The organism is Stenotrophomonas sp. 78350_Sma, assembly GCF_056482105.1.
On the sequence record NZ_CM151182.1, the window covers coordinates 4,024,429 to 4,138,780 of the forward strand.

102 protein-coding genes (2 of these 102 running past the window's edge) are annotated in these 114,352 nt (G+C 63.6%); 40 read left to right on the forward strand and 62 right to left on the reverse strand.

What is annotated here, in order from left to right; all coding sequences use genetic code 11:
- A protein-coding gene (locus tag ACZK4H_RS18535; RefSeq protein ID WP_099551148.1) for a lipocalin family protein crosses the window boundary here: on the forward strand, positions 1-181 show its final stretch. 422 nt of this gene lie to the left of the window's left edge; only the last 181 of its 603 coding nucleotides appear in the window; its start codon lies off the left edge, out of view; it ends in the stop codon at positions 179-181.
- Between the two features lie 70 nt (positions 182-251).
- Here ACZK4H_RS18535 and ACZK4H_RS18540 read toward each other — a convergent pair whose 3' ends face one another.
- The 3 genes from ACZK4H_RS18540 to ACZK4H_RS18550 form a co-directional block, all read right to left on the reverse strand.
- Positions 252-941, reverse strand: coding sequence for a methionine ABC transporter permease (locus ACZK4H_RS18540; RefSeq protein ID WP_005411104.1), 690 nt, complete (start codon positions 939-941; stop codon positions 252-254).
- Positions 938-1,945, reverse strand: coding sequence for a methionine ABC transporter ATP-binding protein (locus ACZK4H_RS18545; protein ID WP_099551147.1), 1,008 nt, complete (start codon positions 1,943-1,945; stop codon positions 938-940). Before ACZK4H_RS18545 ends, ACZK4H_RS18540 begins: the two co-directional genes overlap by 4 nt.
- 179 nt (positions 1,946-2,124) lie before the next feature.
- Entirely contained in the window at positions 2,125-3,021 is an 897-nt protein-coding gene (locus ACZK4H_RS18550; protein WP_099551146.1) for a DMT family transporter, read from the reverse strand.
- Between the two features lie 91 nt (positions 3,022-3,112).
- Here ACZK4H_RS18550 and ACZK4H_RS18555 point away from each other — a divergent pair, with 91 nt between their 5' ends.
- Positions 3,113-3,595: a YajQ family cyclic di-GMP-binding protein gene (locus tag ACZK4H_RS18555; protein WP_005411107.1), complete on the forward strand. Its 483-nt coding sequence runs from the start codon at positions 3,113-3,115 to the stop codon at positions 3,593-3,595.
- Positions 3,596-3,706: 111 nt separating this feature from the next.
- On the opposite strand, the gene ACZK4H_RS18560 is transcribed toward ACZK4H_RS18555, so the two are convergent.
- The 3 genes from ACZK4H_RS18560 to ACZK4H_RS18570 form a co-directional block, all read right to left on the reverse strand.
- A complete protein-coding gene (locus ACZK4H_RS18560) occupies positions 3,707-4,810 on the reverse strand; it encodes a helix-turn-helix domain-containing protein (RefSeq protein ID WP_239503807.1) in 1,104 nt (367 codons plus the stop codon).
- A 337-nt stretch (positions 4,811-5,147) separates the two neighbouring features.
- Positions 5,148-6,275, reverse strand: a complete 1,128-nt coding sequence (locus ACZK4H_RS18565) for an NAD(P)-dependent alcohol dehydrogenase (protein WP_099551144.1) — start codon at positions 6,273-6,275, stop codon at positions 5,148-5,150.
- A gap of 17 nt (positions 6,276-6,292) precedes the next feature.
- Positions 6,293-7,759, reverse strand: coding sequence for a benzaldehyde dehydrogenase (locus ACZK4H_RS18570; protein WP_099551143.1), 1,467 nt, complete (start codon positions 7,757-7,759; stop codon positions 6,293-6,295).
- A gap of 193 nt (positions 7,760-7,952) precedes the next feature.
- On the opposite strand from ACZK4H_RS18570, the gene ACZK4H_RS18575 reads away from it, so the two are divergent.
- Both ACZK4H_RS18575 and ACZK4H_RS18580 read left to right on the forward strand, forming a co-directional pair.
- Positions 7,953-8,519: a DUF1415 domain-containing protein gene (locus tag ACZK4H_RS18575; RefSeq protein ID WP_049429265.1), complete on the forward strand. Its 567-nt coding sequence runs from the start codon at positions 7,953-7,955 to the stop codon at positions 8,517-8,519.
- Positions 8,516-9,319 (forward strand): SDR family oxidoreductase, encoded by an 804-nt coding sequence (locus tag ACZK4H_RS18580; protein ID WP_099551142.1) that lies wholly within the window; start codon positions 8,516-8,518, stop codon positions 9,317-9,319. The genes ACZK4H_RS18575 and ACZK4H_RS18580 overlap by 4 nt, the downstream gene beginning before the upstream one ends.
- Before the next feature lie 107 nt (positions 9,320-9,426).
- Here the strand turns inward: ACZK4H_RS18580 and ACZK4H_RS18585 are convergent, their stop codons facing one another.
- A complete protein-coding gene (locus ACZK4H_RS18585; protein WP_099551141.1) occupies positions 9,427-11,457 on the reverse strand; it encodes a M3 family metallopeptidase in 2,031 nt (676 codons plus the stop codon).
- A gap of 170 nt (positions 11,458-11,627) precedes the next feature.
- On the opposite strand from ACZK4H_RS18585, the gene ACZK4H_RS18590 reads away from it, so the two are divergent.
- Positions 11,628-12,032, forward strand: coding sequence for a hypothetical protein (locus tag ACZK4H_RS18590; protein ID WP_099551140.1), 405 nt, complete (start codon positions 11,628-11,630; stop codon positions 12,030-12,032).
- Positions 12,033-12,108: 76 nt separating this feature from the next.
- Here the strand turns inward: ACZK4H_RS18590 and ACZK4H_RS18595 are convergent, their stop codons facing one another.
- Positions 12,109-13,221 (reverse strand): PLP-dependent cysteine synthase family protein, encoded by a 1,113-nt coding sequence (locus ACZK4H_RS18595; protein WP_099551139.1) that lies wholly within the window; start codon positions 13,219-13,221, stop codon positions 12,109-12,111.
- A 125-nt stretch (positions 13,222-13,346) separates the two neighbouring features.
- On the opposite strand from ACZK4H_RS18595, the gene gloA reads away from it, so the two are divergent.
- On the forward strand, positions 13,347-13,865 hold the full coding sequence (gloA, locus tag ACZK4H_RS18600; protein ID WP_099551138.1) for a lactoylglutathione lyase: 519 nt from the start codon (positions 13,347-13,349) through the stop codon (positions 13,863-13,865).
- A 92-nt stretch (positions 13,866-13,957) separates the two neighbouring features.
- A complete protein-coding gene (locus ACZK4H_RS18605; RefSeq protein ID WP_099551137.1) occupies positions 13,958-14,386 on the forward strand; it encodes a VOC family protein in 429 nt (142 codons plus the stop codon).
- A gap of 67 nt (positions 14,387-14,453) precedes the next feature.
- On the opposite strand, the gene ACZK4H_RS18610 is transcribed toward ACZK4H_RS18605, so the two are convergent.
- Both ACZK4H_RS18610 and glmS read right to left on the reverse strand, forming a co-directional pair.
- Entirely contained in the window at positions 14,454-14,885 is a 432-nt protein-coding gene (locus tag ACZK4H_RS18610; protein ID WP_099551136.1) for a CBS domain-containing protein, read from the reverse strand.
- Between the two features lie 447 nt (positions 14,886-15,332).
- A complete protein-coding gene (gene glmS, locus ACZK4H_RS18615) occupies positions 15,333-17,171 on the reverse strand; it encodes a glutamine--fructose-6-phosphate transaminase (isomerizing) (protein ID WP_099551135.1) in 1,839 nt (612 codons plus the stop codon).
- Between the two features lie 203 nt (positions 17,172-17,374).
- Here glmS and ACZK4H_RS18620 point away from each other — a divergent pair, with 203 nt between their 5' ends.
- From ACZK4H_RS18620 to ACZK4H_RS18650, 7 genes are all read left to right on the forward strand, one after another.
- On the forward strand, positions 17,375-18,652 hold the full coding sequence (locus ACZK4H_RS18620; RefSeq protein WP_099551134.1) for an efflux RND transporter periplasmic adaptor subunit: 1,278 nt from the start codon (positions 17,375-17,377) through the stop codon (positions 18,650-18,652).
- A 35-nt stretch (positions 18,653-18,687) separates the two neighbouring features.
- The gene (locus tag ACZK4H_RS18625; RefSeq protein WP_049429240.1) at positions 18,688-19,413 is read left to right on the forward strand and encodes an ABC transporter ATP-binding protein; all 726 of its coding nucleotides are present in this window, start codon (positions 18,688-18,690) and stop codon (positions 19,411-19,413) included.
- A 10-nt stretch (positions 19,414-19,423) separates the two neighbouring features.
- Positions 19,424-20,722 (forward strand): ABC transporter permease, encoded by a 1,299-nt coding sequence (locus ACZK4H_RS18630; protein ID WP_005414537.1) that lies wholly within the window; start codon positions 19,424-19,426, stop codon positions 20,720-20,722.
- A gap of 20 nt (positions 20,723-20,742) precedes the next feature.
- Positions 20,743-21,960 (forward strand): ABC transporter permease, encoded by a 1,218-nt coding sequence (locus ACZK4H_RS18635; RefSeq protein WP_099551133.1) that lies wholly within the window; start codon positions 20,743-20,745, stop codon positions 21,958-21,960.
- 16 nt (positions 21,961-21,976) lie between these two features.
- Positions 21,977-22,351, forward strand: a complete 375-nt coding sequence (locus tag ACZK4H_RS18640; RefSeq protein ID WP_197577852.1) for a PDZ domain-containing protein — start codon at positions 21,977-21,979, stop codon at positions 22,349-22,351.
- A gap of 123 nt (positions 22,352-22,474) precedes the next feature.
- A complete protein-coding gene (locus ACZK4H_RS18645; protein WP_099554718.1) occupies positions 22,475-23,821 on the forward strand; it encodes a sigma-54-dependent transcriptional regulator in 1,347 nt (448 codons plus the stop codon).
- A complete protein-coding gene (locus tag ACZK4H_RS18650; RefSeq protein ID WP_099554693.1) occupies positions 23,818-25,170 on the forward strand; it encodes a sensor histidine kinase in 1,353 nt (450 codons plus the stop codon). Before ACZK4H_RS18645 ends, ACZK4H_RS18650 begins: the two co-directional genes overlap by 4 nt.
- 420 nt (positions 25,171-25,590) lie before the next feature.
- Here ACZK4H_RS18650 and ACZK4H_RS18655 read toward each other — a convergent pair whose 3' ends face one another.
- Together ACZK4H_RS18655 and glmU are read right to left on the reverse strand one after the other, a co-directional pair.
- Positions 25,591-26,139 carry a GNAT family N-acetyltransferase gene (locus ACZK4H_RS18655; protein WP_099554695.1) on the reverse strand — a complete coding sequence of 183 codons (549 nt, stop codon included), beginning with the start codon at positions 26,137-26,139 and terminating at the stop codon, positions 25,591-25,593.
- Positions 26,108-27,475: a bifunctional UDP-N-acetylglucosamine diphosphorylase/glucosamine-1-phosphate N-acetyltransferase GlmU gene (glmU, locus tag ACZK4H_RS18660; RefSeq protein WP_099554697.1), complete on the reverse strand. Its 1,368-nt coding sequence runs from the start codon at positions 27,473-27,475 to the stop codon at positions 26,108-26,110. Before glmU ends, ACZK4H_RS18655 begins: the two co-directional genes overlap by 32 nt.
- An 83-nt stretch (positions 27,476-27,558) precedes the next feature.
- Here glmU and ACZK4H_RS18665 point away from each other — a divergent pair, with 83 nt between their 5' ends.
- Complete coding sequence (locus ACZK4H_RS18665) at positions 27,559-27,942, forward strand: GtrA family protein (RefSeq protein ID WP_099554699.1); 384 nt, start codon at positions 27,559-27,561, stop codon at positions 27,940-27,942.
- A gap of 241 nt (positions 27,943-28,183) precedes the next feature.
- On the opposite strand, the gene ACZK4H_RS18670 is transcribed toward ACZK4H_RS18665, so the two are convergent.
- The 9 genes from ACZK4H_RS18670 to ACZK4H_RS18710 all read right to left on the reverse strand — a co-directional run bounded on the left by ACZK4H_RS18670 (position 28,184) and on the right by ACZK4H_RS18710 (position 35,401).
- Positions 28,184-28,606, reverse strand: coding sequence for a F0F1 ATP synthase subunit epsilon (locus ACZK4H_RS18670; RefSeq protein ID WP_005411127.1), 423 nt, complete (start codon positions 28,604-28,606; stop codon positions 28,184-28,186).
- 113 nt (positions 28,607-28,719) lie between these two features.
- Positions 28,720-30,126, reverse strand: a complete 1,407-nt coding sequence (gene atpD / locus ACZK4H_RS18675; protein ID WP_010481327.1) for a F0F1 ATP synthase subunit beta — start codon at positions 30,124-30,126, stop codon at positions 28,720-28,722.
- Positions 30,127-30,164: 38 nt separating this feature from the next.
- The gene (gene atpG / locus ACZK4H_RS18680) at positions 30,165-31,028 is read right to left on the reverse strand and encodes a F0F1 ATP synthase subunit gamma (protein ID WP_006471334.1); all 864 of its coding nucleotides are present in this window, start codon (positions 31,026-31,028) and stop codon (positions 30,165-30,167) included.
- A 97-nt stretch (positions 31,029-31,125) separates the two neighbouring features.
- On the reverse strand, positions 31,126-32,673 hold the full coding sequence (gene atpA / locus ACZK4H_RS18685; RefSeq protein ID WP_099554700.1) for a F0F1 ATP synthase subunit alpha: 1,548 nt from the start codon (positions 32,671-32,673) through the stop codon (positions 31,126-31,128).
- Between the two features lie 44 nt (positions 32,674-32,717).
- Entirely contained in the window at positions 32,718-33,245 is a 528-nt protein-coding gene (locus ACZK4H_RS18690; protein WP_032129048.1) for a F0F1 ATP synthase subunit delta, read from the reverse strand.
- Between the two features lie 2 nt (positions 33,246-33,247).
- Positions 33,248-33,718 (reverse strand): F0F1 ATP synthase subunit B, encoded by a 471-nt coding sequence (locus tag ACZK4H_RS18695; protein ID WP_005419512.1) that lies wholly within the window; start codon positions 33,716-33,718, stop codon positions 33,248-33,250.
- 106 nt (positions 33,719-33,824) lie between these two features.
- A complete protein-coding gene (gene atpE / locus ACZK4H_RS18700) occupies positions 33,825-34,130 on the reverse strand; it encodes a F0F1 ATP synthase subunit C (protein WP_005411133.1) in 306 nt (101 codons plus the stop codon).
- A 73-nt stretch (positions 34,131-34,203) separates the two neighbouring features.
- Entirely contained in the window at positions 34,204-35,004 is an 801-nt protein-coding gene (gene atpB / locus ACZK4H_RS18705; RefSeq protein WP_010481316.1) for a F0F1 ATP synthase subunit A, read from the reverse strand.
- A 31-nt stretch (positions 35,005-35,035) separates the two neighbouring features.
- On the reverse strand, positions 35,036-35,401 hold the full coding sequence (locus ACZK4H_RS18710; protein ID WP_006394654.1) for a hypothetical protein: 366 nt from the start codon (positions 35,399-35,401) through the stop codon (positions 35,036-35,038).
- Between the two features lie 460 nt (positions 35,402-35,861).
- On the opposite strand from ACZK4H_RS18710, the gene ACZK4H_RS18715 reads away from it, so the two are divergent.
- The gene (locus tag ACZK4H_RS18715; protein WP_099554720.1) at positions 35,862-36,680 is read left to right on the forward strand and encodes a hypothetical protein; all 819 of its coding nucleotides are present in this window, start codon (positions 35,862-35,864) and stop codon (positions 36,678-36,680) included.
- Positions 36,681-36,982: 302 nt separating this feature from the next.
- On the opposite strand, the gene lpdA is transcribed toward ACZK4H_RS18715, so the two are convergent.
- The 3 genes from lpdA to ACZK4H_RS18730 form a co-directional block, all read right to left on the reverse strand.
- Entirely contained in the window at positions 36,983-38,791 is a 1,809-nt protein-coding gene (gene lpdA / locus ACZK4H_RS18720; protein ID WP_099554702.1) for a dihydrolipoyl dehydrogenase, read from the reverse strand.
- Positions 38,792-38,899: 108 nt separating this feature from the next.
- The gene (aceF, locus tag ACZK4H_RS18725) at positions 38,900-40,606 is read right to left on the reverse strand and encodes a dihydrolipoyllysine-residue acetyltransferase (RefSeq protein WP_099554704.1); all 1,707 of its coding nucleotides are present in this window, start codon (positions 40,604-40,606) and stop codon (positions 38,900-38,902) included.
- Between the two features lie 167 nt (positions 40,607-40,773).
- Entirely contained in the window at positions 40,774-41,289 is a 516-nt protein-coding gene (locus ACZK4H_RS18730) for a DNA-deoxyinosine glycosylase (protein ID WP_099554706.1), read from the reverse strand.
- Between the two features lie 186 nt (positions 41,290-41,475).
- Here ACZK4H_RS18730 and ACZK4H_RS18735 point away from each other — a divergent pair, with 186 nt between their 5' ends.
- The 3 genes from ACZK4H_RS18735 (at position 41,476) to glpK (ending at position 45,398) form a co-directional block, all read left to right on the forward strand.
- Positions 41,476-42,111 (forward strand): OmpW/AlkL family protein, encoded by a 636-nt coding sequence (locus ACZK4H_RS18735; RefSeq protein WP_005411140.1) that lies wholly within the window; start codon positions 41,476-41,478, stop codon positions 42,109-42,111.
- 212 nt (positions 42,112-42,323) lie between these two features.
- Positions 42,324-43,805, forward strand: a complete 1,482-nt coding sequence (gene glpD / locus ACZK4H_RS18740) for a glycerol-3-phosphate dehydrogenase (RefSeq protein WP_099554709.1) — start codon at positions 42,324-42,326, stop codon at positions 43,803-43,805.
- 93 nt (positions 43,806-43,898) lie between these two features.
- Positions 43,899-45,398, forward strand: coding sequence for a glycerol kinase GlpK (glpK, locus tag ACZK4H_RS18745; RefSeq protein WP_099554711.1), 1,500 nt, complete (start codon positions 43,899-43,901; stop codon positions 45,396-45,398).
- 106 nt (positions 45,399-45,504) lie between these two features.
- Here glpK and ACZK4H_RS18750 read toward each other — a convergent pair whose 3' ends face one another.
- Together ACZK4H_RS18750 and ACZK4H_RS18755 are read right to left on the reverse strand one after the other, a co-directional pair.
- The gene (locus ACZK4H_RS18750) at positions 45,505-46,299 is read right to left on the reverse strand and encodes a MetQ/NlpA family ABC transporter substrate-binding protein (protein WP_099554713.1); all 795 of its coding nucleotides are present in this window, start codon (positions 46,297-46,299) and stop codon (positions 45,505-45,507) included.
- Between the two features lie 25 nt (positions 46,300-46,324).
- Positions 46,325-47,296 (reverse strand): helix-turn-helix transcriptional regulator, encoded by a 972-nt coding sequence (locus ACZK4H_RS18755; RefSeq protein ID WP_005411144.1) that lies wholly within the window; start codon positions 47,294-47,296, stop codon positions 46,325-46,327.
- Between the two features lie 81 nt (positions 47,297-47,377).
- Between ACZK4H_RS18755 and ACZK4H_RS18760 the strand changes: the two genes are divergently transcribed.
- Both ACZK4H_RS18760 and ACZK4H_RS18765 read left to right on the forward strand, forming a co-directional pair.
- Positions 47,378-47,980 carry a LolA family protein gene (locus tag ACZK4H_RS18760; RefSeq protein ID WP_049399177.1) on the forward strand — a complete coding sequence of 201 codons (603 nt, stop codon included), beginning with the start codon at positions 47,378-47,380 and terminating at the stop codon, positions 47,978-47,980.
- A gap of 107 nt (positions 47,981-48,087) precedes the next feature.
- Positions 48,088-48,864, forward strand: a complete 777-nt coding sequence (locus tag ACZK4H_RS18765) for a DUF481 domain-containing protein (RefSeq protein ID WP_010481298.1) — start codon at positions 48,088-48,090, stop codon at positions 48,862-48,864.
- Positions 48,865-48,935: 71 nt separating this feature from the next.
- Here the strand turns inward: ACZK4H_RS18765 and hemC are convergent, their stop codons facing one another.
- From hemC to mdoH, 5 genes are all read right to left on the reverse strand, one after another.
- A complete protein-coding gene (hemC, locus tag ACZK4H_RS18770; RefSeq protein ID WP_099554715.1) occupies positions 48,936-49,847 on the reverse strand; it encodes a hydroxymethylbilane synthase in 912 nt (303 codons plus the stop codon).
- Positions 49,848-50,476: 629 nt separating this feature from the next.
- Complete coding sequence (locus ACZK4H_RS18775; protein WP_185959223.1) at positions 50,477-51,214, reverse strand: LytR/AlgR family response regulator transcription factor; 738 nt, start codon at positions 51,212-51,214, stop codon at positions 50,477-50,479.
- A 4-nt stretch (positions 51,215-51,218) separates the two neighbouring features.
- Entirely contained in the window at positions 51,219-52,262 is a 1,044-nt protein-coding gene (locus ACZK4H_RS18780) for a sensor histidine kinase (RefSeq protein WP_197577822.1), read from the reverse strand.
- A gap of 3 nt (positions 52,263-52,265) precedes the next feature.
- A complete protein-coding gene (locus ACZK4H_RS18785) occupies positions 52,266-52,925 on the reverse strand; it encodes an alpha/beta hydrolase (RefSeq protein WP_099554672.1) in 660 nt (219 codons plus the stop codon).
- 50 nt (positions 52,926-52,975) lie between these two features.
- The gene (mdoH, locus tag ACZK4H_RS18790) at positions 52,976-54,901 is read right to left on the reverse strand and encodes a glucans biosynthesis glucosyltransferase MdoH (protein ID WP_099554670.1); all 1,926 of its coding nucleotides are present in this window, start codon (positions 54,899-54,901) and stop codon (positions 52,976-52,978) included.
- 496 nt (positions 54,902-55,397) lie between these two features.
- Here mdoH and ACZK4H_RS18795 point away from each other — a divergent pair, with 496 nt between their 5' ends.
- Positions 55,398-57,443 carry a TonB-dependent receptor domain-containing protein gene (locus ACZK4H_RS18795; protein ID WP_099554666.1) on the forward strand — a complete coding sequence of 682 codons (2,046 nt, stop codon included), beginning with the start codon at positions 55,398-55,400 and terminating at the stop codon, positions 57,441-57,443.
- Positions 57,444-57,503: 60 nt separating this feature from the next.
- Here ACZK4H_RS18795 and ACZK4H_RS18800 read toward each other — a convergent pair whose 3' ends face one another.
- Positions 57,504-57,677 carry a hypothetical protein gene (locus tag ACZK4H_RS18800; protein WP_005411154.1) on the reverse strand — a complete coding sequence of 58 codons (174 nt, stop codon included), beginning with the start codon at positions 57,675-57,677 and terminating at the stop codon, positions 57,504-57,506.
- A 216-nt stretch (positions 57,678-57,893) separates the two neighbouring features.
- On the opposite strand from ACZK4H_RS18800, the gene ACZK4H_RS18805 reads away from it, so the two are divergent.
- Positions 57,894-58,280 carry a DUF2628 domain-containing protein gene (locus ACZK4H_RS18805; RefSeq protein ID WP_099554664.1) on the forward strand — a complete coding sequence of 129 codons (387 nt, stop codon included), beginning with the start codon at positions 57,894-57,896 and terminating at the stop codon, positions 58,278-58,280.
- A 96-nt stretch (positions 58,281-58,376) separates the two neighbouring features.
- Here ACZK4H_RS18805 and ACZK4H_RS18810 read toward each other — a convergent pair whose 3' ends face one another.
- The 3 genes from ACZK4H_RS18810 to ACZK4H_RS18820 form a co-directional block, all read right to left on the reverse strand.
- Entirely contained in the window at positions 58,377-60,908 is a 2,532-nt protein-coding gene (locus tag ACZK4H_RS18810) for a methyl-accepting chemotaxis protein (protein WP_099554685.1), read from the reverse strand.
- A 209-nt stretch (positions 60,909-61,117) separates the two neighbouring features.
- Positions 61,118-62,011 carry an NAD-dependent epimerase/dehydratase family protein gene (locus tag ACZK4H_RS18815; RefSeq protein ID WP_005414561.1) on the reverse strand — a complete coding sequence of 298 codons (894 nt, stop codon included), beginning with the start codon at positions 62,009-62,011 and terminating at the stop codon, positions 61,118-61,120.
- A 98-nt stretch (positions 62,012-62,109) separates the two neighbouring features.
- Entirely contained in the window at positions 62,110-63,021 is a 912-nt protein-coding gene (locus ACZK4H_RS18820) for a S41 family peptidase (protein WP_099554662.1), read from the reverse strand.
- Positions 63,022-63,070: 49 nt separating this feature from the next.
- On the opposite strand from ACZK4H_RS18820, the gene ACZK4H_RS18825 reads away from it, so the two are divergent.
- A complete protein-coding gene (locus tag ACZK4H_RS18825; protein ID WP_099554660.1) occupies positions 63,071-63,535 on the forward strand; it encodes a MarR family winged helix-turn-helix transcriptional regulator in 465 nt (154 codons plus the stop codon).
- A 197-nt stretch (positions 63,536-63,732) separates the two neighbouring features.
- The gene (locus ACZK4H_RS18830) at positions 63,733-64,026 is read left to right on the forward strand and encodes a KGG domain-containing protein (protein WP_049429457.1); all 294 of its coding nucleotides are present in this window, start codon (positions 63,733-63,735) and stop codon (positions 64,024-64,026) included.
- Between the two features lie 10 nt (positions 64,027-64,036).
- Here ACZK4H_RS18830 and ACZK4H_RS18835 read toward each other — a convergent pair whose 3' ends face one another.
- The gene (locus ACZK4H_RS18835) at positions 64,037-65,509 is read right to left on the reverse strand and encodes an MFS transporter (RefSeq protein ID WP_099554658.1); all 1,473 of its coding nucleotides are present in this window, start codon (positions 65,507-65,509) and stop codon (positions 64,037-64,039) included.
- 127 nt (positions 65,510-65,636) lie between these two features.
- Here ACZK4H_RS18835 and ACZK4H_RS18840 point away from each other — a divergent pair, with 127 nt between their 5' ends.
- Positions 65,637-66,266 carry a TetR/AcrR family transcriptional regulator gene (locus tag ACZK4H_RS18840; protein WP_099554656.1) on the forward strand — a complete coding sequence of 210 codons (630 nt, stop codon included), beginning with the start codon at positions 65,637-65,639 and terminating at the stop codon, positions 66,264-66,266.
- 15 nt (positions 66,267-66,281) lie between these two features.
- Here ACZK4H_RS18840 and ACZK4H_RS18845 read toward each other — a convergent pair whose 3' ends face one another.
- On the reverse strand, positions 66,282-66,632 hold the full coding sequence (locus ACZK4H_RS18845; RefSeq protein ID WP_099554654.1) for a VOC family protein: 351 nt from the start codon (positions 66,630-66,632) through the stop codon (positions 66,282-66,284).
- 159 nt (positions 66,633-66,791) lie between these two features.
- Positions 66,792-66,992, reverse strand: a complete 201-nt coding sequence (locus tag ACZK4H_RS18850; protein WP_099554683.1) for a hypothetical protein — start codon at positions 66,990-66,992, stop codon at positions 66,792-66,794.
- Positions 66,993-67,180: 188 nt separating this feature from the next.
- On the opposite strand from ACZK4H_RS18850, the gene ACZK4H_RS18855 reads away from it, so the two are divergent.
- Positions 67,181-70,534, forward strand: a complete 3,354-nt coding sequence (locus ACZK4H_RS18855; protein ID WP_099554652.1) for an autotransporter domain-containing protein — start codon at positions 67,181-67,183, stop codon at positions 70,532-70,534.
- 115 nt (positions 70,535-70,649) lie between these two features.
- Here ACZK4H_RS18855 and ACZK4H_RS18860 read toward each other — a convergent pair whose 3' ends face one another.
- The 4 genes from ACZK4H_RS18860 to ACZK4H_RS18875 form a co-directional block, all read right to left on the reverse strand.
- Entirely contained in the window at positions 70,650-71,012 is a 363-nt protein-coding gene (locus tag ACZK4H_RS18860) for a hypothetical protein (protein ID WP_076739635.1), read from the reverse strand.
- A gap of 17 nt (positions 71,013-71,029) precedes the next feature.
- Positions 71,030-71,410: a hypothetical protein gene (locus tag ACZK4H_RS18865; protein WP_099554650.1), complete on the reverse strand. Its 381-nt coding sequence runs from the start codon at positions 71,408-71,410 to the stop codon at positions 71,030-71,032.
- A 66-nt stretch (positions 71,411-71,476) separates the two neighbouring features.
- On the reverse strand, positions 71,477-73,978 hold the full coding sequence (locus ACZK4H_RS18870) for an RHS repeat domain-containing protein (RefSeq protein WP_239503826.1): 2,502 nt from the start codon (positions 73,976-73,978) through the stop codon (positions 71,477-71,479).
- A 344-nt stretch (positions 73,979-74,322) separates the two neighbouring features.
- Positions 74,323-74,775 (reverse strand): PA2169 family four-helix-bundle protein, encoded by a 453-nt coding sequence (locus ACZK4H_RS18875; RefSeq protein ID WP_005411167.1) that lies wholly within the window; start codon positions 74,773-74,775, stop codon positions 74,323-74,325.
- A gap of 612 nt (positions 74,776-75,387) precedes the next feature.
- Here ACZK4H_RS18875 and ACZK4H_RS18880 point away from each other — a divergent pair.
- Positions 75,388-76,029, forward strand: coding sequence for a glutathione S-transferase family protein (locus tag ACZK4H_RS18880; protein ID WP_099554648.1), 642 nt, complete (start codon positions 75,388-75,390; stop codon positions 76,027-76,029).
- A 23-nt stretch (positions 76,030-76,052) separates the two neighbouring features.
- Here the strand turns inward: ACZK4H_RS18880 and ACZK4H_RS18885 are convergent, their stop codons facing one another.
- Entirely contained in the window at positions 76,053-76,460 is a 408-nt protein-coding gene (locus tag ACZK4H_RS18885) for a hypothetical protein (RefSeq protein ID WP_099554646.1), read from the reverse strand.
- A 49-nt stretch (positions 76,461-76,509) separates the two neighbouring features.
- On the reverse strand, positions 76,510-76,929 hold the full coding sequence (locus tag ACZK4H_RS18890) for an H-NS histone family protein (protein ID WP_099554644.1): 420 nt from the start codon (positions 76,927-76,929) through the stop codon (positions 76,510-76,512).
- A gap of 118 nt (positions 76,930-77,047) precedes the next feature.
- On the opposite strand from ACZK4H_RS18890, the gene ACZK4H_RS18895 reads away from it, so the two are divergent.
- Positions 77,048-77,440, forward strand: coding sequence for a DoxX family protein (locus ACZK4H_RS18895; protein ID WP_099554641.1), 393 nt, complete (start codon positions 77,048-77,050; stop codon positions 77,438-77,440).
- 3 nt (positions 77,441-77,443) lie between these two features.
- On the opposite strand, the gene ACZK4H_RS18900 is transcribed toward ACZK4H_RS18895, so the two are convergent.
- The gene (locus tag ACZK4H_RS18900; RefSeq protein WP_197577823.1) at positions 77,444-78,442 is read right to left on the reverse strand and encodes a GlxA family transcriptional regulator; all 999 of its coding nucleotides are present in this window, start codon (positions 78,440-78,442) and stop codon (positions 77,444-77,446) included.
- A gap of 201 nt (positions 78,443-78,643) precedes the next feature.
- On the opposite strand from ACZK4H_RS18900, the gene ACZK4H_RS18905 reads away from it, so the two are divergent.
- Positions 78,644-79,474 (forward strand): alpha/beta fold hydrolase, encoded by an 831-nt coding sequence (locus tag ACZK4H_RS18905; RefSeq protein WP_099554638.1) that lies wholly within the window; start codon positions 78,644-78,646, stop codon positions 79,472-79,474.
- A gap of 23 nt (positions 79,475-79,497) precedes the next feature.
- On the opposite strand, the gene ACZK4H_RS18910 is transcribed toward ACZK4H_RS18905, so the two are convergent.
- Positions 79,498-80,145: a hypothetical protein gene (locus ACZK4H_RS18910; RefSeq protein WP_099554636.1), complete on the reverse strand. Its 648-nt coding sequence runs from the start codon at positions 80,143-80,145 to the stop codon at positions 79,498-79,500.
- Positions 80,146-80,405: 260 nt separating this feature from the next.
- Here ACZK4H_RS18910 and ACZK4H_RS18915 point away from each other — a divergent pair, with 260 nt between their 5' ends.
- The 5 genes from ACZK4H_RS18915 (at position 80,406) to ACZK4H_RS18935 (ending at position 90,637) form a co-directional block, all read left to right on the forward strand.
- A complete protein-coding gene (locus tag ACZK4H_RS18915; RefSeq protein WP_099603868.1) occupies positions 80,406-82,319 on the forward strand; it encodes an FG-GAP-like repeat-containing protein in 1,914 nt (637 codons plus the stop codon).
- Positions 82,320-82,812: 493 nt separating this feature from the next.
- Positions 82,813-87,507 carry a wall associated protein gene (locus ACZK4H_RS18920; RefSeq protein ID WP_099603869.1) on the forward strand — a complete coding sequence of 1,565 codons (4,695 nt, stop codon included), beginning with the start codon at positions 82,813-82,815 and terminating at the stop codon, positions 87,505-87,507.
- A gap of 22 nt (positions 87,508-87,529) precedes the next feature.
- Positions 87,530-88,492: an RHS repeat domain-containing protein gene (locus ACZK4H_RS18925; RefSeq protein WP_239503825.1), complete on the forward strand. Its 963-nt coding sequence runs from the start codon at positions 87,530-87,532 to the stop codon at positions 88,490-88,492.
- Positions 88,493-89,031: 539 nt separating this feature from the next.
- The gene (locus ACZK4H_RS18930; protein WP_478473003.1) at positions 89,032-89,418 is read left to right on the forward strand and encodes a hypothetical protein; all 387 of its coding nucleotides are present in this window, start codon (positions 89,032-89,034) and stop codon (positions 89,416-89,418) included.
- A gap of 256 nt (positions 89,419-89,674) precedes the next feature.
- Positions 89,675-90,637: a phospholipase D family protein gene (locus ACZK4H_RS18935; protein WP_478473004.1), complete on the forward strand. Its 963-nt coding sequence runs from the start codon at positions 89,675-89,677 to the stop codon at positions 90,635-90,637.
- A 169-nt stretch (positions 90,638-90,806) separates the two neighbouring features.
- On the opposite strand, the gene iteS is transcribed toward ACZK4H_RS18935, so the two are convergent.
- Both iteS and iteA read right to left on the reverse strand, forming a co-directional pair.
- Positions 90,807-93,128 (reverse strand): S8 family anti-phage peptidase IteS, encoded by a 2,322-nt coding sequence (gene iteS / locus ACZK4H_RS18940; protein WP_197970339.1) that lies wholly within the window; start codon positions 93,126-93,128, stop codon positions 90,807-90,809.
- Positions 93,079-94,257: an anti-phage ATPase IteA gene (gene iteA / locus ACZK4H_RS18945; RefSeq protein WP_251101610.1), complete on the reverse strand. Its 1,179-nt coding sequence runs from the start codon at positions 94,255-94,257 to the stop codon at positions 93,079-93,081. The genes iteS and iteA overlap by 50 nt, the downstream gene beginning before the upstream one ends.
- Before the next feature lie 527 nt (positions 94,258-94,784).
- Between iteA and ACZK4H_RS18950 the strand changes: the two genes are divergently transcribed.
- Positions 94,785-95,582 (forward strand): type I restriction enzyme HsdR N-terminal domain-containing protein, encoded by a 798-nt coding sequence (locus ACZK4H_RS18950; protein ID WP_251101611.1) that lies wholly within the window; start codon positions 94,785-94,787, stop codon positions 95,580-95,582.
- A gap of 94 nt (positions 95,583-95,676) precedes the next feature.
- Here ACZK4H_RS18950 and ACZK4H_RS18955 read toward each other — a convergent pair whose 3' ends face one another.
- From ACZK4H_RS18955 to ACZK4H_RS18970, 4 genes are all read right to left on the reverse strand, one after another.
- Positions 95,677-96,558: an AbiTii domain-containing protein gene (locus ACZK4H_RS18955; RefSeq protein ID WP_183153614.1), complete on the reverse strand. Its 882-nt coding sequence runs from the start codon at positions 96,556-96,558 to the stop codon at positions 95,677-95,679.
- A gap of 103 nt (positions 96,559-96,661) precedes the next feature.
- Positions 96,662-98,302 carry a protein kinase family protein gene (locus ACZK4H_RS18960; RefSeq protein WP_251101612.1) on the reverse strand — a complete coding sequence of 547 codons (1,641 nt, stop codon included), beginning with the start codon at positions 98,300-98,302 and terminating at the stop codon, positions 96,662-96,664.
- Positions 98,303-98,311: 9 nt separating this feature from the next.
- Positions 98,312-99,034: a hypothetical protein gene (locus ACZK4H_RS18965; RefSeq protein WP_478473008.1), complete on the reverse strand. Its 723-nt coding sequence runs from the start codon at positions 99,032-99,034 to the stop codon at positions 98,312-98,314.
- A 2-nt stretch (positions 99,035-99,036) separates the two neighbouring features.
- Positions 99,037-99,870 carry a vWA domain-containing protein gene (locus tag ACZK4H_RS18970; protein ID WP_251101613.1) on the reverse strand — a complete coding sequence of 278 codons (834 nt, stop codon included), beginning with the start codon at positions 99,868-99,870 and terminating at the stop codon, positions 99,037-99,039.
- Positions 99,871-100,274: 404 nt separating this feature from the next.
- Between ACZK4H_RS18970 and ACZK4H_RS18975 the strand changes: the two genes are divergently transcribed.
- Positions 100,275-101,222 carry a hypothetical protein gene (locus ACZK4H_RS18975; protein WP_183153617.1) on the forward strand — a complete coding sequence of 316 codons (948 nt, stop codon included), beginning with the start codon at positions 100,275-100,277 and terminating at the stop codon, positions 101,220-101,222.
- Between the two features lie 462 nt (positions 101,223-101,684).
- On the opposite strand, the gene ACZK4H_RS18980 is transcribed toward ACZK4H_RS18975, so the two are convergent.
- The 3 genes from ACZK4H_RS18980 to ACZK4H_RS18990 all read right to left on the reverse strand — a co-directional run bounded on the left by ACZK4H_RS18980 (position 101,685) and on the right by ACZK4H_RS18990 (position 104,148).
- The gene (locus tag ACZK4H_RS18980; RefSeq protein ID WP_183153618.1) at positions 101,685-102,284 is read right to left on the reverse strand and encodes an HNH endonuclease family protein; all 600 of its coding nucleotides are present in this window, start codon (positions 102,282-102,284) and stop codon (positions 101,685-101,687) included.
- Positions 102,281-103,573 (reverse strand): AAA family ATPase, encoded by a 1,293-nt coding sequence (locus ACZK4H_RS18985; protein ID WP_183153619.1) that lies wholly within the window; start codon positions 103,571-103,573, stop codon positions 102,281-102,283. Before ACZK4H_RS18985 ends, ACZK4H_RS18980 begins: the two co-directional genes overlap by 4 nt.
- 326 nt (positions 103,574-103,899) lie before the next feature.
- Positions 103,900-104,148, reverse strand: coding sequence for a helix-turn-helix domain-containing protein (locus ACZK4H_RS18990; protein WP_478473009.1), 249 nt, complete (start codon positions 104,146-104,148; stop codon positions 103,900-103,902).
- A 155-nt stretch (positions 104,149-104,303) separates the two neighbouring features.
- On the opposite strand from ACZK4H_RS18990, the gene ACZK4H_RS18995 reads away from it, so the two are divergent.
- Positions 104,304-104,705: a hypothetical protein gene (locus ACZK4H_RS18995; protein WP_183153621.1), complete on the forward strand. Its 402-nt coding sequence runs from the start codon at positions 104,304-104,306 to the stop codon at positions 104,703-104,705.
- A gap of 131 nt (positions 104,706-104,836) precedes the next feature.
- On the opposite strand, the gene ACZK4H_RS19000 is transcribed toward ACZK4H_RS18995, so the two are convergent.
- Both ACZK4H_RS19000 and ACZK4H_RS19005 read right to left on the reverse strand, forming a co-directional pair.
- Positions 104,837-105,325 (reverse strand): hypothetical protein, encoded by a 489-nt coding sequence (locus ACZK4H_RS19000; protein WP_183153622.1) that lies wholly within the window; start codon positions 105,323-105,325, stop codon positions 104,837-104,839.
- Between the two features lie 516 nt (positions 105,326-105,841).
- Positions 105,842-108,601 carry a UvrD-helicase domain-containing protein gene (locus tag ACZK4H_RS19005; protein ID WP_478473010.1) on the reverse strand — a complete coding sequence of 920 codons (2,760 nt, stop codon included), beginning with the start codon at positions 108,599-108,601 and terminating at the stop codon, positions 105,842-105,844.
- A gap of 265 nt (positions 108,602-108,866) precedes the next feature.
- On the opposite strand from ACZK4H_RS19005, the gene ACZK4H_RS19010 reads away from it, so the two are divergent.
- Entirely contained in the window at positions 108,867-109,274 is a 408-nt protein-coding gene (locus ACZK4H_RS19010) for a hypothetical protein (RefSeq protein WP_251101618.1), read from the forward strand.
- Here the strand turns inward: ACZK4H_RS19010 and ACZK4H_RS19015 are convergent.
- The 5 genes from ACZK4H_RS19015 to ACZK4H_RS19035 all read right to left on the reverse strand — a co-directional run bounded on the left by ACZK4H_RS19015 (position 109,271) and on the right by ACZK4H_RS19035 (position 113,844).
- A complete protein-coding gene (locus ACZK4H_RS19015; protein WP_478473011.1) occupies positions 109,271-110,383 on the reverse strand; it encodes a YagK/YfjJ domain-containing protein in 1,113 nt (370 codons plus the stop codon). The genes ACZK4H_RS19010 and ACZK4H_RS19015 overlap by 4 nt on opposite strands.
- Before the next feature lie 240 nt (positions 110,384-110,623).
- Positions 110,624-110,851: a helix-turn-helix transcriptional regulator gene (locus ACZK4H_RS19020; protein WP_183153627.1), complete on the reverse strand. Its 228-nt coding sequence runs from the start codon at positions 110,849-110,851 to the stop codon at positions 110,624-110,626.
- 331 nt (positions 110,852-111,182) lie between these two features.
- Positions 111,183-111,728, reverse strand: coding sequence for an H-NS family nucleoid-associated regulatory protein (locus ACZK4H_RS19025; protein WP_478473012.1), 546 nt, complete (start codon positions 111,726-111,728; stop codon positions 111,183-111,185).
- A gap of 185 nt (positions 111,729-111,913) precedes the next feature.
- A complete protein-coding gene (locus ACZK4H_RS19030; protein WP_183153629.1) occupies positions 111,914-112,096 on the reverse strand; it encodes a hypothetical protein in 183 nt (60 codons plus the stop codon).
- Positions 112,097-113,496: 1,400 nt separating this feature from the next.
- Entirely contained in the window at positions 113,497-113,844 is a 348-nt protein-coding gene (locus ACZK4H_RS19035; RefSeq protein WP_183153630.1) for a hypothetical protein, read from the reverse strand.
- 396 nt (positions 113,845-114,240) lie between these two features.
- Between ACZK4H_RS19035 and ACZK4H_RS19040 the strand changes: the two genes are divergently transcribed.
- Positions 114,241-114,352, forward strand: the 5' end (the start) of a protein-coding gene (locus ACZK4H_RS19040) for a helix-turn-helix domain-containing protein (protein ID WP_425519957.1). The gene runs 278 nt beyond the window's last position; 112 of the gene's 390 nt are visible here — the first part of the coding sequence; it begins with the start codon at positions 114,241-114,243; its stop codon lies off the right edge, out of view.

Below are 114,352 nucleotides of genomic sequence, written 5' to 3' on the forward strand. Positions count from 1 at the left end.
CCCCGGCCGTGAGATGGCCTGGATCTTCTCGCGCACGCCGGACATGGACAAGGCGCTGTACAAAGAGCTGGCCGAACGCCTGCGCGACGAGTACGGCGTGAACACCGACAAGCTCAAGCGCGTGCCGCAGCACCCGGAGCAGGTCGGCAAGCTGGGTTACGAAGTACCGAACGTGCGTTGACCGCACGTGGGATTGCCGGCCAGCGGCCGGCACTACCCGAATGAGATGCCGGGCACCGCCCGGCATTCTGTTATCTGCGGCTGTAATGCGCGACCAGGCGGTCGCCGAGCATCTGCAGCAGTTGTACCAGGATCAGCAGCAGGACCACCGTGACCAAGGCCACGTCGGTGTGCGAGCGCTGGTAGCCATCGCGGAACGCCAGGTCGCCGAGGCCACCGGAACCGATCGCGCCGCCCATGGCGGTGAAACCGATCAGCGCGACGGTGGTGACCGTCGCACCGGCAATCAGGCCGGGGCGCGCTTCGGGCAGCAGCACGCGGGTGACCAGCTGCCAGGTGGTGGCGCCCATCGCCTGGGTCGCCTCGATCACGCCCCGGTCGACTTCACGCAGTGCGGTCTCGACCAGGCGCGCGTAGAACGGCGCGGCACCGATCACCAGCGGCACGATCGCACCACGCACGCCCAGCGACGTCCCCATCAGGAACAGGGTGACCGGAATCAGCACGATCATCAGAATGATGAAAGGCACTGAACGCAGCAGGTTCACCACCAACGCCAGCACGCCATAGGCGAATGGACGGCGCTTCATCTGCGGTGCACCAAACAGGTACAGCAGCACGCCCAAGGGCAGGCCGATGGCCAGGGTCAGCGGCAGCGAACCCAGCAGCATCAGCAGCGTGTCGATGGTGGCCTGGCCGATGTCCGCCCACTTGCCCGCATCCAGGTGGCGGAAGAAGCCGCCGGCAGTAGCGATGATCATCGACGCAGTTCCTCAACATGCACGCCGGCGGCCACGAACGCGGCCTGCGCGGCGGACTGGTCGCCGCCCACCAGGGCAACCACCAGCTGGCCATACGGGGTGTCCTTGATCCGGTCGATACGGCCGGACAGGATGTTGTAGTCGACCCCGGTCTCGCGCGCGACGCTGCCGAGCAGCGGTTCGTAGGTGTCGCCACCCAGGAAGGTCAGCCGCACGATGCGGCCCCCGACGGCATCGAAATCGCGGTGCAGCGTGCCCTCGTCCACATGCTCCGATTCACTGACGAAACGGCGTGTGGTCGGGTGCTGCGGGTGCAGGAACACCCGGGTGACCGGCCCGGTCTCGACCATCTGGCCGGCGTCGAGTACCGCGACGCGGTCGCAGACGCGGCGGATCACATCCATCTCGTGGGTGATCAGCACGATGGTCAGGCCCAGCTCGCGATTGATCTTCGACAGCAGCGAAAGCACCGATGCGGTGGTCTGCGGGTCGAGTGCACTGGTCGCCTCGTCGCACAGCAGGATCTGCGGGCGCGTTGCCAGCGCGCGGGCGATGCCGACGCGCTGCTTCTGGCCACCGGACAGCTGTGCCGGGTACTTCTGCGCGTGCGTTTCGAGGCCAACGGTCTGCAGCAGCTCGGCCACACGCGCATCGATCTCCGCTTTCGGCGTGCCGGCCAGCTCCAGCGGGAAGGCGACGTTGCCCGCCACCGTGCGCGAAGACAGCAGGTTGAAGTGCTGGAAGATCATGCCGATGCGCCTGCGCAGCGCGCGCAGGCCGTCCGCGTCCAGTGCAGTGACATCCTCACCGCCGATCAGAAGACGGCCACCGCTGGGCTCTTCCAGGCGGTTGATCATGCGGATCAGGGTCGACTTGCCGGCGCCGGAATGGCCGATGATGCCGAAGACCTCACCGGCTTCGATGGTCAGGTCCAGCGGTTGCAGCGCGCTGACTTCGCGACCGGCAACGGCATAGGATTTGTGCAGGCGCTGGAACTCGATCACGGGCGTGGCTCACCGGCTGGGTGACGGAAGGGGGCGTGCAGCCTACCAGCGCCGGCGCTCGCGCGCCCGCGCCATGGGCCAGAATGTTATTCCTTTTGGTTCTAAGACGCCCGCACCGACGCATTGGCCGGGGTCGGATCCCCGCAGGGGCTCTGGCCCCATTCCCTGACCCAACCGGCTCAGGGATGATCCAGCGGCTTCGGCGGCTGTACCCGGTTCAGGCGCTCGCGATGCAGCAGATACAGGCCTGAGGCCACGATGATCGCCGCACCCACCCAGGTGTAGCCGTCCGGCAGCTGGCCCCAGAAGGCCAGGTCCCAACCGATCACCCAGACCAGGCCGCTGTACTCCAACGGCGCGATCATCGACGCCTCGCCCAGCTGGAAGGCCTTGGTCAGGGCGATCTGGCCCAGTGCCCCGGCCAGGCCCATGCCGGCGATCAGCGGCGCATGCGCCAGCTGCAGCGGTACCCAGCCGGGAAGGGCCAGCAGGCCCGCGCCGATCGCCATGATCACCAGGAACCAGACCACCATCGACTGCGAAGTATCCGTGTGGGTCAGCAGGCTGACGGTGATCGCGGCCACGGCATAGGCGGTGGCGGCGGCCAGCACCATCAGCCCAGGCACCGAGATGAAGCCATCCACGCCGGGCCGCAGCACCACCAGCACGCCGATCAGGCCGATGCCGATGGCGACCCAGCGCCGCGGCCCGACCCGTTCACCGAGCAGCGGCACCGAGAGTGCAGCGATCAACAGCGGAGCAACGAAATAGATGGTGTAGGCGGTGGACAGCGGCAGGTCGCGCAGGGCGAACACGAAGCAGCCGATCATCGCCATGCCCAGCGCGCCGCGCAGCAGGTGCAGGCCCCAACGCCGCGGCACCAGCGAGCGCGGGCCGGCACTGACCAGCACCCAGACCAGCACGAACGGCAACGAGGCCGCGCCGCGCAGGAAGGTCACTTCCAGGGTGGGATAGCTGGCTGACAACTGCTTCATGCCAGCGTCCATCAGCGAGAAACAGGCGACCGCAGCGACCATCCAGGCCACCGCACGCGAAGGGGAGCGTTGCACGTTCATGGCCCATTATCGCCGACCGCGCGCCCCGCTGGGCGCCGGGCATGGGCGCCGCGATAGAATGGTGACCACTGAATTCCGCGGAGCCACGCCCATGCCTTCCTTCGACGTCGTGTCCGAAGTCGACACCCACGAGCTGACCAACGCCATCGACCAGGCCAACCGTGAACTGGCCACCCGCTTCGACTTCAAGGGCGTGGACGCAAAGTTCGAGCGCGACGGCGATGTCATCAACCAGTTCGCGCCGACCGAATTCCAGCTCAAGCAGATGAACGACATCCTCCGCGCACGCCTGGCCGCACGCGGCATTGATGTGCTCAGCCTGGAGTTCGGCGACATCGAGACCAACCTGGCCCAGGCCCGGCAGAAGATCACCGTCAAGCAGGGTATCGAGCAGAAGATCGCCAAGAAGATCGCGGCCGCCCTGAAGGACGCCAAGCTCAAGGTGGAAAGCCAGATCAACGGCGACAAGCTGCGCGTGCAGGGCAAGAAGCGCGACGACCTGCAGGACGCCATCGCCGTGCTGAAGGCCGGCAAGTTCGAGCTGCCGCTGCAGTTCAACAATTTCCGCGATTGATGACCCGCCGCCGGGCATGGCCCGGCGCTACCGGGATGGCGCGCGACTGATGACCCGGCGCGCCCCCGGCCTGCAACGGTAGCGCCGGGCCATGCCCGGCGGACTGCCCGCTTAATCGCGCAGCAGCTTGTACAGCGTGGTGCGCGAGATACCCAACTGGCGGGCGGCCAGGCTGAGATTACCCTCCGCCGCCCGCGCCGCGCGCCGCGCCGCTTCCCGCTGCTGGTCACGCAGCGGCGCATCAGGCACGGGTGCAGGCGACACCGCGCGCACCCGCAGCGCGCGCGGCGCACGCAGATGCTGCAGGTAGACCGCACTGCCCTCGCCCAGCCGCACCCGATGCGCCGGCCCAGGCTGCAGCAGGCGGCGGCGCTGTGCCGCACTGGCATCGGCAAACACCGTCTCCACCGACAGCAGCGGCAAGGGCCCGCGCCGCGGCAGGCCCAGCAGGCGCCGCGCCACCCGGTTGGCCGCGCGCAGCTGGCCGTCTTCCTGCACCGCCAGCAAACCCTGCAACGGCGTGGCCAGCCAGCGCGGATCGTGCTGCACGGCCAGCACGTGCACATCGGTGAGCGTCTGCAGCAGGCGGTTTTCACTGGCCAGCGCCGCCTGCCGGAAATAGCCCTGCAGCAGCGCCGGATCCCGCTCGCCCAGGCCGGTGATATCGATCGCTCCGCAGACCTGGCCGTCCAGGTCATGCAGCGGCTCGCTCAGGCAGAACACCGGCGCGAAGCGCTGCAGGTAATGCTCGTTGCCACGCACAAGGGCAGGCACATCATCGGCCAGGCTGACCGCCGGCGCCGTGGTGCCGATCTCCGCCTCACCCAACTGCCGCCCGACCTGGATCGGCCGCAGCAGCGGCGCATCCTCCAGGCCGTGCGCCTGCTGCGCGATCACCATGCCCTGGCGGTTGGCGCAGAACATCGTCCAGCCCCGCGCGCCAAACGCCGCCCACAGCTGTTCCAGCTCGGGCTGCACGCAGCGCGCGAGCCGGCGGTCTTCGGGGTCGCGCAGGCGCAGGCCATTGCCCTGCAGCGGCGGATAGTAGGGCTCCTGCCCTGGTTGCACCCCGGCCGCGCGCGAACGCTGCCAGGAATGCTGCAGCGGCAATGGCAACAGCGCCAATGACTGCGTATCGCCTTCCGCGAACGCAGCGCGCGCGGCGACCAGCTGTTGTTGCCCGACTGTCGTGGCCATCATGGAAGCAGAGTACACCCACGCACGCCATGGCCGCGTTACGTCCCGGCAACGGAATGTTCCCGTTTCCATCGGACATTCAGACAAGAAACCCAACAAGGGGTCAGAGCCGTTTTCCCGTGGAAAACGGATCCGACCCCGTGCGGTATCGACAGCTTGCAGAAAACTGTCGAAGGCGGGGTGGGTCCGGTTGAGGGGGTGTGAGCGGCATGGATGCCGCGACCAAGCCCCCATGGACGGGTTCACGGCGTCCCCCTCAACCGGACCCACCCCGCCAACCCACGGATAGCCCGCTTTTGCTGTTGCTTCGGCTTCGGCAGGTGCAGGGCGCAGCCCTGCAAAACCCACCCTGCCGTTACGCCGCAATCCGCAGGATCGGCTTCAACGTAATCCCACGCGTGCTGTCCTCGGCCGCCTGGTTGATCTGCTCCAGCGGGTAGAACTTCACCAGCTTGTCGAACGGGAACCGTCCCTGCTGGAACAGCGTGACCAGCTGTGGAATGAACACCTGCGGCACGCTGTCACCTTCGACGATGCCGCGGATGCTGCGCCCGCCCAGCAGCAGGTTGTTCACATCGAAACTGGCGGTGGTGCCCAGCTTCGGTGCGCCCACCACGCCCATCATGCCCAGCCCGCCCAGCGCCTCGATGCCGGCCGACAGTACCTCCGGGCGACCGGTCGATTCCAGTGCGAAATCAGCACCACCGCCAGCGATCGCGCGCACGGCCTCGACCACATCGGTCTCGCGGCTGTTGACCACGTGGGTGGCGCCCAGTTCCAGCGCCAGCTCCAGACGTGAGGACACCACGTCAATGGCGATGATGGTGGTGGCGCCGGCCACCTTGGCCGCCATCACCGCGCTCAGGCCCACCGCACCGGCGCCGTAGCTGGCGAAGCTGCTGCCCGAACGCACCTGCAGCGAATTGAGGACCGCACCGGCACCGGTCTGGATGCCGCAGCCCAGCGGGCCCAGCAGTTCCAGCGGCGCATCATCGGGCACCTTGATCGCGTTGATCTCGCGCGCGATGGCGAAGGTGGCAAACGAAGACTGCGCGAAGAAATGGTCGTGCAGCGGCTGGCCGTGCGCATCGGTGATCGCGGTATGGCCGTGGCCATCATCGCCACCGAAGTTCAGCGCGAAGAAGTCCTTGCAGTAGGCACCATGACCGCCGCGGCACGGATTGCAGTGACCACAGGCGCCGTAGGTCAGCACCACATGGTCGCCCACCTTGAGGTCGCGCACGTTGGGGCCAACCGCTTCCACGATGCCGGCACCTTCGTGGCCGAGCACTGCAGGCAACGGCACCGGGTAGTACTGATCGCGCACGATCAGATCGGTGTGGCACAGGCCGGTCGCCACCACCTTCACCAGCACCTCGTCATCCTGCGGGCCGCGCAACCGCGCCTGCTCGATGACGAAGGGCTGCTCCTTGCCGCGCACCACGGCAGCGGTGATCTCACGGGTTGCGGTGTTGTCGTTCATCGTGATGGCTCCTTCGATCAGATCGGGTAAGCGGGCGCTTCGCCCTTGACGGTCAACCACTGCCACTGGGTGAACTCTTCGCCGTTGGCGGGGCCACCGATACTGGTGCCGTTGCCGGATGCACCGACGCCGCCGAAGGGATTGATCACTTCGTCGTTCACGGTCTGGTCGTTGATGTGCAGCAATCCGGTGCGCAGGCGCTCGCCCAGTTTCAGCGCGCGGCCGACGTTGCTGGAGACGATGGCCATCGACAGTCCATACTCGCTGTCGTTGGCCAGCTGCACTGCCTGGTCGTCATCGTCGAACGGCACGACCACCGCCACCGGCGCGAAGATCTCTTCGTTGAAGGCTGGATTGTCGGCAGAGACGTTGCCAAGCACGGTCGGCGCGAAGAACAGATCACGGTGCGTACCGCCTGCCTCCAGCGAGGCACCGGCCTGCACCGCCTGCTCGACCACGCGTGCGGCGTGGTCGCGCTGGCCAGCATTGATCAGCGGGCCGATGGCCACCTCTTCGCGTGCCGGATCTCCCACCTTCAGCGAATTGGCCTTGGCCACCAGCTTCTGCAGGAATGCATCATGGATCTTCCGATGCACCAGCACGCGGCCGGTCGCCATGCAGATCTGTCCCTGATGCAGATAGACGCCCCACGCGGTGTTGGCCACCGCCAGGTCGAGGTCGGCATCATCAAGGATGATCAGCGAATTCTTGCCACCCAGCTCCAGCGACACCTTTTTCAGGTGCTTGCCCGCCGCTTCGCCGACCTTGCGCCCGGCGGCGGTGGAACCGGTGAACTGGATCATCGCCACGTGCGGATCACTGGTCAGTGCGGCCCCGGCCGCGCCATCGCCGGGCAGCATGTGCAGCACCCCCGCCTGCAGGCCGGCCTGCTCGAACAGGCGTGCGATCACCGCGCCGCCACACACCGCCGTACGCGGGTCCGGCTTGAGGACCACGGCGTTGCCCAGCGCAATCGCCGGGGCCACCGCGCGCATCGCCAGGTAGAGCGGGAAATTGAACGGCGAGATGACCCCGACCACGCCCAGCGGGCGTCGGCGCGCCAGGTTCAGCTTGCCCGGTTCGGATGGCAGGATCTCACCCGTGCTGCGCGACGGCAGCGCCGCAGCTTCATGCAGTGCCTTGATGGTCACCTTGGCTTCGAAGCCGGCCTTCAGGCGGGTCGAACCGCTTTCGCGTACCAGCCACTCGATCAGGGTGTCGATGTTCTCTTCGGCCAGGCGCGCCGCCTTGCGCATAACCTCAGCGCGCTGCTCGTAAGGCGCTGACGCCCACGCCTGTTGCGCCTGTGCAGCGGCCGCCGCCGAGCGCGCCACCTGCACGGGGTCCGCCAGGCCGATTTCGCCGAGGGTGTTGCCGGTGGCCGGCTCGATCACCGGCTGCCGTTGCGCGGCCGCATGCCAGTGACCATCGAAGAAGGCGCCGGCCCAAAGGGCGTCCGGCAGCCACGGGGAAGATGCAGTCATGGGTGTCCTCCTGTGTCGTGCGTCCATTCCACGCCCGCCGTCCGCGGCAGGCAATCGGCCATCCAGCGGTCGCCCGCAAGGGCTTGAATCGGCGGGATTTTCCAGCATGGCGACTGTCCAGTTCCTGCACAGTGAACAGCGCGGCGGCGGCACACTGCCTACAATGTCCGCCCCGCCAGCCGACGTGCCCGCCATGACCGACACCCACCTGCCCACCGATGACCCGATCGCTGCCACCCGCCTGTGGCTGGAGCGCATCGTCATCGGCCTGAACCTGTGCCCGTTCGCCAAGGCGGTGTACGTGAAGGACCAGGTCCGTTTCGTGCTCAGCGATGCGACCACGCCGGAAGCGCTGGTTGAACAGCTGGCCGAGGAGCTGGTGCTGCTGCGCGATACGCCGGCCGAGCAGATCGATACCACGCTGATCGTGCATCCGCAGGTGCTGACCGACTTCCTCGACTACAACGACTTCCTCGACAACGCCGATGCAGCGATCGAGGCACTGGACCTGCAGGGCATCCTGCAGGTGGCCAGCTTCCATCCGGATTACCAGTTCGAGGGCGTGGCTGCCGACGACGCCAGCAACTACACCAACCGTGCGCCCTTCCCCACCCTGCACCTGCTGCGCGAGGACAGCGTGGCGCGCGCGGTGGACGTCTATCCGGACCCGGACGTGATCGTCGAGCGCAACATCCAGACCCTGGACCGCATCGGCGTGGACGGCTGGCATCGCCGCCTGCGTGGCGACGACCTGTCATGAGCCGCGTTCCGCCGATTGCCGCATGGCCGGCCGCGCCGCTGTCGGGCAAGGTGGTGCTGATCACTGGGGGGGCCAACGGCATCGGCCGCGGCATCGCCCAGGCCGTGCTCGGTGCCGGTGGCCACGTGCTGATCGGCGACCTGGACATGGAGGCCGGGCAGGCCTGCCTGGACGAATGGCAGCGCGGCGATGACGCTGCGTTCCAGCGCCTGGACATCACCGACGAAGCCAGCGTGCGCGCGTTCATCGCCGAGGCGCTGCGTCGCTTCGGCCACATCGACGGACTGGTCAACAATGCCGGCATCGCCGGGCCGCACGGCACGCGGCTGCAGGACATGGACTGGGACGAATGGCAACGCCGCCTGTCGTCGCTGCATGGCGCCTTCCTGTGCAGCAAGCACGCGCTGCCGGCGCTGTCGGCCAGCGCTGCCGGGGCGATCATCAACATCGCCTCGACCCGCGCCTGGCAATCCGAAGCACATAGCGAAGCCTATGCCGCGGCCAAGGGCGGGCTGGTGGCCTTCACCCATGCGCTGGCGATCAGCAGCGGCCCGGCGGTGCGGGTGAACAGCATCAGTCCCGGCTGGATCGGCACCATGGCCTGGCAGGCCCCTTCGCGCCGCCACGAGCCCAACTACTCGGCCACCGACCACGCCCAGCACCCGGTCGGCCGGGTCGGCCAGCCCGAGGACATCGGCGCGCTGGCGGTGTACCTGCTGTCGTCGCTGTCCGGCTTCAGCACCGGACAGGACTTCATCGTCGACGGTGGCATGACCCGGAAGATGATCTACGCCGAATAGAAAAAGGGGACGGAGGGGATTAAGTCGATTGTGCACAAACGACTTAATCCCCTCCGTCCCCTTTTTCTGCGAAGGTGCCAACCAAGGTTGGCACCCACCACAGCGGTTTACGCCATGCCCGAATGGCGCAGCAGCGCGTCGATCTGCGGTGCGCGGCCGCGGAAGGCCTTGAAGTTCTCCGCCGCCGGACGGCTGCCACCCCGCGACAGGATCTCATCGCGGAAGCGTGCACCGGTTTCCGCCAGCGCCTGCGGCGCCTCCTCGAACGCGGCGTAGGCATCGGCGCTGAGTACCTCGGCCCACTTGTAGCTGTAGTAACCAGCGGCGTAACCGCCCGCAAAGATGTGGCTGAACTGATGCGGGAAGCGGTTCCAGACCGGCGGATGATTCACCGCCACTTCCGCGCGCACACGGTCGAGCAGCGCCAGCACGCTGTCCTGCGCTGGTTCGAACTGGCTGTGCAGCAGCATGTCGAACAGGCCGAACTCCAACTGACGCACGGTGGCCATGCCGCTGTGGAAGTTGCGCGCTGCCAGCATGCGCTCGTACAGCGCGCGCGGCAGCGGTTCGCCGCTGTCCACGTGCGCGGTCATGCCCTGAAGGTGATCCCATTCCCAGCAGAAGTTCTCCATGAACTGACTGGGCAGTTCCACTGCATCCCATTCCACGCCATTGATGCCGGCTACGCCCAGTTCACCAATGCGGGTCAGCAGCTGGTGCAGGCCATGGCCCATTTCATGGAACAGGGTGGTCACTTCATTGTGGCTGAAGGTGGCCGGCTTGCCATTGGCACCGCGGCCGAAGTTGCACACCAGGTAGACCAGCGGCGTCTGCACGCTGCCATCGGCGCGCACGCGGCGGTTGCGGCAGTCATCCATCCACGCACCACCGCGCTTGCCCTCACGCGCATACAGATCCAGATAGAACTGGCCGACCAGCGCGCCCTGCGCATCGACCAGGCGGAAGAAGCGCACGTCGTCATGCCACACCGGCGCACTGTCCTCCTGCACACGCAGGCCGTACAGCTGCTCGATCACCGAGAACAGGCCGCCCAGTACCTTCGGTTCGGTGAAGTACTGCTTCACTTCCTGCTCGGAATAGCTGTAGCGCGCCTGCTTCAGGCGATCGGCGGCGAAGGCCAGGTCCCAGGCCTGCAACGGCTCGATGCCCAGCTGCTCGCGCGCGAACTGCTCCAGCTCGGCGCGGTCCTTGGCCGCGAACGGTTTGGCGCGCGCGGCCAGGTCACGCAGGAAGCCGAGTACTTCGGCCGGGTCCTGCGCCATCTTGGTCGCCACCGAATACTCGCCATACGAACCGAAGCCGAGCAGGTTGGCCAGCTCTGCGCGCAGGGCGAGGATGCGGTCGATATTGCCGCCGTTGTCCAGCGCATCGTCGCCGAATTCGGATGCGCGCTGCGCACTGGCGCGGTACAGGATCTCGCGAAGGTCACGGTCCTCGCCCCAGGTCTGCACCGGCAGGTAACACGGCATCTGCAGGGTCAGTTTCCAGCCTGTTTTCCCATCCTTTTCTGCCGCAGCGTGCGCGGCGGCCTTCACGTCATCGGGCAGGCCGGCCAGGCGCGCTTCGTCCTCGACGATCAGCGACCACGCATCGGTAGCGTCCAGCACGTTCTGCGAGAACTTCGCCGACAGCGCCGACAGTTCCTCCTTGATCGCGGCGAAGCGCTGCTGGGCCTCGGGCTCCAGTTCGGCGCCCCCCAGGCGGAAATCGCGCAGGGTGTTGTCCAGCACCTTGCGCTGGGCCTCATCGAAGGTCGCCGCCTCGAGGCTGCCGGCCAGGGCCTGGTACTGGCGATACAGCGCCAGGTTCTGGCCCAGTGCACTGGCAAAGCGGGTCACCCGCGGCAGGTTGCTGTTGTAGGCCTCGCGCAGTTCCGGCGTGTTGACCACGCCCTGCAGGTGGCCGACCAGGCCCCAGGCGCGCCACAGGCGCTCGGTGGCATCGTCCAGCGGGGCCACGAAGGTCTGCCAGGTGACCGGCTGCACCTGCTCGGCGGCGCTGACAGCGGCTTCCGCCTCGGCCAGCAGCACATCCAGCGCCGGCGCCACGTGCTCCGGGCGGATCGCCTCGAAACGCGGCAGGCCGGAAAAATCGAGCAGGGGGTTGGCAACGGTCACGGCAGGTCTCCAGGATACGGGCCCGGCAGGCGGGCAGCCCGTTAGATATGGCGCTGCCAGGCGAGGCTGACAAGGGGGCGCGGCCCGATATTCACGTCGGCCTTACGGTCACGGCTCGAAGCTCTGGCTGCGGGGGAGTCCGCAGCGGTACGTATCGAACGAGGCCCCACATGGAAGGTCTGGCTGCAATTGCATCCGCCTCACCGGCACGGTCGCTGGCGCTGTCCGCCAGTACGGCCGAACTGACCTGGATCGCCGCGCTGTGTGATGCCGGCGACGACGCCCCGCGCCACCTGCAGCAGTTGCAGACGGTGCTGCAGCAGGGTGGCACGTTCAGCGATGCCCAGGAGTGGTACCCGTTCGAAGTGATCGAACGCGGCGCCAGCCAGTTGCGGCTGGGCCATGAGCGCGAGTTCGTGATCTGCGTACTGCTGTGGCTGCAGGCGTTGGCCCAGGGCCGCGCCAGTACCCTCGATCCCGGCCTGCACCTGGATGACCGCGCGATGGACATCGAGGCGCTGCCCGATGCGCTGCGTGATGCGGTGCTGGATGCGTTCACCGCGGCGGGATACTGAGGTGACCGGTGACCGGTAGAGTCGACAGTTAGTTGTGTAAACCCAGCCGATGCACATCCGGCCGCGCGTTGCCGCGCTACAACGCTTCCAGGCTGCACCACGGCAACGCCGGCAGCCCCTGCCCGGCCACCGCCGCCGCCAGTTGCGCATCGGCGCCGTCGACATCGATGCCCTGGCGCGCGTACCACGACGGGTCGTAATAGCTCTGCGCGTAGCGCTCGCCGCTGTCGCACAGGATGCTGACGATGCTGCCCTGGTGGCCCGCCTCGCGCATCCACTGCGCGGCCTGCAGCACACCGATGAAGTTGGTGCCGGTGGAGCCACCAACGCGGCGCCCCAGCTGGCGGCTGACATGGCGCATCGCGGCCAGGCTCAGCGCATCGGGCACCTTCACCATCGCATCGACGCTGGTCGGGATGAAGCTCGGCTCGACCCGCGGCCGACCGATGCCTTCCACGCGTGAGCCACCGCTGCAGGTCAGGCCGCGCCAATCCTGCTCACCGGCCACGGCCGCTTTGTAGCCATCGAAGAACACCGACACTTCCGGGTCCGCGCACAGGATACGGGTGTCATGCCGGCGGTAGCTGACATAGCGGCCCAGCGTGGCGGCGGTACCGCCGGTGCCAGGGCTGCACACGATCCATTCCGGAACCGGGCTGGGCTCCTCGGCCATCTGCTTGAAGATGGATTCGGCGATGTTGTTGTTGGCACGCCAGTCGGTGGCGCGCTCCGCATAGGTGAACTGGTCCATGAAGTGGCCGCCTGTTTCACGGGCCAGCTTTTCCGAATCACAGTTGAGGTCGCAGGCACGCTCGACCAGATGGCAACGGCCACCGTGGAATTCGATCGCCGCGATCTTCTCCGGCGAGGTCGTGGCCGGGATCACCGCAATGAACGGCAGGCCGAGCAGCCGCGCGAAATAGGCTTCGGAGACAGCGGTCGAGCCGCTGGATGCTTCGATCACCGGGCGCCCTTCGCGCAACCAGCCATTGGTCAACGCATACAGGAACAGCGAGCGCGCCAGCCGGTGCTTCAGGCTGCCGGTAGGATGGCTCGATTCATCCTTCAGGTACAGGTCGATGCCCTCGAACCCTGGCAGCGTCAACGGGATCAGGTGGGTATCGGCGGAACGGTTGAAATCGGCTTCGATCTTGCGGATGGCGGCGGCCACCCATTCACGCTGCGACATGGCGGGCAATCGTTGTCAGGACGGAACGGTGCGATCCGGCCATTGTACGTCGCAGTGCCGTCAGGTGCTGGCCGCTAGAATGGCACCATCCGGCCGGCAACGGCCCTGTCTGAAGGACCTCCCCCATGACCATTCCCGCCCTGCGCGATGTTCCCGGCGTCGCCGCCCAGGCCCCGGCCGACACCACCGGCTTCGTGTTCAACCACACCATGCTGCGGGTGAAGGACATCACCGCCTCGCTGGACTTCTACACCCGCGTGCTCGGCTACCAACTGATCGACAAGCGCGACTTCCCGGAGGCCCAGTTCAGCCTGTACTTCCTGGCCTACGTGCCGGCCGGCGCGCTGGTACCGGAAGACGACAGCCAGCGCCGCCTGTGGATGGCCGGCCTGCCGGGCGTGCTGGAACTGACCCACAACCACGGCACCGAGAACCAGCACGGCGCGGTCTACCACGATGGCAACAGCGACCCGCGCGGCTTCGGCCACATCTGCGTGTCGGTGCCGGACATCGAGGCCGCCTGCCAGCGCTTCGAGGATCTCGGCGTGACCTTCCAGAAGCGCCTGACCGACGGCCGCATGAAGAACCTGGCCTTCATCAAGGACCCGGACGGCTACTGGGTCGAGATCATCGCCAACGCCTGACCCGAAAAGGGGACGGAGGGGATTAAGTCGTTTCTGGCACTATTGGCTGGAAGCGACTTAATCCCCTCCGTCCCCTTTTTTGCGAGGTTCGTATGGAAACGATGGAACTGCACCGCGGCCGCTTGATCGACCATCTGCAGCTGGTGGTGCGTGACCTGGCCGCCAGCCGCCGCTTCTACCAGGCGGTGTTCGACACCATCGGCGTGCCGCTGGGCGGCGAAGGGCCGGACTTCTTCTGGGCCGACGAACTGTTCATTTCCAGCGCCAGCAGCCAGGCTGCCGCCGGCCAGCTGACCGGCCGCCATCACCTGGCCTTCCAGGCCCGCGACAGCGCCACCGTCGATGCCTTCCACACTGCAGCCATCGCCGCCGGCGGCACCGACAACGGCGCGCCCGGCGAACGCCCCTACCACCCGGGCTACTACGGCGCGTTCGTGCTCGATCCCGATGGCAACAACATTGAAGTGGTCTACCACGGCCCGGCCAACTACAGCGCCGACTCGGTGAAGGTCACTTTCTGATTTCACCGATACCGTGAACGAAGAAGCCGGGCAATGCCCGGCCTCTCTGCTTCCGATGGTGCGGCCCTCAGTGGGCGGCCATGTAGATGTCCTGCAGCACGGCCTTTTCCAGCTCCAGCTCACCCAGCAGGTTCTTCACGATGTCGCCCAGGCTGAGGATGCCGACCAGGCGGGTGCCGTCGGTGACCATCAGATGACGGCGCCGCGAGTACGTCATCAACGACATGGCCTGCTTCAGGGTGGCCTCCGGGGCGATGCCTTCCAGGCCGGTGGACGGCAGGCTGGAAATCACCCGGCGGCCGGCCTGCGGGCCGTCGTCGGCCAGGGTACGCACGATGTCCTTTTCGGAAATGATGCCGACCGGGGCATCGTCCTTCATCACCACCAGCGCAGCGATCTTGTTCGCGCTCATCTTGTGGGCGGCGGCACCGATGGTGTCTTCGGCGTCGATGGTGATGACAGCTTCTTTCTTGGATTGCAGGAGTTCGCGGACGTTCATTCTTGTTTCCTGGTGCAGGTCACTGAAGTCAAAAAAGTGTGCTCTTCCGATACGCCCCCTCCCCGGGAACAGACCTTTCAGCGCACGTCTGGCGCACACGCCGGCCTTGGGAGATGGATCGGCAGGCATCGTGCTGCAACGCGAACGAGGTGGGTTCAACCGCTCACCCTGGACCTCGGTCAACTTGATTCTACGACTGCGACCATCAGTCACTACCGGCATCGATGGGACAGTTCGTCGTGGGAACCAACCGACGATCCAGAGAATGGCACCGCGGCTGAAACCGCCGCTGAATACACGCGATGCCGCGTGTTAAAGATTGATTGATCGCTGCCGACGGCGGACAGAACACCCTGTGGCTGTCCCACTTGCCGCTGCCAGCGGCACAAACGAAAGGGGGCCACAGGGGCCCCCTTCGCTTGCAGCATTCAACCCGGCCGGTGGGCCTTACTCCACCGTTACGCTCTTGGCCAGGTTGCGCGGCTTGTCCACGTCGGTGCCACGTGCCAGCGCGGTGTGGTACGCCAGCAACTGCACCGGAATGGTGTGCACGATCGGGCTGAGTACGCCGGCATGGCGCGGCGTACGAATCACGTGCACGCCTTCGGACTCGTTGAAGTTGCTGTCCTGGTCGGCGAACACGAACAGTTCACCGCCACGCGCACGTACTTCCTGCATGTTCGACTTCACCTTTTCCAGCAGGCTGTCGTTCGGCGCGATCACCACCACCGGCATGTCCTCGTCCACCAGCGCCAGCGGGCCATGCTTCAGCTCGCCCGCCGGGTAGGCCTCGGCGTGGATGTAGGAGATTTCCTTGAGCTTGAGCGCGCCTTCCAGCGCGATCGGGTAGTGCAGGCCGCGGCCCAGGAACAGCGCGCTGCTCTTGCGCGCGAACCGCTCGGCCCAGGCAGCGATCTGCGGTTCCATGTTCAGCGCATGCTGCACGCTGCCCGGCAGGAAGCGCAGCTGCTCCAGGTAGTCCGCTTCCTGTGCCGCGTCGATGCGGCCATGCAGCTTGCCCAGCACCACGGTCAGCTGGAACAGCGCCGCCAGCTGGGTGGTGAACGCCTTGGTCGAAGCGACGCCGATCTCGGCACCGGCACGGGTGTAGCAGACCAGTTCGCTGGCGCGCGGGATCGCGCTTTCCGGCACGTTGCAGATCGACAGCGTGTGCTTGTGGCCCAGCGACTTGGCGTACTTCAGCGCTTCCATCGTATCCAGCGTTTCGCCGGACTGGGAAATGGTCACGATCAGGTGCTTCGGATTCGCGTAGGCAGCGCGGTAACGGTACTCGCTGGCGATCTCCACGCTGCACGGCAGGCCGGCGATGGCCTCGACCCAGTAGCGTGCAGTCAGGCCGGCGTAGTAGCTGGTACCGCAGGCGATGATCTGCACGCCCTCGATGCCCGACAACACGGCTTCGGCGTTCTTGCCGAACAGCTCGGCCGGGAAACCACCGGCATCGATCGCCGCCTCGATGGTGTCGCCCAGGGCGCGCGGCTGCTCGTGGATTTCCTTCTGCATGAAGTGGCGGTACGGGCCCAGCTCCAGCGATGCCAGCGATACATCCGACAGATGCACGTCGCGCTCGACCGGCTGGTCATGCTCGTCGAAGATGCGCACGCCATCGCGGCGGATTTCGGCGGTGTCGCCCTCTTCCAGGAAGATCACCTTGCGGGTGGCCGAGATCACCGCCGAGACATCCGAAGCGACGAAGTTCTCGCCTTCGCCCAGGCCGATCAGCAGCGGGCAGCCCATGCGCGCGCAGACGAAGCGCTCCGGCTCGGCACGGCTGACCACGGCCAGCGCGTAGGCGCCGGTCAGTTCCTTCACCGTGTGCTGCAGCGCCACCAGCAGGTCGTCGCCATCCTTCAGGTGGTGGTGGATCAGGTGTGCGATGACTTCGGTATCGGTCTGCGATTCGAAGGTGTAGCCCAGCGCGCGCAGCTTCTCGCGCTGCTCTTCGTGGTTCTCGATGATGCCGTTGTGCACCAGCGCCACGCCCTGGCTGATGTGCGGATGCGCATTGGCCTCGGTGACACCCCCGTGGGTGGCCCAGCGGGTATGGCCGATGCCCAGCACCGCGTTGAAGCCCTCGGCCTCGGCCGCCGTGGCCATTTCCGACACTCGGCCGGTACGACGCACGCGACGCACCTCCGACCGCTCGGCATGGTCGATCACCGCGATACCCGAGGAATCGTAACCACGGTACTCAAGGCGCTTCAGACCCTCGATCAGCACCGGCACTACGTCGCGATCAGCGATCGCACCCACGATTCCACACATGTCACGCGTTTCCTTGAAGACGATCGTCGCATTCTAGCCTGCGTGTCCGGCTTCCCCCTCCTGTCCGCTTAATGAAAGTGTCCGGAAAGGTGTCCGCGGACACCCGGACACTTCAGACGCCCGCCCAACTCATTGATGGAAAAGGAAATAAAGTTGGCACGCTACATGCTTGGTACTGGCTACCACCGTCAGGCACGCACCCGATGATCCGCGACACTTCCGCCCAGGACCAGATCGTTTCCTCCGCCCCGGCCAGCGCCCCGCGCGCCAACTGGCTCCGTTACCGTTGGCCGGCGCTGGGCACGATCGCCCTGCTCGCCGGCATCGGCTGGGCCGTGCACGCCTGGTCCAACGCCAGCCGCTCCTTCGACAGCAGCCGCGTGCGCATCGCCGAAGTGAAGCGTGGCGATCTGGTCCGTGACATCGCCGCCGATGGCCGTGTGATCGCCGCCAACAGCCCGATCCTGTATGCCATCTCCGCGGGCACCGTGGACCTGAAGGTGGTCGCCGGCGATGTGGTGAAGAAGGGGCAGGAGCTGGCGATCATCGACAGCCCCGAACTGCGCAGCAAGCTGGCCCAGGAACAGGCCACCCTGGCCGGCCTGGAAGCCGAGGCCAGCCGTGCCGCGCTGGACGCCACCCTGGCCCGCGCCAAGTCGCGCAAGGAAACCGACCAGGCCACCATCGAACGGCAGGCCGCCGATCGCGACCTGCAGCGCTACCAGCGCGGCTACGACGGCGGTGCGGTGCCGCAGATCGACCTGGCCAAGGCCAAGGACTCGCTGAAGAAGGCCGACATCACCCTGGCCAACGCCACCACCGATGCGCGCCTGCAGAGCCAGGGCGCCGACCTGGATGCCCGCAACAAGCGCCTGCTGGCCGATCGCCAGAAGGCGGTGGTGGCCGAAGTGCAGCGCCAGGTCGATGCGCTGACGCTGCGTGCCCCGTTCGATGGCCAGGTCGGCCAGGTACAGGCGGTGCAGTCCACCAACCTGGCCGCCAACGCCCCGGTGCTGGGCGTGGTCGACCTGTCCAAGTTCGAAGTCGAGATCAAGGTGCCGGAGAGCTTCGCCCGCGACCTGGCGATCGGCATGCCGGCACAGCTGACCGGTGGCAACGGCCAGCCGTTCCCGGGTGAGATCAGCGCGGTGTCGCCGGAAGTGGTCAACGGCGAGGTCAATGCCCGCGTGCGCTTTGCCAGCGCGCAGCCGGAAGGCCTGCGCCAGAGCCAGCGGATGTCGGTGCGCGTGCTGCTCGATACCCGCAGGAACGTGCTGAAGGTCGAGCGCGGCCCGTTCGTCGAACAGGGCAACGGCATGGCCTACGTGATGGATGGCCGCACCGCCGTGCGCCGTCCAGTGGAACTGGGCGTCAGCAGCCTGGGCGAAGTGGAAATCAAATCGGGTGTGCAACCGGGCGACCGCATCGTGGTCTCCGGCAGCGACCTGTTCAAGGACGCCGAACGCGTCTCCGTCAACTGATACCTGATACCTGAATCCTGGAGAGAGGACACCCCATGTACATGCTCGAAATGCGTTCGGTCGCCAAGGTCTTCCGCACCGAACAGGTGGAAACCCACGCACTGCGCTCGCTGGAACTGCAGGTCAAGGAAGGCGAGTTCGTCGCCGTCACCGGCCCGTCCGGTTCCGGCAAGACCACCTTCCTCAACATCGCTGGCCTGCTGGAAACCTTCACCAGCGGCACCTACATGCTGGACGGCCAGGACGTGAGCACGCTGGGCGATGATGCGCGCAGCCGCCTGCGCAACCAGAAGATCGGCTTCATCTTCCAGGGCTTCAACCTGATCCCGGACCTCAACCTGTTCGACAACGTCGACGTGCCGCTGCGCTATCGCAAGATGAGCGCCAACGAGCGCCGCGAGCGCATCGAGAAGGCGCTGACCCAGGTCGGCCTGGGCTCGCGCATGAAGCACTACCCGAATGAACTCTCTGGCGGCCAGCAGCAGCGCGCGGCGATTGCACGCGCCCTGGCCGGCAGCCCGCGCCTGCTGCTGGCCGACGAACCGACCGGCAACCTGGATACGCAGATGGCCCGTGGCGTGATGGAACTGCTGGAAGAGATCAATGCCGCCGGCACCACCATCGTGATGGTCACCCACGACCCGGAACTGGCCGCGCGCGCGCAGCGCAACGTGCACATCGTCGACGGCCAGGTGACCGACCTGGTGCGTGAGCCGGTGCTGGCCACGCCGGTGCGCCACATCGTCGCCGTCAACGAGTGAGGGCCCAACCATGTTCGCCTACTACGCCCGATTGGCGGCGCGCAGCTTCCGCCGCAACAAGGTCCTGACCGCACTGATGGTGGTTGCCATCGCGCTCGGCATCGGCGCCTCCATGACCACGTTGACCGTGTTCCACGTGTTGTCCGGCGACCCGATTCCCGGCAAGAGCGACCGCCTGTTCTATGTGCAGCTCGATGCCGCGACCGGTGCCTATGTCGCCGGCGAAGAGCCGGAAACCCAGCTGACCCGCTTCGACGGTGAAGCGCTGCTGCGCGAAGCCAAGGGCGAGCGCCAGGCGCTGATGAGCGGCGGCGGTGGCACCATCGAACCGGACAACAGCACCCTCAAGCCCTTCAGCATCGACACCCGCTGGACCTCGGCCGACTTCTTCCCGATGTTCGAGGTGCCCATGCAGTACGGCCGCCCCTGGACGCGCGAGGACGATGAAGGCCGCGCTCGCGTGGTGGTCATCTCCAAGGCGCTCAACGACAAGCTGTACCAGGGTGCCAACAGCGTGGGCCGCGACCTGCGCATGGAAGGCCAGAGTTACCGCATCGTTGGCGTGATGAAGGAATGGAGCCCGGAGCCGCACTTCTACGACCTGACCACCGGCAGCTACGGCAAGAACGAAGACCTGCTGCTGCCGATCTCCACCTCGTTCGACCTGAAGCTCGGCAACAACGGCAACATGAACTGCTTCGGCGAAAACCCCGACGGCAACAGCTACTCGCTCAATGCACCGTGCGCGTGGCTGCAGTACTGGGTGGAAATGGACCCGGCCAAGGCCGGCGACTACCGCCGCTACCTGGAGAACTATTCGACCCAGCAGCGCGAGGCCGGCCGCTTCAAGCATCCGCCGAACGTGCGCCTGCGCACCGTGATGGAATGGCTGGACTTCAATGGTGCAGTCCCCAGCGACGTGCGCCTGCAGCTGTGGCTGGCGCTGGGCTTCCTCGGTGTCTGCCTGGTCAACACGGTAGGCCTGCTGCTGGCCAAGTTCCTGCGCCGCAGCGGTGAGATCGGCGTGCGCCGTGCGCTCGGTGCCAGCCGCGGCCAGATCTTCCTGCAGTGCCTGGTGGAAGCCGGTGCGGTCGGCGTGGTCGGTGGCGTGCTCGGCATCGGCCTGGCCCTGCTCGGCCTGTTCGCGGTGCGCCAGCAACCGGTGGAGTACGCCAAGCTGGCCCATCTGGACGGCAACATGCTGCTGCTCGCACTGGGCCTGACCCTGTTCGCCAGCCTCGCCGCCGGTTTCCTGCCCGCCTGGCGCGCCATGCAGGTCACCCCGGCCATCCAGCTCAAGTCGCAGTAAGCACCCGAACGAGGACTCCCATGGACATCCGCCCCATCCTCAGCACGCTGCGCCGGCACAAGACCGCTGCCGCCCTGATCGTGCTGGAAGTCGCACTGACCTGCGCCATCGTCTGCAACGCGCTGTTCCTGGTCAGCCAGCGCGTGGAAAAGATCAGCATGCCCAGCGGCATCGCCGAGAGCGAACTGGCGATGCTGCGCGTCAGCGGCATCGGCAAGCAGACTGACGCCATGGCCCGCACCCGCGAGGACCTGGCATCGCTGCGTGCGATCCCCGGCGTCAGCAACGTCACCATCATCAACCAGATCCCCTTCCGCAACGGCTCCTCCAGCAGCAGCATCTCGCGCGTGATCGACCAGGAACGGCCGACCACCAACGCCTCGATGTACACCCTGTCCGAGAACGGGCTGGCCACGATGGGCATCAACCTGATCGCCGGCCGCGATTTCCTGCCTGACGAGTACCAGAACTTCGAAGACGTCAGCAAGGGCGGCGCCAAGGAAAAGGCCATCCCGGTCATCCTCACCCAGGCCACCGCCGCCAAGATGGAGCCCAACGGCAGCGCCCTGGGCAAGACCTACTACATGGGCAAGCAGTCGCTGCACGTGGTCGGCATCGTCGACACGCTCAGCACGCCCAATGGCTGGAATGACAACTGGACCAACTCGATGCTGCTGCCGATCCGCCGCACCTTCGACGACGGTGGCACCTACATCCTGCGTACCTCGCCCGAACGCCGCCAGGAAGTGCTCGATGCTGGTGCTGCCGCGCTGGAGCGCAACGACCCGAACCGCCTGATGCGCGACAAGCTGACCTATGAAGACCAGCGCAAGGACTTCTTCAAGAACGACCGCGCGATGGTCGGCCTGCTGATCACCGTCAGCATCTCGCTGCTGGTGGTCACCGCGCTGGGCATCATCGGCCTGGCCAGCTTCTGGGTGCAGCAGCGCAGCAAGCAGATCGGCATCCGCCGTGCGCTGGGCGCGACCCGCGGGCAGATCCTGCGCTACTTCCAGACCGAGAACTTCCTGCTGGCCACGCTGGGCATCGTGCTGGGCATGCTGGCCGCCTACGCGATCAACCTGGCCCTGATGAACCTGTACGAGCTGCCGCGCATGCCGTTGTACTACCTGCCGCTGGGTGCGCTGCTGCTGTGGGTGCTGGGCCAGATCGCCGTGTTCGGGCCGGCGCGGCGTGCCGCGGCGGTTCCACCGGCGGTCGCCACGCGGGGCGCGTGAGATGCGTGCCTGCGCGATGTGCCTGATGCTGCTCCTGCCACTGCCGGCGCTGGCCGGTGGTGGCAGCGCGCAGACGCTGGAATGGCGCCAGGATGGAGCGCGGTTGTCGCTGCACTCGACCGAGGGACAGGTGCATGTGGACGCCGCCAGCCCCGAAGCGCGCTTCGGCGTGCGCAGCGGCGACCGCATCCTGCGCGTGGACGACACGGCGGTACGCCAGGTCGAGCACCTCGCCGTGGCCTTGCGCCATTCCAATGCAGCCACCGCCTATCTGTTGCTGCGCCGCGACAGACGCGAACTGACGGTGGCGGTCAACGCCGCCGCATGGCGACAGGCATTGGAGGTCCCGCCACCACCCGTGCCGCCCCCGCCAGCCCCGCCCGGGCGCTGAACATCATCCGCTCCTGCACGGCCGCAGGTTTGGCTATGCTTGATGGGTGGCGCCGGGCTCTCCCGGTACATGCACACGAACGGCTCCATCGGCGCCGCCCATCCCTTTCTGCAGAACCGCTTGATGCCTGCGATCCTGATCATCGACGACAACGCCAGCGTGGGTACTGCGCTGGACGTGCTGTTCTCCCTGCACGACATCGATACCCTGCAGGCGCAGACGCCCGCCGACGGGCTGGCGCTGCTCGAATCACAGCCGGTCGACCTGGTCATCCAGGACATGAATTTCAGCGAGGACACCACCTCCGGTGAAGAGGGCGAGGCGCTGTTCGCGCAGATCCGCGCGCGTCATCCGGACCTGCCGGTGATCCTGCTCACGGCGTGGACCCATCTGAGCAGCGCCGTGGACCTGGTCAAGGCCGGTGCCGCCGACTATCTGGCCAAGCCGTGGGACGATCGCAAGCTGCTGACCACGGTCAACAACCTGCTGGAACTGTCCGAGGCGCGCCGCGAGCTGGACCGCCGGCGCACGCGTGAACTGCGCCAGCGCAATGCGCTGGAAGCGAAGTACGATCTGTGCGGTGCGGTAGTCGCCGATCCGGCCAGCGAGCGTGTGGTCACCCTGGCCTGCCAGGTCGCACGCTCGGAACTGCCGGTGCTGATCACCGGCCCCAACGGCGCCGGCAAGGAAAAGATCGCGCAGATCATCCAGGCCAATTCACTGGTGGCCAAGGGTCCGTTCGTGGCGGTCAACTGCGGCGCGCTGCCCTCGGAACTGATCGAAGCCGAGCTGTTTGGTGCCGAAGCCGGTGCGTATACCGGCGCCAACAAGGCACGCGAAGGGAAGTTCGAAGCGGCCGATGGTGGCACCCTCTTCCTGGATGAGATCGGCAACCTGTCGCTGGGCGGGCAGATGAAGCTGCTGCGTGTACTGGAAACCGGCCGCTTCGAGCGCCTGGGCTCCAACCGCGAACGCCAGGTCAAGGTCCGCGTGGTCAGCGCAACCAATGCCGACCTGCCGGCGATGATCCGCGACGGTACCTTTCGCGAAGACCTCTATTACCGCCTCAATACGGTGGAACTGGTGCTGCCGCCGCTGGCCGAACGACCGGGCGATATCGTGCCGCTGGCCGAGCGTTTCCTGACTGCCGGCAAGCCGCTGTCCAGCGGCGCCACAGCAGCACTGCAGCGGCACCCGTGGCCGGGCAACGTGCGCGAACTGCGCAACGTGATCCAGCGTGCCGAACTGCTGGCCACCGGCAACCGCATCGAAGTGGCCGATCTCAACCTGCCGCGCGCAGCCGTCGCACCGCGACCGGCACCCAGTGCAGGCAATGATCCCGACCGCGCACGCATCGAGGATGTATTGGCCCGCAACCATGGCGTCATCGCCCAGGCTGCCGCCGAGCTCGGCCTGAGCCGTCAGGCGCTGTACCGGCGCATGGACCGCCACGGTATTCCACGCGAATGAAGCGGCGCTCCTTCACTTTCCGCCTGTTCCTGCGCCTGCTGCCGGTGTTGGCACTGGCTGCGGCACTGCCGTGGCTGCTGGCCTACTGGATGGACCATGGTTGGGTGGTGACCACGGTATCGGCGCTGATCCTGCTGTCGCTGATGTGGTGGACCCTGCGCCGTGCCACGGCGCCGGTACGCTCGCTGATGCGTGCCCTGGCGGGCACCACCAGCAGTTACCGCGACGGCGAGTACAACTTCGGTGTGCACTGGCCCGGGAATGACGAGCTGGGCGACCTGGTGCAGGCCCACCGCGAACTGGGCGACGTGCTGCGCGCGCAGCGACAGGGACTGGTGCAACGTGAGCTGCTGCTGGACACCATGGTGCAGAACACGCCGGTGGCGATGCTGCTGATCGCCTCCGGCGGAGATGGCGTCGCCCGCGTGGTGTTCTCCAACCTGGCGGCGCGCAAGCTGCTGCACGGCGGCTGGAAGCTGGAAGGCCAGCGCCTGGAAGACGTGCTGGAGCAGGTGCCGGTGGAACTGCGCGATGCCATCGCCCGTGGCGGTGACAGCCTGTTCGCGGTACATGCCGATGGCGAGGACGGCGACGAGGACGATGAGCAGGTCTACCACCTCTCGCGCCGCGCGTTCCAGCTCAACGGCCGCCCGCACGACCTGCTGCTGGTGCGGCTGCTGACCGCCGAACTGCGCCGCCAGGAAGTGCAGACCTGGAAGAAGGTGATCCGGGTGATCAGCCACGAGCTCAACAACTCGCTGGCGCCGATCGCTTCGCTCGCCCATTCCGGCGGCGTGCTGGTGCAGCGCGAGCGCTTCGACCGGCTGCCGGAGATCTTCACCACCATCGAAGACCGCGCACGCCACCTGGAAGGCTTCATCCGCGGCTACGCGCGCTTTGCCAAGCTGCCACAGCCGCAGCTGCAGACCGTGCACTGGGCACCGTTCCTGTCCAGCCTGCGTCAGCAGATTCCGTTCGGCATGGAACGTGAACCGGACGAGGAGCTGAGCAGTCGCATCGACATCGCGCAGTTCGGGCAGGCGTTGTTGAACCTGCTGAAGAACGCGCACGAAGCCTGCGCCGAAGCCGAGCCGCCCAACGATGACGTGCAGGTACAGCTGACGCGGCTGCCGCAGTGGCTGCGGCTGGACGTGCTGGATCGTGGCAAGGGCATGAACGAGCAGGTGCTGCAGAACGCGCTGATGCCGTTCTATTCGACCAAGCGCAACGGCACCGGGCTCGGGCTGGCGCTGACGCGCGAGATCGTGGAAGCGCACGGCGGACGCGTGTCACTGCAGAATCGCGGTGATGGCGGGTTGTGCGTGTCGATCCTGCTGCCGGTGGGTTGACCGGGCCAACGCGGTTCCCACTGTTCGCCGAGCTTGGTCGGCGAGTCAGTAGATCCACGCCATGCGTGGATAAGCCGACCAAGGTCGGCACCTGCCCAAGTTGCGGCATCGGCATCCTGTGCTCCTGGGGAACGGGAGCATCAAGAGCGAAGGCAACGACATCCGCGCGTAGTTTGAATCGACTGGGTGCAGCTGTGGCTCTGGATGTTGGTTCCGCCCTGAGCGAGCCGAGCATCGCAGGGGAATCCGGCGCGTAGAGGCGCCGATGTCTGAGCGCAGCGAGTTCGGCGCCGCCCCCTGATTCACCGAGAAGCGCAGGGCACCGATGCGCAGCATCGGCTCGCGACCGGAGGAGCATTTCTTTTGGTTACTTTTCTTTGCGCACAAGGAAAAGTAACGCCCATGACCGGTGGCCGACCTTCAGCCATCCAGCGAAGAGATGGATCGCCGCATCGCCACGCGTAGATGCATCGGAAACCCGAGCGCGGCCTCTTCGGCCATCACCGACTGCAGTCCGGCACCCCACTCCGCCTCCGGCACGGTGACGAACCCTTCGCTGGCATAGAAGGCCGCATTCCACGGCACGTCGGACAACGTGGTCAGCACAGCCGAACGATAGCCTTCCGCCCAGGCCTGTACCAATGCATGGCGCAACAACGCGCGCCCATGACCCTGCCGCGCGTGCGCAGGATCCACGTCCATCTGCAGAACGTGGAACTCACCCGCCAGTTCGCCGGCAAGCAGATAGCCGGCGATGCCACCGTCAGCCGCATCCACCACCCACAGCCGCCGGCGCTCAAGGCCGTCCTGTAGTGTCGGCAGGTCCAGGCCATGCCCGGCGAACACCGGATAGGCCTCATGGCCCTTCAACACCTCGCCGGCGCGCTGCTCGATGCCGGGCAGCACACCGAGTTCATCGGCGCGAGGAAGGCGGGGCTCAGGACTTCTTGAGCGGACGGTTCCAGCCATCGATGGTTTCCTGTCGTGCACGTGCCAGTGTCAGCTTGCCGTCCGGCGCGTTGCGGGTGATGACCGAACCGGCGGCAATGGTCGCGCCGTCGCCAATGGTCACCGGTGCTACCAGCGAACTGTTGGAGCCGATGAACGCGTTGTCGCCGATGGTGGTGGTCGACTTGTTCACGCCATCGTAGTTGCAGGTGATGGTGCCGGCGCCGATGTTCACCTTGCTGCCGATCACCGCATCGCCCAGATAGGTGAGGTGATTGGCCTTGCTGCCCACACCCAGCGTGACCTTCTTGGTCTCGACGAAGTTGCCGACGTGCACGCCATCGGCCAGCACAGTGCCCGGGCGCAGGCGCGCGAACGGGCCGATCTGCGCAGCGCCTTCGGTGACCACGCCTTCCAGATCGCAATGCGCGCGCACCTCGGTGCCCGGCCCGAGGTTGACGTCCTTCAGGCGGTTGAAGGGACCGACGGTGACGCCGTCGCCGAGCACCACGTTGCCCTCGAGCACGACATCGACGTCGATCAGCACGTCGCTGCCAACGGTGATGGTGCCGCGGATGTCGAGCCGTGCCGGGTCGCGCACGCGCGCGCCCTGCGCGCACAGCGCACGCACCGCGCGACGCTGCCAGGCACGCTCCAGCTGCGACAGCTGCCACGGATCGTTCGCCCCTTCGGCTTCCTGTGCGTCGGCCACCAGCGCCATCTCAGCCGGGGTGTACTCGTGCGCGGCGAACGCGAATACGTCGGTCAGGTAGTACTCGCCCTGCGCGTTGCTGTTCGACAGCTGCGACAGCCAGCGGCGCAGCGCGGTCGATTCCGCGGCGATGATGCCGGTGTTGATGATGCGCACGCGCAACTGCTCGTCGCTGGCATCCTTCTGCTCGACGATCGCACCCACCTTGCCCTCGGCATCGCGCAGCACGCGGCCATAGCCGGTCGGGTCATCCACCTCGGCCACCAGCACCGCCAGCCGGCCCGGCTGCGCGAGCAGGTCGCGCAGGGTCTGCGCACGGATCAGCGGTACGTCGCCGTACAGCACCAGTACCTGTGCAGCATCGGGCACCTGCGGCATCGCCTGCTCGACGGCGTGGCCGGTGCCGAGCTGCTGTGCCTGTTCAGCCCATTGCAGGTCCTGCTGGCCGGCGAAGTACTGGCGCACGGCTTCGCCGCCGTGGCCATGGACCACGTGGATCGCCGCCGGCTGGAGCTCACGGGCCGCATCGATCACGTGCGCCAGCATCGGCTGGCCCGCGATCGGCTGCAGCACCTTCGGCAGCACCGACTTCATGCGCTTGCCAGCGCCGGCGGCGAGGATGATGACGTGCAGGGGTTGGGTCATGGGAACGGCAGTCCGTGGTTCGTTGCCGGTGATTCTAGAGCGTGCGCCGTTAACATGGGCATCCCTCCCCCTTCGCCATGCCGATGAGCCTCATCCGCCAGGGAAGCGCCTACCTCGTCATCGGGCTCGTGCAGCTGCTGCTCGACTGGCTCGTGTTCGTGGCCGCCACCGCACTGGGCATGCCAGTGGCGCCGGCCAACGTCGCCGGGCGCCTGGCCGGCATGCTGCTGGGCTTCTGGCTCAACGGCCGCTACACCTTTGCCGAGGCGGGCGCGTACAGGCTGGGCTGGAAGCGCTTTGCCCGCTTCTTCGGGCTGTGGCTGCTGCTCACCGTGGCGAGCACATTGCTGGTGAGCCTGGTGGACCACGCGCTCGGCCTGCAGTACACCTGGCTGGCCAAGCCGCTGGTGGAAGGTGTGCTGGCCTTCGTGTCGTTCCTGCTGATGCGCTACGTGGTGTATCGCTGATGCGAGGCGGGATTCGGGATGCCGGATTTGGGGGCGGGATCGGGATCGGGATCGGGATCGGGATCGGTAGAGTCGACTGTTCGTCGACTGCTCTTCCATCAGGTCGCGAGAATGCCGCGCTGCGCGCGATAGTCGACTAACGGTGTAAACCCAGTCGGCTCTGCCCAATCGGCTCTACCCAGCCACCCAAACAAAAACGCCGGCACAGGGCCGGCGTTTTCGTGGATGCAGCGCGTGAACCTCAGTGCTTGAGGGTCTTGCGCAGGCGTTCCAGGGCCTGCAGCTGGACAACGGCTTCGGCCAGCTTCTGCTGGGCTTCGGCCACTTCCATGGCTTCACCGCGGTTGGCCAGGATGCGCTCGGCTTCTTCCTTGGCCTTTCGGACCGAGGCTTCGTCGATGTCCTGCGCGCGGATCGCGGTGTCGGCCAGCACGGTCACCACCTGCGGCTGCACTTCCAGGATGCCGCCGGAAATGGCGAAATCCAGCTGCTCGCCGTTCGGCGTGGTCACCACCACCTTGCCCGGCTTCAGGCGGGTGATCAGCGGCGCGTGCTTGGGCGCGATGCCCAGTTCGCCCAGCTCACCGGTGGCCACGACCAGGGTCGCTTCGCCACGGAAGATTTCCTGCTCGGCGCTGACGATGTCGCAACGGATCGTGCTCATGCAAATCTCTTCGCTGTTCGCGGCGGCGCAATGCCACCGTGGGAGTCCACCGGCGCGGGCGGTTGCCCGGCGCCGGCGTCAGTTCGGGCAGGATCGCTCCCGCCCGTCCCGGATCAGGCCTTCTCGGCCATCTTCTTGGCCTTCTCGACCGCTTCTTCGATGCCGCCGACCATGTAGAACGCCTGCTCCGGCAGGTGGTCGTACTCGCCATCCACGATGGCCTTGAAGCCACGGATGGTGTCCTTCAGCGGCACGTACTTGCCCGGCGAACCGGTGAACACTTCGGCCACGTGGAACGGCTGGCTGAAGAAGCGCTCGATCTTACGGGCGCGCGACACGGCCTGCTTGTCCTCTTCGGACAGTTCGTCCATGCCCAGGATCGCGATGATGTCCTTCAGTTCCTTGTACTTCTGCAGGGTCTGCTGGACGCGCTGGGCGGTGTCGTAGTGCTCGTGGCCGATGACCAGCGGGTCCATCTGGCGGCTGGTGGAGTCCAGCGGATCGACGGCCGGGTAGATACCCAGCGAGGCGATCGAACGCGACAGGGTGACGGTCGAGTCCAGGTGGGCGAAGGTGGTCGCCGGCGACGGGTCGGTCAGGTCGTCCGCGGGAACGTAGACGGCCTGGATCGAGGTGATCGAACCGTTCTTGGTCGAGGTGATGCGCTCCTGCAGGACGCCCATTTCCTCGGCCAGGGTCGGCTGGTAACCCACGGCGGACGGCATACGGCCCAGCAGTGCCGACACTTCGGTACCGGCCAGGGTGTAGCGGTAGATGTTGTCGACGAACAGCAGGACGTCCTTGCCCTTGCCGTTTTCGTCCTTCTCGTCGCGGAAGTACTCGGCCATGGTCAGGCCGGTCAGCGCGACGCGCAGACGGTTGCCCGGCGGCTCGTTCATCTGGCCGTACACCATCGCCACCTTGTCGAGGACGTTGGAGTCCTTCATTTCGTGGTAGAAGTCGTTGCCCTCACGGGTACGCTCACCCACGCCGGCGAACACGGACAGACCGCTGTGCGCCTTGGCGATGTTGTTGATCAGTTCCATCATGTTGACGGTCTTGCCGACGCCGGCGCCGCCGAACAGGCCGACCTTGCCGCCCTTGGCAAACGGGCACATCAGGTCGATGACCTTGATGCCGGTTTCCAGCAGTTCGGTGGCCGGGGACTGGTCTTCGTACGACGGGGCCGCACGGTGGATTTCCCAGCTGTCGCTGGCGGCCACCGGGCCGGCTTCGTCGATCGGACGGCCGAGCACGTCCATGATGCGGCCCAGGGTGCCAGCGCCGACCGGCACGGAGATGCCGCGGTTGGTGTTGGTGGCAACCAGGTTGCGCTTCAGGCCGTCGGTGGAACCGAGGGCGATGGTACGCACCACGCCGTCGCCCAGCTGCTGCTGGACTTCGAGGGTGATTTCGGTGTTGTCGACCTTCAGTGCGTCATACACCTTCGGCACCGACTCACGCGGGAATTCGACGTCGACGACCGCGCCGATGATCTGAACGATCTTGCCCTGACTCATTGCTGCATCCTCTAAATGTGTGCTTTGAACGAACGCGGTCAGACTGCTGCCGCGCCGCCGACGATTTCGGAGATTTCCTGGGTGATCGCTGCCTGGCGCGCCTTGTTGTAGACGAGCTGCAGGGTGCCGATCAGCTTGTTGGCGTTGTCGCTCGCCGCCTTCATCGCAACCATGCGTGCCGCATGCTCGGAGGCGACGTTTTCCAGCAGTGCCTGGTACACCAGCGACTCGATGTAACGCGTCATCACGTGCTCCAGCACGGTCGCGGCATCGGGTTCGTACAGGTAATCCCAGTCGTGGTGAGCGACCTGCTTCTCAGCCGGCGGCAGTGGCAGCAGCTGATCGAAGCTGGCCTTCTGCGTCATGGTGTTCACGAAGCGGTTGTAGACCAGGTACACGCGGTCGACCTTGCCTTCGGTGAAGGCGTCGAGCATGACCTTGATCACACCGATCAGCGATTCCAGCTTCGGCACGTCGCCGATGTGGGTCACGCTGCCGACCATGTTGACCTTCACGCGGCGGAAGAAGGTCGATGCCTTCTGGCCGATGGTCACCAGGTCCACTTCGGCACCCTTGTCCTGCCATGCCTTGGCTTCGCCCAGCATCTTGCGGAACAGGTTGTTGTTCAGGCCGCCGGCCAGGCCGCGATCGGAGGAGATCACGATGAAACCGACCCGCTTGACCTGCTCACGCTCGACCAGGAACGGATGCTGGTAGTCGGTGCTGGCCTGGGCCAGGTGACCGATCACCTGCTTCATCGCCTGCGCGTACGGACGCGAGGTCTTCATCCGATCCTGCGCCTTGCGGATCTTGGAGGCCGAGACCATTTCCAGGGCGCGCGTCACCTTGCGGGTGTTCTGCACGCTCTTGATCTTGGTTTTGATTTCGCGTCCGCTTGCCATCTCTTGTTTCCCGTGGCGCGGGGCTGATGCCCCGCGTTGTTCAACCGTTTGTCATCTGGTCCAGCGGAGCCAGCGGCTCCGCTCTACAGGACCGCGATTACCAGCTGCCGGTGGTCTTGAACTCGGCGATGCCCTTCTTGAAGGCACCTTCGATGTCGTTGTCCCAACCGCCGGTGGCGTTGACCTTGCTGATCAGCTCGCCCTGGGTGTTGGCGAAGTGGGCGTGCAGGCCTTCTTCGAACGCCAGCAGCTTGTTGACCGGCACGTCGTCGAGGTAACCCTCGTTGACGGCGTAGATCGACAGCGCCTGGTTGGCGATCGACATCGGCGCGTACTGCTTCTGCTTCATCAGCTCGGTGACGCGCTGGCCACGCTCCAGCTGCTTGCGGGTCGCTTCGTCCAGGTCCGAGGCGAACTGCGCGAACGCAGCCAGCTCGCGGTACTGGGCCAGCGAGATACGGATGCCGCCCGACAGCTTCTTGATGATCTTGGTCTGGGCCGAGCCACCGACGCGCGACACCGAGATACCGGCGTTCACGGCCGGGCGGATGCCGGCGTTGAACAGGTCGGTTTCCAGGAAGATCTGGCCGTCGGTGATCGAGATCACGTTGGTCGGAACGAAGGCGGACACGTCGCCGGCCTGGGTTTCGATGATCGGCAGCGCGGTCAGCGAACCGGTCTTGCCGGTGACCTTGCCTTCGGTGAACTTCTCGACGTATTCCTCGGACACGCGGGCAGCGCGCTCGAGCAGACGGGAGTGCAGGTAGAACACGTCACCCGGGTAGGCTTCACGGCCCGGCGGGCGCTTCAGCAGCAGCGAGATCTGGCGGTAGGCAACGGCCTGCTTGGACAGATCGTCGTACACGATCAGCGCGTCTTCGCCGCGGTCCATGAAGTACTCACCCATGGTGCAGCCCGAGTAGGCGCTGATGTACTGCATGGCAGCCGATTCGGAGGCGGTCGCGGCCACCACGATGGTGTGGGCCAGCGCGCCGTTCTCTTCCAGCTTGCGCACGATGTTGGCGATGGTCGAAGCCTTCTGGCCGATCGCAACGTACACGCACTTGATGCCGGTGCCCTTCTGGTTGATCACGGCATCGATCGCCATCGCGGTCTTGCCGGTCTGGCGGTCACCGATGATCAGCTCGCGCTGGCCACGGCCGATCGGGATCATCGCGTCGACCGACTTGTAACCGGTCTGCACCGGCTGGTCGACCGACTTGCGCCAGATCACGCCCGGAGCAACGCGCTCCACCGGAGCGGTCAGGTCGGTGCCCAGCGGGCCCTTGCCGTCGATCGGCTCGCCCAGCGCGTTCACGACGCGGCCCAGCAGTTCCGGACCCACCGGCACTTCCAGGATGCGGCCGGTGGTCTTGGCGACGTCGCCTTCGCGCAGGTGCTCGTAGTCACCCAGGACCACGGCGCCGACCGAGTCGCGCTCCAGGTTCAGGGCCAGGGCGAAGGTGTTGTTCGGCAGTTCGATCATTTCGCCCTGCATCACGTCGGCCAGACCGAAGATGCGCACGATGCCGTCGGACACGCTGGTCACGGTGCCTTCGTTGCGCGATTCCGCGGCCAGCTTGACCTTCTCGATGCGGTTCTTGATCAGTTCGCTGATTTCGGAGGGGTTGAGCGTGGTTGCCATCGTCAAGTCCTAGTGCCGGCAGCGGGGCCGGACGTTAAATGAATTCAGTTAGCGAGCGCGGTCTGCAGACGGGCCAGCTTGCCCTTCAGCGAACCATCGATGACCACGTCGCCGGCGTCGATCACGGCGCCGCCGATCAGCGAGGCATCGACCGCGGTGGTCACGTCGACCTCGCGGTTGAAGCGCTTGCGCAGCGCAACCTTGATCGCGTCCAGCTCTCCGGCCGACAGCTCGGAAGCCGAGGTCACCGTGGCCTTGACCACGTGCTCGGCTTCGGCGCGCAGGGCGTCGAACATGCCGGAGATTTCCGGCAGCAGCGGCAGACGATGCGATTCGGCCAGGATGGCCAGGAAGCGCGAGTAGGTCTCGCCGTGGGACACCGGCGCCAGCAGGGCGACGGCGTCGTCACGACCCAGCTCCGGGTTGGCGAGCAGGGCCGCCACGCGCGGATCGGCGGCGACGTGGGCGGAGAACGCCAGGGCGTCCGACCACGGCGCAAACGCGCCTTCGTCGCGCGCGGTCGCGAACGCGGCGCGGGCGTACGGGCGGGCAAGCGTGAGGGCCTGGCTCATCCTTAGATCTCCGAGGCCAGCTCGTCGAGCAGCGCCTTGTGGGCGTTGGCGTCGATTTCGCGCTTGAGCAGCTTTTCGGCACCGGTCACGGCCAGCGCGGACACCTGCTTGCGCAGATCTTCACGGGCACGGTTGGCGGCGGCGTCGATTTCAGCCTGGGCCAGTTCCTTCTGACGGGTGGCTTCGGTGATCGCTTCGTTACGGGCAGCATCAACGATCTGGTTGGCACGTGCGTGGGCCTGATCGATGATCTCATTGGCCTTGGTGCGTGCTTCCTTCAGCGCTTCGTTGACCTTCTCCTGCGCCTGGGCCAGATCTTTCTGGCTGCGGTCGGCAGCAGCGAGGCCTTCAGCAATCTTCTGCTGGCGCTCTTCGATCGCGTTCATCAGCGGCGGCCAGATCTTGGTCGCGATGATCCAGATCAGACCAGCGAAGGCGAGCGCCTGCGCAAGAAGGGTGAAATTGATATTCATGGTTAGCTCGATCGCTGGTTTCGGGGTGGACGTGCCGCCGAAGCGGCACATCCGGCCTTCATCCGAAACCGGGTGCATCAGCACCCGGTCGTCTCAAACCGCTGTATCAGCCGGCCAGAGCCTTGGTGACGGCGCCAGCGAAGGCAGCCGACAGCGGGTTGGCGAAGGCCAGCAGCAGGCCGACCGCGACCGAGATGATGAACGCGGCGTCGATCAGGCCGGCGGTGATGAACATGCGGACCTGCAGGACCGGGATCAGTTCCGGCTGGCGGGCGGCCGACTCCAGGAACTTACCAGCCATGATGGCCAGACCCAGACCGGCGCCCAGCGCGGCCAGGCCGATCATGATGCCGACGGCAAGGGCGGTGGAGCTCTGAATCTGCGCGAAGTTGGTCAGGACGGCGAAGTACATGGTTATCTCCAGGAACTTAAGTTGCTAAGGGTGATGAAACGGATGAAGGTTGAAACGCGTTGAAGCTTGAAACTCAGTGAGCGTCTTCCGACAGGCTCAGGTACACGATCGACAGCATCATGAAGATGAAGGCCTGCAGCGGGATCACCAGCAGGTGGAACAGCATCCAGCCGAGGCCGAACACACCACCGGCAATGGCACCGAAGAAACCGGCACCACCCAGCACCCAGATCAGCAGGAACACGATTTCGCCGCCGAACATGTTGCCGAACAGTCGCATCGCCAGCGAGATCGGCTTGCTCAGCCACTCGACGATGTTGAGGATCAGGTTGAACGGCATCATCCACTTGCCGAACGGCGCCGTCAGGAATTCCTTGATGAAGCCGCCCAGGCCCTTCGACTTCAGTGCGAAGAACAGCATCAGGAAGAACACGCTGATGGCCATGCCCAGGGTGGCATTGACGTCAGCAGTCGGCACCGGCTTCCAGTAGTGCACGCCCACCCATTCCAGCGGCTTGGCGATGAAATCGGCCGGGATCATCTTCAGCAGATTCATCAGCAGAATCCAGAAGAAGATGGTGATGGCGATCGGCGTGACCAGCTTGCTCTTGCCGTGGTAGGTGTCCTTGGCCTGGCGGTCGACGAACTCCAGGCAGATTTCCACGAAGGCCTGCCACTTGCCCGGCACGCCGGCGGTGGCCTTGCGGGTGCCCAGCCAGAACGCGACAACGATCACCAGGCCCATCAGGACCGCGGTGAGGAAGGTATCGACGTGGATATGCCAGAACATACCCTCACCCTTGCCGACCGGCGCGGTCAGGTTGTGCAGGTGATGCTGGATGTAGCTGGTAGGGGTTAGAGCCTCGCCCGCCATGTGTCCGGAACCTTCAGTTAATTGAATTCTGTCAACGCCTGGCCATCGCCAGGACCTGGAACATCAAGCCGACGGCGATACCGGCCAACAGCGCCAATGCAGGCAGCTTGAAGACCAGGAACCCCACCAGCAGGACGCCGAAAACCACGACCCACTTGGCCACGATCGCAATGATCAGGCGAGCCATCGCCGATCCTGCGGCCAGTGCCCCGCCGCCCAGTGCCATCCGTGCCGCCACCCAGCCACCGGCCGAAATGGCCACACCGGACGCCAGCGCGCCGAGGGCGTATTTCGGACCTACCAGCAGGAAGGCCAGGGCCAGGACAGCCACTGCGGCCAGCGGGTAGACCGCGGCGCGCAGCATCAGTCGCCGACCCGCATCAACGGAGTTCAGCACAGGACGTCCCGCGTGGTTGCAAGTGGAGGGCTGAGGCGGCTACAGCAGGGGGGCCTCATCGAGCCGCCAAATTATAGCAATGGGACAATTTGCGAGACAACCGCTCCCTGTTCATCCCGGGAAGCCGCAAGTTGCGGTAACGGTTACATTTTTGCGTGCCACCCGGGGGACAATGACGTCCGTATGATGTTGCAGCGCAGTATTGAACTTTGGTCGCAGGCCGCGGAACTTTCGCCGAATGTGCCGGTCCGATCTTTCGACCTGCCTGCAGCAACCTCGTCGACGCTTCGCCCCGCAGGTCCCACGATGGCCCCGAAGCCCGGCTCCGGGGCCATCTTTTTTGCATCGTGGCGACAGCGCTGAACCGTGCACATCGCGTGGACCATACGTTCACGGATGGTGGACGGCGATGTCCGGCACAGTGGCTTTCATTCTGATGAACCACTGCAAGGACTCTTCGATGCGCTCCGTACCCACCCTGCTCGCCCTCTCCCTGCTCGCCGCCGGCGCCTCGTTCGCCTCTGCCGCCCACGCCGCCGAAGGCGACGATCGCTTCGCCCTGCGCCTGGGTGCGATGAACATCGACTCGGACAATACGATCCGCGGCAAGACCAACGTGGCTGGCCAGGACATCGGCTTCTCCGAGGACTTCAAGCTGGGCGGCAAGGAGTGGGAACCGCGCATCGACGGCATGTTCCGCATCAGCAACCGCCAGCGCCTGCTGTTCAACTACTTCAAGTACGACAAGGATCGCCGCGAGACCCTCGGCCAGGACATTTCCTTCGGTGACGTCAACGTGCCGTCCGGCAGCTTCGTCAAGGGCGAGCTGAAGTACCAGGTAGCCAGCCTGGTCTATGACTACTCGGTGGTGGACACCGACACCTTCGACCTCGGCCTGCAGATCGGTGCCGAGTACGCCAAGGTGAGCAGCAAGGCCTACGCCGACCTGGGCACCGTCTACGAGGGCCAGTTCCTCAACGAGAAGACCGACGGTGTGGCACCGGTGGTCGGCGCGCGCCTGAGCTTCACTCCGTCGGAGAAGTGGATGATCACGCTGCAGGGCCAGTACCTCAACACGCGCTGGGGCAGCTTCGACGACTACAAGGGTGACCTGAGCCGCGCCAACGCCATCGTCGATTACCGCTTCACCAAGAACTTCGGTGTGTTCGCCGGCTACGACTGGTTCAAGCTCGATGCGGACAAGAAGGGCAGCGACGGCACCATCGGCCTGAAGCAGGAGTTCAAGGGCCCGGTGGCCGGCGTCAGCTTCGTGTTCTGATCCCCCGCCCCTTCCACGGCACTCTCTCTCCTGGCGCGGCCTCCGGAACATCGGGGCCGCGCTTTTTTGTGGGTTCCTGTCAGAAGAGCAGAAGCGGGTTGGTCGAGCGCTGGAGGGAGCGGGGGCCGTGTGCGAATGTCCCCCGGCGCCGGCCTGCGGCGGGCGACGGAGGACATTTGTCCAGACGCCTGCCACCCGCGCAGCGGCCCAGACCCTCGCGATGTGCTGCCGAAGGCATCCCCGCAGCCAACAAAAAGCCCCGGCAGATGCCAGGGCTTTTCGTTTGGAACGGCGCGGGCGCCTTACTTCTTCTTCGGCATGTACAGATCGGTGATCGTGCCGTCGTAGATTTCCGACGCCATCGCCACCGACTCGCTCAGCGTCGGGTGCGCATGGATGGTGTGGCCGATGTCTTCGGCTTCCGCACCCATCTCGATGGCCAGGCCGATCTCGGCCAGCAGGTCACCGGCATGCACGCCAACGATCGCGCCACCAATGATGCGGTGGGTCTCTTCGTCGAAGATCAGCTTGGTGAAGCCCTCGGTGCGGCCGATGCCGATCGCACGGCCACTGGCGGCCCACGGGAACTTGGCCACGCCGACCTTCAGGCCCTTGGCCTTGGCTTCGGTTTCGGTCACGCCGACCCAGGCGATTTCCGGGTTGGTGTAGGCCACCGACGGAATCACGCGGGCAACCCACTCCTTCTTGTGGCCGGCAGCCACTTCGGCGGCCAGCTTGCCTTCGTGCGTGGCCTTGTGGGCCAGCATCGGGTTGCCGACGATGTCGCCGATGGCAAAGATGTGCGGCACGTTGGTACGCATCTGGCGGTCAACCGGGATGAAGCCACGGTCGGTGACCTGCACGCCGGCCTTTTCGGCATCGATCTTCTTGCCGTTCGGCGAGCGGCCCACGGCCACCAGCACGCGGTCGAAGGTGCCCTGCGCCAGCGCCGGCGCCTGGCCTTCCTCGGCGGCTTCGAAGGTGACGGTGATGCCCTTGGCATCGGCGGTGACGCCCGAGGCCTTGGTCTTCAGGTGCACGTCGATGCCCTGCTTCTTCAGGCGGTCGGCCAGCGGCTTGACCAGGTCCTTGTCGGCGCCCGGCATCAGCTGGTCCATGAACTCGACCACGGTGACCTTGCTGCCCAGCGCGCCATACACGGTGGCCATTTCCAGGCCGATGATGCCGCCACCGACAACCAGCAGCGAGCCCGGCACTTCGGCCAGCTCCAGCGCGTCGGTGGAATCCATCACGCGCTTGTCGTCCCACGGGAAGTTCGGCAGCTTCACTGCCTGCGAACCGGCGGCGATGATGCACTTCTGGAAGCGCAGCAGCTGGGTGCTGCCGTCAGCAGCGGTGATTTCCAGCTCGTTGGCCGAGATGAACTTGCCGACGCCCTGCACGCTGCGCACCTTGCGCTGCTTGGCCATGCCGGCCAGGCCCTTGGTCAGCTGGTTGACGACCTTTTCCTTGTACTCGCGCAGCTTGTCCAGGGTGATGGTCGGCTTGCCGAACTCGACGCCGAAATCACCGGCGTGGGCCACTTCGTCGATGACCGCTGCGGCATGCAGCAGCGCCTTGGACGGAATGCAGCCGACGTTGAGGCAGACGCCGCCGAGGCTGGCGTAGCGCTCGACCAGCACCGTGTCCAGGCCGACATCGGCGGCGCGGAAGGCGGCGGTGTAGCCGCCCGGGCCCGAGCCCAGCACGACCATTTCGCATTCGATGTCGGCCGGCTTGCCGCTGGACAGCGCCGGCTTCGGTGCCGCCGGTTCAGCCGGGGCGCGGTGCGACGGGGTCACCGGCGGCTTGCTGGCCGGGGCGGCAGCAGCGGGAGCCGGCGCGGCGGCCTTGGCCGGGGCTTCGGCGGCGCCTTCAGCGTCCAGCACCACGACCACGGCACCTTCGGACAGGGTGTCGCCCAGCTTGACCTTGATTTCCTTGACCACGCCAGCAGCCGAGGACGGCACTTCCAGGGTGGCCTTGTCCGATTCCAGGGTCACCAGGCCCTGGTCCTTCTTCACTGTGTCGCCGACGGCGACCAACACTTCAATCACCGGCACATCGCTGTAATCGCCGATGTCGGGAACCTTGACTTCAATCGTGGCCATGGTGGGTTTTCCTCGTGCCCGCCCGGCATGGCCGGCGGGCTGTCACTGCATCTGTTCACGCGGCCGCGCCAGGGGCTGCGGCCGCACGGTGGGGGCGAAGCGAGTGCCTTACAGCAGCACGCGGCGCATGTCGGCCAGTACCTGCGACAGGTACGTGGTGAAGCGTGCGGCCAGGGCGCCGTCGATGACGCGGTGGTCGTAGCTCAGCGACAGCGGCAGCATCAGCTTCGGTGCGAATTCCTTGCCGTTCCAGACCGGCTGGATGGACGACTTGGAGACGCCGAGGATGGCCACTTCCGGTGCATTGACGATCGGGGTGAACGCGGTGCCACCGATGCCACCCAGCGAGCTGATCGAGAAGCAGCCGCCGCTCATGTCGGCCGGGCCCAGCTTGCCGTCACGTGCCTTCTTGGCCAGTTCGCCGGTTTCCTGCGCGATCTGCACCACGCCCTTCTTGTCCACGTCGCGGATGACCGGCACGACCAGGCCGTTCGGCGTATCGGCGGCGAAGCCGATGTGGAAGTACTTCTTCAGGGTCAGGTTTTCACCGCTGGCATCGAGCGAAGCGTTGAATTCCGGGAACTTCTTCAGTGCCGCGGCGCTGGCCTTGATCAGGAAGGCGAGCATGGTCAGCTTGATGCCGGCCTTCTCGTTCTCCTTGTTCAGCGCCACGCGCAGGCCTTCCAGGTCGGTGATGTCGGCCTGTTCGAACTGGGTGACGTGCGGGATCATCGCCCAGTTGCGGGCCAGGTTGGCACCCGAGATCTTCTTGATGCGCGACAGCGGCTGCACTTCGGTCTCGCCGAACTTGCTGAAGTCAACCTTCGGCCACGGCAGCAGGTTCAGGCCACCACCGGCAGCGACAGCAGCACCGCCGGCAGCCGGCGCGCCACCGCTGAGTGCGGCCTTGACGAACTTCTGCACGTCACCCTTGGTGATGCGGCCGCCCTTCTCGGTGCCGTTGATCTGCAGCAGGTCCACGCCCAGTTCGCGGGCGAACACACGCACCGCCGGGGTGGCGTACGGCACCTTGGCCGGCAGCACGCCATCGGCGTTGAACTGCACCGGCGGGCTGCTCGGGGTACCGGCCGAGGCAATCTCGCGGGCCGCTAGCTTGTCCGGCTGCACCGGCACAGCGACCGGCTCGACCTTGGTGGCGGTCTCGGCGGCAGCCGGAGCGGCCGCAGCGGCAGCCTTGGTCGGCGCCGGCGCACCAGCGCCCTCGGCTTCGATGATGGCGACCACATTGCCCTGCGACAGATTGTCGCCAACCTTGACCTTGATCTCCTTGACCACACCGGCCACCGAAGACGGCACTTCCATGGTGGCCTTGTCGCTTTCCAGCGTCACCAGGCCCTGGTCCTTCTTGACGGTGTCGCCCACGGCGACCAGCACTTCGATGACCGGGATACCGGAGTAATCGCCGATATCAGGCACCAGCGCTTCCACCGCACCGCCGCTGGCGGCCGGGGCAGCCGGAGCGGCCGGGGCCGGCGCACTCTGGGTGGCGGCAGCCGGGGCAGCGGCCTTGGCCGGCGCGGCAGCCGCCGGCCTGGCGGCTTCGGCTTCGCCTGCGGCCACTTCGATCAGGGCCACGACCTTGCCTTCGGACAGGCTGTCGCCAACCTTGACCTTCAGTTCCTTGACCACGCCCGCCACCGAGGACGGCACTTCCATCGTCGCCTTGTCGCTTTCCAGCGTCACCAGGCCCTGGTCCTTCTTGACCGTGTCGCCGACGGCGACAAGCACCTCGATTACCGGGATATCGCTGTAGTCACCGATATCGGGGACAAGTGCTTCCTTGATTTCGGCCATGGGGATAACTCCGGCAATCTGGTGTAGGGAAACGTCTATTGTGCGGCCAGCGGGGGCCAGCGCCAACCGTTACAGGTGTTTTCAGTACGCACGCAGCCGGGACAGGCTGTTGCCCATGGGGTGTGGCCGCGACCAGTCGGTAGCGTATTGTCCGGACGATGTCCGCTTCATGTCGCCAGTGCGTCGGCCACCGGCTGCCAGGCCACGCGCAGGCGCGGCAACGACCAGGCCGCATTGGCCGGGCTGGTGGAAGGCAGCGCCAGCAGCCGGGGTGGGGCCTCCAGCCGTGGCAACACCCAGCGCTGGAACGCCAGCATCGATGCACCGCCATTGCAACCGATCAGCTCCAGCTCAGGAAGGGAGGCGATCAATGCCGGCAGCGCATTGGGCACTTCCGTGCCGCGCACGATGTGCGCATCCAGGCTGCCGCGACGTTCGCATTGGCCGATCACATCCCACAGGCCGGCACCTGCAGCCTGCACCGCCTGCAACCGCTGCGCGTACGGCAGGCCTGCGTCAAACCCGCAGATATCAGCCATCAGCGACCAGAAGCGATTGCGTGAATGGGCGTAGTAGCGCTGCTCCTGCAATGACGCCGCGCCCGGCATCGAGCCCAGCAACAGCACCCGGCACTGCACGTTCACCTGCGCTTGCAGGCCGATGCACAACGTTGCTTCGCTCACATCTTCTCCAACTGCATGAATGTCGGCGCACGCGGAAAACCCCATGGAAACAGGCTTTTCGCACTGATCGCTGAACAAGGAAAACTATTTTTTAACGCGCGTCGGATTCGATTCATGTTGAGGCGACTACGGTGTGCTCGCCCCGCAACCGGGGGCCCAAAACAAGAAACACTAGGAGATACCCCCATGCGCTCCATCCGTATCCTGAGTCTCGCCCTGCTGACCTCCGCCGCCTTCGCGCCGGCCGCTTTCGCCCAGGACAGCAGCTCCACCGATACCGCTTCGGGCAAGCATTTTGCCGTGGTTGGCGGCGTCGCGCTGCTGCAGCCGAAGAATGATCCGATCGACGGCATCAAGAAGGTCGATGGCGGTCCGGCGCCGACCGTCAGCTTCAGCTACTACATCAACGACAACTGGGCCGTTGAACTGTGGGGCGCCGCCGACAAGTTCGACCACAAGGTGAAGGGCCCGAACAATGCCCGCCTGGGCAACGTCGAGCAGCAGCCGGTAGCGCTGAGCGGCCAGTACCACTTCGGCCAGGCTGACAACGTGTTCCGCCCGTTCGTGGGCGTGGGCTACTACCAGTCCAGCTTCAGCAATGAAACGCTGGCTGACGGCAGCAGCTCCGACATCCGCCTCAAGGATGCCAAGGGCGTGATCGGCACCGTCGGCGTGGACATGAACATCAACTCCACCTGGTTCGCCCGTGCAGATGCCCGCTACATGCGTTCGCGTCCGGACGTGAAGGTCGGCGGCGAGAAGATCGGCGAAGCCAAGATGGACCCGTGGACCGTCGGCTTCGGCATCGGCGCCCGCTTCTGATCCAGGCAGCACCGGTTTCATTGATGTAACGCGACGGGCCCTGCGGGGCCCGTCGTCGTTTCCGTCACCCGCTGTCTGTAGAGTCGAGCCATGCCCCCCCTATCGCGGGTCGAGCGGCGGGCTCCGCGCGCATTGCGATGCGCTACGTTCAATGGCGCCCACGGTCAATGGTGGCGCGGCTCGGCTCTACATAATCAGGATGCGGAGGCGCGATGGACGAAGTCGACCTGCTGGTGATCGGTGGCGGCATCAACGGCGCCGGCATTGCCCGCGACGCCAGCGGCCGCGGCCTGCGCGTGCTGCTGTGCGAGCAGCACGACCTGGCCGCACACACCTCCAGCGCCAGCAGCAAGCTGATCCACGGCGGACTGCGCTATCTGGAACAGGGTGAGTTCGGCCTGGTGCGCAAGGCACTGGGCGAGCGCGAGGTGGTGCGCCGGCAGGCACCACACCTGGTCCGTCCGTTGCGCTTCGTACTGCCATGGGAACCCCACCTGCGCCCGCGCTGGATGCTGCGCGCGGGCCTGTGGCTGTATGACCATCTCGGCCGGCGCAGCCCGACCTTCCCCGCCTCGCGCGCACTGGACCTGCAACGCGACCCACTCGGCCCCTGGCTTTCCCCGGATCTGCGGCAGGCCTTCAGCTATGCCGATGCGCAGGTCGATGACGCGCGGCTGGTGCTGCTCAATGCTCTGGACGCCGCCCAACGTGGCGCACGGGTACATGTGCGCAGCCGCTGCATCGAACTGCGCCCTGCGCAGGGCCGTTGGCAGGCGACGCTGGAAGCCACCGACGGCCGGCAGCAAACGGTGATCGCCCACGCCGTTGCCAATGCGGCCGGCCCCTGGGCAGGAGGCCTGCTGGAACGCATGCAGGCGCGCGATGGCGGCCCCGCGCTGCGCCTGGTACAGGGCAGCCACATCGTACTGCGCCGGCCCTGGCCCGACGACAGTGCGTGCCTGCTTCAGCAACCCGATGGCCGTGTGGTGTTCCTGCTGCCCTTCGCCCACGACCACTTGCTCGTCGGCACCACCGACACCGACTACCGCGGCGACCCGGCCCGGTGCAGCGTGCTGCCTTCCGAAGTGGCTTACCTGTGCGAGGCCGCCAACCGCTACCTGCGCGATCCGATCGCCCCGCAGGACGTGGTCTGGCAGTTCGCAGGGGTACGTCCGCTGCTGGCCGATCCGGACCCGCGTGCAGCGAAGCTGAGCCGTGACTACCGCCTGCAACTGCAGTCCGGCCCGGCGCCTGCACTGCACGTGCTGGGCGGCAAGCTGACCACGTACCGGGTACTGGCCGAAGAAGCGCTGGACCTGCTGCGCCCGGCTCTGCCGCAGATGGGACCGGCATGGACGGCAGCGGGCCACCCGCTGCCGGGCAGCGACTGGGGCGACGCAGCGCAGGCGCATTCCCGCCTGCAGGCACTGGCACCGTGGCTGCCCTCCGATTCGGCACAGCGTTGGGCCGAGGCCTACGGCAGCCGCAGTGCTGCGCTGCTGCAGGGCGCGCACAGCCTGGAGGATCTTGGCGAGGACCTTGGTGCGGGCCTGCACGCGCGCGAGGTCGCCTTCCTGCGTGACCACGAATGGGCGCGTAGCGCCGAAGACGTGCTGTGGCGACGCAGCAAGCTGGGCCTGCGGCTGGACGCCAGGCAGGTGGCACGGCTGCAGGCGTGGATGTCGCAACGGTAGCGCCGGGCCATGCCCAGCGGTTCGCGGAGACGCCGGGCATGGCCCGGCGCTACCGATGCTTTAGGATTTCCCCATCGCTACCGGAGACGCTGCATGACGCCCCGCTACGTGCTGGCCATCGACCAGGGCACCACCAGTTCGCGCGCGATCCTGTTCGACCGTGCTGGCGACATCGTCGGCAGTGCGCAGCGCGAGTTCGCGCAGATCTTCCCGCAACCCGGCTGGGTCGAGCACGACCCGCGGGAGATCCTCACCAGTGTCTATGCCACGCTGACCGAACTGCTCAGCCGCGAACAGATCGACCCGCGTCATATCGCCGCACTGGGCATCACCAACCAGCGTGAGACCACCGTGGTCTGGGACCGCGCCACCGGCCAGCCGATCCACAATGCCATCGTCTGGCAATCGCGGCAGAGCCACGCCATCTGCGAGCGGCTGAAGTCCGACGGGCATGAGGCACTGGTCCGCGAACGCACCGGCCTGCTGATCGACGCCTATTTCTCCGCCACCAAGGTGCGCTGGATCCTCGACCACGTGGAGGGTGCGCAGCAACGCGCCGAGCGTGGCGAGCTGCTGTTCGGCACCATCGACAGCTGGCTGGTATGGAACCTCAGTGGCGGCCAGGCGCATGTGACCGACTACAGCAACGCCGCGCGCACTCTGCTGTTCAACATCCACACGCTGGACTGGGATGACGATCTGCTGGCGCTGCTGGACATACCCCGCGCGATGCTGCCGCAGGTGCGCGATTCCAGCGCAGTGTATGCGCACACCCGGCCGCAGTTCTTCTTCGACCACCCGATTCCGATCGCCGGCATCGCCGGAGACCAGCAGGCGGCGCTGTTCGGCCAGGCCTGCTTCCAGCCGGGCATGGTCAAGAACACCTATGGCACCGGCTGCTTCATGCTGATGCACACCGGCACGCAGGCGGTGCGTTCGCGCAACGGACTGCTGACCACCATCGCCTGGGGCCTGGACGGGCGCGTGGAATATGCGCTGGAAGGTTCGATCTTCATCGCCGGTTCGGTGGTGCAGTGGCTGCGCGACGGCCTGCGCATGATCGAGCGCGCCAGCGACAGCCAGGCACTGGCCGCGCAGGTGCCCGACAGCGGCGGCGTCTATCTGGTGCCCGCCTTCGTCGGCCTGGGCGCGCCGTATTGGCGCAGCGATGTGCGCGGCGCAATGTTCGGCCTGACCCGCGGCACCCGCAAGGCGCACTTCGTGCGCGCGGCGCTGGAGGCGATGGCGTACCAGACCCGTGATGTGCTCGACGCGATGCAGTCCGATGCGGGCATCGCGCTGACCGAACTGCGCGCCGACGGCGGCGCGATCGGCAACGACTTCCTGGCCGCCTTCCAGGCCGACATTCTCGGCGTGCCGCTGCTGCGGCCACGGTTGACCGAGACCACTGCGCTGGGCGCGGCCTACCTGGCCGGTCTGGCAGTGGGGTTCTGGTCCAGCCGCGAGCAGATCGCCGCGCAGTGGGGCCTGGACCGGCGCTTCGAGCCACAGATGGAGGTGGCCCGGCGCGAGAAGCTGTATGCCGGGTGGCAGCAGGCCGTGGCGGCCACCCTCGCCTTCCACGTCGATTGAAGGTAGTGCCGGCCGCGGGCCGGCAACCCCATGATCCTTGGCGGCGTTTGCAGATTGCCGGCCAGCGGCCGGCACTAACGCATGGCCAGAACGCCCATAGCGCCGGTCAGAACGCCGGCAGCACCGCGCCCTTGTACTTGGTCTCGATGAAAGCCTTCACCTGCGGGCTGGTCAGGGCCTTGGCCAGCTTCTGCACGCGGGCGTCATCCTTGTTGTCCGGCCGTGCGACCAGGAAGTTCACGTATGGCGAATCCTTGCTCTCGATCGCCAGTGCGTCCTGGGTCGGGTTGAGGCCGGCATCGAGCGCGTAGTTGGTGTTGATCAGGGCCAGATCGACCTGGTCCAGCACACGCGGCAGCATCGCCGAGTCCAGCTCGCGGAACTTCAGGTTCTTCGGGTTGGCGATGATGTCGCGCTGGGTCGACAGGGCGTTGGTCGGGTCCTTCAGCGCGATCACGCCGGCCTTGTGCAGCAGGATCAGCGCGCGGCTGTTGTTGCTCGGGTCGTTCGGGATCACCACGTCGGCGCCTTCGCGCAGCTCGGCCAGCGACTTGATCCTGCGCGAGTACGCACCGAACGGTTCGATGTGCACCCCGATCACCTTCACCAGATCGGTCTTGCGGTCGCGGTTGTAGGCATCCAGGTACGGTTCGGTCTGGAAGTAGTTGGCGTCCACCTGCTTCTGCACCAGCTGGTCGTTGGGCTGCACATAGTCGTTGAACACGCGCACGTCCAGGTCCACGCCTTCCTGCTTGAGGATCGGCTTGACCACCTCGAGGATCTCGGCGTGCGGCACGGCCGTGGCAGCCACCACCAGCTTCTGCGAGGGTTCACCGGACTTGCCACAGGCGGTCAGGGCCAGCGCAGCGGCAAGCAGGGGCAGCAACAGGGTCTTCTTCATGGGCAGGGGGGTTCTCGGGGGAGTGTCAGGATTTTTCGTAGTTGCTCAGGGCCAGCTCGAGCAGCGCCTTGGCCTGCTCGCGCAGCATCACCGGCTCGACGATCTCGGCATCCGAGCCGTAGTGCAGCACGTCCATCAGCAGCTCGCGGGAGACGCTGTACGGCACCTTCAGTTCATAGCGGCCATCGGCCAGGAAGCGGCCCTGCTGCTTGGAGTGCCAGTGCTCGTCGGCCACCCAGCGCGCGGCCTTGGCACTGAACAGGATGGTCGCCCAGCCCTTCGGCGCACCGGAGAAGATGCCGTAGCTGGCACCCAGCTGCTCGTCCAGCTCGCTGTCGGCCACGTCGCGGGCAGTGCTGTCGACCACGCGCGCCTTGTGGATGCGGTCCACGGCGAAGCTGCGCAGGGCTTCGCGATCATGGTCCCAGGCATCCAGGTACCAGTTGTCGCGGTAATGGGTCAGGCGCTGCGGCGAGACGGTGCGCTTGGTCGGCTCGTCGGTGGAACGGGCACGGTACTCGAACGCCAGCTGGCGGCGCTCCAGCACCGCCGAGGCTACGCTGCGGAAGCTGCCTTCATCGAACTTGCGGCCGCGGTGCGGGATTACCCGCACACGGTCCACCGGCCAGTTGGAGACACCGGCCTGGGCAGCCAGCAGGCTCTCGATACGCTGCTGCAGCGGCGCCAGCACCGAGGACAGCACGCCTCCGCCGGTCCGCGCCAGCAGGTGCTGCGAGGCCAGCAGGGCATGCAGCTCCTCCGAGCTGAGCCACAAGCCGGGCAGCTCGAAGCGGTCACTCTCGTCGGCCTGGTAGCGGAAGCCGGCCTCGCCGTCGCCCTCGATCGGTGCCATCAGCGCATCGCGCAGGAAGGCCAGGTCGCGGTAGACGGTGGCACGGGAACAACCGAGCTTGTCCTGCAGGGTCGCCACCGTCACCGGATAGCGTGCGGACTTGAGCAGACGATGCAGGGCGGTGATGCGTTCGTATCGGTCCATACCCCCGATTATGTCCGAGTCGCGGGTCTTGTGTGGGACGTTTGGGCTATCGTGGTCGCCCCCACCCCTCTGGAACACCCGATGCGCCGGTTGCCTGCCCTGTCCCTGCTGGCCTGCCTGCTGCTGGCCGCCTGTGATCGCGCGCCCGCGCCGGCCAGCACCGAAGCGCCCGTGCCGGCAGCGGATCCGGCGCAGGCGGTGCTGGGCGCCAGCCAGCGCTTCTCGGCCCTGCGCAGCTTCCACGCCGAACTGGAGGTGCTGGGCGCACCGCAGCCGGTGCGCAGCGCCATGGACTTCGTCGCCCCCGACCGCTTCCGGGTGCAGACCCCGGCCGGTCCGCAGACGATCATCGGCGACACCATGTTCCTGCAGGCCGACGACGCGATCCGCCAGGTTCCCACCCCGCCGGGCCTGCTCGAGCAATGGCGCAACCCGCTGCCGGCCGATGCCCTGCCCGCCGACCTGCAGGCCGAAGACCTGGGCAGCCAGTCGCTGGACGGGGTCGAGACGCGTCACTACCGCCTGCGTGGCGCGCAGCCCGGCGAACGCCTGGAGTACTGGGTGGACGCGCAGGGCCTGCCGCGGCAGATCGTCCGCAGCGGCAGCAGCAATGGCCGCAGCTTCCAGCTGCGACTGCGCTATTCGCGCTTCAATGACCCGGCATTGCGCGTCGATCTGCCCTGAATAGGCGATCGCGGCAACGTCTGCTGAAGAAACCGTTTGGATCGATTCGGACCGCCATCACGCTTCCAGTATCATCACCGGCTGTCAACCGCTTCGGAGAAGCCCCGATGTCCCTGCGCGTGTCCCTGCTGATCCCCCTGCTGCTGTGCGCACCGCTCGCGTATGCGCAGGATGCCTCCGAACTGGCGGCGATGTCCTCGCCGTGGAGCGGCAGTGGCGGCGAGCTCGGCTTCGCTTCGGCACGCGGCAACAGCAGCACCGAAAGCTTCAACGGCCGCCTGCGCCTGCGCTACACCGATGGCGACTGGGTGCACAGCATGGACCTGGCCGGCCTGCGTTCCAGCTCCAAGGTGATCGAGACCCGCGACGACGGCTCCACCAGCCGCCGCAACAACACCACCGCCAACCGCTACACCGGCAGTGCCGGCAGCGCGCTGCAGCTGGGCGAGCACCGCCAGCTGACGGCCACGGTACGTACCGAGCGCGATGACTTCGCCACCTACGACCGCCAAAGCTCGTTCGGCCTGGGTTACGGCACCCGCCTGTGGAACACCGAGCGTTTCTCGTTCGACGCGCAGATCGGCCCCGGTGTGCGCCGCACCCACAGCACCGAGGACGACCGCACCCGCACCGGCATGATCGGACGCGGCCTGTTCGACATGAAGTACTCGCTGACCGACAACACCGACCTGGTCAACACCCTGCTGGTCGAATCGGGTTCCTACAACACCTTCGGCCAGAACGACTTCGGTGTTTCGGTGAGCATGAACGAACATCTGGCGCTGAAGGCCGGCTGGCAGGCGCGTTACAACAGTGACGTGGCCGAGGACAAGCGCAAGACCGATACGCTGACCACGATGAACGTGGTCTACAAATTCAAGTAAGCGGAACGGGCGCCAAGGGCGCCCGTTCTTCTTCCGGTAGTGCCGGCCGCTGGCCGGCACTACCTGATGGCTCAGACGTTCAGCAGTTCGCTGGCGCCATCATCCAGCAGCAGCTTCGCCACGCGCTGGCCCAGCACTTCCGGGTCACCGGCAGGGCCCACCGCCTCAGCACGCACGGCACGGCCGTCGCTGGCGCTGCCAACCAGCCCCTGCAGGTGCAGGTCGTCGCCCTGCCACTGCGCGATGGCCGCCACCGGCACGTGGCAGCTGCCATGCAACGCACGGTTCATTGCCCGCTCGGCCTCCACGCAGGCACGCGTGGCCGCGTCATCAAGCGGGGCGAACAGCGCCATCAGGCGCGTATTGCCACCGTCGCACTCCACCGCCACCGCCCCCTGTGCCGGGGCCGGCAACCACTGCGGCGGCTGCAGGCGCGCGACGACGCGCTCGCCCAGGCCCAGGCGCTCCAGGCCGGCCACGGCCAGCACGATGGCGTCGTAGCCACCGTTGTCGAGCTTGGCCAGGCGGGTGTTGACGTTGCCGCGCAGGTCCAGCAGTTCCAGGTCCGGTCGCAGCGCGCGCAGCTGGGCCTGGCGGCGCAGTGACGACGTACCCACCCGCGCACCGATCGGCAACGCGTCCAGCGAGGCATAAAGATTGGAAACGAAGCCATCGGCCGGATCGTGGCGGGTCAGCATCGCCGGCAACGCGAACGGCGCATCCAGTTCCATCGGCACATCCTTGAGCGAATGCACGGCGCAGTCGGCGTCACCGCGCAGCATCGCCAGCTCCAGTTCCTTCAGGAACAGGCCCTTGCCACCAATGGCGGCGAGCGAGCGGTCGAGCACTTCGTCGCCGCGGGTGCTCATCGGCACCAGTTCCACATGCAGGCCGGGGTGGGCCTGGCGCAGGCGGTCGGCGACGTGTTCGCTCTGCCAGAGGGCGAGCGGGCTCTTGCGGGTGGCGATGCGGACGGTTTCCATCCAGTCATTATCGCGCCTTCGGCGGGGATACGGCCAACGGCGGAGCCCCTCGTGGCTGGAGCGAACTGCTGGATCATTGCACTAGGCCGGGCGGGGTGGGTTCGCGGGGGACGCCGTAAACCCATCCCTGGGGGCTTGGCCGCGGCATCCATGCCGCGGACACCCCCGCGAACCCACCCCGCCCGACCTCTGACAGTTTCCGTGTGCGTCAGCCACGGAAGATCAAAAGGAAAAATCAAAAGCCGATTGCTTCCGGGGTCAGATCCCTTTTCCGCAGGAAAAGGGATCTGATCCCTCTTTCCCCACCCGATAACAACAATGCCTTTGCCGTCCGACGCGGGAAAAACGAGAGGGTTGGGCCGGGGTGGGGTGGCGGGACCGTTGGCGCCATGGGCCCGAGGCATGCCTCGGGCGGGTTGGGCAGGACGCCCAACCCCGGTCTTGCCGTGTGCGCAGGACAGCGCACACGAGCAAGGCGCCATCGAGCTTACAGGGATGTACTTGCAGCGTGTCCCGCCACCCCACCTCGGCCCGACCCAGCACGTAGCACCAACGAGCCGACCAACCGCCGTTGCAGTTGCTCCAGACGTTGCTCGCAAGCAGTCGCGGCCGCAGGCCGCGCGAAACACTCACAGATGCCGCAGTTCCTGCTTCAGCGTCGCCACGCAACGGCGGCTGACTTCCAGCGGCTGCTTGCCATGCCGCAGTACCGCCTGCACCTGCCCGCCAGTACCACGGCGCAGCTCCACCAGCTCGTGGCGTGCCACCAGGCAGTTGCGATGGATGCGGATGAAACGGCTGGCGAACTCCTCCTCCAGCGATTTCAGCGACTCCTCGATCAGGTCTTCGCCACGCGCATGGTGCACCACCACGTACTTCTCTTCGGCCTGGAGGTAGTGGATGTCATCCAGCGGGATCAGCCGCAGGCTGCCACGCAGGCGTGCGCACAGCATGCTGCGGGCCTGCTGCCCGCCGCTGCCCTGCGGCTGGCCATCGCGGCCGGCCAGGAAGGTGCGGGCACGTGCGATCGCTGCGGCCAGGCGTTCGGCGCGGACCGGCTTCATCAGGTAATCGATGGCGGCCGCCTCGAACGCCGACAAGGCGTGCGCGTCGTAAGCGGTGCAGAACACCACCGCAGGCCGCGGCTCGAAGCTGGCCAGATGGCGCGCCGCCTCCAGGCCGTCCAGCCCGGGCATAGCGATGTCCAGCAGGACCAGGTCCGGCTGCAGCTCCGCGCACGCATGCAGGGCCTGCTCGCCGTTGCCGGCCTCGGCCACCACATCCACGCCGTCCTGCGCCGCCAGCAGGCTGCGCAGGCGCTCGCGCGCCAGCGGTTCGTCATCGGCGATGACTACCCTCACGATCATCCCCTCACTGGATCGGCACTGTCACCTGGCAGGCATAGTAGCCCTCGCTCCAGCCAGCCGTCATCCGCGCGGCGCTGCCGAAGCGCCAGGCAAGCCGATGACCGATGCTGTGCTGGGCATGGCCGGCACCACGCGCCAGCGCCAACCCCGGCGTCTGCGGATCGGGCGCGGGATTGCGCACGCGGATCTGCAGTTCACTGCCTTCGCGCACCAGCTGCAATTCGATGGTGCCGCCCTCGGGCAGGCGTGAAATGCCATGCAGCACTGCGTTTTCCACCAGCGGCTGCAGTACCAGCCTCGGCAGTGGCAGGTCCCACGGCAGCGGCTCATCGCGTTGCCAGCGCACCTGCAGTCGCTCGCCGAGGCGCAGCGACTCTATCGACAGATAACGCTCGGCCAGCTCGCATTCGTCACGCAGGGTGGAGTCACCCTCGCCCGCGCCCAGGGCAGCACGGAACAGATCGGACAGATCCAGCACCGCGCGTTCGGCCACCGCCGGATCGCGATGCAGCAGGCTGGCGATCAGGTTCATGCTGTTGAACAGGAAGTGCGGCCGGATCCGCGCCTGCAGCGCGTCGGCCTGGGCACGCGCGTTGGCCTGCACCTGCGCGGCCCAGCGATCGCTCACATAGAAGTAGCGCAGGGCCAGCGCGGCGATCAGTGCCGTGGTTGCCGCACTGCCGAGGGTAAAGCGCCAGAAGCTGATGCCGCGGGCGAAGTTGTCGCCCAGTACCGCGTACAGCGCATGCACGATGCCGGCACAGATCACCGCGATCAGGGTCGCCAGCACGAGCGCCGCGACAGCGCCCAGCGCCTGCGGCAGCCTCGACAGTGCCTGCCGCAGCAGGCACAGGCTGGCGGTGACCGCCAGCGCCAGCCATAGCGCGAAGCCGCTGGCCGACAGCAGCTCGCCGAAGGTCCAGTGGCGGCTGCCATCGGGCGCCAACGCCAGCACCACCACCACCAGCTCGGCCAGGCCGAGCATCGCCGCCAGCCGCGGCAGGCGGCACAGTTCCGGCATCCACGGCGATGTGCTGGCCGGGGGCATGGCTCAGGCGGCGCCCAGCCGTTCCTGCAGCCAGTCACCCAGTGCCTGGATCTCTTCGGCGCAGACCTGGTGGGCCATCGGATAGCTGTGCCACTCCACCTCCAGGCCCAGCGCCTGCAGGGCCTGCGCGCTGTGTGCGGCCACCGCCTGCGGAATCACCGGGTCGCTGCTGCCATGGGCCATGAACAGCGGCACCTGCACGGCACCATCAACGCGCTGGGCGCTCTCGGCTTCGGGCAGGTAGGTGGACAGTGCAATCAGGCCGGCCAGCGGCGCGGTGCGCGACAGTGCAGCAGTCAGGATGATCGCTCCACCCTGCGAGAAGCCCGCCAGGAAGATCTTCTCCGGTGCGATGCCGCGCTCGATCTCGCGTGCGATCAGTGCATCCAGCTGCACCACCGACTCCTGCACGCCGGCCATGTCGGCGCGCGAGCGGAAGTCCATGCCGACGATGTCGTACCAGCCGCGCATCGGCACGCCGTTGTTGATCGTGATCGGCCGCACCGGTGCGTGCGGGAACACAAAGCGCAGCGCCGGCCAGTGCGGACGCACCAGCTCCGGCACGATCGGCGCGAAGTCGTGGCCGTCGGCGCCAAGCCCGTGCAGCCAGATCACCGACCACTGCGGCGAGGCGCCGGTCTCCTGTTCCACCGTTTGCAGCATGATGCGGCTCCTTCAAGTTCGAGCCGCATTATGCCGCTGGTGCAGGGCCATCAGTACAGCGGCGGTTGCTCGGCTGCTTCCCGGCGCAGCTGCGCGGCGCGTACCAGTACCGGCGGCGGGATGTTCTCCTCGGGAATATCAAGCAGGCCGAGGCGATGCAGGAAGGCGCCCGGGCCGCGCGAAGACGTCAGCGCCACCACCGGTACCGCCAGCACCATGCCGATCACCACCGGTGCCATCCACGCCGCCAGCGACGGCGATACCGCCCAGGCCAGCAGGCCCATGAAGGCACCGAACACGCCCAGCCCGCCGTAGCCGCGGATCAGGGCCATCCACGAGATGCCACCATCGTCACGCTGCTGTGCGTCCCAGCCGGAATCGCGGCCGGAAAGCACTTCGGCCACGCCGCGCGACTGCACGTACATCACCACCGGCGCCATCAGCGCGGCCAGCACGGTCTCCACCAGCATCGACACGAACGCACGGATCGCGCCGCCGCAGCCGCGGCGGTCGACCGGGTCCAGCAGCATCGCCAGGTAGCCCAGTACCTTGGGCAGCAGCAGCACCGCCATGGTGGCGGCGAACAGGCGTACCACCTGCTCCTCATCCTGGGCACGCCAGTACACGCTGGGCGACAGGTGCAACAAAGCGTTGAAGTCGATGCCTTCCTGGAACAGTGGAATGGCGATGCCGATCAGCATCAGCATCGCCCACATCGGCGCGGTGAAGTAGTGGCCGATGCCGATCAGCATGTGCGTGCGGCTGATCCAGTGCAGGCCGCGGCTGCCGACCACCTTGCCATGCTGCAGGTTGCCCTGGCACCAGCGGCGGTCGCGCACCAGCAGGTCGGTCAGCGTCGGCGGGCCTTCTTCATAGCTGCCGCCCAGGTACGGCACCATGTGCGCAGCCCATCCGCCACGGCGCATCAGCGCCGCTTCGACGAAGTCGTGGCTGAGAACGTGGCCGCCGAACGGCTTGCGCCCCGGCAGCGCCGGCAGGCCGGCGTGGTCGGCGAAGGCACGGGTGCGGATGATCGCGTTGTGGCCCCAGTAGTTGCTCTCGGCGCCATGCCACCAGGCCACGCCACGGGCGATCACCGGGCCGTACACGCGACCGCCGAACTGCTGCATGCGGGCGAACAGGGTGCGGCCACCGATCACCGATGGCAGGGTCTGGATCAGGCCGACATCGGCGTTGTGTTCCATGCCGGCCACCAGGCGCACGATGCTGTCGCCGGTCATCAGGCTGTCGGCGTCCAGGATCAGCATCTGCGGGTAGGCGCCGCCGAAGCGGCGCACCCAGTCGGCGATGTTGCCGGCCTTGCGCCCGCTGTTGTCGCCACGGCGGCGGTAGAACAGGCGCGTCTGCCCGTCCTGCACGCGGTCGCGCAGTTCGGCGAATACCTGCTCCTCGGCACGTGCGATGTCCTCGCGCCGGGTATCGCTGAGCACGAAGAAGTCGAAGCGTTCGAGCTGGCCGGTGGCGGCCACCGATTCGTAGATCGCCTGCAGGCCCGCCAGCAGTCGGCGCGGATCCTCGTTGTAGGTCGGCATCAGCAGCGCGGTGCGGCTGTGCACGGTCGGCAGCGGCTTGTCCGGGTCGATGCCGAGGCGATAGCCGCGGTCGAACACGGCGGTCAGGAAGCCAGCAACGGCGCTGGCAAAGGACAGCGCGATCCAGGCGAACAGGCCGACGAACAGCACCAGCAGGCAGGCTTCCAGCACGCTGATGCCATTGGCCGACAGCACCCGCCACATCATGCGGGTGGCGATGGCGGTCATGGCCAGGGTGCCGCCGAAGATGTAGAACCGGCGCAGGCCGATCAGGCGTGGCGAGGTACGGTGCCGACGGACCTTCAGCGCGCCTTCGCGCAGGGTCTGTTCGGGCATCGGCAGCGGTGATTCGGCGGGCAGCAGCGCCCAGCCGGCGTCGAGCCGGGGCGCATCCGCTTCCGCGTGGATGGTTTGACCCCCCATCACCGCTTACTCCCCACGGTCGGCATGGCCGGCCGTCCCGGCCGGGCTGCATGCGCGAAGGTTCCCGGCGCGCCTTCCCGGCGCCCGCACTTGTCCTGGCTGTGCCGGCCCTTGGCCGCACAGTCGCTGTCTATAACTACCGGAACCCACACGATCTCCAACGGGGCGGAATCGAAAATGCGGCCCAGTCTAGGGCGCCGGATGTAAGCCGGGTGCGAAGGTCTACGCCGGGATTTATCCCCATTCAGCAAACAGCAGGCGATGGCGGGCCGTGCAGCGGGATGTCGCTTCGTGGCGCCTGGTACTGGATCGTAACAAACGCGAACGGTTATCATTTCATTAACCAGGCAGGTCACCGTCTTCCGTACGGCCGAGACCCACCCAGCTGCGCCGGACCGAACCGCGCGCCTTACGACCCATGGAAGGGGGGCCTGCCTGCTTGTCTGCGTGCGCCCGTTGCTTCCATCCGGTCCCCCCTCATCCGATGGAAGCCGTCATGTCCCAGCTGTTCCGTTCCCGTTCCGCGCGCCTGCCGCGCACCCGCCTGGCCAGTGCCCTGGCCACCGCCTGCCTGCTGGCCCTGCCCTGCCTTGCCGCCGCAGAGGCCAGCGCCGATGCCTCCACCAAGGATCTGGATACCGTGGTGGTCACCGCCTCGGGCAACCAGCAATGGATCAAGGATGCCCCGGCCAGCATCAGCGTGATCAGCCGGGAGGACATCGCGCGCCAGCCGGTCCACGACCTGGCCACCCTGCTCAGCCGCGTGCCGGGCGTGACCGGCGGCCTCAGCGCCGTCGGCGAGCAATCCAAGATCAAGCTGCGCGGCATGCCGTCCAACTACACGCTGGTGCTGGTGGACGGCAAGCGCATGGGCAGCTCGGCATCGACCAACTACCGGCCGGACCTGGGCCGCCAGGATCTGAACTGGATTTCGCCCGACCAGATCGAGCGCATCGAAGTGGTGCGCGGGCCGATGTCGTCGCTGTATGGCTCCGACGCCATGGGCGGCGTGATCAACATCATCACCCGGCGCATCGGCGATGAATGGAACGGCAGCGCGACGCACAGCTATACCCGCCCCGGCGATGACAAGCGCGGTGACACCCAGCAGATCGGCGCCACCTTCTCCGGCCCGCTCGGCGAACGCTTCGGCCTGCGCATCGGTGCCAACAGCATGCGCCGCGACTCGGACCAGTCCAACGGTGGTGTCTACGGCAACGCCTACGCCGGCGAGAAGGACCGCAATGTCGACGCGCTGCTGCAGTGGAAACTGAGCGACGCGCAGGAACTGTCGCTGGAAGCCGGCCATGGCGTGCAGCAGGCCTTCATCGACGCCTCGCTGGAAAAGCAGGACGAAGGCGCCTGGGGTGCCAGCGAACTCAAGCGCAGCTCGCTGGCGCTCAACCACGATGGCAAGTGGAGCTTCGGTAACTCGAAGATCAGCGCGTACTGGACCGAATACAAGAACGACATCGGCGCCACCGGCCGCTCCGAGGCGACCGATACGATCATCGAAGGCAGCCTGACCACGCCATTCACCCTCGGTGTTGAACACCAGTTCGCCGTGGGTGGCCAATGGAAGCGCCAGGAGCTGACCAACACCGACACCATCGGCCGCGCGCCGATCGACTATGCCGGCAATGCCGTCAGCGGCTCCGATCTGGAAGTGGATACCTGGGCCCTGTTCGTCGAAGACGAGCTGAAGCTGCACCGCACCCTGGCGCTGACCCTGGGCGCGCGCCTGGACCACCATGAGAAGTTCGGCGGCCACGTCAGCCCGCGAGCCTACCTGGTCTGGCATCCGGCCGAGCAATGGACCATCCGAGGTGGTGTTTCCAAGGGCTTCCGCGCGCCCAGCCTGACCGAGAATTCGGCCACCGCCGCCACCCAGTCCGGTGGCCGTGGCTGCACCTCGCTGATCCCGCTGGGCTATACCCGCGGCGGCTGCTACATGGCCGGCAACCCGGACCTCGACCCGGAAACCAGCACCAACCGCGAGATCGGCGTCAGCTTCGACAACGACCTGGTCGATGCCGGCCTGACCTACTTCCATACCGATTTCAGGAACAAGATCGAGTACGCACCGCTGGGCAGGTTCAACGGCATCTGGTGGACGCGCATGAGCAACGTGCAGCGCGCACGCACCAGCGGCATGGAAGGCAACCTCAATTTCCGCTTCGGCGAGCACTGGCGCTGGCGCACCTCGGCGACCTGGATGAAGGAAGCCAAGAACCTGACCACCGGCCGCAACCTGATCGATACCCCGGAGTTCTCGGGCTACTCGTCGCTGGACTGGACGCCCAACACGGTGTTCTCAAGCAGCCTGTCGGCGCAGTACACCGGCAAGCAGACCGGCACGGCGACGACCTTCCTCAAGGCCTACACGCTGTATGACCTGACCGCGGCCTGGAACGTCAACGAGGTGCTGACCCTGCGTGGCGGTGTCAGCAACCTGGCCGACAAGAAGCTGTATGCGGAAGGCTCCACCGACTATTTCGTGGCCGGGCGCAGCTACTTCTTCAGCATGACCGCGCGGTTCTGACCAGGAGCGTCCGCCACGATCGCGCTGGCGACGGGCCAGCGCGATCGGCGGTGTTGCGGGTTACTCGCTTTCCAGTGCGGCGGCGGGCGCCGCGCTCTGCGTAGCGGCCGTGCGTGCACGGTCCATCGCCACCGCCAGTTGCTGGCGTGCGAGCAGCTGTTGTGCCTGCACCACTTCAGGTGTCGGCAGGAGCACCGGTCCCGGTGCGTTTTCCGGTGTAGCAGGTGTGGTCATGCAACCTCCATGGACATCCCGCCACCGCACGGATTCAGCCGGTGCGGTAGCGGAACTGCGCACCCTATCCTAAAAACAAGGCGGGTGGGTGACGGTGCGCCCCCTGGCCGCAGGGCCATAACGCACTGAGCGTCACATTTTTGACGCTGCAGGGTGGATACCTGAACCGGCCGGCCGGTATCATGTAATCGTTTTCCCACAAGGACGTGTACGTCAATGAACGCAGTCGACCTCTCCCGCTTCAGCCCGAAGTGGCAGTTCCGCTTCAACTTCTTCCAGCAGCACGGCGCGCCCAAGGAACCAGGCTTCAAGCAGGCCTGGAAGGCGCTGTCCTTCGGCGACCGCCTGAAGGTCAACATCAACTTCTTCGCCTTCTTCTTCGGCGCCATCTACCTGTTCATCCTGGGCATGTGGCGCAAGGCGCTGGTGGTGATCGGCATCAACATCGCGCTGGCCGCCGTGACCCTGTTCCTGCCCGACATCGTGGCCCGTGCCGTGTTCATCGCCATGAACTTCCTGGTCGCTTCCAGCACCAACTACAGCTACTACCTGGAACAGGTGAAGGGCCGCGCCAGCTGGAACCCCTTCGAAGGCATGTTCTAGAACCGCGGCAGCGGCCGGCCCCGACCGGCACAACGACGAGCAGAAACGACGACGCCCGGCCTTGGCCGGGCGTCTTCATGTGCACTCCGGCCAGCGTCAGGCCGCGCGGCGTGCCGTGGCCATCGGCTCGGCCTGCAGGCGGAAGCGCGAGACCGCCACGGCCAGCTGCTCGGCCTGTTCTTCCATCGCACGCGCGGCGGCACTGGCTTCTTCCACCAGTGCGGCATTCTGCTGGGTGGTCTCATCCATCTGCACCACGGTCTGGTTGACCTGTTCGATGCCGGCGGACTGTTCGCGCGACGCGGCCGAGATCTCGGCCATGATCTCGTTGACCCGTCCCACCTGGCCGACGATGGCCTGCATGGTACGGCCCGCACCGTGCACCAGCTGCGCACCGGCACCGACCTGCGCCACCGATGCGTCGATCAGTTCCTTGATCTCCTTCGCTGCGCCCGCCGAGCGTTGCGCCAGCGCGCGCACCTCGCTGGCGACCACAGCGAAGCCACGGCCCTGCTCACCTGCCCGCGCCGCTTCCACCGCCGCGTTCAACGCCAGGATGTTGGTCTGGAAGGCGATGCCGTCGATCACCGAAATGATCTCGGCGATGCGCTGCGACGATGCCTCGATCTGCTCCATGGTCTGCACCACCTGGTTGACCACCTCCCCGCCCTCGCTGGCAACGCCAGCGGCGGAACCGGCGAGGGTATTGGCCTGCAGCGCGTGGTCGGCGTTCTGGCGCACGGTGGAGGTCAGCTCCTCCATCGAAGCGGCAGTCTCTTCCAGGTTGGCGGCCTGCTGCTCGGTACGACGCGAGAGATCGCTGTTGCCCGCAGCGATCTCTCCCGCCGCCAGGCGGATGCTGGCGGCCGACTGCTGGATCTGCCCGACAATCTGGGTCAACTGCTGCACGGTGCTGTTGGCATCGTCGCGCATCACCGCGAACACGCCATGGAAATCACCACGCATGCGTGCGCTGAGGTCGCCGGCGGCAATCGCGCGAAGCAGCGTCGACAGCTCGGCCAGGTTGTGATCGCTGACCTGCATCATGATGTTGAGGGTCTCCACCATGCGGCGGAAATCGTGGTCGAAGCGCTCGGCATCGCCGCGTACGGCGAAGTCGCCGGCCGCCGCGGCGGCAGCCAGCTGCTGGATCTGCTCGTTGATCGCGGCCAGGTTGATCTTGGTGGTGGCCATTGCAGCGGTGAACACCGCCTTCTCGCCCGGCAGCGCTTCCATGTCCACGCTGAGGTCACCCACCGCGTAACGCTGCATCACCTCGACCAGGCGCTGGGTGACCGCATTGCTGGAGGCCACCAGCTGGTTGCTGTCGGCCACCATGCGGCCGTACTCGCCGGGGAAGGCAGTAGCGTCCATGCGGTAGCTCAGCTCGCCGGCATCGTGGCGGCGCGCCATTTCCGCCTGCGCGGCCATCACCGCCTGCAGCTGTCCGCGCATGCCCTGCATCGCCTCCAGCAGGCGGCCCACTTCATCGTTGCTGCGCGCAGGCAAGGTGCTGTCGAGCTTGCCGGCGGCAACGTCACCCGCCACTCGCACCGCTTCGGCCAACGGGCGGATCGCCAGGCGGCGCAGCAGCACGTAGACGCCTGCGCTGAGGGTCAGCGCGGCCACCACGCCAACCAGCAACGTCAGCCACAGCAGCTGGCGCGCCTCGGCGACGATCACCGCATGCGGCATCACCACGCCCAGTGCGAAGCGCTGCGGGGCATTGCCTACGCGCAGCGGCACGTACACGCGCACATTGCCGGCCGCGTCCGGGGTGAAAGCCTCGAACCTGCGGTCGGCGGCGATGTCGGCCAGCATGCTGCGGGTCAATGCATCGCTGCGCGGCTTGCCGATCTCGGCAGCGTTCGCCGAGGCGAGCACCACGCCGTTCGGTGAGAGCAGTTCGACGCGACCTGCGCCCATCGGCTTCAGCGTGGCAAGGTGCTTCTGCAGCGCCGCCAGCGAGAAGTCGACGGTGAATACACCGAGGAACGTGCCGTTTTCGATGATCGGCGAGCTCAACGTGCTCATCAGCACCTGCTGGCCGGCGATGTCGTAGGCATAGGGTTCACTGACCTTGGGCAGCTTGTCGCGGCTGGGCACCACGTACCAGTCGGCCGAACCGTCGGCGGCTTCGGTGTAGTCGGTCATGGTCGACTGCTGTGGCTTGCCGTCATGCCAGGCCCAGTAGCTCATGTAGCGGCCGCTGGCATCGTGCATCTCGGTATTGGCGAATTCGGCATCCTTGCCATCGAAGGTATCGGCCTCCCACATGGTGCTCTTGCCCAGCCATTCCGGGTGGGTACGCAGCTGCTCACCGAGCACGGCCGCCAGGCTGGCGCGATCAGGCACGTCCCCCCGCGCACGCTGGGCGAGCACGGCTTCGACCATGGCATCGTTGCTGGCGAACGCCGTGCCCAGGTCGGCGGCGACCTGGCGCGCTTCGGCGTTGGCCTCGCTGGTCATGGTCTGGCGCGAGGCATCGATCAGGCTGGCACTGGCCTGGCGATAGATCAGGAACGCCGTCAGGCCGAAGCACAGCAGCGCGATGACGGCGGTGCCCAGCATCAGCTTGTGGGCGATGCTGCCCGGACGGCGGGCAGCGGCGGAACGGGAAGAAGGCATGGAGGGGTCCGCAAGGCAGTTCAGGACGACCGGCACCGCGAGGGCACCGCGCAGGCGCGCGATCCATCGCGCAGGCCACCGGCCGCCGGGACCCGCCCGGCGCAGGAAGCGCACCGGGTTAGCGGCCGCCTGCCAACGAGGTTGAGGCGACCGCACGACACATTCCTGAATGCACTCAGGGACGGGACAGGAACCCGCCCCGGCGCCCCCTATTCGGCCACCCGATCCTTGATCCACTCCGCGCGCGGCAACACCTCGATGCTGCCTGCGGCGTACTGCTGCAGCACAGCGTCCGGCCCGAAACGCGGCTGCCATCCCAGCTCCCTGCGAATGCGGGCGCTGTCATAGACGCGGTCGACGCTCAGCGGCAACGGCCAGCCACGGCGCTCGAACTCGGCCAGCAGCTGCGGTACGCGCCGGGCCAGTACGTTGCGTGGCTGGGTGGCCAGTTCCAGGCAATCCTCGCGCCGGAACGGGGTCGCTGCGCAGGCGATGTAGCGGGCGAAGGCCGGCCCCTCATCCAGCAGCAGCGCGGCATGGGCACTGGCCACGTCACGGGCGTCGATCCCACGATGCAACCGGAACATCGCCATCCGTTCCGGCGGCTCCGGGAAGCAGCGCCCCATCCGCAGCACGCGCACGCCGAAGTCCGGTGCGGCCGCAGCTTCAGCCAGGGCCTCGGCCTGCAGCTTGCTGCGGTGATAGATCGTTCGCGGCAACGGCTCGGTATCCTCATCGATCCAGCGGCATCCTCCTGCCACCACTGCGTGGCCGTACAGCGCGGTGGTACTGGTCAACACGAACCGCCGTGCACCTGCCTCCCGCGCCGCCTGCAGCAGGTGCGCAGTCGCGTCCACATTGATCTGCTGGAACACCGCGTCCGGTACCAGGCCAACGTGCGGCGCATGCAGGGCTGCGGTATGGATGACCGCGTCGACGCCCTGCACCGCGCGCACGACGGCTTGATGATCGGTGACATCGGCAATGATGCGCGTGGTGGCGAACGGGCTGCGGTCCAGACCAACCACTTCATGGGCAGCCGCCAACGCGCCGAAGATCGCGCGCCCGATCCGCCCGGAACTGCCGGTCAACAGAATCTTCATTGAGTCCATTCACTCGAAGCGCCCGGGAACTACCGGGATGCTTCGATTCTAGGCATGCAACGGCGCATCTGCGATAGGACAACCGCGCAACCGTGCGTTCATCTTGACGACTTCGGCGGAGCCAGCAGTTGGCGCGCGATGAACAGCGGGTCGTCGCCGCCTGCCACGTCAGGCGCGACACCGGTCCGTTCCCAGTTTTCACCGGTGCGCAGATTGATCGGTTGCCGATCCGGAATGCTGATCTGATAGCCATCGGGCAGCAGCACAGGATCATCGAACATATGTGCGGCACCACCACTGCGGCCGCCGACGATGCGCGCACGTCCCAGGGCCTGCAGCGAATACGCGACGAACTCGGCCGCCGAGCCGGTGCGGCGGTCGATCAGTATCACCAGCGGCTTCAGGTACAGCGGAAGGCTCGCTGGCGGCAGCGGCACCGGGGTACGCCGGCCACGTTGCTCCAGCGCCTGCACTGCAGTGACACCTGGCTCCAGCAGGGTCCGCACCAGCAGGTCGGCGCTGCCATCATCACCGCCCCCGTTCTGGCGCAGATCCAGCACCAGACCCTGGGTGTCGGCCAGCAGGGTGAACGCTGCCGCCAGCCTGGGCCTTGCCAGATCGAGCGGATAGAAGGTGCTCAGGCGCAGGTAACCGAGATTGCCTTCCAGCACCCGCACCTCGCGCACGCCCGCACCATTGCTGCGTGCATCCGCACGCCAGGCCATCAGCCAATCGTCCTGGCCGGCGCCGGCCTCCACCCGTTCCACATGGAAGTGGCCGTCGAACACGTCCAGATCCTGGTTCAGGCGCGCACTGAAGCCCTTCGGGTCCGTGCAGCTGTCCACATAGCGCTGCTGGGTGGACCAGCCACGCACCGCATCGGCGATGCGTGCGCCTTCGGCCACGTCCAGGTAGTGCGCCTCTATTGCCGCAGCCGCCGCCTGCAGCACTGTGTCCTGGCCCGGGCAGGACGCTGCCAGCAGCGTGCCCAGCATCCACGAAACCACCATGACTGCCCCCGCATTGATGATATGTAAGCGCTTATATATCATTGTGGGCATGGATCTCCAACTTGCCAGCCTGGGCACCCTGCTGCGCGCCCTGCTCGATCAGCTCGACCCGGCGGTCGAGCAGGCCTATCGCGACCTGCAGCTGGACTTCCGGCCGCGCTACACCCCCGTGCTGCACACGCTGATGGCGCAGGGCCCCTGCCGCATCAAGGATCTGGCGCTGGCCTGCGGACTCAGCCATTCGGCACTCAGCCAGACGGTGGCCGCGATGGTGCGCGACGGCTGGCTGCACGCCGTCATCGGCGAAGACAGCCGCGAGCGCATCCTGCAGCTGAGCCCGCACGCACTGCAGGCACTGCCGGTGCTGCAGGCGCAATGGCAGGCCACCGCACGCGCCGCACGCAGCCTCGATGCGGATCTCGGCCAGTCGCTGGAACAGGTGCTGCGCGAGGCTCTGCAGGTTCTGGAGCAGCGGCCATTCGCGCAACGACTGCGCGACGCCCGCCGGCGCTGACACTGCGCCGTCGCCGATGTGTCGCCTCTTCGAGGACGGCAACTCCCGCTGCGTTCGCCTGAATGGCCACGTCATCGACCGCGTGCGCACATGGCGTGAAGGCCACGGCGAGGATGGCGACCTGGACTTAGCACGCGTTGGCCAAGCATGGGCGCTGCCGTTGACGACGGCGCCGACCCTGCAGCAGGAGACGTCCCATGACCGACCAGAATCACCGCTCCAACCGGGGCTTCGCCTCGATGGACCAGGACAAACAGCGCGCGATCGCCGCCAAGGGCGGGCGCGCGGCACATGCCTCCGGCAATGCGCACGAATTCAGCCCTGACGAAGCGCGTGCTGCAGGCCGCAAGGGCGGCGAAGCGATCAGCCGCGACCGGCAGCACATGGCCGCGATCGGACGCGAAGGTGGGCACGCACGCCACGCCAATGCACGCCAGCAACAGCAGCAGATCGAGCACGGTGCAGAGGATCCACACCCCCAGCAGCGGTGACCCCGCGCGGTCAGGCCGGGGCGCGCTGCCGATACAGCCCAAGCGCCACAAGCAGGGCCAGCGCACCCGCCGCCGCCATCGCCCAACCGAACCCGCTGGCCATCGCATTGCGGTACCACGTCAGCACCTGCGGCGTGGCATGCATCGAGCCTGGGTGCAGGACGAGTTCACGCGCCTGCGCAACAAGCCGCTGCTGCCCTGCGGCCTGCGCGCAAGCGGTGAACTGCTGTACGGCACGCTGGCCCATCAGGCTGCCCAGCAACGCGATGCCCAGGCTCATGCCTGCCTGGCGCAGCGCGTTCATCGTGGCTGAGGCAATACCTGCGCGTTCGGCCGGTGCGTTGGCCATGACTGCCATGCCGGTCGCCGGCACTGCCAGCCCCATTCCAATGCCAAGCAGCATCAGCACGGCGCTGGCATAAGCGCGCGAAGTAGCCGGTTCGAACGTGGCCATCACGCACAGCGCCACCCCGGCCAGGGTGTAGCCCAGCACCAGCGCGGCGTGCAGGCCGAGGTGGGCGACCAGACGACCGAACAACAGCGAGACAACACCCATCAACAGGAACTGGGGAGCCAGCTGTGAGCCCGCCAGCGCGGCACCATGTCCCTGCGCCTGCTGGAAGAACAGCGACAGGAAAAACAGGCTCGCATAGGCAGTGAAGCCCAGCACGAACGAGGCCAGGTTGAGCATGCCGAAGCGGCGGTCGGCAAACAGGTCCAGCGGCAGCAGTGGGCGTGCCACCCGCCGCTCGACGATGCCGAACAGGATCAGCCCGGCAGTTGCGGCGCCCAGCGCCAGAAGCGTCACCGGGGCCAGCAGGCCATGCTCGCCGATCGCGATCAGGCCATAGCACAGCGCGCCCAGCGCAACGATGCTGAGCAGCTGCCCGGCCGGATCCAGTGCGGCGTGCTGCGGGTGGCGTCGTTCGGCAATGCCCCAGGCGCCAAGCGCAAGCGCCAGCAGCCCCAAAGGCAGGTTGATCAGGAAGATGCTGGGCCAACCGGCGCGCTGCACCAGCGCACCGCCCAGCAACGGGCCGAGCACCAACGCCAGCGCGCTGAAGGCGGACCAGCCACCGATCACGCGCGCGCGCTGGCCTGGATCGGGAAATGCGTGACTCAGGATCGGCATCGCACTGGGAATCAACAGCGCACCTGCCACGCCCTGCACCGCGCGTCCGGCGACCAGGGTCGAAAGATCCTTGGCGCAGGCGCACAGCAGCGAGCCCATGATGAAGGTGGCGACGCTCAGCAGCCACATCCGCCGATGACCGTAGCGATCCCCCAACGGACCGGCTGACAGCATCAGCGCCGATAGTGCGATCGCGTAGGCGTTGATCACCCACTGCAGGCCTGCCATGTCGGTCTGCAGCGCCTGCTGCAGGGTTGGCAGTGCCACGTTGACGATGCTGATGTCCAGCGAAGCGAGGAACGTACCGAGGTAGGCCGCCAGCACCAGGGCGGGCCGTTGGAGGCGTTTCATGCGTGGATCCCGGGGGGAGGATGTGCGCGCATCCTAGCGATTGACTGACCGTCGGTCAATGACCGACGGTCAGTCAGTGTGAAGAGGCAGCTAGAATGGCGGCCGTCACACCCGGATACCGCCCACCATGCAGACCCCAGCTGTCGCCAGGCCTCGCACCAAGCCCGCCGAAACCCGCCAGGAGGAACTGATGGACGCCGCCCAGGCGTTGTTCCTGTCGCAGGGTGTGGACGCCACCACCATCAGCGACATCGTCGCAGCGGCCGACGTGGCCAAGGGCACCTTCTATACCTATTTCGCCTCACGCACCGAGATCCTGCAGGCGCTGGCGCAGCGCTACACGCGGCAGTTCATGGAAGAGGTCGAGCGGGCCGTGCAGCAGCACCCTGCCGGTGATGGCGCAGCGCGCCTGCGCGCCTGGATCCGCGCCAACATCGAGATCTACGTGCGCACCCACGCGTTGCATGACGTGGTGTACGCCAACCATCACCACCACCAGCGCGGCAACGCCGAGCGCAATGCGATCCAGCAGCAATTGCTGGGCATCCTCGAGGCGGGCAACGCCGCTGGACTGTGGCAGCTTCCAGCGCCGCAGGTCACCGCCTCGCTGATCTATGCCGGCGTGCACGGCGCCACCGACGACCTGATCGCCACGCCGGCACAGGATGCCGATGCGTTCATCGAAGCCGTGGAAGCGGATTGCCTGCGCATGGTCGGTGTTCCCGCAGCTCCGGCGCGCGGCGGCAGACGCCGCTGAAGCAACGCTCCCCGCTCAGGTGTGGGCGAGAATGTTCAACAGCCGCCCGAACGGGTCGCGGACGAAGAAGCGACGCACGCCCCAGGGCTCGTCGGCCGGGCCATACTCCAGCGGGATGCCGGCCGCGTGCATGCGGTCCAGCACCTGCTGCAGGTCGTCCACTTCAATCGACAGGTCGGGCACCGCGGTGCCGGAACCCCCTTCGCTGGCAAAGCTCACCTGCGCCAGCGCACTGCCCTGCCCGCCATGGGTGACGATCCAGCCATGATCCATCACCACCGGCATGCCCAGCAGTCCGCCATAGAACGCTGCGGCACGCGCCGGGTCAGGCGTGGCGATGTTGGCGACAATACGTTTGACGGCCATGTGCAGCGGCTCCGGTGCGATTTCCCATCCTCGCTGCTGCGTGCATGGCCCGCAAGCGGGCTCAGCCCACCAGACGCCCGCATCGCCATCTGAGGCGATCGCTGAAACAGAAGAGCCCCGTCGATGACGGGGCTCCACGTACGGCTCAAACGGCGCGACTCACACGCCCATGCACAGATCGACCACGCAGGTGTTGTACGCCTGTTGGCATTCACCGGCATCGGTGCCACTGGCCAGGCACATCTGATAAGCCCGCCAGCAGGGCTGGTCACAGGGCTCGACTGGCCCAGCCACCGCCACCGAACCGGTACACGCCAACGCGAATACCGCCACTGCAATCACCTTCCTGATAACACGCATCGCCATCACTCCTTGATAAGCCTGGTGAGCCCAGGCCGGCCCACGTTAGCGAGGACATGGGGAGACGAAGTGAAGCCCACTGTCACGCACACTTAACCCGTTCACAATTTTCCTTTCACATTCATGGGGGATATCGCCACGGATTGGCGTTAACGGCCTTGTTGTCCGTCCATCAAGGAAGTTGCCCGATGAATCACCCGCTGCACGGCCGTTCGTCCCACTCCCGCTCCCCGCTGCACAGCCGCCTCGCCCTGGCCGTGTCCAGCGCCCTGTTGCTTGCCGCTGCATCGCCCGCCATGGCCAGCGAAGCGCTCGACGCATGGCAGCAACAGCGCCAGCTGCAGGCGGCCTGGGCACAGCCCGACGTCAGCGCGCCTGCAGCACCTACGGCCACCACGCCAGCGGCATCGCCCGCCCTGCTCGGCAATCCGGGCGATGCCGCCAGCTGGCGCAGCGATGAATTCAACGCCGACTGGGGACTGGGTGCGATGGGCGCCGACTACGCGTATGCCCGCGGCCTGACCGGCAAGGGCGTGCGCCTGGCGCTGTTCGACACCGGCTCGGCACTGGCTCACCCCGAATTCGCCGGCCGCAACACCTCCAGCATCACCATCGGCCCGAACTGTGCGTCACCGGGAACCGTCGGCGGTACCGGTGCGTGCAGCCAGACACAGGGTGATCGACCGGGAATCAACTACTACACGCTCGGCGCGGGCGTGCCGGCTTCCCTGCAGGCCACCATCATTGCCGCAGGCCGTGAATGGGGTTTCCGCTATGCCGACCACGGCACGCATGTGCTCGGAACCATTGGCGCCAACCGCAATGGCACAGGGATGCACGGCGTCGCCTTCGGTGCCGATCTGACGACCGCTCGCGTGTTTGGTGACACTTACTACGAGTGGAAGCCTCAGACGGGCGGAGGCTACCTGCCTGAAGCTGTGGAACGGACGGACCCCGATGGTGCTGCAAGGCTGGACATGTACGCGCAGCTGCAGGCGCAAGGCGTGCGTGCCATCAATCACAGCTGGGGCATCTCCACCCGGAACATGACCGTGGCCGCACTGGATGCCCAGTACGCACGCATCGGTGCCGGCTACGACGTATACGGAAGCATCTACAAAGACAGTGCGAACGCCCCTGCTTCGCAGTTGATCCAGGTCTGGTCGGCCGGCAATGGCAGCGGCGCCGTCGCGGGTATCACCGCGGCCTTGCCGCGCTGGAAGCCGGAGATCGAGCCTTACTGGCTGGCCGTCGCCAACGTTCGCCAGCCCAATGCAGCCAATGGCGAAACCGACTACGTGATCAACGCAGGCTCGAGCATCTGCGGCGCTGCCGCCAACTGGTGTATTTCCGCACCGGGAACGGCAATCCTCAGCACCATCGTTTCCGGTGACATCCAGGGACGGCTGGAGAAGACCGCAGACTACGTCCGCCTTCTCATCGACAGCCAGAATCCCACGTACGACTACGGCCGGAAGACCGGCACTTCCATGGCTGCCCCCCATATCACCGGCGCACTCGGCCTGTTGATCGAGCGCTTCCCCTATCTGGACAACGCCCAGGTGCGCGACGTCCTGCTGACTACCGCGCGCGATCTCGGTGCCGCTGGCGTCGACCCGATCTATGGCTGGGGCATGGTTGACCTGCGCAGGGCCATCGAGGGCTATGGCTCGCTGCGCGTGGATACCAACGTAGAGATGAACCAGAAGGCCGGCGGCCTGAAGGTGTGGGAAGGCGATGCCTGGGACGACTGGACCAATGACATCGGCGGCCCTGGCAAACTGACCAAGTCCGGCATCGGCTGGCTGCGCCTGAGCGGCGACAACAGCTTCAACGGCGCGGTGCTGCGTGAGGGTACGCTGGAGTTGAACGGCAGCAACACCCTCACCTCCGCGGTCGATGTGCAAGGCGGCCAGTTCCTGCTCAACGGCAGCCTGGTCTCCACCGCACTCACCACCACGGGTGGCGTCAGCACGGTCAGCGCCAACGGCGTGCTGAAGGACAGCAACATGACCATCAACGGCGGCGTGGTGTCCTTCAATGGCATGCAGACCGGCGGCACCACCACGGTCGGTGGCAACGGCCTGCTGAAGGGTATCGGCACGTTGGGCAGCACCCGAGTGGACGGCACCATCGCCCCCGGCAATTCGATCGGCACGCTGACCATCAACGGCAACTACGTGCAGGGCGCGACCGGCGTCTACGCCGCCGAACTCGCGCCTGGCGGGCGCAGCGACCAATTGCACGTGACCGGTACCGCCACCCTCGGCGGTACCCTGGTCGCGTTGCCGGAACCGGGCATCTATTATCTCGGCGAGCAGTTCAACTTCATCCGCGCCGACGGTGGCATCAACGGCCAGTTCGCGAAAACCGACTTCAGCGCGTTCTCGCCGTTCCTGCAGTTCAGCCTCGCCTACGGGGCCAATGGCACCCGCATCGACGTGGCACGCGGTGCCTCGCTGGCCAGCGCCGCCACTACACCGAACCAGCGCGCTGTGGCCGCTGCGGCGGACCTGCTGGCAATCAACCAGGGCTTGCCCAAGCCGCTGACCCAGCTGTTCCCGCAGCAGGTCGGCGGCGTACTCGACGGCCTCAGCGGCGAACTGCACGCAGCCACGCCGCTCGCACTGGTGGAAGGCAGCCGCTACGTACGCGATGCCGCGATGTCCCGCCGTGCAGGTGCAGTCGCGCCGGGAGCCGATGCGGGCGACGCCACCGGCGCCTGGGTGCAGGCTCTGGGCGGCAACAGCAAGCTGGACGGCAACAGCAACACCGCCCGCACCGACGCCAACAGCAATGGCCTGCTGGTCGGTATCGACCGCGAGTTCTCCGGCTGGCAGGTCGGCGTGCTGGCTGGCACCGGCCGCACCGACGTCAAGCAGCAGGCGCGTCGTGCCAAGTCGAAGATCGACAACACCCACTTCGGTGCATATGCCAGTCACAACTGGGGCGGCTTCGGCCTCCGTGGCGGCGTCGCCTGGAGCAAGCACAAGGTGAAGAGCACCCGCGATGTCGACTTCGCAGGGTTCAGCGACAGCCTGAGCGCACGCTACAACGCGCATACCCGCCAGGCCTTCATCGAAGCCGGCTACCGCTTTGGCAGCCCGGAGGCCGGGCTGGAACCCTACCTGCAGGTCGCACGCGTGGAGGTGGACCTGAAGCAGATCAATGAGCGCGGTGGTGCAGCCGCCCTGCACGGCAAGGTAGATGACACCGGCACCACGGTCGCCACCGCTGGCCTGCGCTTCGACAAGGGCCTGAAGGCATCGTTCCAGCAGGACAGCTGGCTGCACCTGCGTGGTGGCGTGGGCTATCGCCGCGCCTCGGGCGACCGCAGCCAAGTGGGCAACCTCGCCTTCGCCAACAGCGGCACCACCTTCTCGGTCGAAGGCGCCCCGATTGCCGACAGTGCCGTGGTGGCCGAGCTGGGCCTGTCGGCGTGGCTGACTCCGCGCCAGCAGCTGGAGCTGGGTTACAGCGGCCAGTACGGCAGTGAAAGCCGCGACCACAGCGCCAACGTGCGCTGGTCGGTTCGTTTCTAGACGCGTGTTCTCTTGACGGTTTGGGGCGGCCTCAGGGCCGCCCCCTTTTTATCCACGCCCCAGGACCATGCGCGATACCCCTGGATCATCGCGTCCTGCATCCATCCGTGGAGCATCACGCGTGGATGAAGATCGACTGGAGCCGGGTCGCCCAACCATTGCACCCGGTGGAGTTGAAGGCCTCGAGCCGGACATTCTTCCCCGATGTCAGCGCTGCCAACGCCGCCGCGTAGGCTTCCTTTGCACCGGGCCGGGACATGTCGATTGCAAAAGTATCGGTATTGCAGAAAGCCGTACTCGAAACATGCACGTACACAATTCCCGCCGGGCCGTCCATGTACGGCCGCAGCGACAGAATCGTCATCTGATCGCTGGTGGGCTCCGCCTTCAGTGGTGCAGACAGGCACAAGGCCAACGTCAAGGCCAACCCCGCTCCCAATCTCCTGCGGAGACCCGGCGTCGCGTCATTCATCATCATGTAGTTCCCCTGTGGATTCAGACATCAGGCAGCGTCACGGCCCTCAGCTGCATTGTCCCCGAGATGCAGCCGTCGACACGCAACCCGACACGCAGCTTGTTCTGCCAGGCGATGAGCAGCATCGACACCATCTCCCTCTGCATCGGATGATCATTGAGAAGAATGAGGCGATTGCCACCACCACAATCCGAGCCCGCAGGAAGCACACCCTGCGTCACGAGGTAGAACCCTTCCCCGCCCCAGCCCGTTGCGACGGATACGATCCGATGGCCTTCCAGATTGTAAGGCTCTGCATTTGCCGTTGAGGCCAGGACAGTTCCCAGCACTGCCATCAGCGCCAACAACACCTTGCCGCCGATGGCGCCACGCAGGCGCGATACAGCACGTACTCCATCCATGTTGCTCGTTCCCCTGTCATGAATAACCGGTTTCCGCTGCGCTGCGGCACGTGCGGTCCGCTACGCTCAGCCCAGCAGCAGCTGGTACAGCAGGGGCACGATGTCGCCCTGCGGACGCTGGACATGCGAGACATCGGACACCGGCGTGCAGCTCCCCGTGGCGCCACAGGCAAGCACGCGATACGCATAGCTGGTGGCAGGGCGTGCCGCAGACGTCCAGTTCGCCGCGTTGCCTTCGTAGACCGTGGTCCAGGTCACCCCGTCCACGCTTTCCTCGACGACGTAGCGGACGGCAGAGGCCACAGGTGACCAGCCAACGAAGTCCTTCGCCGCCGGCGAATGCCGCATCGGCATCGCCGCCTTGGCGACCAGGCTCCCGCCCAGCGTGATGTAATCGGTCCGCTTGTCCTCGCGCTCGCTCGCCTGGTAGCGGAGGACGCCGGCGTGGTCGTACATCGAGGTGATCCGTCCGAGCGACGAATCCGTCTGCGTGCGGCGTCCGTCAGCGTCGTAACGGTAGCTCTCGGAACCTGCCGCCGTACGCAGCCGGTTGCCGAAGTCGAAGGCGAACTGCTGTCCGTTCTTCGCCCGCAGGTTGCCCTGCGCATCGTAGGCCAGGCCGACCACGGTCGCCCCTCCGCAACCGTTGATCTTCACGTTGGTCAGACGCCAGGCGTTGTCATAGCAGTAGTGATGGTCACGGCCGAGAATCGTCACGCGCGTGAGGTTGTCCAAGGCGTCGTAGCTGTAGCTCGCCGAGCCGAACATGGGTGAGGACGCCGAAACGAGCCGATCCAGCGCGTCATAGCCCAGATTACGGTTGCCACGCTGGTTGCGGCCCGTGGCACCGTCAGTGATTGCCATCACATTGCCGACCGCATCGTAGTCGTAGCCATCGCTGAGGATCCGGGTTGCACCAAGCGCGTCCTGGCTTACATCCGGCAACTGGCGCGCGTTCTGCACCATCGTGTGGACAATACCGTTGCCATAGGTGAACTGACGGATCGCCCCGTTGGGGTAATAGCCCACGCCAACGGCGTAGGAACCCGCCTGCCCGGCCTGTCCCAGCGCGTTGGGCGCATACGCGACCACGTTGCCGGAGGGATAGCGATGCGCGGAAAGGTTGCCCAATGCGTCGTAGGCATACCCCATCGCCAGCGCTTCGCCATCGGCGGGGCTCTGCACCTCACCGATGAGCAGCCCGCGACGGTTGTACGCATAGCTGTTGTGCGTCTCCACCCCGGCGTTCAACGTGGTGACCTGCTTGACCTTGCCATCGGGCCAGTAGCTCCAGCGCTGGTTGCCATTGCCGTCAGGGAACTGCAGCGATGCGAGCCGGTTGCGTGCGTCATAGGAACGCACCACCCGGCGCCCGCTCGCCGCGGCAATGTCCTGGTTGCAGTTGCCTGCATCGGACAGGTCCAAGCCCTGCGCGCTTCCAACCGGGTTCGATGCGGCGTCGTAGTCAAATACGGTTGCGCCGGTTTCCGGCTCGATCGTCTTGCACAGCCGCTGCGCCGCATCGTAGACATAGCGCCGGGTCGACGTCACCGAGCCATTGCCGGCCCTGCGGGTGATCGACGTCGGCTTGCCGAAGACGTCCCGCGGGATGTCCAGCACGGCTCCCTCTGCCAGTTCGATACGTACCGGCCAGTCAAGCTTCGCGGCATCTGCACCGGTGTAGGTCACGACAGTCGGGATACCCCTGGCATTGGTCGTGCGCACGCGCCGCCCCGGCAGGTACTCGGTTCTGGTGACCAGCGCGCCGATCTCCGAATCCTGGCTGACCTGGACCACCCGCCCCAACGCGTCGTACGTGGTACGGACGCCAGTTCCGGCGTCCTGGACCGCACCGACCCCCGCGACAGGATAGGACTGGAAGGTGACCCGCCCCTCCGTGTCATAGGCGGTCACCGAGGCCCGCTGCGTGCCGGCCTCGTTGCCCGCGTCGTACTCGCGCACCAGCAATGGGCGCCACAGCGCATCGTAGTAGGTGACCTTGCGCGCATTGCCGGTGCTGACCGTCTGCCGCCAATGGCCGGCAGGAATGCCGTACTCGGCGCCGCCCACCTGGGCAAACTGTGTCGTGGTGGACGCCCAGTCCACCGTATCGCCGTCGGGATGGTCGACAAGCGACATGCGCCCCATCGCGTCGTAGTCGTAACGCGTGGTGTTGCCCCGGCCGTCGGTGATCCACCGTATCCAGCCATTGTCATCCACGCCGGCAGACTGGGACGAACCATCCGCGTACTGGATGGTTCCGGGGATGCCTCGCTTCCAGCCGGACAGGCTCACCGTATTGCCACGCCCATCCACCACGGCGCGAACGGTACCATCACCATTGTAGTGAATGGTCTGCTGGAGCTGGCCGAAGGCATAGATCCGCTGGGGCTTCGCGGTGGCCGGGTCATAATCCACCTGGGACTCGATCCGGCCCGTGTCCTGGTTGACCGACGTCCGGACCTGGCCAAGCACCCACTTCGACAGATCATCGTGATAGGTGATGACGTTGGTCTTGCTGTAAGACTGCGCCCCGGCGCTTCCAACGAACGTGCCCAGGAACATCATTGCGGAAAGTGCATTAACTCGACGCATCATCAGTGGGCCTGTTCGCAATGGATGGCGATGGGACAACCAGGACCAGGCACCGGAAGGACCGGCGAGGCACACATCACGGCAAACCGCGCACACGCAGAAAACCGGACGCGGCTGCATCCGGTTGGCGGTTGACGCTGATGATGGACGAAGCCCCCTTCGTCATGCCGTGCCTGTTCCCTGGACTCGGCCAAGTATAACCATGAAAACGGGGCGGAACGCCCGGCCCTTCGCAGCCCTGGTGGGCTGCGAAGGTTCCCGGACAATGATGCGCCTGCGGAACTCGACGGCCGCGATGGGCCGCCCGGCGCTGGGCGTCAGGCGGCCTTCATGGCGTGCTTGCGTGCCCGCATGACGTTGTGGCACTCCTGCACATCCGGCAGCAGCTGGGTCACTTCCTGGCGCACCGCCGGCGGCAGATCGTTGTCCTGCAGCACATCCTTGAACGCGCCCAGCAGTCGGTCTTCGGATTCTTCCAGTTCGGCCACGTAACCGTAGTTGGTATCACCAAACGCGGCGCGCACCTTGCCGTAGAACTGCTGCATCGAGCCGACCATGGTGCCGTGCTCGGCCGGCTTGCCACCGCTGGCGGCAACCGAACCACTCAGTGCCGCGACGATCCGCGCCTTGACCCCGGCGATGCGGGTGAACAGTGCCGACAGTTCGGCATCCTTTACCTTTGTTGCGGCTTCTTCATAGAAGGACTTGCCATCGCGGGCGATCTCGATCAGGTCGTTGAGGCGATGTTCGATGGTGGACTGGGTGCTCATGGCGTCGCTCCTGTGTGCTCGAAAGTCGGTGGAGAATGGCAGCGCGATCACGCTGCCTTCGGACACCACTCTGGACAGCTGCACGTGCCGGCTGGGTGAGTGCGGATTGATGTGCACGTCACCATCCGGAACACGTGCTGACTTCTTCATTGCCGGCATCATCGATGTTCACGGAAAATGAGCGTGCAATGCATGCCTCACCATGGCGCGATGACGATGATCAGGCTGATCAGCAGCGCTATCGCCAGAATCACCAGCAGCACATGCCATTGCTTCCAGGTCGGTTTCGGCTTGCCAGGCGTATTCATCGGTGGCCTCCTGTATATGCCGGGAAAGGAGCTGCCAGACTGAAGCGAAACGACATTGCACAACGTCGACGTGACGTGCATTCCTCGTGCAGGACATCCGCCCATGCGTGGAGATGACACGCCCGTGACCCGGCTCAGATGTGTACGGGGTGCCGGGGGCCTCTCGATCCTCGAATGCCCATCCATCGACGCATGACCGCAACTGCTTCGGCGAGGTGAAGAGAGCATCGGGTGCTGTCGATTTCCGCCCCCTTGGTACGTCGAAACAGGAGAGGCAGGCCTTCCGGCCTGCAGGAGCACCGCGATGTCCCCCATTCTCACCGCCTTTGCCACCTCACCCGACCGCGGCCAGGGCCTGGCCCGCGACATGCGCGTACGCTGGGCGCTGGAGGAGCTGGGCGTGCCCTATGACGTGCAGCTGCTGACCTTCGCCGAGATGAAGCAGCCCGCGCACCTGGCACGGAACCCGTTCGGGCAGATTCCCACCTGGCAGGAGGACAATCAGGTCCTGTTCGAATCCGGCGCAATCGTCCTGCACCTGGCCGAGCTGCACTCTGGCCTGCTGCCCCTCGATCCGGACGCGCGCATGCGCGCAGTCATGTGGGTGTTCGCCGCGCTGAACACGGTGGAGCCGCCCATCGTCGAGCGCTCCATGGCGTGGGTGCTGGAGCGCGAGCAGCCCTGGTATGCACAGCGGTTGGTGATGCTGGACGAGCGCGTGCGGACGCGTCTCTCACAGCTGTCCGCGTGGTTGGGCGCGGCGGCGTGGCTGGACGGCGGGTTCAGCGTGGGCGACCTGATGATGGTCTCGGTGCTGCTGCGCCTGAAGAGCAGTGGCCTGCTCGACGAGTACCCGCTGCTGCTGGCCTATGTGGCACGGGCGACGCAGCGTCCCGCCTACCAGCGCGCGTTCGCGGCGCAGCTGGCGGTATTCCAGAACGGGTAGTTCCACGCCATGCGTGGAAACACTCAGCGCAACCTGGGCCGGCAGGCGGCCTGCACCAGCATCAGCTGCGCCACCAGGATCAGCATCGCGCAGCCTGACAGCAGCCATGGATCGATGTACCACTGCGCGTTGAAACTGAAATCACCGGCGGAAATGCGCTTCCAGCCGTTGAAGTGCTGCATCGCCGCGACCACGAACGCGAAGCCGCCACTGGCGAATGCAAGCCAGGGTACGACGATGCCACCCGGCCGCGCGAACAATGTCAGCACGCCCAGCACACCGATCACCGTGCGTTGTACGCGGCAGTACGGGCAGACATAGGCCATCCCGCTCCACTCCACCGCCCAGGCCAACAGGCTGACCAGCACGGCCGCGCCTGCCGCTGTGTACAGGACTTTCGGCGTGATCGTCATGCCACCCTCGTGTGCCATCCCGCACTCCTTCGTTCAAAGACCCGGGCAGGGTAACAGTGCCGCAGCCTCATCCCTTCTTGATGACGGTCCGCTTGCCGATGGTGCTGGTCTTGCCGGCGGTCGGTCTGGCCAGGCCAGGAATCAGGAAATCGGTGGCCTTGTGGCCCATCGACACCTTGGACGCCAACCAGCGCGGCATGCGCCCGCGACCGGTCCAGGTCAGGCGCTTGTATTCCGGGTCGCGATACTTGGGCGCGATTTTGCCGGATTTACGGCGGGCGGGTTTGCGGGCGGGCGCAGGTGTTTCCGAGGCTTCGCCACCGAAGAGTTCTTCGAGGGTGTAACCGGCTTCGGCCGCGGCGGCCTTCAACATCCGCCGCACCGCGCTGGCCGGACGGCGGCTGGAAATGAGCTGTTTCCGCTGTTCAGCGGCAACCACCAAGGCGCCCAGCTCCCGAAGGCTGAGCGATTCAATATCGATCGTCATGGTGGAAAGGTCTCCTGCGGGCGGCCAGCTGTCAAGGCGCCTTGCCCGCTGCGTAGACACGGGCTTCACTGCCGGTGGGCTCCGATCGCCTTCGCCAGCCATCTCCGAGGAACCCGACGTGAGCAACTCACCGCATTCGCTCGCCTACCTGCTTGCGCGCATCCTGCTGATGGCGCTGTTCCTGGTATCCGGCATCGGCAAGCTCGGCGACCTCAACGGTACCCAGGGCTACATGGAAGCCATGGGGGTACCCGGCATCCTGCTGTGGCCGACCATCGCCTTCGAGATCGGCAGCGGCCTGTGCATCCTGCTGGGCTTCCAGACCCGACTGGTATCGATCGTGCTTGCGGGCTTCAGCCTGGTCACCGCCTTCATCTTCCACCACAACGTTGCCGACCCGACCCAGCAGATCATGTTCCTGAAGAATATGGGGTTGGCCGGTGGGTTCCTGCTGCTGGCCTGCACCGGGGCTGGGCGATACAGCCTTGATGGGCGCGGGCGGCGTGGGTGATGTTCATTGCTGTGCGCGCCGCCTGATCCGGAAATGATTCCGGTAGGCCGAAGGGGACATGCCAACGATGCTCTGGAATGCCTTGCGGAATGCGCTCACATCGTCGTATCCCAATGTCGAGGCCAGTTGTGCAACAGGGATATCGCCGAGCTGCAGCGCGTCCCTGGCCTTGGCCATCCTGACCTGCCGGATGTAGTCGGCAGGATTGAGTCCGGTGGCCTTCTGGAATCGCCGGATGAATGTTCTTTCGGTCAGGTGGGCACGCTCGGCCAGGGTACTCACCGTATGACGCAGCCCAGGCTCAGCGAGGATGGATCGCTGGACAGCCAGCAGCGCTGCGTCATCGTGATCCAGCTTTGGCAGGAATCCCTGCAACGGCCGCTGGTCCTGCCGGATCCCGTCACTGAGCATGAAGCGGGCTGTTGCCAGCATCACGCTGGAGCCCATCGTGCGATCGACGATCAACAGGCCCAGATCATTCCACGCAAGGATCGCGCCTGACGTAACGACGTCGCCATCATCGATGACGACATTCTCGGTGGTCACCTGGACGTCGGTGTAGGTGCTGGCAAGCAGGCCCGCGAACGCCCAGTGCGTCGTGACCCGTCGCCGTGCAAGCAGGCCGGTCTGGGCAAGCACGAAAGCACCCGCGCAGACGGAGCACATGATCGTGCCGCCGGAATGGAGCGCCTTGAGCCACTGCGCCTCGTGTGGCATCGCGGACATGCGCTCAGGCATCGCCACACTCGGCGGCGAGATCACGAAGGCGGGGGCATTCACATCGCCGGGATCGCTGTCCCAGCAACATTCCATGCGGCCCGATTGCGGGTTCCATTGCCAATGCGTCACCCGGATGAAGGACCGCCGGTCATCCTCGTGAGGATACGCCGCCCATTCATTCGCGATCCGGAACAGATCGGTCAGGCCGTGGACGGCCGCCATCTGGCAATCCGGGTAGATCAGCAGAGCGACTTCGATCCGCTTGTCAGTTTCGATACCCATGAATGTCACCTCCACCAATTTCAATTGATACAGCGCTACCCAAGAATGGATTCGGGCGGAGTGATGGCCGCCCCAGCATAGAAGGAATCGCATGCCTGGGGCCACTCCCGCGACACGCACCGTCAGCGTCCCTGCTCCTGCACCGATGCAGGTCGCCGCGACGCAGGACGTTCTCCAAACCCAACAGCGAGGAACCTTGAAATGGCTACGGTTACCACCAAAGACGGCGTCGAGATCTTCTACAAGGACTGGGGTCCGCGCGACGCCAAGGTCATCCATTTCCATCATGGCTGGCCGCTCACCGCCGACGATTGGGACGCGCAGATGCTGTTCTTCGTCAACAAGGGCTATCGCGTGGTCGCGCATGATCGCCGCGGTCACGGCCGCTCCAGCCAGGTATGGGACGGGCATGACATGGACCACTATGCCGACGATGTTGCCGCCGTGGTCGAGAAGCTGGGCACCCAGGGCGCCATGCATGTGGGCCATTCCACCGGCGGCGGCCAGGTGGTGCGCTACATCGCCCGCCATGGCGAGAAGAACGTGTCCAAGGCGGTGTTGATCAGCTCGGTGCCGCCATTGATGGTCAAGACCACAGCCAACCCACAGGGCACGCCCAAGGAGGTCTTCGACGACTTCCAGGCGCAGCTGGCGGCCAACCGTGCGCAGTTCTACCACGACGTACCGGCGGGCCCCTTCTACGGCTACAACCGACCCGGTGCGAAGCCCTCGGACGCGGTGATCTGGAACTGGTGGCGGCAGGGCATGCAGGGCTCGGCCAAGGCGCACTACGATGGCATCGTTGCCTTCTCGCAGACCGATTTCACTGAAGACCTGAAGGGTATTTCCATTCCGGTGCTGGTGATCCACGGCGATGACGACCAGGTGGTGCCGTATGCCGACTCCGGCGTCCTTTCCGCGAAGCTGGTGAAGAACGGCACGCTGATCACCTACGAAGGTGCACCGCACGGTATTCCGACCACGCATGCCGACCGGATCAACGCCGACCTGCTGGCGTTCCTGGAAAGTTGATCATGAAGGGCCCGGGAAGTGCTTCAGGCACTTCCCGGACCATCCGGCAGGCGGATTCCATTGGCGGCAATGAACGCACGCGACGCATGCCAATAGGCCTGTGGCGGTGTCTGCAGCCCCGGCAGTGACCAGTACTCCTCGATGTGCAGTACGCTCATCACATCGGCCCATGCAGCGCGCGCATCGTGGACACGCATGCGCCAGCGGTGATGCGGCGGAAAGTAGGCGTAGTGTTCGAGCGCCTGCTGCTGCGCCTGCTCTTCGGCAATGCCTGCCTGATGGATCAGCGTCCAGGCATGCATGTGACGCGCGTGCGCAAGCGCACCGAGATACTCATCCTCATCCAGCAAGGGAACCGCCTCACCGCGGGCCAGGCACAACGCATCCGACTCGGTGTCGTACGCCAGCGACGGCTGCGCCAGTTCCGGGTTCTGCTGCCAGTACCCTTCGCCCAACACATGCAGCATCGCCCAGTGCCAGGGCTCGTCGTGGAAGAGCAGTGCGTGCTCGTACTCGCGGCCGGGGGACTGGTCGGGATAGCGTTGGCGTGCGTGTTCGATTGCCAGCGCTTCGGGAATCTGACCGTAGCGCACCAGGCACCAGGCGAACAGATGCCGGCTGTCTTCGATCTCGGTGGTGAAGTCTTCCACCTCTGCGTTGGTGTCAGGCATGTTCGATCCTTGTGTGCGGATCAACTATAGCCGGAGCGGCGGAATGCGCAGGGAAGCAACAATCCGCAGTCGGTCGTGCGAGGTCGATTGGTGGCCGCGAGCAACCGCAACAAGAAATCAAATGATTGATTTGATTGATATTCAATTTACTTCAATCCGCGGGCATTGCTCATCCCCGACCTTGGTCACTGAGAAGTCGCAGCCAAACTGGCAAACTCAAAGGCGGCCGCATCTCGCGGCCCTACACCAGGGAATTGGCAATGTTAAGGAAGCTTTTGCTCGCCGCATCGACTGCGATCATGGTCGTGCCAGCTGCGCAGGCCCAGACCGCCCAGCACGAGTGGATCACCGTGATGGAAGAACATTTCGACGAGCTGGGATTGACGAACTGGATTCCCTGGGAAGGGGACATTCTCCATCAGAATGGAGGCCAGCCCTACAGCTACACGCCTGGCAACGCGTTCGTATCGCAAGGCAATGTCATTCTTCGTGCAGAGCGGCTCACAAACGGAAAACTGCAGACCGGAGGTATCTACTATCCGCGCTATTTTGCCTACGGACGGTTCTCCGCCCGCGTGAAGATGACCAATACGCCCGGCGTCATTCCCGCATTCTGGTTGCAGTCGCACGCTCCCCGCTGCGCGGAGATCGACATTTTCGAGGCAACTGGCCTGAAAAAGTCCAATCCACGGGCGATCAATTCGCAGCACTACTGGTTCCTGGACCCAACCAATTGCGGCAATCCCAGTTCCACGACCATTTACGGAGAGACAGCGCTGGAATGGTATGGAGATGACTATTCTGCCGGATTCCACGTTTTCTCAGCGGAATGGACGCCCGAGCACGTCGCCTACTTCGTCGATGGCGTAGAGGCTTTCCGCGCAACCCGCAACATTCCCAGCCTGCCGATGCTGGTGAACGTGAATACCAATATGGGAACACCACCGGTCGACAGCTACGTCGAGAACCGCATCAATGCGGCCACCGTGTTCCCTGCCGATTTCGTCGTGGATTGGGTCAAGGTCGAGCAGTTCGCTCCTCGCGCATGCCCCGCCCGTGGCGATCATGCAGGAAGTCTCCGCCGCGCCAATGGCAGTTGCGCCGCGGTGCGCTCGGTGGACTACAACGGTGATGGTGGCGGCGACGTCATCCTATACAACCCATCCTCTGGCAGCGCTTCGGTGGCGACCGGACAGCTGGCCCCCCATGCGGGCCTGGTGACCCATTCCCTGACGGATGCTCCCTCGGCGCCATGGGCAACCTCGGCCAAACTGGTCAGTGGCGACTTCGACGCCGATGGTTTCTCCGATCTGCTGGTGCACGGCGGCGACGGTAGCGTACGGCTCCACTATGGACGTCCTGACGCTCGATTCACCGAACATCTTCCATCACGCACTGCATGGAATGTGGGCAGTCAACTGATGGCAGGAGATTTCAACGGTGATGGACGGAGCGACGTACTCATCCTGCAGGACAGCGGCGCTTTCGAGATCCGCTACGGAGGCAGTGATCGCGGGTTGCGCTTCGCCCCACAATCGCAACGGCAGGTCGCCCTGGGCAGCCGCCCGCATGTTGGCGACTTCAATGGCGACGGCCTTGATGACCTGTTGCTGTATGGACCCAACGGTGAGGTCGACCTCTTCTACGGACGGGCCACCGACGGACTGCGCGCAGAACCCGGTCAGCATGATCAATGGCGGGCTGGCCATACATTGAAGATTGCGGATTTCAACGGCGATGGATACAGCGATGTGCTGATCTATGCCGCCGACGGAGCCACTGAGATCCGCTATGGGCAGATGAACGGCGGTTTGCGCTTTGCACCGAGCACGGCCGATCTATGGTCCACCGGGCACACGCTGTTGACGGGTGATTTCAATGGCGACGGCAGAGACGACGTTCTGATCTACGCAGTGAACGGACACTCGGAGATCCGCTACGGCCAAGCCAGTGATGGTCTTCGGTTCTCCGCGCAGAGCGTCTCCAGCTGGAGCCCCGGGCATCACTTGCTGACCAACGACTTCGATGGTGATGGGCGCACCGACGTGCTCATACAGTCGGCAAATGATGACGTGGAAATCCGGTACGGGCAGGCAACGGATGGCCTGCTGTTCTCACCGGCTTCCGCAACCCGCTACAACCCCGGCTGGCGCTTGCATACAGGGATCCGCTGAACCATCTGCCCCGATTGCGAAGAGTCGCGATCGGGGCCTTTGCCCATGGATACCCACTCAAGGTCGTGGCACCCAGCGTGCTGCACGGACGGCTCCAAGCCAGCTACCTCAAAGAGAAGATGGGTCGGAGGGGGGCGGTGGCCGTCTGCTGATCGCGATTCACCAACAGGGACTGGGGGTGTTCTCCTCCCGGGCCCGTTAGCTGTGGGCGAATGCGCAGAACGCACATGGCAGAGTTGCTCAATCTTCGATGCTTCTGCTCAGGTCCTTCTGCTTGCTTCGATCATGAAGGGTCCAGAGTGGCAGGCTGCTCATTCCCGGAGCAGCCTAAGCGAGGTAGCCAGCCAGGAACTGAGCTGTGTTGTGAGGTGATCCTTGCACGGCACTGACCAGGTGCAGCGATCTGTCAAATGTGTCTGGGATGAAACAACTTCAAAATTGACGGTTCCCGGCTCGCCGTGGAAGAGTCTCACATAACAACCAGGGGGCAGGGATGCGAATCGATACCACGGAAGTTGCGATCAACTCATGCTGGCGCGCAGTCGCAACGATTGCGCTCGCGGCGGGGATCATCTCCGCCGCGCAAGCACAACAGGCCGTGCAGCAGCCCTATCAGGAATATGACAAGAAGCTCCGCTCGGCAGAGCAGGTTGCTGCACTGACATCAGAGCTGTTCGGCGACGCGGTCAATGTATATGACCAGAGCGGATACTTCAGGCAGACCGATATCGACCTGGCAGGTAACAACGCACTACCGGTCCGTCTTGAACGCCGATTGAATGTTAGGCCCATTCCCGAGTACGGTTTGTCGCCGTTGATCTATGGTGGCGCGGGTGACTGGAACATCGATGTTCCCTTCATCTCCGGCGTGTTCGATTCCCAGTATGGGTGGACCTATCGAGGTTCTCGGAAAGTTCCTCGCTGCAGCGCCAACTTCATTCCCTATACGCCGCCACCATTCCGGATTGAAGACATCTGGTCTGGCTATACGGTCAACCTTCCCGGGGAGGGGGCGCGATCGCTGATGGGTGATCCGCCTGCAGGCCTCAGGCCAGCCAGTCGTCAGAGCGAGAACTGGAGTTGGACTACCAGTGCAATGGATACCGTCAGCTGCACACCGATGATTGCCGGGTTGGAGGGAGAAGGCTTCATCCTGCAGACCACATCGGGCATCAAGTACACCTTCAACGTTGGCACCGAGCGCGTTGTGGGGCTGATGGGATCTATCGGCGCCAACGCTGCCCAGGCACGCTTGGAGATCTATCTGCTGGCCAGTCGTATCGAGGATCGTTTCGGCAACAGCGTCAGCATCAGTTACAACGGGAACGGCCATCCGACCAGCATCACGTCCAGTGATGGGCGTTCGATCACGTTGAACTATGCAGGGAATCGCCTGCAAAGCGCCTCGGCAAATGGCAGAACTTGGACTTACGGGTATGCAGGCAACTCGCTGCAGCGGGTTACCCAGCCGGACGCCGCCTGGTGGGAGATCAACCATCTCTCCGACATGCGTATCGTCTATGAGAACTGGCCGGAAGACCCCTCTCAGGGATGTGGAAGTCCGCCTCTCCGGGATAAGATCTATACACTTCAGATGAAGCATCCATCTGGCGCGATCGGCACATTCTCCTTCCGGAACGGGCGAGGCTATCGGGCAGGAGTTCCTGCGAGTTACTGCATCAACGAGGCGCGTGATGGCCAGATGATTCAGTATCTCGCCGTTGCCAATTACTTTGATAATTTTGGCCTGGTGGAGAAGACCATTGAGGGTCCGGGCATTGCTCCCATGCGCTGGACATATACGGACAAGGGGGATTACCAGGATTATTGGGCGGGGAACGGCTCCTACTGCAGCACCTGCACCCAATCCAAGGCGGTGAGAATCACGCAGCCTGACGGAAGCTGGATCGAAGAGATCTACGGAATTGTCTTCCGGTTCAATGAAGGGAAGCTTCTCGGTCGGCGTGTGGGCAACGCCGCAGGAACGGTACTCGAGTCTGAAGACCTGACGTATGTTTCAGATGCACAGATGCCTTCGATGCCCTTCCCGGATCGCTATGGCTGGACGTGGGGAGGTAACGACGGCAGCTCGGCACTGCTTAGGCCGCTGCAGCGACGTCAGGTCACGCGGGATGGTGTGGCGATGACCTGGCAGGCCAACTCCTTTGACAGCTATGGCCGCCCAGTAAGTGTGACCCGCAGCAGCTCGCAAGGTGCCAGTCGTACCGATACCACTGGTTACTATAACGATACCAATGCGTGGCTCCTCGGTCAGGTTTCCAGTCAGACCAACAACAACACTGGTCTGATCGAACTACAGACCTCCTACAACGCCAAGGCAATGCCGGCAGAGCAGCGGCACTTCGGCAAGCTGCTGCAGACGTTGAGCTACCATGCAGACGGCAACGTCGCCAGCTTTGCCGATGGTCGCGGCAACAGCACGACACTCAACAACTGGAAGAGGGGCATCCCGCAATCGATAGGCTTTGCGGATGGTTCATCGATGTCGGCCAGCGTGGACGACAATGGCTGGATCCGCTCGGTGACCAATGAGCTGGGTTACCAGACAAGCTTTGACTATGACGCGATGGGCCGGCAGACCCGCAAGGCATTTGCTCAAGGCGACACGGTGGCCTGGAACCCGACGACGCAGATTTTCGAACGCGTGGATGCCGTGGAATATGGGTTGGGTGCAGGCCATTGGCGGCTGACGACCAATACTGGCAATCGGAACAAGGTGACCTGGTTCGACGCGATGTGGCGGCCAGCTTTAACCCGTGAGCAGGATGCAAGCAATCCAGCAGCGACCCAGCGCTACCAGCGATTTACTTACGATCATGCCGGCCGTACGACGTTCCAATCGTACCCGGATTCGGCCAGCAACCCGAGCGCGGGACAGTGGTCAGAGTTTGACGCACTGGGTCGTGCCACCTCCAGTTCGTCTGACAGTGAGTTGGGCCTGCTGACGACAGTCACCAGCTATCTTCCCGGAATGCGTGTGAGGACAACTGATGCCCGTGGGCAATCGAGTACGACCCTGCACCGGGTGTATGACACTCCGGCCTACGATATGCCGGTTGCCATCGAACATCCGGGCGGCGCGTTCACGGACATTGGCCGTGATGTGTTCGGCAAGATCACCTCAATCAAGCGGCGCGACGCCAGTGGCGGTGTCGCCCTCACGCGATCCTATGTGTACAACCCGCAGCAGGAGCTGTGCAAAAGCATCGAACCGGAAACCGGAGCGATGGCCATGGGCTACGATGCTGCCGGAAATCTCGCTTGGTCGGCGGCGGGGCTTACGCAGGGAACGGTCGATAGCTGCGACACTTCTGCGGCACAGGCATCAGGGCGCCGGGTGGATCGGACGTACGATGCCAGGAACCGTCTGAAGCAATTGGCTTTTGCTGATGCCAGCGGCGATCAGGCGTGGCAGTACAACAGCTCAGGGTTGCCCACCCAGGTGATCACCAACAATCCGTCTGGCAAGGCGGTCACCAACACCTATGCCTACAGCAAGCGGGGTCTGATCATCGGGGAGACGATGCAGCAGCCAGGCGGCGTCAGCTGGTCCATGGGATATGGATACGACGCCAATGGAGCACTTGCCAGTCTGCAGTATCCCAGCGGCTTGCAACTCGCGCTGGCCCCCAACGCATTGGGACAGCCCACTCGCATCGGATCCTATGCCACGGGCGTCGGCTACTACCCGAATGGTGCTCTGCGGGCATTCAATTACGGCAACGGCATTGCACACAGCATGGCCCAGAATGGCCGGGGCCTGCCGGCAAGGGCAGTGGATGCTGGCGTCCTCGATAGCAGCATTGTCTACGACAGGAACGGCAACGTAGCCAGCATTACCGATGCGATTACTCCGGCCAGGTCAAAGCAGATGCAGTATGACGCGCTGGATCGCCTGACACAGGCGACGTCAGCATCCTTTGGCGGCGACACGATCTACCGATATACCTACGACGTGCTGGACAACCTGCGCAGTGCCAAACTGGGTGGCGTGAAGCAGCACAACTACTGGTATGACGCCCGTAATCGGATGACCAACGTGAACCGCGATGATGGCAGTGCGATCGTTGGCCTGGACTACGACGTTCAGGGAAATCTGACCAAGAAGAATGGTGAGGCATTCCGGTTTGATCTGGGCAACCGTCTGCGCGATGCGGCCGGGCGGGAGACCTACGCCTATGACGCGCTCGGTCGTCGTGTGGGCAGCTACAGCAACCAGGAGGGCGACATTCTGTCGTTCTACGGCAATGACGGAGTACTGCGCAGGCAGGACAACAAGCGCACGATGAAGGAGATCGAGTACATCAGCCTGGGAACTCACTTGATAGCCCAGATCGAGAAGAGCACCGGTCTTGCCGTGCCGCGCCTCTCGGGACCGGCGACCGTGGAAACCGGCAGCTACACCCTGTCATGGAGTGCCGTTGGACAGGCCTCACGCTATGAACTTCGTATGACGGCCAATGGTGGGCTGAGTTGGAGCACCCTGTATACGGGGAGTGTTCTGTCCTATGCGCTCACGGGTGTCCCCAAGGGCGCGAGGCAGTACCAGATTCGTGCTTGTGATGCGAAGGGGTGCGGTGCTTGGAGCGTCTCCACATTCGTGCGGCATCTCCCTATTCCTGTTCCAAGTGTTGCTCCAACGATGTCTGGGCCTGCCGTATCGACGGGGAGCTACCTTTTGAGCTGGAATGAAGTGCCGGATGCAACGTTCTATCGCCTGCAGGAGCAGGTTCAAGGTAGCAGCTGGTCGGTGATCAGCGACGGTGCAACGGCCTCTCATTCGTTTGGCAGGCGTCTACCCAATCGTTATCAGTACCGTGTCGCGGGTTGCAGCGAAGGTGGGTGCGGGCCGTGGAGCGAAACAATTACCCATGATGTGCGGCTGCCTCCGCCACCTGTTCCGACTAATGTAAGAATACGTACGGTAAATCTGGACTGGAATTCAGGATCTGAGGCCTCCTGGCTTCCGTCGGTTGGTGCAAAGTACTATGAGATAAGGGAGTATGAACCCGCTTGGGAGAACATCCCGGAGTGGAACAATGTCTACAGCGTTGGACTGGTGCTGGAGAAAGTGTGGGATGGATTCTTCCTGGGAGACATTTATGTCAGAGCTTGCAACGAATCCACTTGTTCGGATTGGGCGATTGCAGTCTGGGAGAAGCGCTAGGATGTGCGATAGATCATTTGCCGTGGTAATCCGCAAACTGGTACTGGTCGCATCCATGCTTGTTGTCGGGCCAGCCATTGCCCAAACGGTTACCTACATCCACACCGATGCCTTAGGCTCGGTTGTGGCCGAGACCGATGCCAATGGCACCGTGGTCAAACGCTATGACTACGAACCCTATGGGGCGGTGGTGGGGGAGCAAGTCACGGATGGGCCGGGCTACACCGGGCACGTCAGCGATTCGGTAACTGGCCTGAGCTACATGCAACAGCGGTACATGGATCCGCAGCTGGGAGTATTCCTCTCAAGCGACCCAGTCTCTGCGTATGGTAGTCCAGTGGGCCAGTTCAACCGATACAGGTACGCGAATAGCAACCCCTATCGATTCATAGACCCTGATGGACGTGAGAGCGGTGCTGCGTTTCGAGTAGTCAACAACATCACCAATGGTGGAGCCGTTCTGCCCCCGCCTCGCAACTCCAGCGATTGGATGGGGCCTGCCATCGGATACTCTTTAGCAGGCGTGCTTGCACTTCCCGCAGCTGGATTCGCTGGCTCTTGGGCACTAGCCAATCCAAGCACCGCGAGCTCAATTGGGTCTGCTGTTGCGGATATTGGAATGGGCGATGCTCTAGGTGGCGCATCTCTCTCTGCCGGATCAGTAGCCTTGTATCGGGCAGTCGACGCAGCAGAACTCGCTAGTTTGAACAAGTTGGGGCATTTTGCTGCAGCGCCGAATGGGGATAGCGTCAAGCGATTCGTCAACAACAGGCCAGACGCGGAAGCGCTCGCCAAAGCCTACACGAGGGGGTTTGGCTCCACTCATACCGTCGTCGAAGGGCGTGCACCCGCCAGCCTCGTCAAGTCGGCCGAACGCACCGAATTCAATGACACGGGCAAAGCTATGGAGAGCATTGCAATTCCCAGCTCGCAGGTGAACAAGGTGATCTGCACTGGATCTCATATCAAACAAACAAGTTGCTGAAGATGACTATCCCCTACCCCAACCTCCCCCCATTTCGCGCAGAACTCCACCTTGATCTAGTGGACTCCCGAGGACGCCCCGTGGTCGCCATGGAGGCTTCAACTGCTCGGCCCATGGCGCTATCGCTGGACCGAAAACCGACTTGGTACACCTTTGTTATCAACGACAGAATCGTAAAGAAGATATCGCCAGGACAGACCGTAAGCTGCGCAATTTCATTTGTTAACCATGAAGACGCCGGAGTGATCTTTCACCAATCCGCATCGATTCTGTTTGGCGATGGAGTCTGCACCAGAGGCGTCATTCGGATAGTCTCCTTCGGCTAGAGCACGTACATCCCGCCGCAGCGGGAGCGAGCACGATAGCGCCGCGCTACACCCTTGGGATCGCGCCCTTCGCACCGGATGGCTCACCCTTGCCTGTCCAGGCAAAGGTGAGATTGCTGTGAGTCGTCCGGGGCCTCTCGCCCGCCGGCACACAGCCTGACTCACTTTCCTGTGGATGCAAGTGGACGCCGCTGAATACCGCTGGATGCGGCCATGAATCAAGCACCCGATGGCTTCAGGAATGCCATTGAACGTCAATATGGTGGGCCCACCAGGACTCACAAAGGCAATACAAGCATTGATTTTACTGTGCTTTGCCCCGAATCTTGCCAAAAAACGACTCACAATGTGACTCACTTTATCCAGTACTTGGCTTTGGATTCGAACCCAATCCAAGCCCATTTTTCTGGATCCAAATTAGTCCATTTCTTCAGCAAATTTTTGAGCGAAAAGCTGCCTCGAGGACACCACAAAGCACTCAATTGCGCAGTTTTGTCCATCGCTCGTCGCCAGGCTGCCACCTCAAACGCTGACTTCGTCTCGCAGCGGCAGCACCTTCGGCACGCATCCGGCATCTCGTGGCCAGCGCAGACTGAGTGATCGCCCCCCCGGCCATCGAACGGCTGTCCATCAATCATCAGCAAAGCCAGAACCAACTGGGCGATGTCGCAAGAGCTACCCAATGCTGATTGATCACATCCTTCTCCGAGTCCCCAGGTTCATTGGGCAAACGAAGAGACAATTATAAGAGCTACCCGCTTAGCCTCCTCAAGCAAGGCGACAAGCTCTTTCACCCGGCTCCATTTCAGGTACTTGCACTGCTAGGCTGAGTCATCTCAATGGCCCCGAGGAGAGCATGGCCGCATCGATACTTACTTCTCCAGCCGAAATCCTCACCGCGATCAGACGAGCCATCGCCAAGTCCCCTGCCCGCATCGCTGTCCCGTTCTGGGGTCAACGCGCACCGAGCTCTCTGGGGCTGGACAAGCTCAATCCATCCTCGGCCAAGATCCTTTGCAACCTGTCAGCTGGCGGCTGCAACCCAGACGTAATCCGTGAGCTGTTAAAGCTCGGATTTCCGGTGCGCGCCCTTTCCTCCCTCCATGCAAAGGTGTACATGGGTGCGACCGCTGCGGTCCTGGGGTCCGCCAATGCCTCCGTCGACGGCCTCGGCCTGAATGACGATGATTCCGGCTGGAACGAGGCTTGCACACGGATCGCCGATCCCGATTCGATCAAAAAACTGAATAGATGGTTCGATTCGCTATGGGAGAAGGCAGCAGACCTATCTTCGCCTGAGATCGCCCGGATCCTGCTCGAGCGAGCCGATCGGGCCCCACCAGCCCTTCGCGTTGACCCATTCGATCTGCTCAGCGCACTGAAGGAGAACCCGAACGCCTTCAAGAGCAAGAGCCTCTTCATTACTTTGGACTATCAACCCTACAGTGCATGCGTCACCAAGAGGGTGGAGGAACTCAATAACGGCTTAGGGCACGACATTGATGCATGGGAGGATTGGACTGACATGCCGTCGGCAGCAGAACTCCTTTCGTTCTATTTTGACCGTCGTTCGGGCAAGATTTCCTTCGAGGGGATCTACCAAAGCCCCAATGATCCAAAAGAGTCAATGGATCCAAAGACAAAGGGCATCTACGTACACCGAATCCGGCGAGCCCTCGGAACTTACGAGATTGGTGACCTCGAGGTCTGGAACGAAGCTGTAAAGCGCTGGAAGAGCGCCGTCTTCGTCAATGGACATGCAAAGGATGAAGACCTAGTCTTGCCGCTTTCCAAATTTGCAGCGACCTACTTACCGTAGCCTCTCCACCCCTTGCAGGCATTCTCAGCGAACCTCCCCCGCCATTCGCACGAATGCGATCACCTCTCGCAGTTCTAGCAGGAGGCTCCCTCCTTCCCCAAGAGCCTCTGCTGGCAAGGAAAGGCGAGTAGGGCCGATCCCGCGCAATGGGCAGGCCGGCCAATGTCCATCAGGTCGAAACATTGATCGGTACGGTGAGGGGCAGCGTCTGAGCCACCCAGTTGGCTGATGCGAGCGCGCGAGCACCTTCGTTGTAGATGTCCCCATCCTCATCGAGCGAACGAAGAGTGACGATGATCACCGCACGCATCGGTTCCTGTGCTGGTGGCTCATTTGCACGTCGCATCATGCTGGCTTGAAGTGCCCAGTCTGAACCAGCCGTCCCCGAGAAGACCTTTCGATGGATCTTCACTGGAGACCATTTACCACCATGTTCCACCTGGGCGCTCTCAAGTCCATCGCTGCCCTGCTCCCACTTCATCGGGGCCCGCCCATGGAACTGCATTACTCCGTTGCTATCCGGCTCCAACTTGCCGAAGCCAACCTCAAGGTTTGCCCTGACGTACTCAGCACCTGCAGCGCCATCAACTGGTGGTGAGTACACAGCCGTGAGGATCACCTCGCCGCGCAGCTTTCCCCCAACCAGCATTGACGCCGGAATCGGATACTGAGCCTTCCGCCACTTCGTCCCAGTCACCAGGTCGACTTCAAACACAAGCGTAAAGCTGTTTGAACTGTCATAGAGGACTGCCATCGGATCGCTGGGCAGTCCTGCACCAAAGTATCGACGATGCTCTGGAGGGCGAACTGGCGAGGCCAGCTCTGCGCTATGAATCAGAAGTGCTTTGACCATCGCGGGGGACGGTACAAGTCCGTGCTGGCGACCACCATGACCCAGGGCGCGCCAGGTTTGCGCCGCCATTGCTGAAACGATCGGGGCCGCAAAGCTTGTCCCTACATTTCGCAGTACACCGTTGTTTGGCGCCAGAACCTTGATGCCCAACGCGCTTGCTTCCCAGGGATGTTCCAGCCCTCCCCCGACGTGGACGAGATCCGGCTTTGGCGTGAACACTGGCCCCGGCCCGCGGCGGCTGTAGTTGGCTGGCTCCCCGATAGCAACAAACGATGACGGACTATCAAGATGCGTCACTGCACCAACGGTAAGGGATCGGATTGAATCTGCCGGACTTGAGATACGATCGGCCAGACCGCCAGGACAAGGCCAACCACGCCGGGGCATGTCAAGGTAGTTGCCTGCAGCAACGACGAATAGAACGTTGTGCTTGTCGCTCAGGGCGTCAAGCTCTTGGGCAAACTCGCTGAAACCGGTGTCGCCAACACCCACCCTTCCGCCCAGCGACAGGTTCCACACCCGGATGTCAGGTTGATTGATCAGCGCTTGTCTCAGTCGCTGAATCAGATCACCGACATTGGCGGTCGTGGACTCTAGGCCGCAGACGTCATGCACGCGACAGCCAGTAGACGGAATATGAGCATGCTGTTCGTTGAGCCCCTTGGCGTCGGCTATCAACGATGCGACCATCGTGCCGTGCTCGTAGTTTGTGTCTACATTGGTGACAAAGGTTTCGGTGGAGCTGACCCAGGGGGTCAGAAGCGTTGCACCAGGATGCACGCCAGTATCGAAGACCGCGACGATTGGAGCATCTGCAGGTGGCTGCCGCTCGAACGTGCTACCGGATGGGGGCACAACTACTGATTCACCCGGGGCTACCGACGCCTGAGGTTCAGGCTGAACGGACCGAACTCCGGGAAACGCGATTACAGCATCGAGAGTTCCATCAGATAGAGTCGCACCCGCATCGACCACATACACCGGCGGCCCCTTGAACTGAGGCAGCACAAAACCCGTGGCACTACCTGCCGCAAGAACTGCCTCAAGTGCCCCAATCGCCGCGGATTGAACCTGGGCATCCCTGTACTTGAAGAGCTTGATCCAGATTCGGCCGGTCGCACGAAGAGCGGACCGGACCATTGGCTGCGGCGCCTCTCTCAGAACGCCAGGCAGCTTAGCTTGAGCGGTCCACGCAGCGACCTCGCTAATCGCACTTAGATTGGCGCGGATAGCCTTGGTGTCGCGGGTGAAGATGGCTTCGCTGAGAAGCTCGATCTCGCGTGGAGTCGCCTCCACAAGCATCTCGTGGATTTCTGCATGGCCGATCACACTCAAGTCGGCGACCGCAGCCAAAGCCAGTGGCCGATGGCTCTTGGCAATCGCCTCTGGTCGGAGTCGAACCGCCAAGACCGTGGGAATTCCCGGATAGTTGCGGGCATTGGCGGCAACGAGCTCGCCCGCAGCACGAACTGTCTGGTTTAGTCGTGCTCGATAGGGCCCATCGACTTCGCAGAACTCCCGGGACCCCCCACCCGTCACCTCCACGCCAAAAACGTCACTTGGCGAGAAGGCCACATGGAAGAACGGGTTATTTGCTTGGGGCTTGGGCAGCCTCGTCGTCTTCGTCTCGCGCGGCATCTTCCTTGAGCTCCTTGATCATATTGTTGATTTTGCGAGTAGTTACGCCATAGAGGCGAGCCAGTTCGCGCACTGAGAACCGACGGGCATCCCAGAGGCGAAGCCAACGCACCTCATCATCTACTGATGTCAGGCTTTTACCTTGCATCAACGCCATGGCCAATGCCAGCCGGCGATGGGTTTCTCCTTCATCTACCACGGACTGGCGAGCAAGCACCGCATGCCGCTTCGCGTCCTGGCTCACTTGTTCAATCAATGAGCCCGTAGCACCGGCGGATCGTTCTGCCAATCCAGGGTAATCAAGTGTAGAAGCACTGAAGTTGGCCAAGTATCGCCGCCACAACTCTTCACGCAGCGAGGAATCTGGCAACGGCATCGGAAGTTGAAATGCGAATCGTCTCCAGACGGCCGGGTCAAGCAAACCATCATGATTGGTGGCCGCAACCACCACCGTGCTTGGCTCCAGTGCATCAATGTTCTGCAGTAGCGAGACCACCACTCGCTGCAGTTCGCCCACATCTCGCTCATTTCCACGCGCAGATGCTAGGGCGTCCACCTCGTCAAGGAAAAGCACGGCCGGACCACTCTGTGCATACTCAAACACACGACGCAGATTCTTGCTGGTCTGTCCGAGCAAGCTGCTGATCAGCGTATCGCAACGCACAGTGAGCAAAGGCAGTCCCAGCTTGGCAGCCACCCAGTGCGCGGTTTGAGTCTTCCCGGTTCCAGGCGGACCGTAGATCAACATACGGGGCGGCACTGCAGCCCCCGCCTTTGCGAGGAGGTCGTAGTGCCGCGCAGCATCCAACAGGTCCTCGACCCGGCGTTCAACACCACTTGGTAATGCCAAGAAGATATCTGAGAGGGAAGGCCTGCTGTAATCGACCGTGTGGAGGCGACTCTCACCATCCACGGGCAATTGCCCTGTGCCATTGGGTGAAGACGCATCCTGCGCACTAGCCAAGGCCCTGGGAGCCCGGATGAGGCGCTGGCGAACCAAGCTGGCCTGCTCCCGCTCGCCGGCGGACTCCAGCTTCTCAGCCAGAAGCCCCGCATAGCTAGTAGCCATCGTGGCGTTAGCTTTCAGTGCGCCGTCAAGGATCTTCAGTACTTCAGATAGGTATTCCACTTGCGCGCCAAGCCGTCCCGGATGGCGCCAATATACGTCATTTGCGTCGCAAATTCGGAGATCCGCGAAACGAAATGATCAATACGCGTATCAAAATCACCATAAATCGTTGCGCCCCAGACACCCCGAACCCAAAGATTGGAGCCCACCTCCAGCCGCCTCGTCAGGTGGACCGACGCGCCCCACCCCATTCAGCTACGGAGCGGCAGCCGTCCCCTTCAAACCGGCGACTGAGCTGCCAAGGCATCTTTCGGTCCAATCGCCCCGCCTTGGTTGGACCACTCCAATGACGGGGTGATCGTCAGCTCGACAAATGCAGACGCTCTTCTCCATGCAACAGCTGACAAGTCCTCTCGCCCCCCACGGGATCGACAACTCACTTAGCCGCTCTGCGAGCATGCCAGTGACGTAAACGGCATCAGTAGGCTCGCTTAATCAGGCGCTGCCAGCCTTGGCTGTAGGGCCTCATTGCGCGGATCTAAACGAGAAGCCAATATGCCGCAATCACCCAAGCAAGGAGCTAGGACGTGCTGAAGATCCCTAAGAAGGTAATGGACAGGTGGCCCGCGGCAGTCAGGTCACTGGTTACAGTCGCCGTATCCCACAAGACCAGAGATGTTTCCGAAGCCGACACTGTAACCCTGGTCAAGGACATGCTTGCCGAGATCTTCGGCTACGACAAATACAACGAGCTGACTGGTGAGCAGCAGATCAGGGGAACCTTCTGCGACCTTGCCGTGAAGATTGACGGCAAGATCCGCGTGCTGATTGAAGTGAAAGCTGCAGCACTGGCGCTAAATGAGACCCACCTGCGTCAAGCGATCAACTATGGCGCCCATGAGGGCATCGAGTGGATCGTTCTCACCAACGCACTTGAGTGGCGCCTTTACAGAATCAAGTTCGGCCAGCCTATCGAGTATGAACTGGTGTCATCACTGTGCATTGCAGACGTCAACCTCAAGAACGAAGAAGACCAGCGGCGGCTATTCCTTCTCTGCAGGGAAGGCATCACTTCAGATGCAATGGGCCTTTATCACCAGCACATCTCCGTTCTTAACAAGTTCACGGTTGCTCAAGTTGTGCTTGGCGAACCTGTCGTCTCCGTCATTCGAAGGGAGCTTCGCCGCCTGTTCCCGGAACTGAAGATCGAGTCAGAGGCAATCGCGGAACTTCTCAACAATGAAATCCTGAAACGTGAAGTTCTGGATGGCGACAAGGTAAAGGATGCCCAGCAGCGAATTCGAAGGGCTGTATCCAAGAACGCTAAAACACAAGCGAAGAAAGCCACTTCACCTGGCTCCGCGGAGGAGCCTGTCACAACTTGACAGCAGGGCTACCACCGACGACTTCAGTTTGGCGCGATAGGACTAGATCAACCTTCGCGCCAGATGAAACACCAAATATCCCCCCTCAGGTACGTCAGCCAACTCCTATTGCCCCCATGAGTGCAACAAGCTGCGGAACATAGCTAGAAAGTGCGCCACCCGTCGCGCCTTCCAGCACGGTTCGCAGCGACTTAAGGGACTCTTCCACAATTCCGCGCTTTGGAGCTTCGGACTGAAGCTGGACCAGTACTGTGTCCACGTCCACGGTCACTTGGCCGGGGCCGCCTTGCGAATTGGCAACGTTCTTGATCTCCTTCAACAGAGCTACAAGCTCATCACGCCTCTCCATCATCTGGTAGGACTGCTGTCCCGCAGAGAGCTGTTGAAGCTGCGAATTGTGCATCGATCCGATGTTGTTCGTGATGTTCGTTACATGCTGCGCCGCCTTCACGTCGGTAGGGCTAAAGCTCATGCCGTCACCGACCACCCCTGCCATCTCAAGATCAAGCGCCCACTGAAGAACTCGGTTTCGAATCGCGTCGAGAACACCATGGAAGACACTTCCAGAAATGAATAGTGAAGGCTGCATCTGCACCTCCATATGCTTCAGGAAGTGAGCTGTGACCACTGGCGGAAAGCTGAAGCGGAGCCCTTCATCCTCCTTCCGCAGGAGCGCCTCCACCTCAGCCACGCTGAACCCCATCGGCAGCCGGCAGAACTCCAACTCCATTTCCGCGGGCATGCGGAAGGGAATATAGCCATTACGCGGATTATGGACCTGAGGTAGTCCTCGCAATTCTCTGTAGTCAGGGAGCGTTGCTTCGCCACTGTACCCCGACAGCTCGGCCTTGATCCAAGCAGTGTCCTCGCCAATTTTAAGCTTGGTGGAAACAACCAAAGCCTTCCGAAGAAGGTCACTTACACCGACCTTTGGATCAAGCGCATCGCGCTGGATTTCCTGCACCAAGCTGGACATAAATGCTCCTAATGAAAAAACGGGAATCTTCGCCCGGGAGCTTTCTTGCCATCTCCCCCAAGGCAATCTGATCGGTCAGACCCATGCAACCTCGGCTAATGCCCTACCCAGCACAGGCCCTCAAAGCCAGCAAAAGGAAGAACCCGACCAGAACAATCGGCCAACATCCTTTGTTGGATGAGACTGCTGCGGGAGGCGCGCTATTCGGCATATGCTGCTTAGGCGGCATAGAGTACCGACCCGGAGACTGCCGTTGCATGCCGCCCAAGATGGACTGGTTTCGGGTCTGCGGCGGCGCTGATGGAGGCAATGGAGCGAAGGGCCCACCTGGCTTAGATGCACCGCCCCCCATGCCCACGAGGATACTCGCGTTCCGACTACCTCTCTGGACTGGGGCAGTGCCCGGGAGCTGGCCGGCCCGCTGAAGGCGGAATGCAGCATCCGTCTCGGTCAACGTCTGTATTTGTCCGGAAGAAGAGATGGTAATCGCAAGGTGTGTATAGCTTATCGACCGAATGCGGTTGCTATAGGGCGGATCGACCAACCCCATCACCGATACCCAACGCCCAACCCACGACTCATCCGGGAGATTGGGGCGGATGGCGTCCATTCCGTCTGACCAAATCGAGAGTTTTACCGCCAACCCACGCCAATCGGCAAAGTTCACGAAGATGTAGGGCTTGCCATTCTTAGCACGGCGACGTGTGACCTCATGGATGCAACCCACAAGCTCAACACGACTGCCAACCATCTGAAGTACTTGCCCGTAGTTGGAAGCATCCGCGACAGCATAGGGGCCTTGATATACCAGTACCTTGGGGGGCGCCGGAATGCTGAGCGGCCCCGGGGGAATACCTTTACCCAGCAGGAACTCTGCCAGTGAGGGGACTGCTGTGAACGGGCCCGCTGCTACCTTAGCCAGATTCTCCACGTGCGCTTTGACGCCAGGAATGGCAACAGCACCTTGGAAAGACGTGGACTGAGTAGGATCCAGAAAGTCATTACGCCGAAATACTACGGCACTGGGTTCGGAGCGGGACGAGGCCCACATTCGCGGGGATGCGATAAGGACCTGGAGCGCAACGTCCAGCGTAAGGAACGAGAAGCGATCCAATGTGGGACCGAAATCACTAGCCGAGCGCAGAGGATGTTGGAAGTTGAGCTGCCCCAGCTCGGTCGCGCTGGCGCCCTTGAGCGACTCCACATAAAGACCATCGTAATCGATCAGCTGCACCGTGCCCCCGTCAGGACTGACCATCAGGTTCTCAGGCTGGATATCTCCATGGGCAAGATTGTTCTGCTCTAGGTAGGCGGCCAACTTCGTCAAAGCCCCCCGGAGCCTTTGAAGTGCCACATTGTCGGCGTGTTTGGCCTCAAGGAACTCGGCCAAGGTGCTTCCGTTGGCCCATGCCATCTTGACAGTGGGATACACACTGCCCTGAATTCGGATGCCTGCAGGATTGAACTCAAAGTGCAGGAAATATGGACTATTGAGCTGCCTCAGGCGGGCAGATATCGCCTGATACCGGCGCTCCAGCTCACGCGATTCCTTGTGGAAGCAGCGCAGCGCGTACTTCTTGGCTCCCACTGTCACCGCATAGGTAAGAGCAAACCCTCCGCACAATGCCAAGGGCAATCCCAAACCAGAGGTCTTCAATGTTCCGCGCTTGAGCTCGGGATCCAGAAGCACGAGCTGCGGCGACTGTAACGCCTCGTTGTACTGCTCCAAGGACGGATAGGCCATCGTCATGCCTTAAGACTTAGTGACCGACACAATGATCAGCGTGGAGTCATCTCGACGCATGCGACCAGCTGCGCGCTCCCCAGCCACGAGGTCGATTAGCTCCCGAGGCTCTCGTATGCTTAGCAGGGCTTCCAACGCGGACCTATCGCCCCGTTCCTGGTGAGACAGAAGCCAGGCACCAAGTGCGTCTGTCATGCAGAGCAAGAACCGGTGCCCCAGAGCCTCATATCCCCATTCTCGAACCATCCGAGGCGGCTCGTCGAAGTCGTTCAGATCCAATCGAGTCGACAGCAATGACGGCTTCTCTTGGAACTGAGTCGAGTTCTCATAGGGTGCTGAAGCCACCAGATCATCGCCATCCACCCATATCGCCAAGCTGTCCCCTACAGAAGAAATCCGGATCGAGTTGGAGTTTGGGAGATCCTGAACCATCAGAAGCGTGGCGAAGCTACCTCTCTGGTATGCGGCCGCCTTGGACCAAGAGAGTTCACTTGGGTCATGCAGCTCTTCATAGGCCTGAGCGCATGCCAACACAGCGCCAACTGAAAGGTCCTCATCGATCATCCGGTCAACTAGAAGACGCGCCCAGTTGCGCGCGTCGAAAGACTCGGAAGCTCCATCGGAGAGCACCAGCCGGCCCTTCTCAGGGGCAAGTCGGTACGCATCCTCATTGTCATCGGGTGACTCAGCGTGCTTTGCCACCGTCCCTTCGAATAGAACGGACAATGCCATAGTCAGCGCAGCTGCGCGGCCCTCGTCCCAATGTCGAAGAAGTCCACAATCTCCGTAATTTCGCCATTGAATACGAAGCCCTTGGACTCCATTGTCGCCCTGAGTCCCTTCTCCTCTGCAACCTTCTGAAGATGAGGCGGCAGCGCGCTGGACATCCGGAAAAGCAACTTGGCATAGGGATCGCTCAGGCCCGCGTCCGTGCTTGGGAACTTGATCGAATCTCCGCCGCTGGTGCTTACGTGCAGATTGAACAACAGCACATTGCCGTCACTGGTACTAATCTGCTGCAGCTGCCTGGCCAGCGACTCGGGATCCCCATCGGTAGACTCGCCGTCCGTAACGTGAAGCACGGTTGGCGGGTAGCTGTCCGGATGAGCATCGCACCAGGCAACAAGTTCCACAGCTGCCGCGGTAATAGCAGTGCACATCGGCGTTCCACCTGACGCCTGGGCCTCAAACCACACAGGGAACTTGATGGACTGATCGACAAGGCCACCGGCTCCATCATCCACCCGCTTGGTGCGGTCCTCAACCCTGAGCGGATTAGCCTCAATCTGGGAAATGGGATGAAGAACCATCGAGGAAAGACCACCACCCAAGCCATTGCTGGCCGAAGAACCCGAGTAGCCAAGAACGCCGACCTCGAAGTAGTCTCTGGTACCTTCGGACTTAGTGCAGCGAGTGATCAGGGTTGCCAAGGTTCGGTTAAGCACGTCAGCAACGAATTGCGCCTTGGACTTTCCGTTTTCCATGGTGTCCTGCATGGAACCGGACTGATCAACAAGGAAAAGGAACGCGGTCGGGCTGGTTCTACTGATCTCAGCGGTGTAAGCCATAGATATCCCCTGCAATCTGGAAGTTATGGGGATAGACGCTCAGATCTCGGCTTGGCCGAGCCTGCTTTCCCCTGCCCTATCATGCCGCGCGACAACGGAAACCTCCACCAGTGTTTCGATGTCGCAGCGTAGGAATATTCTGACACGGGTAGCATCCATGCTAATTGGTCCGTATTGACCAGTTGTCAGGCAGGACTCAACAGGTGCCCCTTGCTTAACCAGACGAGCGCGAATTTACTGCTCGCACCACCACTACGTATGCCAACAGTCCCTGCAACTCACCTAGACTTTGTTGCTTCGCGCTCGAAGAGACGATCTCTGCTTTATCCACTATTCTCTCAAGCAATGAGCAGCACATGCCAAGCCGCACCGGCCAACTTGGGGCTTTGAAGCGTAGACACCCTATGGACATCATCTATCTTGATCAGAATCATTGGATCGATCTTTCAAGGGTTCATGCCGGCAAAGTCACCAAAGGACCGCGAGCGGACCTTTATGACGAGCTCCTGGCGGCCGTGGAGCGCGGCGCGGCCTTGTTCCCGCTTTCGGCCTCTCACATCCTAGAGACCTCCAAGCGCAATGACCAAGCGAGCAGATCGAATCTAGCTGCGACGCAGGTGAAGCTGAGCAGGGGATACGTCTACCGTAGCCGACCCGGACGACTCAAGGCCGAGGTGCGCACTGCTCTGCGTCGCCTATTTGGCCTGACGCGACCATCGCAGGCGGAGGAATTGGCCATAGTTCCTGGCTTTCTGCAAGCATTCCCCCCCTTCGACTCTTCCATCGCCTCACCTGAGGCACTCCTTCTTCTTGAACGAATCAATCGAAATTTCGCGCCTGCCGGGCAGTACTGGGATTTCATGGCAAACCAGGATGATGATCGAAGGAGATCTACCCACCTTCTGCTTGAGGCCATGGCTGGAACTGCCATCTCGGACATCCAGCGACAAAGAAACCTTCTCAAAGGGAGTTCTGTCGACCTTCAGCGCCGCGCTTATGCGGCCCAACTGTTTTTGGCACACAGACCGCTATACCTAGAGCTACTGAGCGAACTAGAGAGGTCTTTCGAAGAGCTGGTTTCGCTCGGAGATGAAGCTCTACGAGCACTTGTGTGGGAGGTGCCCACACTAGATATCGAGGCCGAACTAAGCGCTCGCATTGGGGCGGAGACCAGAGAACTAGACTCTCATGATCTGTTTGATATGCAAGCCATGTACACCGCCATTCCCTACTCACAACACGTGATCGCAGAAAAGGCATCTGTGTCGCGTGCGCGGCAGGCAAGACTGGACAAGAAGTACAACGTCACTTTGTCCTCCTCACTTGACGTACTCCAGGGCGCGTACGGCTGACCTTCAGGTCAATTGTGAAGCCGAATCGGGTCTTACCCTGGGGACTTGGCAAGTAGCGCCAACGATCCATGCACGGCGGGGTTGAAATCGTCTTGCGGCTCCCCGTAATTGGCATCAGGTTCCATACGGCAGCGGGGCATGATCGCAATGGAGCCCCAATGTGCGGAGATGTGCGCGTAGCAGGCCATTTCGCCCGTTATGCGCACATCTCCGCGCACTGCCAAAAAAGACTAGCGAACAAGACGGCTACCCAACAGATAGTTGGACAATCTCGCAAGATGAACCGACGGAACCTAGCAAGAGGTGTTGCCAGCTATCACAACGCCTACCTCGGCTCAGGAAACCTCGTAGGAACGCATGAACGGCCTCTGCGCCTCGCAATCATCGATCAATGTTCGCGCCTCCAATCTAGGTACCAGAGCCTAGCGAACCGACTGCTATTCTCTGCAGCAACAAGGCCCGCTACAGCAGTCCCTGTCGCTCTGCTTCATAGCATACGAAAGGCGAATATCCTCGCAAGAACTTCTCGGTGATATCTCCCTCACAGTAGTACTGAAAGTGCCGAGCCCGCATCTTCCGATTCGTCTCATTATCGAGACCCACTCGTTCAATCGTGTCGGCGACCCGTTCTATGTCAGCCGGATCGAGGTCCGAATTTGGATAGATTTGTCCAGTAACCAAATCCAGCCGGAACCACTCTGGCAGCAGGACAAATGGGTCCAGGACGTCATCAAAATCACATTTCCGCGCATTTACAATGGAGCTTGCCAGCCGAAAATTTGCCCATTCATAGGCCTGCCCCGGCATCTTCGACTTAGCCACAAAGTGGTCGGCTGTCACACCACCAACAGCCCGCTCGATGTAGACAGCTAGGTATGCGCACGTCTGGCTGTACTCGCGATAAAGATCATCCAGGCAGTCACGCCAGAACGGACTGAGCTTCTTATCCACTGGCAGTGGCTGATCTGGGTCGATGCCCTTAGTTCTCATCGACCTTGCACCGCGCACCCGGACCTTCGCGTCAAAGTCAGCCGGCTCTGGCTGCGCCCCCACAGGAATCATGGCCACCATCCCTTCTTCTCACCTACAAAGCGCCAGCGCACCCAGAATGGGTCGGTGTCACCAAGTACCTTCTGCAGATCAAGGTGAATCGCTTTCGCGTCTAAGTTGCTGAAGTTCGGGCTCCTCATTGCTAATGCAGCACGTTCGATGGCCTGCTCGGCTTCAATTGAACGAGAGGAGCGAAGATCAAAGGCCTCACTGGTCAGCCAGTTCCCAGCCTCACCGCGCATCACGAACTTGCGCTGCCGCACGACTACGGACTGGTGTTTTCCAGTTGCCTCAAAGTCCAGATCAAACCAAGCATCCTCATCTGCATCGAAGATAGGCTCCACCGATGCCATGACCAATGGAGAGTGCGTCGCGGCGATGACCTGGACACTGGCATTCTCAGCCAGTGACTTCGTTACCTTCAGAAGCGCAGCAACGATTCGCCTCTGCCACTTAGGGTGCAGATGGGATTCGATTTCGTCGACGAGGAAGGTCACTTGATGGGCAGGCTTTCCACCGATCAGCGCCGTCGCCTTCAGATGCTCTTCCCAGGTCCAGACCAACAGATAGGCAAGGGCCAGGATTCGGCGAAGTCCAGCAGAAGCATGCAGCACCGGCACATCTTGGCCATAGGGCATTCTTACCGTCGGGATGTCCCGGGCGTCATCCAGACTGATACGCGCAAGATTGCCCGGCTGAATGCGATCCGTTTCCGCTGGCGACAGAGAAGAAAGCACAGCCTCAAGGCGCGCGAAGGCATCTCCGCGCTCCTTCTGCCAACTCGCCCAATCGGCGATCAGCCCATTGCACAGGACTCGGCCTTCAGAGTCCCTCAAGCCATCCCAGATCTCCTGAGTGGAGAAGACGTAAGCGGGTGGACGATCCTGCACGTCCACATTCCCCTTCTTACGCCAATAGTTGCGCGCCGGGTCCCAGGCAGCAAAGCTACCGTCAGCCTGCGCATACAGCACCAAGCCCGGATTGACCGGTCGCCCCGCCGCTCCGGTCCATGCTTGGGCTTTGCGGTCAAACTTGCTTTCGTACGTAACGGACTTGGACTGTCCGGTTACCGAGAACGTGATTGACGCGGGCTTATCAGCGTGAGGCTTGGCCGGCAGCCCCATCGGCAGACGACGATTGAGCTCACCGGGCCATTTGCGCGTCAGCGACCACCAGGCGATGTCCAGCAGGAAGCTCTTGCCCAAGCCATTGTCGCCAGTCAATAGGTTCAGGCGGCGACCAAAATTGAGCTCCATCGATGGAGAGGGGCCAACATTGCGCAGTGAGAGCTGTTCGATCATGGTCTCATTCTACCGATTTCGTATGGTCCACTCCGTGGCAAGCTTGCGCCGTCGGCGCCTGTTGCCCTCCGCCTCGCCATGCATCCGATTAGCGAGGAGGAAGTGCCCAGAAGTACCGCTCTGGTCAAATGCCCCGGGCTATCGACCCGTCCAGCTTAGCTTTCTCAACCAAGGCCCCGATCATAAGCATCGGCGGAGCCCGATCGGCATTCAGATGGCGCACCCACCAGAGCCAGATCCCGAACCGGAAGGGCTCAGACAGGGCCCAGATCCATTTGCCTCCTTGAACTTACCTTCGCGCCGCCCGTCAGGCTAGGCACTCTACGTCAAGGACGGCTTCTAAGACGTTCTGCAGCTCTCTGCACCAGAGAGGCCGCTTCAATTCCCATGGCGTCCGCCAAAGCGATGAGAGTGGAGAGCGTGGGTTGTCGCAACCCTCTCTCCATCAGCGAGATGTAGGTCCGGTCCAGATCAGCTTCCAGGGCAAGGTCTTGCTGAGAGATCTCCCGCTCGGTCCGAGCCGCGCGAAGAACCTCCCCGAAGACCTTTTGAACAGCTTTTCCGTCGGTCGCCATTGACGAGCGACGTTACGGCCGGTATGACTATAGTGCGACGGACTATAGTCTGCAATGACTCTCCCAAAGCGACTTTCGCTGATGGGCAGGCTTTCGCTCCCCAGGCCTATTACAGAGCCCGGTCCACCCAGGATGATCCAATCGAGAGAGGCAGCATGAAAATAGGTAGGTTCACAAGCATCCTAGCGATCTCCGGCCTCTTGACCGGCTGTTCGAGCGGCACACCAGGCTGCGCGGACTCAGACACCCTGGCGGTCATCGATGAGGCCATCAAGAACGAAGTAGCCAAGTACGCGGCCCACACCCGCCTGAGCACGCAACAGCAGTTCCTGGAGATCGGAGAGAGCTACAAGATCTCGAGCATCCGCACACTCGAACATGACAAGACCGTCGACAGCTACCAATGCGACGCACGGGTCACCTACCAACTCAAGGGCCGCGAGCAATCAGCGGACTTCTCCTACAGAGTCGACACCGATCAAAGCGACGGCAATGTCCTTGTTCAGTATCAGAAGAAGATGCTCGCTCCGATCATGAGCTTCTTCATGAGTGGCTGAGCCGAGCCACCTCAGAGCCTCGCCATGCGTGTCGGGGCCTCGGCCCGCCGCAAGCTGATGCGGCTCCAATCTCGACACACAGCGAGTCAGAGTCGCACCAAGACTCTGGCCATCGACGCTTCCAGAATGGACTATGCAGATGCGGCCCGCAGCAAGAGGTTCGGGTCTGCAGCCCGCTTATGACAGTCCCTAAGCAGTTCTGTCACCTCAGCGTCAAGCGCCTTGAACGCCGCCGCTCTCGCTGAGTTCTCCTCATTCGAGGCCTGCATAGCGATGTAGGACGTGGTGATGGTGGTCACCATCGCCACCCGATAGATCAGTTCGATCACGATGCCAGAGCCCGCGGTTGATTCGTATTCCCGCTCTGCGTCATGCAATCGCACGAGATGGATCCCACCATGGACCATGTCACTCCAGATCTTGTTGAACTCACCCTCAAGTTCTTCAAACTTCTGTCGAAGTAGCGGGATCTCAGCGGAAACCGCGGAACTCAACTCTCTGGCAGACATTGGGCGCGGCTCACCCTTCTTGTTCCTCTCTGTTCGACTCTTGGGCAAGGCACCCGTCAGGGAAAAATCAGCAATCTCAGAATCGCTTGCGCAGGCCACAAAGTACCCCATGCGAAGCCACCGCTCATATAGGGGCCTCCACATCGTCAGGCATGTGACGTGCGTTCGTGCCGGACTTACGACAAGCATTGTTGCGAGGGTCCAACTCATGTCCAGCAGGGACGTTCCGAAGGCACGTGTAAGCGCCTCCCGGGCCGTATGAGGAGTGGTCGTCGACCTACTCAGATCTCTAGCACTGTCGCAAAAGACCGCCAGACGTCGCGCCAGCCCCCGGACGACTGCTACGGGCGACTCGAGCGCTGCTCCTTGCTCCAAAGCCTCGGTCGCCAGCTCTTCCGCACTGGACTTGTCCTCACACATATCAGATGTCCCCCAACTTGGTTCTTGGCGCTTCATCTAGGCTGTTCGCCGACGCCTCTGCTATCCACTTTTTACACATCACAGCACATGACCAGGACCGCCCTCCGCACAGCCCCACGCTACCGGCACTGACGCGGAGCCATGTCTGTGCGCTAAAGAAGGCTGCAGCAGGCCCGGTTACCTTCAACAGACCTGTGCAGCGCTCGCCTAGGACCGTCGCCGCTTTGGCTTGTTCTCACAATCCGGATAGCTTGAGCACGACCTAAATGGACCCTTGCTGCCCATCCTGTCGACGAAGACACCAACCTTACAGACCGGGCATTGCTCATCCTGAATTGGCACACCCCCAAGGGTCCTGAGCTCGACCGCACGCTCCTGTAGGAGTTCTCCCAGAAAGGGCGACACCCTACCGCGTACGGTAAACATGACCACCGAACGGCGCGCGCGGGTCATTGCCACGTAGAACAGTCGACGCTCCTCGCTATCGGGATAGGTGTCTCCTTCTGGCATCACCAGCGATAGCACTGAATCATCCTGTTTGACACTCGGGAAGCTCCGCCGAACCATCCCGGGCAGGACGACGTAATCGGCGGATTTCCCCTTGGATCTATGAATGGTGAGGTACTCCACCTTGATGGTCTTACCGAAGAGCTCCTCCCAATCCGCAGGCACCTTGTCGCGCTCCGATCGATAGCGACCAAGTACCAAGACGGAGACATGCCCATCCTTCCCCCTGGGAAGCGAGCCGGAGAGAAGTTGCTCATGGAGCTGTGCCAAGTATTGCCGCACACCATCCACCACAGAATCCCTGCTATTGACTTGGAACGCCTGAAGCACAGGGCCTACCGGTTCCGTTGAAGAACGGACCGTCTTCTTGATCTGGTTCGGGTTCCGAGTGACGAAGCGTCCCGATACATCACACAGCTCCTGTGGGAAGCGGAAGGTCTGCTCCAACTTCAACACCTGCCCTTGCCCATTCCACTTGCAGAACTCAGTCATCACCGAGATGTCCGCACCAGCAAATCGGTTGATGGCCTGCCAGTCATCGCCAACCGCGTAGAGATGCTTCCCGGGTCCCCTAGCCAGGGCGGCACAGAGCCGGGCGCGCGCCCGCGAGGAGTCTTGGAACTCGTCCGCCATGACCAGGTCATACTGCGGCTCGAACCGCCCTTGCTCAATGAAGACGGATGCCATGTTGAGCATATCCTCATAGTCAATTCCCCCTTCCGCGGAAAGGGCCTCATCCCATGCCTGGTAGACGTACGTTGCAAGCTCCAGGAATCGACGCAGGCGCTCCTTGTAGTGATCATCTGGCAGACGCCGCAGACGATCAGAGATCTGATCCAAGGACATGCAGTTGCTCTTCGCGTGTGCAATGAATGTGCGCATAAGCCCCACCAGATCCTTCTCGGACATAGGCGGAGTCGACCTCTCCGGCAAACGACGATCGGGGTTCGGATCAAGTTCGATCCCTAGCTCAGTCAGACGCTGAGCAAGATCCATCAGAGCCTGTCCACTTCGAAGCTCGATCGACGTCGTCTCGATGAAAACTCGACCAGTGTGGACATGCTGGCCACGCCGCCATGCCAGGTCCTCGGCATGGCTTGCCTGGCGCCCGGAACCCGTCAGGCCGGCGCGGCAACCTGTGTGCTCATGGTGAGCATCGATATCTGGGTAATAGAAGTGCGGCTGGCTCTGACGATGAACGTCCCGCACGGCATCAAACTCGTAGAAGAGCTTGTACTCAAAAACTACCCCGTTGTAAAAGAGCCAGTCAGCAATGACCCGCTCCTCCATGGTCTGCACCCGAGATCCATTCAGGGCATTGAAGTAGGGCCTGCCGTTGGAATCATACCCATCGGCGAGTCCCTCGGGCGCCGAGCGCGGAAGGTCTCGACCGAACACAAGGCGAAAGATGTCCCACTGGCTCCGGAAGTGAGTGGAACGATCCTTAAGCTGATCGACCAGTTCCACCAGCTTCGCGAAGCTCTTGTCGGACTCTCTTGCCCATTCAGGGACGTCCAGCTTGCGACCACTGGCCTTTCGAATGATGGACAAACCTAACGAATGGAAGGTGCAGGCATCGATGGTGATCTCTGGCATTCCAAGCCGGTCAAGAGACTCTTCCGCTCGCTCGCGCAACTCCTTTGCAGCGTCGGCATTGAACGCAAGCATTACAATGCGCTCAGGTGCCATGAAGCCCCGCTCGATAGCGTACGCCGCCTTCGCAACCATGGTCGATGTCTTCCCGGAACCTGCTGACGCAACTACCTGAACACGGTTGTCGAAGCAGAACACGGCCATTGCCTGCTCTTCCGTCAGCGGATCGCTCTCGACGCGGTCCAAGAAGCTTCGGGAAGTAGCCATCTCCCGGGTGGCCATAAGCCTGTTCGCATCGGCCCAGAGACCAAGCCAATCCTGCTCCCAGACGCTGAGCTCACTCAATGCAAGCACGGGATTTGGAGACTCAAGTTCTCCGTGGACATCACGATCATTGTAGAGGGCATGTAATTCCTTCCCCTCAATCGCCAACGCGGGCCGATCCGCCAAGACGCCCATCTGCTGCTCATGGGTAATCCAACGTCGACCGTCCCTGCCATCATCGATCAGCCTCCGCGCCTTCCGTAGCCAGGCAGAGATCAAAGCATGAGTTGAGTTGAACAGTTCTCTACGCTCACGCTTCCGTCGCTCAGTGATAAACTCCCGAATAAGGGAGACCAACCGATTACCCTCATCGTTTGGCAGTCCATCACCAACCGTCTTGAGCCCCCCCCCCTTCACCGCAATCTCGACCCTTGACCAGATGACCCCCGGGGTGACAATAAACTGGCGCTCAGATCTCAAGAAGCCCTTGTACGGTTGACCGCCAACAATCACTTCGACCCTATCGTCATCAAGACGAATGGACCAATCAGCGGAACGGGTGAGCAATCTACCCCAACGTGAAGGTTGCCAGATCTTTGACATGCGGAAGAAACCTTGTGGGCCAACACACCACGGGACGCGGCGCTCTCCACATCATCATAGGCGACACGACGACTCAATGCTCTTGTAGTACTAGTGCCGCCACGCGCCAATCAGTAAAGCTCATCGACAACTTCCTGTACTGGCGGTGGCATTCGTCTCTACGGGCATTGGGAGCCGCCGCTCCCATGCCCACTTTCGAACAGCCACCGTTGTAACTGGGTCGACTCAGCTCGGCTAGAATTACCGAACCGCACAAGGAAGAGCCATGCAGAACGAACTTCGCTCCTACATCGCAAGCAATTCAATGAACTTGGCGATCCTGCTCAGTTCGGCCAACAGGCTGGGAGTGGAACTCTACGTGGAGGTTCACAGGGAATTCCCGAGTGTGTTTATCGATACGCTGCCCCTGCTGGCAAGAATGTGCACTGACCTGTCGATCTCGGTGTGCGAGCTTGATCGGCTCTGCCAAGAGTTCTGCGAATCTGACCAGTCGACACTGCACCGCTTGAATGGAGTTGGCGAATCAAGAGTGCCCTACAAGGCCACTGCCAGCTTTCTCTTGATGCTGGTAGTTGCCCGACGCAATCGGGATCGCCTCACTACCGCCGATCTTGAGGCCTACGGTTGGTCCACTGAGCTTGCCGGGATTGTGCTAGAACATCGCGATCCTTAGAGAATCAGGCGTAGATCGCCACATGAGGAGACTGCCTGCTCCCCAGTCCCCCAAGCTCCCGCATTTTTCTTACTGCGAGCTCTTGGGCGGCCTGATACGCGGGCAGATGCAGCTGGAAGCTGCCCCTTGCCAAAAGTCCGACCCACCTCAGGATCATTCAAACGAACGTAGTAGTCCACCTTGGTGAGATAAAGCAGTGCCTGCTCCAGTCGCTTTCGCTTCTCGGCATCATAGTAAGCCACCGTTCCAATGCCGACACCATTGCGCCGTTCGTAGAAGTCCTTGTGTGCATTGCAGTTCCAGTAGCCACCATCGCCTCGTGTGATCTCGTAGCGCCAGATCTCGCCGATCGCCTTACCTACAGCCACGTCCTGGCGTATCAAACTTCCGTTGAAGATAGTCATCAAATGGATGTGATACGACTTGCTTTGCCCATACTCCAGCTTCCAGACGTAGCCTACCAGTGCAGGGTACCTAGCTCGCAGGACCCGAAGAAGCCTGTTCAGATCCTGCTTGATTCGCGCAGAATCAACGTCGGTTCCGTTCAAACCGACACGGAAATCAGAGCTATACGCCAGATCGACTCGCACGACGCATAGCCTCGCGACGAGCCGATGAAGTCCACGGATGTAACCCAGCGCGGAGACCGCGTTCTTGCGGGCGCTTCGCTCCTGCGCAGCAAGAAGATCAGTGAAGTCGCTGGCCCGGGCCCTCTCACGCATGGCCTCAACCCATGCATTAGCCTGCTCGACATCGATGTATCGCGCAGTAATGGCGCTGGCCCGGGTTGTCCTGAACTCATCCGCCAGCATTCTGAAGTAAGGGCTGAGCTTGTGCTTGCAGTAGAACTTCTCAATCGCTCGGTAGTCGATTGATGCACATCTCCGCACCGCTTCTGCAACGGGGTCAATATCCACAGAACGTCTGCGACCATCCTTTCGCTCTTTGAACAGCTCGCCCTGTGACTTCACCAGGGCTCGCATAGCCTGGTCGATCTGAACGATCTCCTTGGGATGGTCAGTGCTCAGATGAATCCGGTAGCTGTCATCGTCGCACTCGACGGCCCGGTCGGACCACTGATCCAGGATGTTCTCTTGAAGCTTCAGCATTGGCCTTCCTTTTCATTGCGCATGGCGAGTGGAGTCAAGGCGTCGTCAATCTCCAGAACACCAGACAGCAACGACTCAAGCCGCTCGACTTGAGCGTTTACTGAACGAGCCTAAGACAAGATATATAATCCGAAAGTGGACAGAATTACGGCCCACTCATGATGTCAACGCGCGCAATGATCTGCCCACGGATCTAGCGATGCCCCCAGCATTTGAACGCGTTAAAGTTAATGCGCCCAACTACGTGCAACCAGCGCGATCAGCGATTCGAGAATTGATCCATTCGTCCACCTCACTCTCCACCCATGCCACCATGCCGCCGAGCTTCACCGGCCGTGGAAATGTTGGATCAAAGCGCTTAGTCCCTCTCTTGAGGGCGGCATAGATTGTCGATCGCCGGTAGCCAGTGCGACGCTCCAATTCCTGGCGACGAATGAGGCGAGGTGCGGCAGTACTGATTGTGTCCATGTTGCTGACTCGTGTGGATGAGGCCACAACGGTAGTCACGGGGCGATCGACAGTCACTTACTTCAACCAGTTCGCGTACGTTAACTGGATGGAGGCTGGCCCGGCCACGACCGGACAGTCCAAAAGTTGGTTCCTTTCAGCTCGAAAGTTGGTTCCGTCGGCGATCTGGACGGTTCTGGACAGGCGTCGAGGACAGTGAACTTGGGTTACCTGCCCTCCTTTGAAAAAAAAAAAGACAGCCCGAGGGCTGTCCTTTATTGAGAGGAAGACGGGGGCCATATCGGTCGCCGCATCCTCATTGCTCCCGTGCAGATCTAACGCCGAGAAGCCTTCAGGCCTTCTTCGTCCGACCAGCTGGCTTTCGAGCGGCCTTCTTAACCACCTTTTTGGCGACTTCGCCAGCGGCCTTCTTCCGGGCCGTCTTCGTCGGCTTATCTCCGACTTTGCCCTTAACTCTCTTGAGAGTCTTGGCCTGAGCCTGACCCGCCGATGCGGGCGGGAAGCGCTCGCCGGAGCCATTCCCGGCCCAGGCTTTACCCTCAGGGGACTTCAGCCAGGCAGCGAAGACCTTAGGCATCAGCCCTCTGCCCGTCCAGGTCTCACCACTGGGCAGGCGGTACTTGGGGGCAACCTTACCAAGCTTGCGGCCCTTCAATGAGGTCCTTGCAGCCTTGGGTCCTGCAGCCGGGACGATGGAAGCATCTTCTCCAACAAGCTTTGCCAGCTGCCGGCGCTGAGCCGCAGTTAGCACCTTGGCGTACTTCTGGATCACCGCGAGTGCCTTAGGCACCTCGCCATCACGTTTTTCTACCAGCTTCTTCTGGGCTTCAAGCAGCTTGATTTCTGCGTCGAGCGATTTGAGGGTGGTCAGGGCCACTGGGCCATTCCAAGGACAGGGCAGCCAAGGGTATAGCGCAATGCGTCAAGAGGCTATTGCGACATCCCACAGGACGGGCGGACCACACTCAATTGCTGGTTGCAGGAACCCAACGGCGACCGGTCTAAAGAGAAATTGCTTCGAGGCTACGCCTCGACCTCGAGAGGCCAAGACGTGGCCAGCGGCTACTTTGCCTGAACGGCTCCGTCCGGAACCGTCTCCCAGGTGCCGCACTTACGCCGCACTGCGCGCTTGAATGCCCGGAAGAGCTGGTAGGAGTCGATCTTAGCCTCAGGGGCAACCTCACGCACCGCGTCTGCAAGTGCCTTCCGCATCTCTGAGCTCAAATGATCAACGATCTCGTCCATTTGAACCTGCGCCATCATAGTTCCCCTATATGTAGTAAGAAGGTCTCCGTCGTTGGCCCAACAGCAGGCGATCAGAGCGGAGGCGAGATCCGAATGCCCGGCGAACGAGGCGGTGAATCTATCAAGCGGCGGCTCGGCTTCAAGGTACCGCGCTGCCCGCAGCACCGCAAACTCCACCAATCCAATAGAATCCGGAATTGTTCCGGCCTGTCCAGCCTCAGCGATAGATCACCGTAAAGCAGCCACAGGTACTGGCGTGGCTGGTGTCGGCGCATGACCGTCGCCAGTCTCGAGATAGCGCCCCTTCAATGGGACCAGCGTGGCTCCATCCGTAATACGATCAAGCCGCACTAGCACTCAGTGCGTCATCGGACTGATGCCATCGTTGATGTCTACAACCTACGGCCCCTGCGCGGTGTCTCCGATTCTCACGACCGTGACACGGATACCGCTGAGACGGCCGCTGAATGAGCAATTGGCCTCTTGTTCAGCGGACAGGGCTCGGTCCAAATACTGCTTCCAGCATTGAAGCGTGGAGGGTCATAGGCCTAGGACCCATCCGCCGTAGGAAGGCCACAAACAAGACGGGAGCGCCCGTCTAGAACGGCATGCACTCCTCTAGATAGTCCGGCCCATCCAGTTTGGCAACCATCCGCTCGAAGTAAGCCGCCTCGCTGACAAGTCGATCTGCCTGGCGACGACGGGCTGCGCGTTTACGCCAGTCCCCACCCGACGTCTCCTCAAGCGCTCTCACTCGAATCCAGAGCTCCTCTGCTCTGCTTCGAGCCCAGTCCGCACGCTGTTCCGCTATGGAACGTTTTTTTCAGTCATTACATGCCTCATTGAGGCGATGGCTACAGTGGTCTCGACGTGTAATCTCATTAATAGTCAGATTCTGCTTGGAGATGGCTCAAGCGGGACTGAGCCCACTCGCAGAAGCATCCATAAGCTGGTTTGTCCCGTATACCAGTCCTGCTTGGTGACACCAATCTGCCTGGGACAGGCATGCGGAATATCCCCATCAACGACGCGTAGATGCCCCCCCATACAGCACGACGGTACAGAGCCAGGTCCCACACGCCGCCCTCAGGGCTAGCGCAGGTATCTAGGGGGCCCAACCAGGACGGCGATTGACGAACAATCGCTGTAGCGAGATGGCCAGCATCTCACCCGTATGCAGTTTGCTAGCTTTGGATCAGCAGCTAGGGAGCTTGGCTGCAGGAGCAATCTCCACTGCAAGGCATGTGCCTTGGCTAATCGCGATAGCCTGATGGTCCACTGGCCCCCGAGCAGCGCCGTGCGTCCAAACGCAAGCGCTTCCCCTGACGCTAGTTCTTCATTTGCATCGCAGTCAGAAGTTGTCTTCCTCTGACCACGAAGGACCATTTCCAGATTCACTTTCAGCTTTCGGTTTCTTTCGATTCCGCCGCACGCTCTGACATGACACCAATTCGCTTGGCCTTGACCTGGCCCGAGAGCATCGCACTGGAAACCATGTAGGCGATCGTTGCCGCTACTCCCAGCCAAGCATCGATCGATGCATTCCACATCACCCATCCGACGTGGAACACCCAGAAGATGATTGGGGACCAGATCCCGATCGCCTTCTGCAGCTTAATGCGGTTGACCACCACGTTGTTCTGGAAGTGAGGCAGCGGTAGCCGGCCCTTCTTCAGACTCAGGTAGGCCCTGATCGTCAGAGGGATGAGGAAGAAGGTCATTACGAGGTTGTAGAGAATGACTCCCATTCTTATTTCTCCTTAATTGTCGAAGGGTCTCCGCCAGCTATCGCTGATCGGATGGAACTTGTTCTCGAGCTGTCAGCCGTCGCCACGCTTGGCACGCCATGACATCAGAGAAAGCCTGCTTTCGAGATGCCAGGCCCGACTTCAGAACAGCGGTCGATCTCGGCCAATGAAGCCGCGACAAACCGCTAACATGCTGATTTTTAAGCATTATCCAGACCTGACCTCCAAAAGAATTCGATTGTTCACGGTCGGTTCGCTCAGTGACGCGAGGAGTTCGCCACGATGGGCATCGCGTAGCTGGGGCAGACCCCGACAGCCGATAGGCGCAGACCACCGAGGAGCCCACTACTTCACTACGGCTCAATTTACGTTTATCGTAAATGAATTCGGGCAACGTTGCTGGCATCGTCGGTGTGTTCCGACAGCCAGATCTCCATGCCCTTCCCATCTACCCAGCCCGACGCTCGCGGGCGATTCGGCACACGCCTACGAAGCGCGCGCAAAACTG

Bases quoted from the DNA above. Each gene is read 5' to 3' on its own strand.
- ACZK4H_RS18875 (WP_005411167.1), bottom strand. From the start codon at position 74,775: ATGAGCACCCAGTCCACCATCGAACATCGCCTCAACGACCTGATCGAG.
- ACZK4H_RS18580 (WP_099551142.1), top strand. From the start codon at position 8,516: ATGAGCCGCGTTCCGCCGATTGCCGCATGGCCGGCCGCGCCGCTGTCG.
- hemC (WP_099554715.1), bottom strand. From the start codon at position 49,847: ATGGAAACCGTCCGCATCGCCACCCGCAAGAGCCCGCTCGCCCTCTGG.
- ACZK4H_RS18850 (WP_099554683.1), bottom strand. From the start codon at position 66,992: ATGCGTGTTATCAGGAAGGTGATTGCAGTGGCGGTATTCGCGTTGGCG.
- ACZK4H_RS18975 (WP_183153617.1), top strand. From the start codon at position 100,275: ATGGACATCATCTATCTTGATCAGAATCATTGGATCGATCTTTCAAGG.
- iteS (WP_197970339.1), bottom strand. From the start codon at position 93,128: ATGCCGCGCGAGACGAAGACGACGAGGCTGCCCAAGCCCCAAGCAAAT.
- ACZK4H_RS18970 (WP_251101613.1), bottom strand. From the start codon at position 99,870: ATGGCTTACACCGCTGAGATCAGTAGAACCAGCCCGACCGCGTTCCTT.
- ACZK4H_RS18780 (WP_197577822.1), bottom strand. From the start codon at position 52,262: ATGCCCCCGGCCAGCACATCGCCGTGGATGCCGGAACTGTGCCGCCTG.
- ACZK4H_RS18715 (WP_099554720.1), top strand. From the start codon at position 35,862: ATGCGCTCCGTACCCACCCTGCTCGCCCTCTCCCTGCTCGCCGCCGGC.
- atpE (WP_005411133.1), bottom strand. From the start codon at position 34,130: ATGTACTTCGCCGTCCTGACCAACTTCGCGCAGATTCAGAGCTCCACC.
- ACZK4H_RS18935 (WP_478473004.1), top strand. From the start codon at position 89,675: ATGGCCGCATCGATACTTACTTCTCCAGCCGAAATCCTCACCGCGATC.
- ACZK4H_RS18610 (WP_099551136.1), bottom strand. From the start codon at position 14,885: ATGAACGTCCGCGAACTCCTGCAATCCAAGAAAGAAGCTGTCATCACC.
- ACZK4H_RS19010 (WP_251101618.1), top strand. From the start codon at position 108,867: ATGCAGAACGAACTTCGCTCCTACATCGCAAGCAATTCAATGAACTTG.
- glpD (WP_099554709.1), top strand. From the start codon at position 42,324: ATGGACGAAGTCGACCTGCTGGTGATCGGTGGCGGCATCAACGGCGCC.
- ACZK4H_RS18965 (WP_478473008.1), bottom strand. From the start codon at position 99,034: ATGGCATTGTCCGTTCTATTCGAAGGGACGGTGGCAAAGCACGCTGAG.
- ACZK4H_RS19035 (WP_183153630.1), bottom strand. From the start codon at position 113,844: ATGGGAGTCATTCTCTACAACCTCGTAATGACCTTCTTCCTCATCCCT.
- ACZK4H_RS18590 (WP_099551140.1), top strand. From the start codon at position 11,628: ATGGAAGGTCTGGCTGCAATTGCATCCGCCTCACCGGCACGGTCGCTG.
- ACZK4H_RS18640 (WP_197577852.1), top strand. From the start codon at position 21,977: ATGTGCCTGATGCTGCTCCTGCCACTGCCGGCGCTGGCCGGTGGTGGC.
- ACZK4H_RS18670 (WP_005411127.1), bottom strand. From the start codon at position 28,606: ATGAGCACGATCCGTTGCGACATCGTCAGCGCCGAGCAGGAAATCTTC.
- ACZK4H_RS18690 (WP_032129048.1), bottom strand. From the start codon at position 33,245: ATGAGCCAGGCCCTCACGCTTGCCCGCCCGTACGCCCGCGCCGCGTTC.
- ACZK4H_RS18805 (WP_099554664.1), top strand. From the start codon at position 57,894: ATGAACGCAGTCGACCTCTCCCGCTTCAGCCCGAAGTGGCAGTTCCGC.
- ACZK4H_RS18900 (WP_197577823.1), bottom strand. From the start codon at position 78,442: ATGGGTATCGAAACTGACAAGCGGATCGAAGTCGCTCTGCTGATCTAC.
- gloA (WP_099551138.1), top strand. From the start codon at position 13,347: ATGACCATTCCCGCCCTGCGCGATGTTCCCGGCGTCGCCGCCCAGGCC.
- ACZK4H_RS18785 (WP_099554672.1), bottom strand. From the start codon at position 52,925: ATGCTGCAAACGGTGGAACAGGAGACCGGCGCCTCGCCGCAGTGGTCG.
- ACZK4H_RS18645 (WP_099554718.1), top strand. From the start codon at position 22,475: ATGCCTGCGATCCTGATCATCGACGACAACGCCAGCGTGGGTACTGCG.
- ACZK4H_RS18865 (WP_099554650.1), bottom strand. From the start codon at position 71,410: ATGGATGGAGTACGTGCTGTATCGCGCCTGCGTGGCGCCATCGGCGGC.
- atpG (WP_006471334.1), bottom strand. From the start codon at position 31,028: ATGGCAAGCGGACGCGAAATCAAAACCAAGATCAAGAGCGTGCAGAAC.
- ACZK4H_RS19020 (WP_183153627.1), bottom strand. From the start codon at position 110,851: ATGGACACAATCAGTACTGCCGCACCTCGCCTCATTCGTCGCCAGGAA.
- ACZK4H_RS18870 (WP_239503826.1), bottom strand. From the start codon at position 73,978: ATGATGTTCCTGGGCACGTTCGTTGGAAGCGCCGGGGCGCAGTCTTAC.
- glmS (WP_099551135.1), bottom strand. From the start codon at position 17,171: ATGTGTGGAATCGTGGGTGCGATCGCTGATCGCGACGTAGTGCCGGTG.
- ACZK4H_RS18795 (WP_099554666.1), top strand. From the start codon at position 55,398: ATGTCCCAGCTGTTCCGTTCCCGTTCCGCGCGCCTGCCGCGCACCCGC.
- ACZK4H_RS18835 (WP_099554658.1), bottom strand. From the start codon at position 65,509: ATGAAACGCCTCCAACGGCCCGCCCTGGTGCTGGCGGCCTACCTCGGT.
- ACZK4H_RS18605 (WP_099551137.1), top strand. From the start codon at position 13,958: ATGGAAACGATGGAACTGCACCGCGGCCGCTTGATCGACCATCTGCAG.
- ACZK4H_RS18840 (WP_099554656.1), top strand. From the start codon at position 65,637: ATGCAGACCCCAGCTGTCGCCAGGCCTCGCACCAAGCCCGCCGAAACC.
- glmU (WP_099554697.1), bottom strand. From the start codon at position 27,475: ATGACCCAACCCCTGCACGTCATCATCCTCGCCGCCGGCGCTGGCAAG.
- ACZK4H_RS18860 (WP_076739635.1), bottom strand. From the start codon at position 71,012: ATGATGATGAATGACGCGACGCCGGGTCTCCGCAGGAGATTGGGAGCG.
- ACZK4H_RS18820 (WP_099554662.1), bottom strand. From the start codon at position 63,021: ATGGTGGTTTCGTGGATGCTGGGCACGCTGCTGGCAGCGTCCTGCCCG.
- ACZK4H_RS18985 (WP_183153619.1), bottom strand. From the start codon at position 103,573: ATGATCGAACAGCTCTCACTGCGCAATGTTGGCCCCTCTCCATCGATG.
- ACZK4H_RS19000 (WP_183153622.1), bottom strand. From the start codon at position 105,325: ATGGGGTACTTTGTGGCCTGCGCAAGCGATTCTGAGATTGCTGATTTT.
- ACZK4H_RS18595 (WP_099551139.1), bottom strand. From the start codon at position 13,221: ATGTCGCAGCGTGAATGGGTGGCCGCCGCCATCCGCAAGATCGAAGCC.
- ACZK4H_RS19015 (WP_478473011.1), bottom strand. From the start codon at position 110,383: ATGCTGAAGCTTCAAGAGAACATCCTGGATCAGTGGTCCGACCGGGCC.
- ACZK4H_RS18755 (WP_005411144.1), bottom strand. From the start codon at position 47,296: ATGGACCGATACGAACGCATCACCGCCCTGCATCGTCTGCTCAAGTCC.
- ACZK4H_RS18760 (WP_049399177.1), top strand. From the start codon at position 47,378: ATGCGCCGGTTGCCTGCCCTGTCCCTGCTGGCCTGCCTGCTGCTGGCC.
- ACZK4H_RS18550 (WP_099551146.1), bottom strand. From the start codon at position 3,021: ATGAACGTGCAACGCTCCCCTTCGCGTGCGGTGGCCTGGATGGTCGCT.
- ACZK4H_RS19005 (WP_478473010.1), bottom strand. From the start codon at position 108,601: ATGTCAAAGATCTGGCAACCTTCACGTTGGGGTAGATTGCTCACCCGT.
- ACZK4H_RS18885 (WP_099554646.1), bottom strand. From the start codon at position 76,460: ATGGCACACGAGGGTGGCATGACGATCACGCCGAAAGTCCTGTACACA.
- ACZK4H_RS18845 (WP_099554654.1), bottom strand. From the start codon at position 66,632: ATGGCCGTCAAACGTATTGTCGCCAACATCGCCACGCCTGACCCGGCG.
- ACZK4H_RS18990 (WP_478473009.1), bottom strand. From the start codon at position 104,148: ATGGCGACCGACGGAAAAGCTGTTCAAAAGGTCTTCGGGGAGGTTCTT.
- mdoH (WP_099554670.1), bottom strand. From the start codon at position 54,901: ATGGGGGGTCAAACCATCCACGCGGAAGCGGATGCGCCCCGGCTCGAC.
- ACZK4H_RS18915 (WP_099603868.1), top strand. From the start codon at position 80,406: ATGTTAAGGAAGCTTTTGCTCGCCGCATCGACTGCGATCATGGTCGTG.
- atpB (WP_010481316.1), bottom strand. From the start codon at position 35,004: ATGGCGGGCGAGGCTCTAACCCCTACCAGCTACATCCAGCATCACCTG.
- ACZK4H_RS18575 (WP_049429265.1), top strand. From the start codon at position 7,953: ATGACCGACACCCACCTGCCCACCGATGACCCGATCGCTGCCACCCGC.
- ACZK4H_RS18775 (WP_185959223.1), bottom strand. From the start codon at position 51,214: ATGATCGTGAGGGTAGTCATCGCCGATGACGAACCGCTGGCGCGCGAG.
- ACZK4H_RS18920 (WP_099603869.1), top strand. From the start codon at position 82,813: ATGCGAATCGATACCACGGAAGTTGCGATCAACTCATGCTGGCGCGCA.
- ACZK4H_RS18830 (WP_049429457.1), top strand. From the start codon at position 63,733: ATGACCGACCAGAATCACCGCTCCAACCGGGGCTTCGCCTCGATGGAC.
- ACZK4H_RS18665 (WP_099554699.1), top strand. From the start codon at position 27,559: ATGAGCCTCATCCGCCAGGGAAGCGCCTACCTCGTCATCGGGCTCGTG.
- ACZK4H_RS18630 (WP_005414537.1), top strand. From the start codon at position 19,424: ATGTTCGCCTACTACGCCCGATTGGCGGCGCGCAGCTTCCGCCGCAAC.
- ACZK4H_RS18980 (WP_183153618.1), bottom strand. From the start codon at position 102,284: ATGATTCCTGTGGGGGCGCAGCCAGAGCCGGCTGACTTTGACGCGAAG.
- ACZK4H_RS18810 (WP_099554685.1), bottom strand. From the start codon at position 60,908: ATGCCTTCTTCCCGTTCCGCCGCTGCCCGCCGTCCGGGCAGCATCGCC.
- ACZK4H_RS18635 (WP_099551133.1), top strand. From the start codon at position 20,743: ATGGACATCCGCCCCATCCTCAGCACGCTGCGCCGGCACAAGACCGCT.
- ACZK4H_RS18930 (WP_478473003.1), top strand. From the start codon at position 89,032: ATGAATCAAGCACCCGATGGCTTCAGGAATGCCATTGAACGTCAATAT.
- ACZK4H_RS18880 (WP_099554648.1), top strand. From the start codon at position 75,388: ATGTCCCCCATTCTCACCGCCTTTGCCACCTCACCCGACCGCGGCCAG.
- atpA (WP_099554700.1), bottom strand. From the start codon at position 32,673: ATGGCAACCACGCTCAACCCCTCCGAAATCAGCGAACTGATCAAGAAC.
- ACZK4H_RS18815 (WP_005414561.1), bottom strand. From the start codon at position 62,011: ATGAAGATTCTGTTGACCGGCAGTTCCGGGCGGATCGGGCGCGCGATC.
- ACZK4H_RS18620 (WP_099551134.1), top strand. From the start codon at position 17,375: ATGATCCGCGACACTTCCGCCCAGGACCAGATCGTTTCCTCCGCCCCG.
- ACZK4H_RS18650 (WP_099554693.1), top strand. From the start codon at position 23,818: ATGAAGCGGCGCTCCTTCACTTTCCGCCTGTTCCTGCGCCTGCTGCCG.
- ACZK4H_RS18735 (WP_005411140.1), top strand. From the start codon at position 41,476: ATGCGCTCCATCCGTATCCTGAGTCTCGCCCTGCTGACCTCCGCCGCC.
- aceF (WP_099554704.1), bottom strand. From the start codon at position 40,606: ATGGCCGAAATCAAGGAAGCACTTGTCCCCGATATCGGTGACTACAGC.
- atpD (WP_010481327.1), bottom strand. From the start codon at position 30,126: ATGAGTCAGGGCAAGATCGTTCAGATCATCGGCGCGGTCGTCGACGTC.
- ACZK4H_RS18655 (WP_099554695.1), bottom strand. From the start codon at position 26,139: ATGGCTGGAACCGTCCGCTCAAGAAGTCCTGAGCCCCGCCTTCCTCGC.
- glpK (WP_099554711.1), top strand. From the start codon at position 43,899: ATGACGCCCCGCTACGTGCTGGCCATCGACCAGGGCACCACCAGTTCG.
- ACZK4H_RS18750 (WP_099554713.1), bottom strand. From the start codon at position 46,299: ATGAAGAAGACCCTGTTGCTGCCCCTGCTTGCCGCTGCGCTGGCCCTG.
- ACZK4H_RS18540 (WP_005411104.1), bottom strand. From the start codon at position 941: ATGATCATCGCTACTGCCGGCGGCTTCTTCCGCCACCTGGATGCGGGC.
- ACZK4H_RS18695 (WP_005419512.1), bottom strand. From the start codon at position 33,718: ATGAATATCAATTTCACCCTTCTTGCGCAGGCGCTCGCCTTCGCTGGT.
- ACZK4H_RS18910 (WP_099554636.1), bottom strand. From the start codon at position 80,145: ATGCCTGACACCAACGCAGAGGTGGAAGACTTCACCACCGAGATCGAA.
- ACZK4H_RS18625 (WP_049429240.1), top strand. From the start codon at position 18,688: ATGTACATGCTCGAAATGCGTTCGGTCGCCAAGGTCTTCCGCACCGAA.
- ACZK4H_RS18995 (WP_183153621.1), top strand. From the start codon at position 104,304: ATGAAAATAGGTAGGTTCACAAGCATCCTAGCGATCTCCGGCCTCTTG.
- ACZK4H_RS18565 (WP_099551144.1), bottom strand. From the start codon at position 6,275: ATGAACGACAACACCGCAACCCGTGAGATCACCGCTGCCGTGGTGCGC.
- ACZK4H_RS19030 (WP_183153629.1), bottom strand. From the start codon at position 112,096: ATGGACGAGATCGTTGATCATTTGAGCTCAGAGATGCGGAAGGCACTT.
- ACZK4H_RS18800 (WP_005411154.1), bottom strand. From the start codon at position 57,677: ATGACCACACCTGCTACACCGGAAAACGCACCGGGACCGGTGCTCCTG.
- ACZK4H_RS18890 (WP_099554644.1), bottom strand. From the start codon at position 76,929: ATGACGATCGATATTGAATCGCTCAGCCTTCGGGAGCTGGGCGCCTTG.
- lpdA (WP_099554702.1), bottom strand. From the start codon at position 38,791: ATGGCCACGATTGAAGTCAAGGTTCCCGACATCGGCGATTACAGCGAT.
- ACZK4H_RS18960 (WP_251101612.1), bottom strand. From the start codon at position 98,302: ATGGCCTATCCGTCCTTGGAGCAGTACAACGAGGCGTTACAGTCGCCG.
- ACZK4H_RS18570 (WP_099551143.1), bottom strand. From the start codon at position 7,759: ATGACTGCATCTTCCCCGTGGCTGCCGGACGCCCTTTGGGCCGGCGCC.
- ACZK4H_RS18855 (WP_099554652.1), top strand. From the start codon at position 67,181: ATGAATCACCCGCTGCACGGCCGTTCGTCCCACTCCCGCTCCCCGCTG.
- ACZK4H_RS18955 (WP_183153614.1), bottom strand. From the start codon at position 96,558: ATGTCCAGCTTGGTGCAGGAAATCCAGCGCGATGCGCTTGATCCAAAG.
- ACZK4H_RS18555 (WP_005411107.1), top strand. From the start codon at position 3,113: ATGCCTTCCTTCGACGTCGTGTCCGAAGTCGACACCCACGAGCTGACC.
- ACZK4H_RS18905 (WP_099554638.1), top strand. From the start codon at position 78,644: ATGGCTACGGTTACCACCAAAGACGGCGTCGAGATCTTCTACAAGGAC.
- ACZK4H_RS18765 (WP_010481298.1), top strand. From the start codon at position 48,088: ATGTCCCTGCGCGTGTCCCTGCTGATCCCCCTGCTGCTGTGCGCACCG.
- ACZK4H_RS18825 (WP_099554660.1), top strand. From the start codon at position 63,071: ATGGATCTCCAACTTGCCAGCCTGGGCACCCTGCTGCGCGCCCTGCTC.